The sequence below is a fragment of the Streptomyces niger genome (assembly GCF_000718305.1).
Lineage (GTDB): Bacteria > Actinomycetota > Actinomycetes > Streptomycetales > Streptomycetaceae > Streptomyces > Streptomyces niger.
Map to the genome: position 1 here is coordinate 1 of NZ_JOFQ01000023.1, position 114562 is coordinate 114562.

At 68.8% G+C, this 114562-nt stretch carries 104 protein-coding genes and 12 pseudogenes (1 of these 116 cut by a window edge); 49 read left to right on the top strand and 67 right to left on the bottom strand.

The genetic code is table 11. From position 1 onward, the window contains the following. Positions 1-64 precede the first annotated feature (64 nt). The 4 genes and pseudogenes from IF20_RS40980 to IF20_RS30965 form a co-directional block, all read right to left on the bottom strand. A complete protein-coding gene (locus IF20_RS40980) occupies positions 65-424 on the bottom strand; it encodes an RCC1 domain-containing protein (RefSeq protein WP_407702573.1) in 360 nt (119 codons plus the stop codon). Between the two features lie 206 nt (positions 425-630). After that, a pseudogene (locus IF20_RS40175) lies at positions 631-859 on the bottom strand (hypothetical protein); the annotation flags it as partial. A 91-nt stretch (positions 860-950) separates the two neighbouring features. Further along, positions 951-1247: a YciI family protein gene (locus IF20_RS30960; protein ID WP_052868713.1), complete on the bottom strand. Its 297-nt coding sequence runs from the start codon at positions 1245-1247 to the stop codon at positions 951-953. Positions 1248-1401: 154 nt separating this feature from the next. Next, complete coding sequence (locus IF20_RS30965; RefSeq protein WP_052868714.1) at positions 1402-2640, bottom strand: FAD-dependent oxidoreductase; 1239 nt, start codon at positions 2638-2640, stop codon at positions 1402-1404. Between the two features lie 95 nt (positions 2641-2735). Between IF20_RS30965 and IF20_RS30970 the strand changes: the two genes are divergently transcribed. Next, the gene (locus IF20_RS30970) at positions 2736-3731 is read left to right on the top strand and encodes a helix-turn-helix transcriptional regulator (protein WP_052868715.1); all 996 of its coding nucleotides are present in this window, start codon (positions 2736-2738) and stop codon (positions 3729-3731) included. A gap of 35 nt (positions 3732-3766) precedes the next feature. Here IF20_RS30970 and IF20_RS30975 read toward each other — a convergent pair whose 3' ends face one another. From IF20_RS30975 to IF20_RS31000, 4 genes and pseudogenes are all read right to left on the bottom strand, one after another. Further along, entirely contained in the window at positions 3767-4249 is a 483-nt protein-coding gene (locus tag IF20_RS30975; protein ID WP_199896822.1) for a hypothetical protein, read from the bottom strand. A 289-nt stretch (positions 4250-4538) separates the two neighbouring features. After that, a pseudogene (locus IF20_RS40180) lies at positions 4539-5903 on the bottom strand (cytochrome P450). 60 nt (positions 5904-5963) lie between these two features. Then, positions 5964-7674, bottom strand: a pseudogene (gene shc / locus IF20_RS38375) (squalene--hopene cyclase). A gap of 141 nt (positions 7675-7815) precedes the next feature. Continuing rightward, entirely contained in the window at positions 7816-8370 is a 555-nt protein-coding gene (locus tag IF20_RS31000) for an acyltransferase family protein (protein WP_234426885.1), read from the bottom strand. Positions 8371-8687: 317 nt separating this feature from the next. On the opposite strand from IF20_RS31000, the pseudogene IF20_RS31005 reads away from it, so the two are divergent. After that, positions 8688-9931: pseudogene (locus IF20_RS31005) on the top strand (cytochrome P450 family protein). Between the two features lie 920 nt (positions 9932-10851). Here IF20_RS31005 and IF20_RS31010 read toward each other — a convergent pair. The 3 genes from IF20_RS31010 to IF20_RS31020 all read right to left on the bottom strand — a co-directional run bounded on the left by IF20_RS31010 (position 10852) and on the right by IF20_RS31020 (position 14206). Beyond that, positions 10852-12090 (bottom strand): serine hydrolase domain-containing protein, encoded by a 1239-nt coding sequence (locus IF20_RS31010; RefSeq protein WP_052868807.1) that lies wholly within the window; start codon positions 12088-12090, stop codon positions 10852-10854. A 276-nt stretch (positions 12091-12366) separates the two neighbouring features. Continuing rightward, positions 12367-13038, bottom strand: a complete 672-nt coding sequence (locus IF20_RS31015) for a response regulator (RefSeq protein ID WP_052868722.1) — start codon at positions 13036-13038, stop codon at positions 12367-12369. Then, complete coding sequence (locus IF20_RS31020) at positions 13025-14206, bottom strand: sensor histidine kinase (protein ID WP_052868723.1); 1182 nt, start codon at positions 14204-14206, stop codon at positions 13025-13027. Before IF20_RS31020 ends, IF20_RS31015 begins: the two co-directional genes overlap by 14 nt. A gap of 243 nt (positions 14207-14449) precedes the next feature. Here IF20_RS31020 and IF20_RS39435 point away from each other — a divergent pair, with 243 nt between their 5' ends. Then, positions 14450-14668, top strand: a complete 219-nt coding sequence (locus tag IF20_RS39435; RefSeq protein ID WP_052868724.1) for a hypothetical protein — start codon at positions 14450-14452, stop codon at positions 14666-14668. A 108-nt stretch (positions 14669-14776) separates the two neighbouring features. Here IF20_RS39435 and IF20_RS31030 read toward each other — a convergent pair whose 3' ends face one another. After that, positions 14777-15676: a LysR family transcriptional regulator gene (locus IF20_RS31030; protein WP_052868725.1), complete on the bottom strand. Its 900-nt coding sequence runs from the start codon at positions 15674-15676 to the stop codon at positions 14777-14779. A gap of 138 nt (positions 15677-15814) precedes the next feature. On the opposite strand from IF20_RS31030, the gene IF20_RS31035 reads away from it, so the two are divergent. The 4 genes from IF20_RS31035 (at position 15815) to IF20_RS31050 (ending at position 20031) form a co-directional block, all read left to right on the top strand. Beyond that, the gene (locus IF20_RS31035) at positions 15815-16693 is read left to right on the top strand and encodes an NAD-dependent epimerase/dehydratase family protein (RefSeq protein WP_234426887.1); all 879 of its coding nucleotides are present in this window, start codon (positions 15815-15817) and stop codon (positions 16691-16693) included. A gap of 33 nt (positions 16694-16726) precedes the next feature. After that, positions 16727-17764 carry a DMT family transporter gene (locus tag IF20_RS31040; protein WP_110944703.1) on the top strand — a complete coding sequence of 346 codons (1038 nt, stop codon included), beginning with the start codon at positions 16727-16729 and terminating at the stop codon, positions 17762-17764. A 101-nt stretch (positions 17765-17865) separates the two neighbouring features. Further along, on the top strand, positions 17866-19236 hold the full coding sequence (locus IF20_RS31045; RefSeq protein WP_052868727.1) for an amidohydrolase family protein: 1371 nt from the start codon (positions 17866-17868) through the stop codon (positions 19234-19236). 540 nt (positions 19237-19776) lie between these two features. After that, positions 19777-20031 (top strand): hypothetical protein, encoded by a 255-nt coding sequence (locus IF20_RS31050; protein WP_199896825.1) that lies wholly within the window; start codon positions 19777-19779, stop codon positions 20029-20031. Here the strand turns inward: IF20_RS31050 and IF20_RS31055 are convergent. Continuing rightward, positions 20000-21241 (bottom strand): MFS transporter, encoded by a 1242-nt coding sequence (locus IF20_RS31055; RefSeq protein ID WP_234426888.1) that lies wholly within the window; start codon positions 21239-21241, stop codon positions 20000-20002. The two genes, IF20_RS31050 and IF20_RS31055, sit on opposite strands and share 32 nt — an antisense overlap. A gap of 343 nt (positions 21242-21584) precedes the next feature. Between IF20_RS31055 and IF20_RS31060 the strand changes: the two genes are divergently transcribed. Continuing rightward, the gene (locus IF20_RS31060) at positions 21585-22520 is read left to right on the top strand and encodes a LysR family transcriptional regulator (protein WP_110944717.1); all 936 of its coding nucleotides are present in this window, start codon (positions 21585-21587) and stop codon (positions 22518-22520) included. 56 nt (positions 22521-22576) lie between these two features. Here the strand turns inward: IF20_RS31060 and IF20_RS39440 are convergent, their stop codons facing one another. Both IF20_RS39440 and IF20_RS39445 read right to left on the bottom strand, forming a co-directional pair. Then, positions 22577-22834, bottom strand: a complete 258-nt coding sequence (locus tag IF20_RS39440; protein WP_052868730.1) for a hypothetical protein — start codon at positions 22832-22834, stop codon at positions 22577-22579. A gap of 42 nt (positions 22835-22876) precedes the next feature. Then, positions 22877-23098, bottom strand: coding sequence for a hypothetical protein (locus IF20_RS39445; RefSeq protein ID WP_199896826.1), 222 nt, complete (start codon positions 23096-23098; stop codon positions 22877-22879). Here IF20_RS39445 and IF20_RS40185 point away from each other — a divergent pair. Beyond that, on the top strand, positions 23097-23822 hold the full coding sequence (locus IF20_RS40185) for a transposase family protein (RefSeq protein ID WP_234426889.1): 726 nt from the start codon (positions 23097-23099) through the stop codon (positions 23820-23822). The two genes, IF20_RS39445 and IF20_RS40185, sit on opposite strands and share 2 nt — an antisense overlap. A gap of 143 nt (positions 23823-23965) precedes the next feature. Here the strand turns inward: IF20_RS40185 and IF20_RS31080 are convergent, their stop codons facing one another. Beyond that, positions 23966-24847: an SDR family oxidoreductase gene (locus IF20_RS31080; RefSeq protein ID WP_052868732.1), complete on the bottom strand. Its 882-nt coding sequence runs from the start codon at positions 24845-24847 to the stop codon at positions 23966-23968. Positions 24848-24935: 88 nt separating this feature from the next. Here IF20_RS31080 and IF20_RS31085 point away from each other — a divergent pair, with 88 nt between their 5' ends. Further along, positions 24936-25514: a TetR/AcrR family transcriptional regulator gene (locus IF20_RS31085; RefSeq protein WP_052868733.1), complete on the top strand. Its 579-nt coding sequence runs from the start codon at positions 24936-24938 to the stop codon at positions 25512-25514. A gap of 418 nt (positions 25515-25932) precedes the next feature. Here IF20_RS31085 and IF20_RS31090 read toward each other — a convergent pair whose 3' ends face one another. From IF20_RS31090 to IF20_RS31115, 6 genes and pseudogenes are all read right to left on the bottom strand, one after another. Then, complete coding sequence (locus IF20_RS31090; protein WP_052868734.1) at positions 25933-26259, bottom strand: hypothetical protein; 327 nt, start codon at positions 26257-26259, stop codon at positions 25933-25935. 349 nt (positions 26260-26608) lie between these two features. After that, positions 26609-27588: pseudogene (gene mobF / locus IF20_RS40760) on the bottom strand (MobF family relaxase). A gap of 127 nt (positions 27589-27715) precedes the next feature. Continuing rightward, the gene (locus tag IF20_RS40770; RefSeq protein WP_052868735.1) at positions 27716-27910 is read right to left on the bottom strand and encodes a hypothetical protein; all 195 of its coding nucleotides are present in this window, start codon (positions 27908-27910) and stop codon (positions 27716-27718) included. A gap of 552 nt (positions 27911-28462) precedes the next feature. Next, positions 28463-28888: a hypothetical protein gene (locus tag IF20_RS39450; protein ID WP_052868736.1), complete on the bottom strand. Its 426-nt coding sequence runs from the start codon at positions 28886-28888 to the stop codon at positions 28463-28465. Between the two features lie 698 nt (positions 28889-29586). Beyond that, the gene (locus IF20_RS31110; protein ID WP_052868737.1) at positions 29587-30174 is read right to left on the bottom strand and encodes a DUF6233 domain-containing protein; all 588 of its coding nucleotides are present in this window, start codon (positions 30172-30174) and stop codon (positions 29587-29589) included. A gap of 2 nt (positions 30175-30176) precedes the next feature. Beyond that, positions 30177-30530, bottom strand: a complete 354-nt coding sequence (locus tag IF20_RS31115) for a hypothetical protein (RefSeq protein WP_052868738.1) — start codon at positions 30528-30530, stop codon at positions 30177-30179. A 582-nt stretch (positions 30531-31112) separates the two neighbouring features. Between IF20_RS31115 and IF20_RS31120 the strand changes: the two genes are divergently transcribed. The 4 genes and pseudogenes from IF20_RS31120 (at position 31113) to IF20_RS31135 (ending at position 34395) form a co-directional block, all read left to right on the top strand. After that, positions 31113-31874 (top strand): MerR family transcriptional regulator, encoded by a 762-nt coding sequence (locus IF20_RS31120; RefSeq protein ID WP_052868739.1) that lies wholly within the window; start codon positions 31113-31115, stop codon positions 31872-31874. A gap of 194 nt (positions 31875-32068) precedes the next feature. Next, positions 32069-32958, top strand: a pseudogene (locus IF20_RS38400) (hypothetical protein); the annotation flags it as partial. Between the two features lie 62 nt (positions 32959-33020). After that, positions 33021-33461: a GNAT family N-acetyltransferase gene (locus IF20_RS31130; RefSeq protein ID WP_052868809.1), complete on the top strand. Its 441-nt coding sequence runs from the start codon at positions 33021-33023 to the stop codon at positions 33459-33461. A 637-nt stretch (positions 33462-34098) separates the two neighbouring features. Further along, positions 34099-34395 (top strand): hypothetical protein, encoded by a 297-nt coding sequence (locus IF20_RS31135; protein WP_052868741.1) that lies wholly within the window; start codon positions 34099-34101, stop codon positions 34393-34395. Positions 34396-34868: 473 nt separating this feature from the next. On the opposite strand, the gene IF20_RS31140 is transcribed toward IF20_RS31135, so the two are convergent. The 8 genes from IF20_RS31140 to IF20_RS31165 all read right to left on the bottom strand — a co-directional run bounded on the left by IF20_RS31140 (position 34869) and on the right by IF20_RS31165 (position 40195). After that, positions 34869-36017, bottom strand: coding sequence for a helix-turn-helix domain-containing protein (locus IF20_RS31140; protein ID WP_052868742.1), 1149 nt, complete (start codon positions 36015-36017; stop codon positions 34869-34871). A gap of 10 nt (positions 36018-36027) precedes the next feature. Further along, positions 36028-36303 (bottom strand): hypothetical protein, encoded by a 276-nt coding sequence (locus IF20_RS39455; protein WP_052868743.1) that lies wholly within the window; start codon positions 36301-36303, stop codon positions 36028-36030. A gap of 659 nt (positions 36304-36962) precedes the next feature. Next, entirely contained in the window at positions 36963-37289 is a 327-nt protein-coding gene (locus tag IF20_RS40985) for an HNH endonuclease family protein (RefSeq protein ID WP_407702574.1), read from the bottom strand. A 20-nt stretch (positions 37290-37309) separates the two neighbouring features. Continuing rightward, entirely contained in the window at positions 37310-37510 is a 201-nt protein-coding gene (locus IF20_RS40990) for a hypothetical protein (protein WP_407702575.1), read from the bottom strand. A gap of 518 nt (positions 37511-38028) precedes the next feature. Continuing rightward, entirely contained in the window at positions 38029-38283 is a 255-nt protein-coding gene (locus IF20_RS39460; protein ID WP_199896827.1) for a DUF7660 family protein, read from the bottom strand. A gap of 56 nt (positions 38284-38339) precedes the next feature. After that, positions 38340-39182 (bottom strand): RHS repeat-associated core domain-containing protein, encoded by an 843-nt coding sequence (locus IF20_RS40995; RefSeq protein ID WP_407702577.1) that lies wholly within the window; start codon positions 39180-39182, stop codon positions 38340-38342. Then, on the bottom strand, positions 39098-39910 hold the full coding sequence (locus tag IF20_RS40195) for a hypothetical protein (RefSeq protein WP_407702576.1): 813 nt from the start codon (positions 39908-39910) through the stop codon (positions 39098-39100). The genes IF20_RS40995 and IF20_RS40195 overlap by 85 nt, the downstream gene beginning before the upstream one ends. A gap of 21 nt (positions 39911-39931) precedes the next feature. Further along, on the bottom strand, positions 39932-40195 hold the full coding sequence (locus IF20_RS31165; RefSeq protein WP_199896828.1) for a hypothetical protein: 264 nt from the start codon (positions 40193-40195) through the stop codon (positions 39932-39934). A 414-nt stretch (positions 40196-40609) separates the two neighbouring features. On the opposite strand from IF20_RS31165, the gene IF20_RS31170 reads away from it, so the two are divergent. Then, positions 40610-41107, top strand: a complete 498-nt coding sequence (locus IF20_RS31170; protein ID WP_052868747.1) for a DUF6624 domain-containing protein — start codon at positions 40610-40612, stop codon at positions 41105-41107. A 592-nt stretch (positions 41108-41699) separates the two neighbouring features. Here the strand turns inward: IF20_RS31170 and IF20_RS31175 are convergent. The 5 genes from IF20_RS31175 to IF20_RS31190 all read right to left on the bottom strand — a co-directional run bounded on the left by IF20_RS31175 (position 41700) and on the right by IF20_RS31190 (position 44036). After that, positions 41700-42227 (bottom strand): hypothetical protein, encoded by a 528-nt coding sequence (locus IF20_RS31175; protein ID WP_052868748.1) that lies wholly within the window; start codon positions 42225-42227, stop codon positions 41700-41702. A 19-nt stretch (positions 42228-42246) separates the two neighbouring features. Further along, positions 42247-42519: a hypothetical protein gene (locus IF20_RS31180; protein ID WP_052868749.1), complete on the bottom strand. Its 273-nt coding sequence runs from the start codon at positions 42517-42519 to the stop codon at positions 42247-42249. Further along, positions 42485-42736, bottom strand: coding sequence for a transposase (locus tag IF20_RS38405; RefSeq protein WP_110944706.1), 252 nt, complete (start codon positions 42734-42736; stop codon positions 42485-42487). The genes IF20_RS31180 and IF20_RS38405 overlap by 35 nt, the downstream gene beginning before the upstream one ends. Positions 42737-42854: 118 nt before the next feature. Continuing rightward, complete coding sequence (locus tag IF20_RS31185) at positions 42855-43613, bottom strand: SDR family NAD(P)-dependent oxidoreductase (RefSeq protein WP_052868750.1); 759 nt, start codon at positions 43611-43613, stop codon at positions 42855-42857. A gap of 156 nt (positions 43614-43769) precedes the next feature. After that, positions 43770-44036 (bottom strand): Atu4866 domain-containing protein, encoded by a 267-nt coding sequence (locus IF20_RS31190; RefSeq protein ID WP_052868751.1) that lies wholly within the window; start codon positions 44034-44036, stop codon positions 43770-43772. 139 nt (positions 44037-44175) lie between these two features. Here IF20_RS31190 and IF20_RS31195 point away from each other — a divergent pair, with 139 nt between their 5' ends. Continuing rightward, a complete protein-coding gene (locus IF20_RS31195) occupies positions 44176-45057 on the top strand; it encodes a helix-turn-helix transcriptional regulator (protein WP_052868752.1) in 882 nt (293 codons plus the stop codon). Between the two features lie 500 nt (positions 45058-45557). Here the strand turns inward: IF20_RS31195 and IF20_RS31200 are convergent, their stop codons facing one another. From IF20_RS31200 to IF20_RS40205, 3 genes are read right to left on the bottom strand one after another with little or no spacing between them, the layout of a single operon-like run. Further along, the gene (locus tag IF20_RS31200; protein WP_052868753.1) at positions 45558-46307 is read right to left on the bottom strand and encodes an SDR family oxidoreductase; all 750 of its coding nucleotides are present in this window, start codon (positions 46305-46307) and stop codon (positions 45558-45560) included. Positions 46308-46321: 14 nt separating this feature from the next. Further along, positions 46322-46459 carry an SDR family oxidoreductase gene (locus IF20_RS40200; RefSeq protein WP_234426890.1) on the bottom strand — a complete coding sequence of 46 codons (138 nt, stop codon included), beginning with the start codon at positions 46457-46459 and terminating at the stop codon, positions 46322-46324. Next, complete coding sequence (locus IF20_RS40205; protein ID WP_234426891.1) at positions 46402-46743, bottom strand: SDR family NAD(P)-dependent oxidoreductase; 342 nt, start codon at positions 46741-46743, stop codon at positions 46402-46404. The genes IF20_RS40200 and IF20_RS40205 overlap by 58 nt, the downstream gene beginning before the upstream one ends. Positions 46744-47010: 267 nt before the next feature. On the opposite strand from IF20_RS40205, the gene IF20_RS31210 reads away from it, so the two are divergent. The 3 genes from IF20_RS31210 to IF20_RS31220 all read left to right on the top strand — a co-directional run bounded on the left by IF20_RS31210 (position 47011) and on the right by IF20_RS31220 (position 49978). After that, complete coding sequence (locus IF20_RS31210) at positions 47011-47610, top strand: TetR/AcrR family transcriptional regulator (protein ID WP_052868754.1); 600 nt, start codon at positions 47011-47013, stop codon at positions 47608-47610. A 375-nt stretch (positions 47611-47985) separates the two neighbouring features. After that, the gene (locus IF20_RS31215) at positions 47986-48429 is read left to right on the top strand and encodes an Rrf2 family transcriptional regulator (protein ID WP_052868755.1); all 444 of its coding nucleotides are present in this window, start codon (positions 47986-47988) and stop codon (positions 48427-48429) included. 256 nt (positions 48430-48685) lie between these two features. Continuing rightward, the gene (locus tag IF20_RS31220) at positions 48686-49978 is read left to right on the top strand and encodes an amidohydrolase family protein (protein WP_110944708.1); all 1293 of its coding nucleotides are present in this window, start codon (positions 48686-48688) and stop codon (positions 49976-49978) included. Positions 49979-50387: 409 nt separating this feature from the next. On the opposite strand, the gene IF20_RS31225 is transcribed toward IF20_RS31220, so the two are convergent. After that, complete coding sequence (locus IF20_RS31225; protein WP_052868756.1) at positions 50388-50618, bottom strand: tautomerase family protein; 231 nt, start codon at positions 50616-50618, stop codon at positions 50388-50390. Between the two features lie 29 nt (positions 50619-50647). Then, the gene (locus tag IF20_RS40210) at positions 50648-51037 is read right to left on the bottom strand and encodes a hypothetical protein (protein ID WP_234426892.1); all 390 of its coding nucleotides are present in this window, start codon (positions 51035-51037) and stop codon (positions 50648-50650) included. 505 nt (positions 51038-51542) lie between these two features. Here IF20_RS40210 and IF20_RS31235 point away from each other — a divergent pair. The 4 genes and pseudogenes from IF20_RS31235 to IF20_RS39470 all read left to right on the top strand — a co-directional run bounded on the left by IF20_RS31235 (position 51543) and on the right by IF20_RS39470 (position 53473). Beyond that, a complete protein-coding gene (locus tag IF20_RS31235) occupies positions 51543-52448 on the top strand; it encodes a helix-turn-helix transcriptional regulator (RefSeq protein WP_052868757.1) in 906 nt (301 codons plus the stop codon). A 46-nt stretch (positions 52449-52494) separates the two neighbouring features. Further along, a pseudogene (locus tag IF20_RS41000) lies at positions 52495-52898 on the top strand (M14 family zinc carboxypeptidase); the annotation flags it as partial. Further along, a complete protein-coding gene (locus IF20_RS31240; RefSeq protein WP_267881147.1) occupies positions 52806-53240 on the top strand; it encodes a M14 family zinc carboxypeptidase in 435 nt (144 codons plus the stop codon). The pseudogene IF20_RS41000 and the gene IF20_RS31240, both read left to right, overlap by 93 nt. Next, positions 53237-53473 (top strand): hypothetical protein, encoded by a 237-nt coding sequence (locus IF20_RS39470; RefSeq protein ID WP_052868759.1) that lies wholly within the window; start codon positions 53237-53239, stop codon positions 53471-53473. Before IF20_RS31240 ends, IF20_RS39470 begins: the two co-directional genes overlap by 4 nt. Positions 53474-53832: 359 nt before the next feature. On the opposite strand, the gene tpg is transcribed toward IF20_RS39470, so the two are convergent. The 3 genes from tpg to IF20_RS31260 form a co-directional block, all read right to left on the bottom strand. Then, on the bottom strand, positions 53833-54393 hold the full coding sequence (tpg, locus tag IF20_RS31250) for a telomere-protecting terminal protein Tpg (protein ID WP_052868760.1): 561 nt from the start codon (positions 54391-54393) through the stop codon (positions 53833-53835). A 7-nt stretch (positions 54394-54400) separates the two neighbouring features. Beyond that, on the bottom strand, positions 54401-56626 hold the full coding sequence (gene tap / locus IF20_RS31255; RefSeq protein ID WP_052868761.1) for a telomere-associated protein Tap: 2226 nt from the start codon (positions 56624-56626) through the stop codon (positions 54401-54403). A gap of 373 nt (positions 56627-56999) precedes the next feature. Next, the gene (locus IF20_RS31260; RefSeq protein ID WP_052868762.1) at positions 57000-57374 is read right to left on the bottom strand and encodes a hypothetical protein; all 375 of its coding nucleotides are present in this window, start codon (positions 57372-57374) and stop codon (positions 57000-57002) included. 412 nt (positions 57375-57786) lie between these two features. Here IF20_RS31260 and IF20_RS31265 point away from each other — a divergent pair, with 412 nt between their 5' ends. Genes IF20_RS31265 through uppS form a run of 3 tightly spaced genes read left to right on the top strand, consistent with a single transcriptional unit; the run spans position 57787 to position 60363 of the window. After that, positions 57787-58611: a class I SAM-dependent methyltransferase gene (locus tag IF20_RS31265; protein ID WP_199896830.1), complete on the top strand. Its 825-nt coding sequence runs from the start codon at positions 57787-57789 to the stop codon at positions 58609-58611. Further along, on the top strand, positions 58608-59564 hold the full coding sequence (locus tag IF20_RS31270) for a terpene synthase family protein (protein ID WP_052868764.1): 957 nt from the start codon (positions 58608-58610) through the stop codon (positions 59562-59564). The genes IF20_RS31265 and IF20_RS31270 overlap by 4 nt, the downstream gene beginning before the upstream one ends. 52 nt (positions 59565-59616) lie before the next feature. Further along, complete coding sequence (gene uppS, locus IF20_RS31275; RefSeq protein WP_052868811.1) at positions 59617-60363, top strand: polyprenyl diphosphate synthase; 747 nt, start codon at positions 59617-59619, stop codon at positions 60361-60363. Positions 60364-60844: 481 nt separating this feature from the next. Here the strand turns inward: uppS and IF20_RS31280 are convergent, their stop codons facing one another. Then, positions 60845-61330, bottom strand: a complete 486-nt coding sequence (locus tag IF20_RS31280) for an SET domain-containing protein-lysine N-methyltransferase (protein ID WP_052868812.1) — start codon at positions 61328-61330, stop codon at positions 60845-60847. A gap of 441 nt (positions 61331-61771) precedes the next feature. Here IF20_RS31280 and IF20_RS31285 point away from each other — a divergent pair, with 441 nt between their 5' ends. After that, on the top strand, positions 61772-62620 hold the full coding sequence (locus IF20_RS31285; protein ID WP_052868765.1) for a formyltransferase family protein: 849 nt from the start codon (positions 61772-61774) through the stop codon (positions 62618-62620). Positions 62621-62931: 311 nt separating this feature from the next. Here IF20_RS31285 and IF20_RS31290 read toward each other — a convergent pair whose 3' ends face one another. Further along, positions 62932-63270 carry a hypothetical protein gene (locus tag IF20_RS31290; protein WP_199896832.1) on the bottom strand — a complete coding sequence of 113 codons (339 nt, stop codon included), beginning with the start codon at positions 63268-63270 and terminating at the stop codon, positions 62932-62934. 337 nt (positions 63271-63607) lie between these two features. On the opposite strand from IF20_RS31290, the gene IF20_RS31295 reads away from it, so the two are divergent. Further along, positions 63608-64354 (top strand): DUF1838 family protein, encoded by a 747-nt coding sequence (locus IF20_RS31295; protein WP_052868767.1) that lies wholly within the window; start codon positions 63608-63610, stop codon positions 64352-64354. A gap of 240 nt (positions 64355-64594) precedes the next feature. Here IF20_RS31295 and IF20_RS40780 read toward each other — a convergent pair. Both IF20_RS40780 and IF20_RS31305 read right to left on the bottom strand, forming a co-directional pair. Continuing rightward, positions 64595-64917: pseudogene (locus IF20_RS40780) on the bottom strand (IS110 family transposase); the annotation flags it as partial. A gap of 78 nt (positions 64918-64995) precedes the next feature. After that, entirely contained in the window at positions 64996-65505 is a 510-nt protein-coding gene (locus IF20_RS31305) for an NUDIX hydrolase (RefSeq protein ID WP_052868769.1), read from the bottom strand. 481 nt (positions 65506-65986) lie between these two features. Between IF20_RS31305 and IF20_RS31310 the strand changes: the two genes are divergently transcribed. Together IF20_RS31310 and IF20_RS31315 are read left to right on the top strand one after the other, a co-directional pair. Next, positions 65987-66328: an ArsR/SmtB family transcription factor gene (locus IF20_RS31310; RefSeq protein ID WP_052868813.1), complete on the top strand. Its 342-nt coding sequence runs from the start codon at positions 65987-65989 to the stop codon at positions 66326-66328. 1047 nt (positions 66329-67375) lie between these two features. Then, positions 67376-67681, top strand: a complete 306-nt coding sequence (locus tag IF20_RS31315; RefSeq protein ID WP_052868770.1) for an STAS domain-containing protein — start codon at positions 67376-67378, stop codon at positions 67679-67681. 625 nt (positions 67682-68306) lie between these two features. Here the strand turns inward: IF20_RS31315 and IF20_RS31320 are convergent. Beyond that, on the bottom strand, positions 68307-68651 hold the full coding sequence (locus IF20_RS31320) for a MerR family transcriptional regulator (protein ID WP_052868771.1): 345 nt from the start codon (positions 68649-68651) through the stop codon (positions 68307-68309). A gap of 822 nt (positions 68652-69473) precedes the next feature. Continuing rightward, positions 69474-69725: pseudogene (locus IF20_RS39475) on the bottom strand (type III effector protein); the annotation flags it as partial. A 128-nt stretch (positions 69726-69853) separates the two neighbouring features. On the opposite strand from IF20_RS39475, the gene IF20_RS31325 reads away from it, so the two are divergent. The 3 genes from IF20_RS31325 (at position 69854) to IF20_RS31335 (ending at position 71431) form a co-directional block, all read left to right on the top strand. After that, entirely contained in the window at positions 69854-70285 is a 432-nt protein-coding gene (locus IF20_RS31325; protein ID WP_052868772.1) for an Hsp20/alpha crystallin family protein, read from the top strand. A gap of 110 nt (positions 70286-70395) precedes the next feature. Then, entirely contained in the window at positions 70396-70791 is a 396-nt protein-coding gene (locus IF20_RS31330) for a DUF2267 domain-containing protein (RefSeq protein ID WP_052868814.1), read from the top strand. Positions 70792-70960: 169 nt separating this feature from the next. Further along, entirely contained in the window at positions 70961-71431 is a 471-nt protein-coding gene (locus tag IF20_RS31335) for a DUF2267 domain-containing protein (RefSeq protein ID WP_052868773.1), read from the top strand. Between the two features lie 623 nt (positions 71432-72054). Here IF20_RS31335 and IF20_RS31340 read toward each other — a convergent pair. Then, positions 72055-72801 carry an SDR family NAD(P)-dependent oxidoreductase gene (locus IF20_RS31340; protein WP_052868774.1) on the bottom strand — a complete coding sequence of 249 codons (747 nt, stop codon included), beginning with the start codon at positions 72799-72801 and terminating at the stop codon, positions 72055-72057. 98 nt (positions 72802-72899) lie between these two features. Here IF20_RS31340 and IF20_RS31345 point away from each other — a divergent pair, with 98 nt between their 5' ends. Next, positions 72900-73508, top strand: a complete 609-nt coding sequence (locus IF20_RS31345) for a TetR/AcrR family transcriptional regulator (protein WP_052868815.1) — start codon at positions 72900-72902, stop codon at positions 73506-73508. 621 nt (positions 73509-74129) lie between these two features. Here IF20_RS31345 and IF20_RS31350 read toward each other — a convergent pair. The 5 genes and pseudogenes from IF20_RS31350 to IF20_RS41005 all read right to left on the bottom strand — a co-directional run. After that, complete coding sequence (locus IF20_RS31350; protein WP_052868816.1) at positions 74130-74747, bottom strand: hypothetical protein; 618 nt, start codon at positions 74745-74747, stop codon at positions 74130-74132. Between the two features lie 612 nt (positions 74748-75359). Then, on the bottom strand, positions 75360-76091 hold the full coding sequence (locus tag IF20_RS31355) for a DUF4232 domain-containing protein (protein WP_052868817.1): 732 nt from the start codon (positions 76089-76091) through the stop codon (positions 75360-75362). 1203 nt (positions 76092-77294) lie between these two features. Continuing rightward, positions 77295-77843 (bottom strand): hypothetical protein, encoded by a 549-nt coding sequence (locus tag IF20_RS31360; RefSeq protein WP_052868775.1) that lies wholly within the window; start codon positions 77841-77843, stop codon positions 77295-77297. An 890-nt stretch (positions 77844-78733) separates the two neighbouring features. Further along, entirely contained in the window at positions 78734-79549 is an 816-nt protein-coding gene (locus IF20_RS40220) for a hypothetical protein (RefSeq protein WP_052868776.1), read from the bottom strand. A gap of 333 nt (positions 79550-79882) precedes the next feature. Continuing rightward, positions 79883-80224, bottom strand: a pseudogene (locus tag IF20_RS41005) (BlaI/MecI/CopY family transcriptional regulator); the annotation flags it as partial. 285 nt (positions 80225-80509) lie between these two features. On the opposite strand from IF20_RS41005, the gene IF20_RS31375 reads away from it, so the two are divergent. After that, a complete protein-coding gene (locus IF20_RS31375) occupies positions 80510-81832 on the top strand; it encodes a cytochrome P450 (RefSeq protein WP_052868778.1) in 1323 nt (440 codons plus the stop codon). A 3-nt stretch (positions 81833-81835) separates the two neighbouring features. Here the strand turns inward: IF20_RS31375 and IF20_RS31380 are convergent, their stop codons facing one another. After that, positions 81836-81994 (bottom strand): hypothetical protein, encoded by a 159-nt coding sequence (locus IF20_RS31380; RefSeq protein WP_199896835.1) that lies wholly within the window; start codon positions 81992-81994, stop codon positions 81836-81838. A 353-nt stretch (positions 81995-82347) separates the two neighbouring features. On the opposite strand from IF20_RS31380, the gene IF20_RS31385 reads away from it, so the two are divergent. From IF20_RS31385 to IF20_RS31400, 4 genes are all read left to right on the top strand, one after another. Next, positions 82348-83715, top strand: coding sequence for a cytochrome P450 (locus tag IF20_RS31385; protein ID WP_199896836.1), 1368 nt, complete (start codon positions 82348-82350; stop codon positions 83713-83715). Between the two features lie 491 nt (positions 83716-84206). Next, on the top strand, positions 84207-84488 hold the full coding sequence (locus IF20_RS31390; RefSeq protein WP_052868780.1) for a peptidylprolyl isomerase: 282 nt from the start codon (positions 84207-84209) through the stop codon (positions 84486-84488). A gap of 1142 nt (positions 84489-85630) precedes the next feature. Then, positions 85631-87508, top strand: a complete 1878-nt coding sequence (locus tag IF20_RS31395; protein WP_052868818.1) for an ABC transporter ATP-binding protein — start codon at positions 85631-85633, stop codon at positions 87506-87508. Positions 87509-87538: 30 nt separating this feature from the next. Then, a complete protein-coding gene (locus IF20_RS31400; protein WP_052868781.1) occupies positions 87539-87811 on the top strand; it encodes an nSTAND1 domain-containing NTPase in 273 nt (90 codons plus the stop codon). Positions 87812-88357: 546 nt separating this feature from the next. Here the strand turns inward: IF20_RS31400 and IF20_RS31405 are convergent. Continuing rightward, on the bottom strand, positions 88358-89194 hold the full coding sequence (locus IF20_RS31405; RefSeq protein WP_052868782.1) for a PIG-L family deacetylase: 837 nt from the start codon (positions 89192-89194) through the stop codon (positions 88358-88360). A gap of 628 nt (positions 89195-89822) precedes the next feature. Here IF20_RS31405 and IF20_RS31410 point away from each other — a divergent pair. Both IF20_RS31410 and IF20_RS31415 read left to right on the top strand, forming a co-directional pair. Then, positions 89823-91058, top strand: coding sequence for a methyltransferase domain-containing protein (locus IF20_RS31410; protein ID WP_234426894.1), 1236 nt, complete (start codon positions 89823-89825; stop codon positions 91056-91058). A gap of 429 nt (positions 91059-91487) precedes the next feature. Beyond that, entirely contained in the window at positions 91488-92498 is a 1011-nt protein-coding gene (locus tag IF20_RS31415) for an SDR family oxidoreductase (RefSeq protein WP_199896837.1), read from the top strand. Between the two features lie 814 nt (positions 92499-93312). Here IF20_RS31415 and IF20_RS31420 read toward each other — a convergent pair. Both IF20_RS31420 and IF20_RS31425 read right to left on the bottom strand, forming a co-directional pair. Beyond that, on the bottom strand, positions 93313-93936 hold the full coding sequence (locus IF20_RS31420; protein ID WP_110944713.1) for a histidine phosphatase family protein: 624 nt from the start codon (positions 93934-93936) through the stop codon (positions 93313-93315). A gap of 743 nt (positions 93937-94679) precedes the next feature. After that, on the bottom strand, positions 94680-95330 hold the full coding sequence (locus IF20_RS31425) for a LysE family translocator (RefSeq protein ID WP_052868783.1): 651 nt from the start codon (positions 95328-95330) through the stop codon (positions 94680-94682). 1069 nt (positions 95331-96399) lie between these two features. Here IF20_RS31425 and IF20_RS31430 point away from each other — a divergent pair. The 4 genes from IF20_RS31430 (at position 96400) to IF20_RS31450 (ending at position 100622) form a co-directional block, all read left to right on the top strand. Next, positions 96400-97521, top strand: a complete 1122-nt coding sequence (locus tag IF20_RS31430) for a hypothetical protein (RefSeq protein ID WP_199896838.1) — start codon at positions 96400-96402, stop codon at positions 97519-97521. Positions 97522-97622: 101 nt separating this feature from the next. After that, positions 97623-98207 carry a hypothetical protein gene (locus IF20_RS31435; protein ID WP_052868785.1) on the top strand — a complete coding sequence of 195 codons (585 nt, stop codon included), beginning with the start codon at positions 97623-97625 and terminating at the stop codon, positions 98205-98207. 1388 nt (positions 98208-99595) lie between these two features. Beyond that, positions 99596-100012, top strand: coding sequence for an ester cyclase (locus IF20_RS31445; protein WP_052868787.1), 417 nt, complete (start codon positions 99596-99598; stop codon positions 100010-100012). A gap of 181 nt (positions 100013-100193) precedes the next feature. Beyond that, entirely contained in the window at positions 100194-100622 is a 429-nt protein-coding gene (locus tag IF20_RS31450; protein WP_052868788.1) for a YunG family protein, read from the top strand. 546 nt (positions 100623-101168) lie between these two features. On the opposite strand, the gene rph is transcribed toward IF20_RS31450, so the two are convergent. From rph to IF20_RS31470, 4 genes are all read right to left on the bottom strand, one after another. Further along, entirely contained in the window at positions 101169-103808 is a 2640-nt protein-coding gene (gene rph, locus IF20_RS31455; protein WP_052868821.1) for a rifamycin-inactivating phosphotransferase, read from the bottom strand. A 1218-nt stretch (positions 103809-105026) separates the two neighbouring features. After that, the gene (locus tag IF20_RS39480; RefSeq protein WP_052868789.1) at positions 105027-105953 is read right to left on the bottom strand and encodes a hypothetical protein; all 927 of its coding nucleotides are present in this window, start codon (positions 105951-105953) and stop codon (positions 105027-105029) included. Beyond that, positions 105950-106855 (bottom strand): sigma-70 family RNA polymerase sigma factor, encoded by a 906-nt coding sequence (locus IF20_RS31465; RefSeq protein WP_052868790.1) that lies wholly within the window; start codon positions 106853-106855, stop codon positions 105950-105952. Before IF20_RS31465 ends, IF20_RS39480 begins: the two co-directional genes overlap by 4 nt. Next, positions 106852-107076 (bottom strand): hypothetical protein, encoded by a 225-nt coding sequence (locus tag IF20_RS31470; protein ID WP_052868791.1) that lies wholly within the window; start codon positions 107074-107076, stop codon positions 106852-106854. Before IF20_RS31470 ends, IF20_RS31465 begins: the two co-directional genes overlap by 4 nt. 646 nt (positions 107077-107722) lie before the next feature. Between IF20_RS31470 and IF20_RS31475 the strand changes: the two genes are divergently transcribed. Both IF20_RS31475 and IF20_RS38470 read left to right on the top strand, forming a co-directional pair. After that, positions 107723-108373, top strand: coding sequence for a DUF7691 family protein (locus tag IF20_RS31475; RefSeq protein ID WP_052868822.1), 651 nt, complete (start codon positions 107723-107725; stop codon positions 108371-108373). A gap of 175 nt (positions 108374-108548) precedes the next feature. Then, positions 108549-109306, top strand: a pseudogene (locus IF20_RS38470) (IS5 family transposase). 95 nt (positions 109307-109401) lie between these two features. On the opposite strand, the gene IF20_RS31485 reads toward IF20_RS38470, so the two are convergent. Then, a complete protein-coding gene (locus IF20_RS31485) occupies positions 109402-110253 on the bottom strand; it encodes an SDR family oxidoreductase (RefSeq protein WP_052868792.1) in 852 nt (283 codons plus the stop codon). A 101-nt stretch (positions 110254-110354) separates the two neighbouring features. Here IF20_RS31485 and IF20_RS31490 point away from each other — a divergent pair, with 101 nt between their 5' ends. Then, positions 110355-110930, top strand: a complete 576-nt coding sequence (locus IF20_RS31490) for a TetR/AcrR family transcriptional regulator (RefSeq protein ID WP_052868793.1) — start codon at positions 110355-110357, stop codon at positions 110928-110930. Positions 110931-111345: 415 nt separating this feature from the next. On the opposite strand, the gene IF20_RS31495 is transcribed toward IF20_RS31490, so the two are convergent. After that, complete coding sequence (locus IF20_RS31495; protein ID WP_052868794.1) at positions 111346-112239, bottom strand: LysR family transcriptional regulator; 894 nt, start codon at positions 112237-112239, stop codon at positions 111346-111348. 101 nt (positions 112240-112340) lie between these two features. Here IF20_RS31495 and IF20_RS31500 point away from each other — a divergent pair, with 101 nt between their 5' ends. Next, positions 112341-113429, top strand: coding sequence for an alcohol dehydrogenase catalytic domain-containing protein (locus IF20_RS31500; RefSeq protein ID WP_199896839.1), 1089 nt, complete (start codon positions 112341-112343; stop codon positions 113427-113429). A gap of 36 nt (positions 113430-113465) precedes the next feature. Here IF20_RS31500 and IF20_RS31505 read toward each other — a convergent pair. After that, positions 113466-114319 (bottom strand): annotated as a pseudogene (locus tag IF20_RS31505) (IS5 family transposase). Positions 114320-114531: 212 nt separating this feature from the next. After that, positions 114532-114562 carry the 3' end of a competence protein CoiA family protein gene (locus IF20_RS31510; RefSeq protein WP_052868795.1) on the bottom strand. It continues 1223 nt past the right edge of the window, so the window shows 31 of its 1254 coding nt (coding positions 1224-1254); its start codon lies off the right edge, out of view; its stop codon occupies positions 114532-114534.

Below are 114562 nucleotides of genomic sequence, written 5' to 3' on the forward strand. Positions count from 1 at the left end.
CGGCCTCAGTCCTCCCCCTTGCGCATACCGCATAGCAACGGCATACCGCGGACACCCGCCGACGTCACTCCCGACAACGCAGCGGAAAGGTCAGTAACACGCGGCCATTCGCAAGCAGTCCGAGCGTGCGACGCCAGCCCGCGGCCACGGCAGTGACGCCTCGCCATCCAGCGACATCACATTGCCCATCGCCATTCCACCCCGTTGCCAGCACCGTGCCGTCCGACCGGAGTCCCGCCGTATGAGACCTGCCCGTGTTCGTCGCGGTATGGACGTTGCCAGCTGCCACCGCGACGACGTCTTCCCATCGCTCGACACGACATTCAGCGGCCGCGGTATTGCCCACGGCGAGAACGGTTCCATCCCAGCGCCGTCCGACCGAATGACGCCTTCCGGCCGTCAGCGCCGACGAGCTAGCGAACATTCCGCCTCCTTGTGCTCGGCGCGAGTTCACGACAGGGGATGCCACCCTACTTCGGCCTGGAATCAGAGCGCGGTCCTCAGCCTTCGCCAGCAGACGACGGCACAACCGAGTGTGATGAAGGCGCGGTGGATGTCGTCGCGGACCTCCCAGCGGTGCTGGACCGGCACCTGCACCACCTGCGGCCGCCCCCTGACCCGAGCCAGAACCTAACGAAGCACTACTAGGCCGTTTCTTCTGGATCGTCTCGCGGTCCAGATGATGATGCCCGCGATGTGCAGAGCGGCGAGGTAGATGGTGGCCGTCTTGTCGTAGCGGGTGGCCAGGCCGCGTCACTGTTTGAGCTTGTTGATGCACCGTTCGACGGTGTGGCGCTGCCGGTAGGCGTCGCGGGTCGAAGGCCGGCGGTCTGCCGTCGGATCGGCCTCGCTTCTTGCGCCTCCCTGCTCGAAGAGCCAACGGTCCGCCGCCCGCTACGACGTGGGCAAAACAGTCAGGCGGCCGGAGGTCATCGCCGACCGCGACCGAATCAGGAGCTCAGCACATCAGCGAGAGTTGCGTGCACACGTCCGGGAGTGATGGTTGTGATCGTGTATCTCGCAACGCCGTGGATGACGAACGGATCCTGCTGAGTAATCTGCTCAATCGTGCCACGATCGACGCCGTGAGCGATGATGGCCCCACCGATCGAGGTGGGAACCGTCTGTCCGGAGACCAGGAACGTGCCATCGTGGTGGTGCCGTTCCAGGTAAGCGACGTGGCCCTCGATGAACGGGCCAGCATCCTGTTCCGAGCCGACGTAGTGGAGAAACAGCAGGTGCAACATGGTGACTCCCTCAGCATCGTAGGTCGCTGAAGCAGCTTGACACCTACTGATCGGCAGGGCTCTACCCGGTCCATGGCCTTGTCGACGTCGAACACCACGAGGTTGAAGAACGAGTTGAGTGTCGGGGAGCCGTCGGCTTGCGCCCGCAGTTTCGTCAATGACGTAGCCGGGCGGCAGCGGCCAGTATCGGGGTGGTGACGGCGGTGGCGGCGGCGCCGAACGTGGTGTCAGTGGCCAGGATCAGGCGGACCGTTCGCATGGCCAGGGTGAGAACCTCGCTGCCGCGCAAGCGTGTGCCCGCCTCGAATCGGTTCACCGCCTCGACCAGCGTGCTGCCGCCGTCAGCGACGTCGCCCAGAACCTGAAGCAGAGCTGCAGCATCGCGGATTGCCGCGCCGGCCCCCTTCCCGGCGGTGGGCGGTGTCGCGTGGACGGCGTCGCCCAGCGCGGTGATACGGCCCGCAGGCCACGGCGCGAGTTCGGCGGCCCGGGTCGATGCGGCGTTGAAACGGAACGCGGCTACGCTGCACGGGTCGGCGCGGGCGATGACCTCCAGCGTGTGCCCGGCCCAGCCCCGGTCGCGAAACCCTCGCAGCAACGCGTCCTGCAGCTGGCCTCCGTCCAGGTCGCGAAGGGAGTCGGTCGCGGCGGATTCGGGGAACATGGCGCCCCAGATGTAGGTCGGGCCCGTGGTGACGGACATCCGCAACCCGGGGGCGTCGAGCGCGGCGTTGCCCACGGGGTCGAGGAAACCGACATACAGCGCCGCGCCCCGCGGTCCCATCGCCGTCCCTGACCGCAGTCCGAGCCGCCGCTGTTCACCGGGGCTCAGGTCCCTGCGGAGGGTACGGCCGGAAAACCCGATGATGCCCGCCGGGCGGTTCGTCGGGCCTCCCGCCAGATGCCGGGCGACCAGGGAATGGACGCCGTCTGCACCTACCACCAGATCCGCGGGGACAGGTGCCGCGTCGGCGAACAGCACGTGGGGTGTGCCGTTGTCGTCGTGGCCGACGCCGGACACGGTTCGCCCCAGATGCAGGTCATCGCCGACCGCCTCCGCCAGCAGCAGGCGCAGCGTGATGCGGTCGACATCGATGCTGGCGTCACCGGTGAGATCCGGGCCGCGGCCGAGCAGTCGGCCGCGGCGGTCCCAGAACGCATCACGGTCGCGCAGCCTCAGCGCCGAGGCCGACGCCAGCAGACGCCGCACGATCTCCGGCGCCACCAGTTCCCGCAATGCCGCCTGGGCCTGTTCGTCCAGGGTGATGTGGTAGCCGCCTGTGGCCGCCACATCGGCGTCGCGGTCGAACACCGCCACCTCGAACCCCCGGCGGCGCAATCCTGCCCCCAGCGCGAGTCCGCCGATTCCGCCCCCGACCACCACAACACGCATTCCCTCGGTCCTTTCGCCACTGCCGGCCTGCTCCGGCGCTCGACACTGGCACCGGTAGTGGACATCGAGTGGCCACTACCGGTCATGATGGAATGATGGCGAACACCTCACGACGGGCCTTACGGCTCCTGTCCCTGCTCGGATCACGCCGTCAGTGGCCGCTGCACAAGCTTGCCGGCCACCTGGAGGTCAGCGAGCGCACCGTCCGCCGCGACATCGAGACCCTGCGCGAGCTCGGATACACGATCACCACCGTCCACGGCCCCGACGGCGGATACCGGCTCGGCGCACGGCACACCCTCCCGCCACTGGTGTTCGACCACGACCAGGCCCTTGCCGTCGCGGTGGCCCTGCAGACCGCGCCCAGCACGGTGTTCGGCCTCGAAGACGATGCGGCACGGGCCCTGATCACCCTGGAACAGGCCCTGCCCGCCGCGCTGCGGGCATCCATGGCATCCCTCCACCTGACCAGGCTGCGCAACTACTGGGAGTTCCCGGCACCCCCCATCGACTCGGCCGCGCTCACCGCTGTGGGAACCGCGGTGCGCCACCGCCACGTACTCGTCGCGGAAACGCTGCGCGCCGACGGCTCCCGCCCCGGAACCGGGGACGACGACTTTCTGCCCGCCCGCCGCATCGAGCCCCATCACCTGGTCATCTGGTCAGGCCGGTGGTACCTGGTCGCCTACGACCTCGAAGATCACCAATGGCGAGTACACCGTGTCAACCGTCTTCGCCTCCGCCCCACGGCGCGCCCCTTCAGTCCGCGCCCGCTCCCCCACCACGACCTCGCCGACTTCGTCATGAGCAGTCATGACCGCGGCGACACCCCCGCCGCCTGGGAATGCACCGGCAGGGCCCGGCTCAACCTGTCGGCCGATGTCGTCGCCCGCTGGGCACCAGGCGGTTCGGTCGTCGAACACCTCGACACCGAGCACTGCCGGCTCACTCTCGGCGCCTGGTCCTGGGCCGGCATCGCCGGAATCCTCGCCACCTTCGACACCGAACTCTCCGACCTTCACCCGCCCGAACTCGCCGATGCCTGCCGACGGCTTGCCCACCGGCTGGCCACCGCCGCGGACACCGGATGAGGAACGCACGCAAGGCGCACGCAAGGCCGTTCCTTTCAGATCGTCCTCTGCCACAGAACCGCTTCACGGTCCTCGTGGGCGAGGCAGCGGCGGACGAGATCGGCATAGGACTGGCTGCCGAAGCCGGGCACCACCGACACGGGTAGGCCGTACTCGGCGAGCCAGCCGGTGAGCAGCTGCCGCAAGGTGTCCTTCTCCGCCGCGACGTAGAGGGCGTAGGGCTGGCCGCGGGTGCGGTCCAGGCGGAAGTACTGCGGCATCTCGCGGACGAAGGCGCCAGCATCGGGCCAGGGCGGGGGAACGTGTACTTCGCGGAGGGTGTCGATCAGGTCGGGGAAACCTCCTTCGCGACGGGCGCTGGCGGTGCGGGCAGAGAAGCGGCGGTACACGGGCGGGGTGTTGGGCAGGAGGCCGGCGGCGACCAGGCGGCCGTGCAGCCGCTGCCGGTCGGGCCCGGCCCGCAGCGGCACTACACCATCCAGCCCCAGTCCGTCACCGGCACCTGCCACTACCGCCACACCCAGCATGGTCAGCCGCTGCCCGACACCCGCTGCCCCCGGAGCCACCAGCCCCGCCGTCACCCAGGCCAACCGAGCCCGGACCATCTGCCACCCCGGCTACACCCACACCATCCGCCCGCCCCAGTCCGTCACCGATCCGGCCAGACAGCCCGCACACAGCTGCTCTGCCCAGCGGCCCCGGGGACCGGATGGGCACCACCCGTCCGAAGGACCGAGGGCACGCGTCGGGGAATCCTCGAAACGCTCAGCTTGTCCCTTGGGGGCTGTGCCGCACCCTTCGTGCCGCTCATGAGGCCCGCCAGTCTGGATTGCGCAGCCGGTAGCGGACGCGGCAGGGGACGCTGAGGCCGCGGGGAGACAGGCCGGTGACGGGAGTCGGGGTGTCGAGCAGGTCCATTCTGTCGTGGCGCAGCAGCAGGCTGAGGAGAACCTTGGTCTTCATGCGGGAGAAGTGCTGGCCCAGGCAACGATGGATGCCGGCGCCGAAACCCAGCAGCCGCCGGCTCGCCTTGGGGTCCTCTTCGTAGCGCTCGGGACGGAACACCTGCGGGTCGGGGAACTCCTCCGGCAGCCGGTGGGTGAGGTACGGGGAGGTGAGCACCATGGTGCCGCGCCGGATCCGGTGACCGCCGATCGCCAGGTCGTGTGTCGCCTTGCGGGCGATCAGGATGGCAAGGGGGTGCAGTCGTTCGGTCTCGTACAGCATGCGGTCCAGGTGTGTCAGGCGGTGCAGGGCCTCCATGGTCAGCGGGGCCTCGGTCCGCGGATCCAGTTGCGCCTGCTGCTCGGTCAGCAGGGCGGCATGGTGTTCGGGGTGGGCCAGCAGGTCGGTGAGGGCTCAGGCGAGCTGGTTGGCGGTGGTCTCCCGGGCGGCCCATACCAGTGCCAGTGCCTGGTGGACCGAGGCACTGTCCGGTACGGGCGTCCCGTTGCGGTAGCGGCTGTTGATCAGGGACTGGAGGAAGTCGGGCTCGGGCAGTGGCCGCGCGCGTCGCTGAGCCAGGCAGTGCAGGACGAGAGTGTGCAGGTGGCGGCGGGCGGCGCGGCTGCGCCGGGCACGGACCGGGTGCAGCCCGGCCGGCAGCAGGAAGCTGACGTTGCCCGAGAACTCCTCGAACAGTTTCAGGGTATCCGTGAACAGCGGGCCGAACTCCTCGCCGAAGAAGCAGCGCGTGATGATGCGCAGGTTCAGCTCGCCGCACATCCGGACCAGCTCCACCTCCCCCTCGTTCCCCAGCCGTGTGATGAGCTCCCGGGGCTGCTGTTCCATCACGCCCAGGTATCTCTGGAGTGCGTGACCGCGGAAGACTGGTGTGAACAGCTCGCGCTGGCGGTGGTACTCCGCTTCCTCGGCCATGAAGTAGAAACCGGTGCCGAACATCGAGCGCAGGAAGGGGTAGGCGGCGCCGATGGACAGTGTGGTCTCAGGATGGGTGAGTACCTCTTTGCGGTGTTCGGGGTGCAGCAGCACGGCCATGGATGTGCCGACCAGGTTCAGCCGGAACAGCGGCCCGTGTTCGGCGTACCCGCGGGTAAGGATTCCGACCGCGTCGTTCATGAAGGCGGGCAGGTGTCCGAGGACGGGTCGGGCACCGGGCACCAGGGGAATGGCGGCGTCGGGAGCCGTGTGGCGGGACCGTGCGGTGGGCATCGCGGGCGTCCTTGAGGAGGGCTCGGGTGGGCTCGGCCGGTGTGGAGGCTGTGTCCGGGCCTACGCCCGGTGGGGCGTAGGCGAAGGGCCGGCCGTACCGCTGCCGTCGTGGCCGCCGGCGCGCAGATACCGGGCCAGCGCACAAACCGGGAAGAGCAGCCGGTACAGGTGGTAGTTCAGCGGCAGGTCCCCCGGGAAACCGGTGCCGGTGTACTGCGGCTCGTCCCAGGAGCCGTCTTGCGAGCCAGCCAACGCATGCCGGCGGCGACCGATTCGCTGTGGTGTCTCCCGGCGGCGAGCAGCCCGAGCAGCGCCCACGCGGTCTGGGAGGTGGTGGAGGGGCCCGGCCCCGCCAGGCGGGGTCGGCGTAGGACTCCCACCGTTCGCCCCAGCCGCCGTCGGGGTTGGCGTGCTTCTCCAGCCAGCGCACGCCGCGCTGCACGGCCGAGTGGTCGACGGGCACGCCGGCTTCGATGAGGGCGGGGAGGACCGCTCCGGTGCCGTAGAGGTGGTTGACCCCCCAGCGGCCGTACCAGGAGCCGTCGCTCTCCTGGTGGCGCAGCAGCCAGTCGATGCCGGCGCGGGTCGCCGGGTGCCCGGCCCGCCCGGTGGCCGCCAGCATCTCCACCACCACGTGCGCGGTGACGTCGGCCGACGGTGGGTCGGTGACCTCGCCGAAGTCGCAGAACGGCAGCCGTTGGGGCCAACGGCTGGTGTTGTCGGTGTCGTACGCGCCCCAGGCGCCGTGCTTGGACTGCATGCCCAGGTTCCAGTCCACTGCTCGGCGCACTGCAGCGGCCGCCTTCTCCGGCCGCGGGTGCCGGACCCGGGAGAGGGCGAGCACGACCTCGGCGGTGTCGTCGGTGTCAGGGTAGTTGCGGTTGTGGAACCCGAAGGCCCACCCGCCCGGGGCCAGGCGGGGACGGTGCACGGACCAGTCCCCGCGATGGCGGACCTCCTTGGCCAGCAGCCAGTCGGCGGCCTTGACCAGGGGCGGGGCGTCAGGGGCGAGGCCGGCGTCGGTCAGCGCGATCACGGCCAGGGAGGTGTCCCACACCGGGGACTGGCAGGCTTCGACCCAGCGTTTGCCGTCGGCGGTGCGCACGGTGAAGGCTTCGGTGGCCCGCAGGGCGGCGCGCAGCACCGGGTGGTCGAGGTCGAAGCCGCACAGCCGCACAGCCGCACAGCCGCACAGCCGCACAGCCGCACAGCCGCAGCGCGATGATCGAGTAGACGAGGGGCGGCTGGATGCCGTTGAAGCAGCCGTCCGCCTCCTGGCGTTCGATGATCCAGCCGACCGCGGTCCGGATCGCGGTCGGCGCAGTGAGCGCGGGACGATTCTGCGCCACCGGTGCAGGACCCGGTCCAGGCGGTGGAAGACGCCGTCCCACGACGTCAGCGGGGCCCTGGCGGTCGGAGGGTTCGGGTGCGCCGGATCGGTGTGCAGCTCGTCGATGGCGAACGGGGCCGGAACGGCCGGCCGGTGGGCGCACACGATCGTCAGCGGGACGACGGCCTGCCGGGCCCAGCAGCTGAACGAGTACAGGTTCAGCGGTGCCCATGTGGGCAGGAAGATCATCTCCGTTGGGAGCTCAGGCAGATCCTCCCAGCGCCACCAGCCGAACAGCGCCGGCCAGATCCGAGTGAACACCCTGGACCGGACCACCCCGCCGTGTTCGCGCACCCACGCCGAGGCCGCTGCCATGTGCGGCGCCTGCGGCGGGTCCCCGGCCAGCCGCAGGGCGAGGTACCCCTCGATCGTGGTGGACAGGTCGCCCGGGCCGTCGGTGCAGGTGGCCCAGGCGCTGTCCGTCCGCGATCCGGACCGGGAACCCGCTCATGTGCATCCTGGCAAGAATCATGCCCAGGACGAACTCCGGCAGCCGGCTCGGTGGGAACACGTACACGAACATCATCTGCGGCTGGGTGACGCCCCGGGCAGGGAACTCTGTTCGAACGGTGGTCCGCCCAAGCCCAGCGAAACCACCGGGACCGCCCAGGCCGCCACCGCCGCGGCGCCGGCCGCGACCGGGAGCCACCCCGGGCGAATGCGCCTGACCAGCGGCAGCAATAGCGGGAAGAGCAGGTAGAACAGCAATTCGCAGGTGAGCGACCAGGCGACGCCGTTGCCTGCCAGGCCGAACTGCGGCAGCGGGATGAGGGTGCGCACCAACAAGGCGTTGGCCGCATCGCCCAGCACTGTAGGGGCGGGCATGGCGCCGATGATCGGGCGAGGCATCCCCATGCCGCGGAAGAGCACCATGATGAGCCCCCAGACGACCAGATGGCTGGGGTAGATCTTGACGATGCGCCGGCGCCAGAAGCTGCGGGCCGCGTCCATCTCCCGCGCCGAACAAGTCAGCACGAACCCGCTGAGGACGAAGAACAACGAGACGCCGACCGGGCCCAGCAGGAAGAAGGCCGGGGCCGGCCAGCTGCCCCTGCGCGCGGCCTCCAGGGTGGCCACGTGGCAGACAAACACACCGAACGCGGCAACGAATCGCAACCCTGTCAGGGAGGGCAACCACGCGCACGCGGCCGACAGGGGCGTGGCCGTACTGCTCCTGAGATGTCCTTTGCCCACCAGCCCAACGTCCGCGCCGAACGCCCTCCGCCCACCCCGACCCGCACGACGACTCACCGGATCGGGCGCAGCCGACACTGCCGAACGACTGGTTCGACGGCCCCCGAGGCGCGCACAGCGGATTCCGGCGGCCGTGGTCCGTAGCGTCCTGTCATGCCACACGCGTCACCGCAGAAACCCGTCGCGCCGAAGGGATCCGCATGACCGCGCCGACCTTCGAGGCCCTGGCACCGCCCGGCACGAATTTCACCGCAGATCCGTACCCGGTCTACGCGCTTCTGCGTGAGCGGGGGCCCGTGCACCGTGTGACCACCGCCCCCTACGGCGAGGTGTGGGCGGTCCTGGGCTATGAGGAGGTGCGGGCGGCGCTGGCCGATCCACGCCTGCGCACCAGCCCGGCCGCCCCCTCCGCACCCGAGACGGCGACCGGCACCACCACAGAAGACAGGGGCGAAAACGGAGATGCGTACGGGAACATCATGGGCCCGTCCATGCTCCACAGCGCCCCGCCCGGCACACCCGACTGCGCGGGCTGGTCGCCACGGACTTCACCAACCGCCACGTCCGGACGATGCGCCCCCGCATCCAAGAGGTCGCCGACGAACTCCTCGACGCGATGGCGCCGCACGGCCACGCAGACCTCGTCGAGTCCCTCGCCCTGCCCCTGCCCACGACTGTCATCTGCGATCTCCTAGGGGTGCCCGCCGAGGACCGCGAGCAGTTCTGCGGCTGGTCCGCCCAGATCGTCACGGCTCCCAGCGTCGAGGCCGGTGCCGCGGCCGGGGAGGCCCTGACCGGCTACCTCTCCGACCTCGTCGACGCCAAGCCACACCGCGACGCGGGCGGTGACCTTCTCAGTGCCCTGGCCCGCACGGCGGACGACGACGGCGACCGGCTCGCGCCCGACGAACTGCTCGGCATGGCCTTCCTCCTGCTCTTCTCCGGGCACGAGACCGCGATCAACCTGATCTCCAACGGCGCCTACGCGCTGCTGCGCCACCCCGACCAGCTGGCCGCACTGCGCGCCGGCTGGACCCTCCTCGACGGTGCACTCGAAGAGATGCTGCGCTACGAGGGCCCGGTCAAGGAATGCACCCTTCGATTCGCCGCAGAGCCGGTGGACATCGCCGACGTCACTATCCCGGCCGGGGAGCGAGTGCTCCTCGTCCTTGCCGCGGGCTCCCGCGACCCCCGCCGCTTCGCCGAGCCCGACCGGTTCGACATTCGGCGCGACGCGCGCGGTCACCTGGGGCTGGGCCATGGCATCCACCACTGCCTCGGCGCCCCGCTAGGCCGGCTGGAGGCCGCAATCGCCCTGCGGGCCCTCTTCGAACGCTGCACCGACATCACCCTCGATACCGACCCGGCCGACCTGGCATGGCGCCCCAGCAGCTGGCTGCGTGGGCTCGCACGCCTTCCCGTGCGCTACACCCCTTTCTCCTGACAAACCCGCAACTCAGCGCAGGCACTGCGCAACTGATCGACACAACGGCCGCCGACCTGCCTCGCGTGACAGCGCCACTCTCCCGGGCTCGCTGACACTTCTGCAGCCGAACTCCCTCAAGCCTCCTGCCCGACGTCACCGTCAACGGCAAAGACATCGGCCGCTGACTCGCCCGGCAGCGCACACATACCACCTGGACCAAGCTCACGGCCGGGCAGCGCCAGCGCCTGGAGGCGTCGCAGGTGGCGAAGGCGGTGACATCCTGGGCGAGGGCGGAGAAGAGGTGGACTCCGCTGGGGTCCCAGTCGGAGATCACCAAGATGCGCACGGTGCGGTGGTCGCCGGCGGCCGCGCGCGGGGCGGCGCCGCGTTTGCCCGTGAGGCTGTTGAAGCCGGAGCCGGAGCCGGAGTAGACCGGTATGCCTTGAGGGTCGGCGACCGCGGCCGGCTGCGGCACCATCCCGGCCGCCTCCGACACCACCTCCAGGCGGGCCGGTTGCCCGGCCTGCCGGTCCAGCCGGAAGGCTTCGGCCGCCTGCCGCTGGGCGGCGAACCGGGCCAGGACTTCATCAACGGTGGCCAGCAGTGCGCACGTCGCCGGCCGCGGACGCCAGTGGGGCTGGTAGCCCCGAGGACCCCAGGACGACAGCCCACAGAAGGACCGCGAGTCCGCGTCGCCGGATCGCGAGGCGGCCGATCCTGTGGAGCAGGGCGGCCATGAGGCGTGCAACTTTCGTGCTCGTTCGGTCGTAGGGGATTGCTTCGTGTGACCGCGTCCGGCCGTCGCAGGGCGTCGGTGCTCAGGAGGCGCGGCAGGCGGGTCGTCCGGTCTCTCGTCCCTGCGTGACGGCAACCGTCACGTACCGGTCGTCAGCCAGGCGGTCGCCGACGGAGGTGATGCCGGCGGGTGTCCGCGGCCGTCATCCGGCCGGGCTGGCCGCGGGCTGAGACTTGCCGAACATCTGGCAGGTGGCCGCTTCGACGAGGGCCTTGTTCGTAGTGGCGGCCTTCTCTTCCTTGATGCCGAAGTTCGTGCTCGTCAGGACGGCGACACTGCGCCGGCCGCTCGCGTCGGTGTAGATCTCGCTGGAGTAGCCGGGCAGGCCGCCGGTGTGCCCCCACACGGTGCCGCAGGTGGTGTCCACCCGCATCAGACCCAGTCCGTAGCCACCGCCCTCCTCGGGAGCGGCGACCGTGGTGCGCATCTGCTTCAGCTGCGCCTCGGGCAGCAGCTCGCCGGAGATCAGCGCGGTCAGGAAGCGCTGCCAGTCCTGTGCGGTGGAGACCATGCCGCCGGCCGCCCAGGACCAGCCCGGGTCGATGGCAGAGGTGTCGACGTTGTCCCCGGGACGCTCGGGACCGGCGAATCCGACGCCTTCGGGCAGGTCAACGGTTCGGGAGAGGATGGTCTTCAAGCGCTCGGCGTCCGGCTCGTAGCCGGTCACGTGCTGCCGGCCGGTGTTCCAGTCGGCCTTCGTGGCAAAGTACGAGTCCTTCATGCCGAGCGGCCCGGTGATCTTCTTCTTGATCAGCTCGGCCAGGCCGCTCCCGGTGGCCTTTTCGAGAATCAGCCCCAACGCCTCGTAATTGGCGTTGCTGTACGAGTACGTCTTGCCGGGCTCGGTCGGCGGGTCCTGTTCGGGCGTGATGGCGAGCAGCTTCTCCGGTGTCCAGGTGCGCTTGGCCTGACCGGTGAGGGAGGGCAGGAATTGCGGCGTCAGCAGGAAGTCTCCCAGGCCGCTGGTGTGGTTGAGCAGCATCCGTACGGTGATGTGCTCACCGCCCTTGACCAGTCCGGGCAGCCACTGCTCCACCGTGTCGTCCAGACCGATCCGCTTGTCGGCGACCTGTTGCAGGACGAGCGTCGCGGTGAGCGTCTTGGTGTTGGACCCGACCCGGAACCGGTCGTCGGCGGCGAGGTGGTGGTCGTCTTTCGTCCAGGCGGCCTGCCGGGCGATCTCGACGGGCTTCCCGTCGCCGGAGTCGACGCGGACGATGACGCCCAGGGAGCCGGTGTCCGCCGCCTTCTGCGCGAGGGCGCTCAGCCGCCCGGCCGCCCCGGTGTTCGCCGCGCTCCGCCCGGCCGCCGGCCCGGCCCCGCCCGACCCTGCATCCGAACAGCTCACCAGCGCCGCGCCCAGGCAGGTCGCCAACGCCATGGTCAGCACCCCCCGACGGATCCGATGACGGCGGGACGGCGTATGTGCGGACATGGCAAGTTCCCTTCGGCGCAAGACAGTTGCTGCGTGCGCAGAGGGACCTGACAGTCACCCGTCGAGCGACCTTTCGGCGGGTCCCGCGCACACCGACCATTCAGCCAGCGGCACGCACCCGGTACATCCCTCGATGGCGGGCTTCCCGGCGACGCGGGATCACTCCAAGGAATGACCCAGAGGCACCCGGCCTCTCGCCGCCCCGCCCGCCCACCGGACGGGTCAGGACAGGGTGTCCCTGGCCAACACCGCCGCCTGCGCCCTGCTCTGGCAGCCGGTCTTCGTGAGGACACGGCTGACGTGCGTCTTCACCGTGTGCAGACTCACCAGCAACCGGTCGGCGATCTCGGCGTTGCTCAGCCCGTCCCGGATCAGACGCAGCACGTCGACCTCCCGCTCGGTGAGGTCCCTCAGCCGGGCCAGCTCCTGGTCGCTGGGCCGGCGCCGGCCGCTGAGATGGCCCTCGATGATCCGCCGGGTCACCACGGGACTCAGCGCGCTGTGCCCGGCCGCCGCGGCACGGACGGCTCCGGTCAGCTCCTCGTACGAACTGTTCTTCAGCAGGAAACCGGACGCTCCGGCCGCCAGCGCGTCGTCGACGTACTCGTCCAGGTCGAACGTCGTCAGCATGAGCACCCGGCTGCGCCCCGGCCCGAGCAGTCTCCGGCGGCCCAGCTCGGTCAGCGCCCACAGGCCGTTGCGGCGCGGCATGCGAATGTCCATCAGCAGCACGTCCGGCCGCAGCCGCGCGCACGCCTCGACGGCTTCCTCACCGTCGTCCGCGGTGCCTGCCACGGTGATGCCCGTCTGGCTGTCCAGGATCGCGCTCAGTCCGGCGCGGATGATCGGCTCGTCGTCCACGACGAGCACGCTGATCTGCTCAGACACCGGCAGGCTCCCACGGCATCGTGGCCACGACGCGGAAGCCGCCGTCCTCGGTCGGGCCCGCGGTGAGTTCGCCGTCCAGTGCCCTCACCCGTTCCTCCATGCTGACCAGGCCGAGCCCGATGCCCGCGCCGGCCGTGCCGCGCCGCGCGGCGCGACCGTTCACGACCTCGCACCGCAACTCTCCCCCAGCGTCGTCGACACTCACCCGGACCGGCGCCCCGGGCGCGTGCCGCCGCGCGTTGACCAGTGCCTCCTGCACGACGCGATACGTCGCCAGCTGCACCGGTCCCGGCACGGACTCCAGCGCGCCGGCCGTCGTCAGCCCGACCGGCCCTCCCGCGGCACGGTGACTGTCCAGCAACGCGCCCAGCTCGCCGAGGTCCGGCACGGGCTGGAGCGGGGCCGCGTCCGCGGGGTCACGCAGCATCCGCAGCAGGTCGCGCAGTTCGCCGCTGCTCTGCCGGCCCGCCGCCGCCAGTCCGTCCACCTGCGTGCGGGCCCAGTCGGGCAGTTCGCCGCCGCGGGCCCGCAGGGTCTCCGCGTGCACCACGAGCAGGGTCAGCGAGTGCGCGACCACGTCGTGCATCTCTCCGGCGATCCGTGTCCGCTCGCGTTGCGTGGCCTGCGCCGCCTCCAGGGCCTGTGCCCGGCGCGCGTCGGCCGCCCGCCGCTCGGCCGCGGCCAGTAGTTCCTGCCGGGTCCGCGCGGCGAATCCCATCGCCCACGCCAGCGGCATCGGGGCCAGCGCGGCGAGGACGTCCAGACCGCCCTGGAAGTCGTCGGAGTCGGTCGTCATCCGGTTCAGCCAGAGACCGGCCGCGCTCAGCACGGTGACGCCGAGGACCGCCGACACGGTTCGCCTCCAGCTCGCGCAGTGACTGCCCATGGCGTAGAGCAGCACCGCCAGCGGCAGGAAGACCAGCGGTGACAGCTTGGCTCCCGCGCCCGCGCTCCCCACCAGCGCCACCAGCAGGGTCCCGAAACCCACGACGAAGGCGGTGGCCGGCAGTCGCCGCCGCAGGAGCAGGATCACCACGCCCACCGCCTCGTACACCGTGAGCGACGCCCACGCCGCCCCGGAGGTGTCCACGTACGGCTGCGACAGCAGCGCCGGCAGAAACGTCAGTACGACCAACCCGGCGTCGGCGCCCCACCCGGGCCACCTGCCGTCCATCACTCTCATCCGCCCGACACTATGACCTCGCACGCGGCTCTTCATCACTCCAAAGAGCCACTCGCACGCCGGCGTGGCCCGACCCGCCTCACCGAGGATCAAAGGTGAGCATACGGCCGCCCCCGCAGGGCGCGCCGATGGACGCGGTCGTCTGCACCCCTGCCCGCCACCGCCTTCGACGACGACACCGGCACCCTGTGGGCCGGGACGTACCGGGGGACGGAAACCCCGTCCCGCATCACCGTGACGGTCGCCGGACGCACCGTCGAGGCCAGCCTCCTGGTCCTGTCGTCACGGCCCGGCTGGATCGCCTACTACGCCGACTTCCCCGATGTACCCAACGCCCCCGACGCCCAGGACACCGACCGGCACCCCGCGATCACCGCCCGCTCCGCCGACGGCACCACCATGGCGACGCTCCGGGAAGCGACCTCACCGACGGTGGTGACCCTCACCGAATAAGCGTCCGTCGCCGTCAGTGAGGCGGAGCGTGAACGACTTCTTCCGGGGTCTTTCAGCGTCACCGCCGCCTGACGCGGCACCGAGTCCGACGCGGCCGTGTCCGCCGGCTCAGAAGACGCGGTCGCGGTGGATGTGGTGCGGGATGAGATCGAGGAAGGCGTGCAGCGCGCGTGTCGGCGGTCGGGTCGCCGACACGACCACGCCGAGCGTCCAGGAGAGCCGGGCGTCCGCGAGAGGAACGACACGCACCGCGTCCCCGGCCGTCTCCGCGAAGTCCGGGGGCAGCAACGCCACCCCCAGGTTGTGCGCCACGAAGTCCGCGATCGTCGTGATGTCCGAGGCCTCGATCAGTACCCGCCGGGACAGCTCCGCCCTCGTGAACGCATCGTCCACGATCTGGCGTTGCCCGAAGCCTGGGGGCATGTCGACGAACGGTTCCTTCGCGACGTCCCTCAGTCGCACGCTCTTCCGGCCGGACAGCCGGTGACCGGCCGGGACGAGCAATTGGACGTCGAACTGCTTGATGGCCCTCGTCCTGAGGTGCTCGTCCTTGATGTCGGCGCCCACGAAGGCGACGTCGACGTGACTCTCCTTGATCCGTTCGATCAGTCCGGCAGTACCTCGTTGGGAGGTCTCGGTACGCAGCCGGACCTCGGGATGGCGCCGGTGGAAGTCTCCCGCCAGGGCGGGCACGTCGATCAGGGTCAGCCCGCTGAGAACACCCACGGTGAGGCTGCCGCGCAGGCCCGCGGAGAGGGGTTCCACGGCGGCCCGGGCCCGGTCGAGCGCCTCGATCGCGGCGCGCGCCTCGGGCAGGAACGCCGAACCGGCCTCCGTCAGCCTGACCGACCGCGTGGAACGGATGAGCAGTTCCGCCCTCAGCTCGTGCTCCAGGGCCTTGATGCCGGCCGAAAGCGTGGACTGCGTGACGTGCAGTCGCTGGGCCGCCCGCGTGAAGTTCAGTTCCTCGGCGACCGAGAGGAAGTATTCCAGCCGTCTCTGGTCCACGCCTGCCCTCCATTCATCGATAGTTCCGTTTACGTCTTCGAGAACATTCGTTGGACACGATAGCCGGGCAGAGCGACTGTGGTCGTGCGGGCCACCGGCCCGACCCGTCAGCGGAAACGTCAGCGAAAGAGAATGACCATGCGTGTACTGCTCACCGGCGGCACCGGCTACATCGGAGCCTCGATTCTCGACCGGCTCATCTCCGGCGGGCACCAGGTGACCGCCGTGGTCCGCTCCGCCGAGAAGGCCGAGCTGGTACGGGCCAAGGGCGCGGAGCCGGCGATCGCCGACCTGTCCGACGGCAGCGCCCTCGAAGAACTCGCGGCCTCGCGGGACGGCGTGATCCACGTGGCCTCGCCGGGCGACGAGACCAGTGCAACCGTCGACGAGACCGCTGTCACGAGCTTCCTGCGCGCGCTGCGGAACACGGACCGGCCGTTCGTGCACACCACCGGCGTCTGGGTGCACGGCAGCGGTTCGGCGATCAGCGAGTCGACCGCCATGAACGCCCCGCGGCTCACCGCCTGGCGTGTGCCGCTCGCCGAACTCGTCCTCGGTGTCCAGGATGTCCGGACTTCGGTGATCGCACCGGCGGTGGTGTACGGCCACGGCGGCGGCCTGCTGAACCTCGTCGCCGCCGGCCCGCGGACCGGCGGCGACACCCCGGCGCTCACCATGGTCGGGCCCGGTGACCAGCACTGGAGCACAGTGCACGTGGACGACCTGGCCGAGCTGTACGTGCTCGCGCTGGAGAAGGCGCCGGCCGGTTCGTACTTCCTCGGCGCCAGTGGCGTGAACCCGACCGTGCGGGAGATCAGCGAAGCGGTGAGCCGTGCCGTCGGTCTGGCCGGACGGGTCGAGTCCGAGCCGGTCGTGCAGACGCTGGACCGGCTGGGTCTGCTCGGCGAGGCGCTGCTGCTCGACCAGCGGGCCTCGGGCGACAACGCCCGACGGGTGCTCGGCTGGTCACCCCAGGCTCCGTCGATCCTCGACGACATCGCGCGCACGGACTTCTGACCGAGCCTCGCGCCCCTTCCCGAAGGAATCGACATGAGCACTCCCACCGCACCGCCTGGACCAGGACGCTCCCGTACCGCTTCCGGTGTGCCGTCCTTGGGCCCCGCGCGTCCCTCAGCACCGCGCGGCGGTTCCCTGGCCGTCGTGGCGGCCATCGCCGCCGGCATGGTGGTACCGGTACAAGCCCGGCTGAACGGCGAGCTGAGCCATCGCCTCGACGACGGCATCACCGCGGCGGCCATCAGCTTTTCCGGCGGACTCGTCCTGTTGTCCGTCCTCTTGGTCTTCTCACCAGGACTGCGCGGCGCGCTGGGCCGCGTGGCCGGAGCCGCCCGCGACGGCCGCCTCCCCCGCCGCTACCTGCTGGCCGGCGTACTCGGCGGCACGTTCGCTCTGGCGCAGTCCACCGCCGCGCTGGTCACCGGTATCGCCGTGTTCACCGTGTCGGCCATTGCCGGCCAGACCCTCGGCGGTCTCATCGTGGACGCACGGGGCATCGGCGGCGGTCTGAAGCAACGTCCCGGCGCGACGCGGCTCACGGGAGCGGCCGTCATGCTGGTCGCCGCCGCCGTGTCCGCCCTTCCCCGGTTCACCGACACCCCAGCACCCGCCGAGGTCGTCCTGCCGGCCCTCGCAGCGATAGCCGCCGGGTTCCTGCTGGGCGTGCAGCAGGCCCTGAACGGGGCGTCAACCGCCGCGTCGGGCTCGCCTCTCGCGGCGACCTGGCTCAACTTCTGCGTCGGAGCGGTCTTCCTCGTCGTCGCCTGGGGTGCGAAGACCTTGGTCCGGGGAACGCCGGGGCATGCGCTGCCCACCAGTTGGTGGGTCTACCTCGGTGGTCTGTGCGGGGTGGTGTTCATCGGCGCCTCGGCGTTTCTCGTGCGCCGCATCGGTGTCCTGCTGCTGAGCATGGCCTCGATCGCGGGACAGCTGGCCGGTTCGATCGCGCTGGACTTCCTGATCCCCTCCGGCGGCCGGTCCCCTTCCCCTCTGACCGTTCTCGGCGCGCTGCTCACCTTCGCCGCCGTCTGGATCGCTTCCCGGCGCCCGCGTGACGCCGACGGACAGTGAGCCACGTCCACGCCGTCTCTTGCCGCCCCTTGCCGCCCCTTTCACACCCTTCTCGAACAACGAGCAACACGGTGCCGCCCACGGCACGAAAGGAACCACAGATGTCCCACAACCAGCCGCAGAACAAGGTACGCATCCTGATCAAGGGTGCGTACCTGATGACGCAGGACGACAAGCTCGACACCTTCGTGGGTGATGTCCTCGTCGCCGACGGCAGGATCATCGAGGTCGGCCGGGACCTGTCCGACGACCGGGCCCGGGTCATCGACGGTACGGGCCATGCCATGCTGCCCGGTTTCATCGACACCCACCGCCACAACTGGCAGGGGGCGCTGCGCAACCTCGGCCCCGCCTGGACCTACCAGGAGTACCGCAGCCAGGTGCAGATCGGCCTCGGCCAGTACTTCGATCCCCGCGACGTGCACATCGGCAACCTGGCGGCGGACCTGATGTCCCTCGATTCCGGGGTGACGACCGTGCGGGACGAGTCCCACATCAGCAACAGCCCCGAGCACTCGGACGCGGCGATCGCGGCACACTGGGAGTCGGGCATCCGCGCCGTCTTCGACCACGGCTGGCCGTCGACCGAGGCCGAGCAGTGGCAGTTCGGCAGTGACCGTTCGCACCCCGACGACATCCGGCGTATCCGCAACGAAGTGCTGTCCGACGACTCGGCACGGGTCACGCTGAACGCGATGCTCCGCGGACCGGAGCTGTCCACACCAGAGGTGTCCGAACGGGACATCCGGCTCGCCCGCGAGCTGGGCCTGCGCATCAGCATGCACGTGGGACTGGGTGAGTGGGGAGCGAAGCAGCAGGCCATCCGGCAACTCACCGAGACGGGCCTGCTGGCCTCCGACATGACATTCATCCACTGCTGCACCTCGACCGACGAGGAACTGAGGATGCTGGCCGCGCACGGCGCCACCGCGTCCGTGGCCGGCGCCCTGGAGGTTTTCATGCCGGGTCTGGGCCAGCCTGCCACCAACCGGCTGCTGGCCGCCGGCGTCCGTCCGAGTCTCAGTGTGGACACCGAGACGATCGTCAGCGGTGACATGTTCGGCGTCATGCGGGCGACGCTCGCCTACCAGCAACTGATCCTCGCCGGTGCCGCAGGCCCCATGGACCGCAACCCCGGCCTGCCGACCTTCGACGCCGCCGACCTGCTCTCCTTCGCGACCATCGAAGGCGCACGGGCCGCGGGCATCGACGACCGCACCGGCAGCCTGACCCCGGGCAAGGAGGCCGACCTCATCATGATCCGCCTCGACCACGCCAACATGCTGCCCGCCACGGACGTCGCGGCCACGATCGTCGCGGGCGGCCACGCCGGCAACGTCGACCTGGTCATGGTGGCGGGTGACGTCCTCAAGGAGAACGGTGTGCTGAGGGGCGGCGACGCCGTCTTCGAGGAGGCCGCGGCCTCCCGTGACCGGCTGTTCCACGCCGCCGGCCTGCCGCTCCCCGCCTGAACCTGAACCGGCGGCCGACCGCGCGTGCGCCACCGGCTGGCCGGCGCAATACGCCGTCAGGTGGAAACGGCCGGGGCCAGGGGTCACCTCGTCCATGCGGCGGCCCCGGCGCCGCGCTCCGCGGCCCGCCCGGATCAGGCCCGGCACAGCCCGTCTGGCCGGTGGCGCGCGCGTGGGGACGCCAGGCTCGGCGCGCCTGCGGGGTGAGCACGATCGTCTCGTCGATCAGCCACAGGTACAGCACGACACGGATCAGCGACCGTTGCGGGATGCGCCCCAGCGAGGAACGCTCTTGCGCTTCGATAAGTCTGGTGAACAACTAACGTTCCTCCGGGAGGAAGACTCGCGGATCGCTGCGCTTTTCCCCGGGTTCCGGACGAGCGGCGGACGGTGTCTCGCCGGTCACCACCGAGCCGCTGTCCGAAGTCGTGAACATTCGGCGCGGGCGCCGCCTCCCGAACTGCCCGAGAAACGCTGTTCTTCGTCGTCGACAGAGCCAGGGCCGTCGTGCTCGCGTACACGGTGCGTGGGGAGATGGGGATGACGTTCCCGAGCCACGCTCTGCTGAGCGAGCCGGCCGACGACGCCGCGGCCTCGGCCGTGATCGAGGCCGACTACACCACGCCGCACGGACCGAGCCTGGAGGCGATCGACCCGGACGGTTCCCACGCGGCGGTGGCCGCGCTCGCGCTCGCCCGCGAGGCCGTGGCAGCAGGGCTACAGGCCCCCGAGCTGCGGGAGTTCATCCAGGAGCGGCTCGGCGTCAGGTCACCAGGCGTATCGCCAGCCCGATGAGGGCAAGTACTGCGACGCCCAGGACGCTCGCGCTGGCCATGGTCCACAGGTCTTGCAGTCGGCTCTGGCGGCGCCACCAGTTTCGTACGCTCGGTGCGTCGGCTGCGCCCGCCAGGCACAGCAGCAGGGAGAGACCGGCTCCGAGGAGGCACACTCCCGTCCACCCGGCGTGGGCATGTACTACGCCGACCAGGGCTGAGCCGATCGCGCCGCCGGCGAAGTAACACGTCATGTACGCCGAGGTGATACGCCCGCGTGCCTCCGGCCGCAGGGCGTAGATCAGCGATTGGTTGGTGATGTGTACCCCCTGGTGGGCCAGGTCCAAGAGGACGATGCCGACGATGAGTGCGGCCAGATGATGTGCCCCCAGGGCCAGCAGTCCCCATGAGCCGAGCAGGAGGATGGCTGCCGTCATTGTGGTCAGTGTGGTGCGTCCTCGATCTGCCAGCCGTCCGGCGAGCTGGGCGGCGACCGCCCCCGCGGCGCCGGCGAGACCGAGCAGCCCGATCTCGCCGTCCGACCAGCCGTAATCGGGGCCGGAGAGGAGGAAGGCCAGCGACGTCCACAACGCGCTGAAGCAGGCGAAGGCCAGGAGACCAAGGGCGGCACGGGCTCTGAGCACCGGTTCCTCGACCAGGAGACGTGCGGTGGAGCGCAGCAGTCGCGTGTAGCGCAGACCGGCCGATGCCTGGAACTGCGGCAGTGCTCGGCGCAGGGCGACGGTGAGAACGAGCATCGCCGCGGTCGCGGCCCAGTACACGGTGCGCCAGCCGCCGACGGCGGCCAGGGCACCGGATGCCGTGCGGGCCAGGAGCATGCCCAGCACCAGCCCGCTCATGACCGTTCCTACGATCTGGCCGCGTCGGTGCGGCGCGGCCAGATCGGCGGCGAACGGCACCAGGACCTGGGCGGTCACCGACAGCAGACCGGTCAGCGCGGTGCCCATCAGCAACAGTGGGGCGCTGGGAGCAACCGCTGTCAGCGCCAGGGAGCACGCCGTGGCCAGCGTCAGGCCGCACACCAGCCGGCGCCGTTCCAGCAGGTCGCCCAGCGGCAGGAGGAAGACCAGTCCGAGTGCGTATCCGACCTGGGCGACCGTCACCACCAGCGCGGCCGAGGTGGCCGACAGCCCCAGGTCTGCGGCGATGGTGTCCAGCAGCGGCTGGGCGTAGTAGTTGCTCGCCACGCACAGGCCGACGGCCACGGACATTACGGTGATCGTGCCGCGCCCCGGGCCGTCGGCGGTGGCATTTCCTGCGGGGTGCCCGGCCGCGCCTGCGGCAGGTGGTGGTTGTGCGGCTGAGGAAGCCGGGAGAGAGGCCATATGCGTCGCCTTCCGGTGTCGTTCGTCGGCAAAGTACGTCTGTGGTTTGTCCGTCGGTACACGGAACCTGTGGTGCGTCTGTCGGCACAGAAAATCTCTGGCTCGTCGGCGATGAGCGGTGCAGTGTCCGCGCCGCCCGTCGGATGGGGCCGGTTTCATGCTCTCCGCACTGTTCGCATGAATCCAACAGATGGTTGTCATACGATCGATCGCACTTCACGATGGATGGGTGGAACTCCGTCAGCTCACCTACGTCGTTGCCGTCGCCGAAACGGGCAGCTTCACTCGCGCCGCACACCGCTGTTTCGTGGTTCAGTCCGCGCTCAGTCACCAAATCGCCCGGCTGGAGCAGGAGTTGGGCACCCGGTTGTTCGAGCGGACGAGCCGGCGGGTGCGGGTGACCGCGGCCGGCGAGGCTTTCCTCGGTCCGGCACGCGAGGCCCTGGCCGCTGTGGAACGAGCCGGTGCCGAGGCAGTGGCCTGCGGCAGTGAGGTGCGCGGTCAGTTGAGCCTCGGCATCATCGCCCCGCTCACCGCGGTGGATTTGCCGGGCCTGCTCGCTGCCTACCGCAGCCAGCACCCGGAAGTGCACGTCACCCTGCGTGCCCGGCCGGTCCGGGACTTGTTACAGCAGGTACGCGAGGACGCCCTCGACCTCGCATTCGTCGATATGGGACCCGGCCGGCTTCCCACCGGACTGGCCGGGCGGGAGCTCGCACACGAAGACCTGGTCGCCATCGTCCCGCACGGACACCGGCTGGCCGATACGGCGCAGGCTACGCTCGGTCGGCTGGCCGAGGAAACAATGGTCGACATGCCTCCGGGCTCCGGCATCCGCCGGCACAACGACACGGCGTTCGCGACGGCGGGCGTTCCCCGCACCGTCGCCTTCGAGGCCGACACCATGGCGCTGCTGGAGGAGCTCGTGGGGCGCGGCCTGGGCACAGGTCTGGTACCCGCTGCCGCCGCCACGCGCATGCCCCAGGTGAGCGCGGTAACCGTGACGGATGTGGCCCCGCGAACGGTGAGCGCCGTCTGGAAGGCTTCCACGGCAACACCCGCTGCCCGTGCCTTCCTCCAACTCCTGCAGCACCACATACCGTACATGTCTCCCTCTTTTCCAGAGGGAGATGCTCCAGGAACGGCCCGAGGCGCGCCGAGCTGAGATACCGGCCGGGGCCGGCCACCCGTACGAGTCGCGGGCAGCAGGCAGCTTCGAGCTCAGCTCGCGAGCATCAGCCGTCCGCCCACAGCTGTTTCGAGCACCAGGTGCGGCACGACGACTCCCGAGACACCGAAGAGATCACCGACCAGCTCGCTTCCCTGACCATGCCGGTCCGTATCCTCCGGGGCGAGCGTGACCAGTGGCAGCCGCTGGCCTACGCGCGCCGGCTCGCCGAGGACATCCCCCGGCGCCCGCCTCACCGTCACCCCCAGGGCCGGACGCTTCTTGATGGAGGACGCACCCGAGCGTGTCACGGAAGAGATCCTCGACTTCCTTGCCGACCAGTAGTCCTGTGGTCACCGCAAGACGGCCTGGAGGAGCGGTATGGAGCTCCCCGCGCGATCCGGCGCCGGTGGGCCTCCAAGCGCCCGGGCGGTGGCGGACCGGGCGACCAGGAGCACGTGCATGCGGACCTGTCGGCCCATGAACAGGATCTTCATGAGTGCGTCGACGGCCGGGGAGGTCTTCGGGTCGCCGGACTCGCGGATCTTGTCCCAGTAGCGTGCCAGCTGCCGCATGGTGGCGTTGACCTCTTCGCGCAGGATCAGCAAGCCGCGGGCCGATGGCGTCGGGGTCGGCGTCTGGCCCGAGTTGGTCAGCGACGCGGACCCTGCGCCGGCCTTCCATGCCGAGCTGGACCAGGGCGTCGTGGATGTCGGCGATGTCGGCGCAGTAGGTGACGCCCTGGATGCCGCGGGCCCAGGGGTGGGAGATCCGCTTGGTGTCGAGGACGAACGCGAGCGAGCCGTGGTGGAGCATCTGGCAGGTGAGGGAGCGCAGGGTCACCGACTTGCCGCCGCCGGTGGAGGCGTTGACCAGGATGTGCGGGGACTCCGCGTCCAGGTCGACGGAGACGATGCGGCCGCCGGCGCCGATGCCGATGACGGGTGCGGACTCCGGGGCCTTGGCCACCAGCTCCCGCCGTTCATCCCCCAGCCTTGCAGCCGCCACCTGCGCGCCGCCGGCCTCGGGGCCCTGGCGGACCTGGGCTTTAGCGGCCTGGACAACGACGTACTCGACCCTGTGATCGTCACCGGCTTCCACGCCACCCGCACCCACAAGCTCACCCCCGGCCAGAAGACCGCCAACCGCGTACTCGCCAACGGACGCGCACCGGCCGAGCACGGCTTCGCCCACCTCAAGAATTGGCGGGTCCTCACCAAACTCCGCACCGACCCGGCCCGCGCCTCCTGCCACCTGCCACCTGCCACCTGCGCGCCCTGCTCGTCCTGCTCGTCCTGACGAACCTCGAAGTCAACCGCTGAGGGATCCGCTCAGCAGGCAGTCGCCCACGGCGAATTGGAGTGTTCCGGTACCGGGCGTACTGGCCCACTGCCAGTGGCCCATTGAGCCGGCCCCGTCCGGTCCCCTGGAACCGGTGTGCGTCAGGGCTGAATGGTTTCCAGGTCCTCGAGGAGGCTGGAGTGGGTCGGCTGCCACCCGAGGGCATCGCGGGTGTGGGCGCTGGACGCCGGCTGGTCCATGGCGAAGATCGGGCCGAACGGGCCGAAGTTCTCCTGCGGAACCTCCTCGACCGGCAGGCCCAGTCGCCGACCGATGACGGTCGCGATGTCCCGCACCGCGTCGCCCTCGTCGGCGACGGCGTGCCAGGCCGTCCCGGCCGGTGCGGACTCAAGGGCCAGCCGGAACAGGACGGCTGCGTCGAGCGCGTGCACGGCCGGCCAGCGCTGGGTGCCGTCGCCCGGGTAGCCGGCCACCCCGGTGCGGCGCGCTTGATCGGTCAACAGGCCGGCGAATCCGCCCTGGCCCTCGTTGTGGACCGTGCGCGGCATGCGGACAGCCGTGCTGCGCACACCGCGCGAGGCGAGGTCCAGCAGCGCGTTGACCGAACGGCCCCGACCGCCCACCGGTCCGTCGGTCGGCAGCGGATCGGCCTCGGTGGAGGCGCGTCCCGGCACCCAGGGCGTCCCGGAGACCGTGACGATCGGGCGGTCGCTTCCGATGAGTTCCTGTCCCAGCGTGGCGAGAGCGGCGCTCTCCTCGGCAATGGCCTGCGCGAGAGCGTCCGGACTGCCGTAGTCGCGTCCGAACGCCAGACTGATCACGCCGTCGCACTGCGCTGCGCCGGACCGCAGGACGTCGAGGTCCGCCAGGTCTCCTCGCAGCACCTTGGCACCAGCACGTTCAAGGGCCTGCGCGGAGCCGTCCGAGCGAGCCAGTGCGAGAACGGTGTGGCCGTTGCCGAGGAGTTCGGCGACGACGGCGGAGCCGATGGTGCCGGTACCGCCGGTGACGAAGACATGCATGAGCTCTCCCTGAAAGTGATGGGACCATTGTCCCATCACTGACCCTACACGGTGACGGGACAGGTGTCCCATCACCTATCCTGGTCGCATGGCTAGATGGCAACCGGGGGCGACCCAGCGACTCGTCGTTGCGGCCGTCGACCTGTTCACCGAGCAGGGGTACGACGCCACCACGGTGACGCAGATCGCCGAGCGCGCAGGTGTCACCAAGAGCACCTTCTTCCGGCACTTCTCCGACAAGCGCGAGCTACTGGTCGCCGGCCAGGAGACGCTCAGCAGGCTGCTCGCCGAGGGCATTACCGAGGCCCCTGCGAGCGCCAGCCCGCTCCAGGCGGTAGCAGCCGGTCTCGAGCGCGCATCGAGCGCCATGGGACCAGCGAACCGCGAACTCGGCCCCCGCCTCAAAGCAGCTGTGGCAGCCAGCACCGAACTACAAGAGCGCGACGCCCTCAAGAGCGTCGGCCTCGCGGCCGCCATGACAGCCGCGCTCATCGCCCGTGGCGTCCCCGACCCGACCGCGCACCTCGCGGGCGAGCTGGGAGTCCTCGCGTTCAAGCGGGGATACGCCCAGTGGTCCGAAAGCGATCGTGATGACACAGAAGGGCTCGCGCCACATGCACTGGCAGCCCTGGAAGACCTGCGTGCGGCAACCGCATCGCTGGGCTGATCCATGCCGTTCGGCTGTCGGCACCATGGGCGCTGCGGCGCCCGTCGACTGCCTCCGAGACGCCCGGCTCTTCCTGACAGACCTCCAAGCCAATCGCTGACAGATGACCTACTGCGCAGACAGTCACCCAGGACCAGCGTGAGCCCCCGAGAGCCGGTCACGCCACCCCTTTGACCTGTGGTTTCAAGTTGGCGGAGGCACAGCGCGCGTCATCGCACCGCCGCGCCGTACCGGATGCGCACCCCTGCGGGCGGGTGCCTGTACCACGCACCCCCTTGTCCATGGTCTGTCCGGCGGCTGCGGCAGGTGCGGCCAAGGGGAAACGTGCTGGTAGCGAAGCTGGTCAAAGGACAACGCAGGGCCGGCCGGGCGCTCGGTGTACTCGGGCCGGGGGGTGTGCATCCGGTGCGGTGCATCATCACCACAGCCACGCGGTGGAGTGCCGCATCCGGGACAGGGCGCGCGCCTCCCGGCGCGCGGCGGCACTGCTGATGCGGTGCGGGCGGGGCCGGGGCCGGGGCTGGCGGGACTCCCCGGCTACAAGGCGGCGGATCCCGGTCGCCTTGAGCCGCCTGCGCTGCTCGCGCAGTTCCTTCTTCTTCTGCGCCTCACTCTTCGGCTCCGGGGGCCTCTTCCGGATTGGCTCCCAGGACGGCGGCCCGTACGAGGCAGCGCGCTCGCGGACGCCGTCCTTCACCAGGGCGGCAACGGCCTCGATCTTCGGATCTTCCGGCGGCGTGGTCACGTCACTCCTCCAGTTGATGTGCCCCGGCCCGTCGCGGGCGGAAGGCCGGGCTGTTGGGTCTGCGGAGGCGTGGGCGCTGCCGGTGCCGACTGCGTCCGGGGGCCATGGGCCAGAGCGCGCTCCCGTATGCCGCCCTGGAGTTTGGCGGCCATCTTGGCGGCTGCCTCGAACACCCGCCGGATCTGCTCCACCGTGGCGACGTCGGTCGTCTGCTCCTGGTTCCGGCCGGCCTTCCCGTCCGTGCGGGACGGCCGCGGGCGGGATCTCGGGGCGGCGGGCACGGCGACGGTGTGCGGTAGGGAGCGGGAACCCAGTCGGCGCGAGCGGCGGACCGCGTGGGCCCGGGCCGTCAGTGCGCCGGCGGCGAGGCGGGCCCGCTCGTACGGGCCCGCTCGTACGGGGCCTTCGTGCGGGCGCGGGTCAGTGGGCGCAGCACGGGCTGGTCGTCGATCTGGCGCGGGTAGAGCGCCCGCAGGTCGGCGCTCATCATCCGTCCTATCGGGCGGGTGTAGTTATCGACGGCCGTCTGCACGATCTGTTCGTCCAAGCCGGGTTGGTGGGGGCGGCCGCGCAGGACGTAGGCACGGTGGCGGCGGGCTTCGGCGAGCAGGTGCCGGCGGCGGAAGGCGCCACGCATCACGTACACCACGGCGGCGACCTCGACGGCGGCCAGGGCGACATCGACCACCGGCCGCACCCGTGCCCACACTGCGGCGGCCGCCGCCCGCGCCCGCTCCGCCAGCCGGTAGAGGACGCAAGCGCCGAATGCCCGGATCGCCGAGGCCCGCCAGCCGTCGCGCAGCTCGGACAGCGACCGCGTCACCTTGCGCTTCGGCGGGCGCGTCTGGTCGGCGGCCTGCCGGTCCAGCGCGTAGGCGGCCCGCTCGCCCGGCGAGTGCCCCTGCGCTTCTTCGTAGTCAGCCACGAAGACGGGCAGCACGTCCGCGATCTGCTGGCGACGGGTCGACTGCCAGCCAATCAGCCGCTGGTCGATTCCGGCGATCTCCAAGACCGGCCGCCTGCCGGACGTCACCTCGCGCGGCTCCCACGCCCACCCCAGCCGCGCGGAGACCTCCTCCATGAAGTGGAGGGTGTAGAGCGTGCTGGCCGCCACGATGTGCTGCAGCATCGAATCCGCCGACAGGTTCCCCACGTCCCCTTGTCGTCCGGCCGCCGGGCGCGAATCGAGACGACCGCATGATCGTGCAGTAGTGGCTTCTCGGCCCTGGACTCGTAGTGCCGGAACACCTCGACGATCAGCCCGTCCCGAATCGAGGCGCGGTACTTGCCGCCACTCCCCCAGCGGATCTCGGCGACGGACTCCTCCAGCCACTTCGCGGATCTCGGCGACGGACTCCTCCAGCCACTTCAGGGTCTTGTCCCGGGCGCTGTCCTGGCACAGCTCCAGCACCAGGCGGTGGTCGTCGTCCAGCAGCGCCCACGCGATCTGCGCGGTCTACGGCGCCCGGAACACCAGATCCATCGCCAGCCAGGGCGACCGTTCCTTCGCCGCCTCGGTGCGCTTTGGCTTGTTGTGCTCGATGGGCCGGCCCAGCACGGTGGCCCGCCACGCCTGGGCCGGGCTCTTGCCCTCCTTAAGGCGCTCGCGTTCGATCGATCCGGCCGGCGTCCGGGTGCCGGCCTCCTCCAAGGAGCAGTTCGGCCTGTCGCCCGGTCACCACATCCCAGGTGCGAGACCGACCGCGGCCAGGCCCCGGCCCCTCCAGAACCCTGGCGGGACGCCCGCTGTGTCCTGGGCGGCGCGCAGCGGCATGCCCGCAGGACGGTGGCTGTCGCCGACCAGCACGCCCTGGCAGTAGTACGGCCACCCTCCCGGGCCGATCTTCGCTTCGCTCAGCATCCGGCCATGGAACCCCGCCTGCGACCTGCACAAAAGCGTGATCCGGGGTACTTCCCGCTGGGCGGGAAGCCATCGTCAGATCTTTGCCTGGAGCCCGCCAGGCGGGCCGCTGCGCCAGCGGTATGCGGTGCCCATCAGCCCCTCTGCCACTCACCGGGACGCGTCTCAACACCTCGCTGCGGCCGGTCCGGCTTTGCACACCGAGGGGAAGTCAGCCGATGCCATTGCCGCGGCTGCGAGGCAGCCCGGCTCATGCCGGGGAGCGAGGTAGGCGGGCGCTCTACGACACCGGCTGACGGCCTCGTGCGAATGCTGCGCGACGCCAGGAAGGGCTGGGCACCGTCAGCTCGCTGCAGGGGTGTTGCCCTGTCCGAAGCGCGGCACGTCGGCCGGGCTGAGATCCGCGCGGGGTCGGAGCATCCGGAGCGGGTGCCGCCACCGGCCGGCTCCGTTCAGGGAGACTTCAGCACTGATCTCCACGACCAGCTCGGGGCGGGTGAGGGTGGGGGTGAGCGTCTTGCCTGTTCCCCAGCCCGCGCTGAACGTACGGCCCGTCCAAGGATGTCCCGGTCCTGCGGGGGCGAGCTGAGTGGCAAGGACGCGAGCGAGGGTAGCCGTCAGCTGGGTGGTGCGGCCGGCATAGCGCAGGCGGCCGGCCGCATCGAGGCGGCCGAGCAGGACCGTGCCGGGCCGGGCCAGGGAGCCGGTGACGGCGCCGACGATCGCCTCGGTGGACTCGCGTACGCGGTACTTCCGCCCGGCCGACACGCAGACCGCCGAGCGCTTCCCGCAACTGATGCAGGCGGCCGCAGCGGAAGTCGCAGCCGACGGGGCCGGAACCGGATCGTGACCCTGGCCTCGGCCCCGTCATCGGTGTGGAGAGCACTGAGGGAGAGTGGCCCACACCGTCTTGGCCTCAAGGTAGGCATCCAGGTTGGCGTGTCCCAGCTCGTGGCCGACACCGTAAGCCTTCATGTCTCCGTAGGGCTCCGTAGGGCTCCGTAGGGTTGACAGCGGCCAGGTCTTGAGGTCGGCCTGCACGCAGGAGGCCAGCGTGTGCGTATTCACAAGATCACGCGTCCGCGCACCGACCGTAAGCCAACGCGGATGAATCGCCAAGGCCCGGGCCGCGGCCGCGGCCGGGACATCCAAGGCCACATGCCCGGGCGCTCCGCCATAGTGGTCAGGTGATGGAGTGAGACACGCCTGAGGCGTCTGGAGAACCGTCCCACTTCGGCTCCGCCGCCCACCCTGTCGGCAGGGTGAAGATGTCGACTGGCTGGGCGAGCATCGGCTCGGCGGGCATCCGCACCATGATCGAGACCTGCCACGCGCCGCCGCCCGCTGCCTTTCGATGAACGTGCCCCTTCTCCGGCTGTTGCGGCAGGACGTGTCGGGGATCGCGCGCCTGTGTCTCTGCCCCACAACCTGCTCGAACCTGTGGCTGAGGATCGGCGCCGACAAGGTCAGCTACGCAGCTCTTGGAGTCGGGCGGCGGCACCGCACACCCCACACGCATCGGCGGCCGGACCGTCCAGCGCGGCCAGGGCTTGAGGGGTGGTGAGGCCTGCGGGGGCCTTGCACAGCGGGCAGCCAGCGCGGTACACCCGCACCGGACGCGGCCTGGTGGAGTCGTACGCGATGCGGAACTTCTCCAGCGCCCACCACTCCCCCGCCTCACCCTCCGACGCCGGAGCAGGAGTAGGCGCGGGGGTGGGGGCAGGTGGCCGGCGGCCAGTGCAGGCCCGCAGAAGTGCCTGGCGGTCCCGTTCGATCGGCACCCCGGCGTAGGAGACGCCGTCGATGGGCCGCGCGTGGGAGGCCGGCGCGCTGAAGATGATGTCGGCCGGCTCGGCCAGGTCCCGACCGCCGATCTGCACGTCGGCCCACAGGGTTACGGAGACTTCGTAGAACCAGGCGGTGGTGTTGCCTTGCCAGCGGCGCAGCAGCCGGCCGACCGGTTCCTGACCGTCGTGCAGCACGATGCGGATCGGCGGTGTGGGCGGTTCGGCCGGCGGCTCGCCGTCCGCGAGGGGCCCGGGTTCCTCGTACACACCTAGGCTGCCGCGTCTGCCTCGTCGGCGGGGGTGTCATGGACGTGTTTCAGGGCGCTGCGGGCGGCGACGACGTCGGGACCGGAGAGGGTGTCCCAGAAGGGGTGGGTGCCGATCTGGATGGACAGCTCCAGCATGCGGGCGCGCAGCCGGGCCTCCTGCTCGGTCTGTTCTTCGGTGTAGCCGGGAGAGTCCTCCCGCCGGAAGGGGTAATGGTGCCCCTCGGGGCGCTCGTATCCGGGCAGCGGCACCGCCGACCACGGCAGCGTCTCGCACAGCACGCGGTAGGCAGCGCGGGTCTGGTGCATCTCCAGCTGGGCGGCAGTCAGGTCCTCGGGAAAGTCGTACTCGGCCACACCGGAATAATGCGCCCGTTCGATTCTTGGTGGTCGGCGGCACGCCGCGGCACTCCTCCGCATGGCTCCCGTCAGATCCGCGGCAAGCTGACCGTCACCCGCCTGCCCGGCCCCTCGTGCGTACCGGGCAGGCAGACACTGAGCTGAAGCGGCGGAGGGGCTCGCCTGCCCGTGGACGCGCAGCAGGCGAGCGTGCCTTCGCCGGCCCCGCCCGTGTGCTGACAACTCCGAGGTCGCGGCCGGGTGGGGCCGCAGACGGTCACCAGAGGCTGCAGCTCCGCGACAGCTTTGTGGTGTCACTGAGCCGGCGCGGGGGTGGATGGCTCTGTTCACGAGAGAAGGCAGCGTTTCGAGGGTGGTTCGGGAGGCATCGGGCAGCTAGGACGGCAGCGAGTTGTTCACGAGGTTCGACAGCAGCCAACCTCCAATTGGGACCGCCCTGGGCGTCGTCCATACGGTCGCGAAGCCGAGAATCGGATGAGCCTGGGTTCCTAGGGTTGAAGTTGCCGTTGCGGCAGCTTCTACCGTGCGGAGCAGGGCCGGAGAGACCGGCCCGGTGACGCATTTGCGAGGGAGACGGCGATGGACTGGCCGATCGCGGAGGTTGCCCGGATGTCGGGCGTGACCGCCCGGCCCCTGCGGCACTACGACGAGATCGGCCTGCTGCCTCCTGCCCGGATCGGGGCCAACGGCCACCGCTACTACGGGGAGCGCCAGCTGCTGCGGCTGCAGCAGATTCTCGTACTGCGGGCGCTGGGTGTAGGGCTTCCCGAGATCGGCCGGATCCTGGCCGAGCAAGTCGACGAGGTGCAAGCCCTGCGCGGCCACTACCGGCGGCTGCTCGCCGAGCGGGACCGGCTCGACGCCCTCGCCGCCACCGTCTCCCGCACGATCGCCGAACTGGAGCAGTCCAGGAAGGACGGCACAACCATGACCGCAATCAACCGACCGGAGAACCTGTTCGAGGGCGTGCAGCCCTCCCAGTACGAGGAAACCCTGCGCGACTTCCCCGAGCATGCCGAAGCGATCGCGCGCAGGGTCGCCGCGATGACCCCGCAGGACGTCGAGGCCGGACAGCGCGAGCGCACCGCGCAGATGATCCGACTGGCGGAGCTGATGGCCGCCGGCCATCCGGCCGACGCCGAGCCCGTGCAGGCCGAGACCGACGCACAGTACCGGGCCCTGACCCAGCTGCGGACCGTGTCCGCCGAGGAGTACCGTGCCCTCGGACGCGCCTGCGTGGACAACGAGGCATGGCGCGCCGCGTACGAGACGATCGCACCGGGTCTGGCCGCGTACCAGCGGGACGCCATCGAGGCGTATGCCGCTGCCCGGCTAAGCTGAACCGGGACACCGGGCCGCCCCGCGGGAACCGGCCCGCAACAGCGGCCCCTGCCTGTCGCACCGGCAGGCTCACCTCGTCCGACCCCGCAGGTGCCGGGCGAGGTGCTGCCCGCTCTCATGAACATCGAACTTGGCCCTGAACGAGCGCCTCCCGACGAGCTGAACAATCGCTGTCGACACTCGTGAACAAAGCCAGGTGGAGGTCGGCCGTCGGCGTGCTCGTAGTCGATACGCTGCCCGCCGCAGCCGGCCGCCAGGTCACGCAGCGTCCGCACCTCCTTCCGGTCGGCGGTCAGCTCCCAGCGCAGCTTGGTGGACACCCAGTCGGCGAGATAGGTGCAGCGGGCGTCGGCCGAGGGCGGCATCCACTGGGCCGGGTCCTGGTCAGCTTTCGAGCGGTTGGTCCGGGCGGTGACGGCGACCAGAGAGCGTGTCGCGCCGAGGTCGTTGGCGTAGGCCTGGCGCCGCTCCTTGGTCCACTGCGAGGCGCCGGAGTCACCACCGGTGCTGGGTCGTCCTGGTCGACGGCGCCCGCCACCAACGCGACCTGATCCAGCGCGAAGCCGCTCACCGCGGCTGCACGATCAACGTGCTCCTGGACTTCGTGCACGTCACCGAGTACGTCTGGACGGCGGCCCACGCATTCCACAAGCCCGGCACCGCGAGGCAGACGCCTGGGTCGCCCGCCATCTGACCATGATCCTCGCGGGTCAAGCCGACCGCGCCGCCCAGGAGATGTCCACCCAAGCTGACCGGGCCGGCCTGCGTGCCAGCCGTCGAGAGGCCGTGGATGCCTGCCGCCACTATCTGACCGGCCACCTCGAGCAGCTCCGCTACGACATCGCCCTCGCCGCGGGCTGGCCGATCGCCACCGGCGATCGAAGGCGCCTGCCGACACCTGATCGGTGACCGCCTCGACATCACCGGCGTCCGCTGGGGACTCACCGGTGCCGAAGCCGTCCTCCGACTCCGCACCCTGATCGACAACGGCGATCTCAACGCCTACTGGCACTTCCATGCCGCGAACGAGCATCGACGCCTCTACCCCTCACCCAGCCGACAGGAGTTTGGCCTCACCGCTTGACCTGGCATTCCCTGACAATGGGCACGGTTGACGTCCAGACCGTCCTCAGGTTCGCTGCTGTGATGTCTGCCCTTCGCATCCAGCAGCCGGACGACGATGCCACCTTCAAGGACTGGCAGCACGTCCACAACGTGATCATCCCTACCCACGTCCTGTCCCTGGACGAGGTACGAGAACGCGCTCAGCGTCACCAGCTGCACATCGCTTACCGCGGTGACGATCTCGTGGGCTGCAGTACGGTCCGCCCACCTGCGGATGACACACGGACGGCCACCGTCATCACCCGCGTCCTGGCCGCTCACCGCAGGCGAGGCTTCGGTGAGGAGCTCTATGTCCACGGGCTCAACCGAGCCCGCGAGCTGGGAGCCGAAGAAATCGAAACCGTCGTCCTCTCTTCCAACCAGGACGGACTTCGATTCGCCCTGAAACACGGCTTCGTCGAGACCGAACAATATCTACTGCCCGGGGAGACCATCCCCTGGATCGACCTCCGACTCTCCTGACCGCACAGCCTGATCCACACGTTCCCTGCAAAGGAACTACACCCAACTAAGCTCGGCTTCCCCACACCGGGCGCAGCCGCGGCCGTGGCCGCCGACGCCCTGAGCGCCGGCGGCCGAGCGCGGGCACAGTCTCGCGGCCGACTATGTGCGCTGGCAGGTCGAGCGCAAGCGCGCCACGCTCGGTCGGACCTGCCTGGAGGTCGTCTTCCTGCACAATCCCGAGCGCACCGGGGATCGGGCGGCGCTGCCGCTGGTGCTGCGCGAGGCCTTCATGGTGCTGGGGGAGGCCGCGGCCGCCGGGCACCTGCGGCGTATGGCGTCGCCACCTGGTCCGGTTTCGCCGATGGCCTCTTCGCCGTCCCGCAGCTGGACCGGCTGGCTGGCGGACGAGGCCGCTGGCAGCCGGGCGCATCATCTGCGGGCGGTGCAGCGGGGATTTCGCGCGTGCTGGTGTCGGCCTCGACTACGACACGCTGGGAGGCCGCCCGCGCCGCGCTTGCCCAGCCGGCCATCCCTTCCCGCCTCTGCGGAAGGTCTGCGATGTACTCGCCCCCACCACCACAGCCGATCAACAGCGCACCTTGGCCGCACAGAGCGAGGCCGCCGCGGCTCTGGGTGTCACGGTCACGGGCCACGGTTGTGGGGGTATCAGGGCCGCACTCTCGGCCAGCGGGCCCGGCATGACGAGGACGGGGCGTGCCGGCTGCTGCTGATCTCCACAGAGCAGGCGGGTGGGAAGCTGAAGCTGTGGGAAGGCACCTCCCAGGCCGCGGCCGCCTGCCCCACCGTGCACAAGCCCGCCCTGCACGGTGTGTACGACGGAGCCGTGCGCGACGGGGCCGCCTACCGCGCCGAACTCACCGGCTACGTCGTCGAACCCGTCTGCGCGCCGGAGCCGGTCCTGGAGCGGGAGCTGGAGCTGCCGGAGGCGTGATGGAAGTCGCTGCGCAGCGACCTGGAGACCATCGCCGCCGCCAAAACCGAGCGGGTCGCGGTGCGCCAGCAGTGGATGACCGCGCCCTCCCCCAGTACGCCGGCGTCCCCGCACCCGCCTAGATCACCTGGTCCACCGCACACGGCGACTGCCACTTCGCCAACCTCACCACCACAACACCCGTCTTGCTGGACTTTGAAGGCTTCGGCCTCGCCCCGGCCGGCTCTGCGCCTACGCCCTCCTCGCCCCATAGACTGCGGCCCGAATCCGGAATGAGTTCCCCACCCTCGACACCTCCGCCGGCCATACCGCGCTGCTTGTCGTCGCGGTCGACCTCCTGCAATCCGCCTCCCGCAGCGACCACCCCGAACTGGTCGAACCGCTGCGGGCCTTGGTGTCGGCTGTCGCGGGATGAAGTGCCGTACGCGGCACGGTTTCCGTGCGGACCGTGTCGTGCCGCGTCCGGCAGCAGGTCAGCCGCTGCCTACCTCCTGTAGTGCATGCGGATGGCCGGCCTGCACCCATTCCAGGAGGTCAGTGGAGCGGTCCAGCAGTTCTTGCGCTTGGCGTCGCAGACTCGGCGCGAGGCGCTGCTGCTCGGCCATGACCACGTAGGCGAGCCGCAGGGCCTGACGGAGCTCTTCCACCGCCCGATGCTCGTCGACGGGGTCGGCGAGTGGGGCGCGCAGTCGGGCACGCGCCAGTTCCAGTGCCTTCAGTGCGCGGAGCACCGCTTGATCCTCGACGCTGTCAGCGCCCGTACCCGGCTGTGGGAAGTGCGAGGGCGGGGGATGATGCGGCGCATAGGGAGCGCGGCAGCTGCAGGCTTGGAGGGTGTGCAGCTGCCGGGTCTTGACGGAGAGGGTGCGCTGGCAGGCGATGCAGCTCAGCTGGAGGACACGGTGGTCGAGGCCGTCCCAGGGCAAGACGGTGTATCCGGCGGCCTGCACGTCAGCAAGCGTGCCCGGGCTCAGGAGGACCACTCCCCTGCCGTCGGTCGGGGTGGCCGGGGTGCTGTTTGACCGGAGCCGTGGGTCCGCTTCTTCGGCTTCGGTCTGCCAGACACGGTGCCATGCCTCGATCCAGGGCCGACATTCGTCTTCCTCGACCCCGCACGCCTGCAGAAAGGCCGCGAACTGCACCGGGCACTTGGGGATGGCCTGCTTGGTGACGATGCGGTGCACAGTGCTGTGGGGCAGTCGGCCATGCTGTCCGGCCTTGGAGGCCTCCATCTCGCGGAAGGTCGGGGCGCCGGCCTTGTCGTAGAGCTCGATCATTCCCGCGCTGAGGTCCGCGACATCGCGCACGAGTTCAGGACGGGGAGCGGCCCGGCTGACGCGGCGCCCTTGGGCTGCGCGGCGCGCTTCGTAACGGGCTTCCCGCCACAGTTCCAGGGCGTGATCGGCGCGGGCGCCGCACGCGGTGGCGTAGGCGGTGACCAGCGCCTGGGAGGGAACACGGTCGCCCGAGGCGGCGCGTCGCAGGTTGGAAGGGTGATAGCCGGCCTTCTCAGCAAGGGCGGGATAACTCAGCCCGGTGCCGGCTTTGGCCGCGCGCAGCCACAGGGCGAGCGCGGCCAGGGCTTGGTTGGCTGTGGTGATCGGTGCTTCTCGGCGTCCCATCGCTATCGCCTCACGCGGGAGAAGCAGTCGCCAGGGCGGAGCGGGCCATGCGCAGCGGCGCGAGGCTCCAGGATCGGAGCACGGCCACCGACAGCACGCCGGCCGCGGCGAGCAGTTGCAGCACCTGGCCCTGCGGGATGCCCCGTGCGGTAAGAGCGCCGGCGAGGGTGACGATCACGATGATGACGACCGCCTCACCCGCACCGATGCGCGAAGGGCCCGCGACGCAGGGGGTGGTGTGGCGGGTATCGAGGCAGGCGGCTGTGCGGGAAGGGGGCAACATCATCGCTCCTGACGGGTGCCCCGGCGGGTTGACCTAGCCGGGGTGCTACTGGCTCCAATTGGTTCGCCGTCGCGAGCAGTTGGCGCTCCTCGCGAGGGGTGGGAACATGGTGGCACCTGTGCACGATGCTCCCTGTCTCCTGCGGAGCTTTCGCGCACTGCTGTCCCAGTCTCCGACGCCTGAACAGCCGCGCGGCCCCCCACAGGCAGACACGGGAAGGTGTTGCGAGGCGCGCACGGCCTGGGCATTTGCCAGCCTGGCCGACCCGGACCGTATGGGTCTCACGTTCTCGGGTAGGGGGTAGGTGCGCGGTTGTCCCAATGCGCGTTGCATGTTCCGTGGGCGGGTGCCACGCTCACGGCGAGCGCTGGATATCCGGCCCCTCCCCTGACTGCTACTGGCTCCAACCGTTACCACTCAGGGACCCTGCACGATCGCGTTGGCGCGCGAGAGTGCCCAGGCCAGCGCCGCTACGGCGGCGCTGGCCTCGCTGTCGCTCCTCTTGTTGGCCTTCAGCCCGGTCGGCGCCGTTCACCGGACCGGCTCCATGAGCACCGGGTGCGTGACGGGGAGTCAGGCGTTGGCACGCTCGTAGTCGATGCCCTGGCCGCCGCAGCCGACCGCCAGGCTCCGCAGCGTCTGCACCTCATCCCGGTCGGCGGTCAGCTCCCAGCGGAGCTTGGTGACACCCAATCCGCGAGGTAGGTGCAGCGGGCGTCGGCCGAGGGCGACATCCACTGGGCGGGGTCCTGGTCGGCCTTGGACCGGTTGGTCTTCGCGGTGACGGCCACCAAAGAGCGCTCGGCGCCCAAGTCGTTGGCGTAGGCCTGACGGCGCTCCTTGGTCCACTGCGAGGCGCCCGAGTTCCAGGCCTCGGCCAGCGGCACCATGTGGTCGATGTCCAGGCCCTTGGGATCGGTGACGGTGTGCTGGTCGTAGTAGAAGAACCACTCGCCCGACAGGATCTTGCATCGCTCACCCTTGACCACCGGGGTACGGGACTGGGCGATCAGCCCTCGTTGCGAGTCCAGCAGCCGTCGCGGTCCTCATCGATCCAGTGCTTGAAGGAGGTGCGCTGGTAGCCATCACGGTTCTCCGCAGACAGCGGCAGGACCTCCACGCCCGCGGCCAGCGTCATCGACTCACCAGGAGGCGACTGCCGGCGCCGGAGCGGCTGCGGCCAGAAGCGGCAGGACGGCAAGAGCGGCATCCGACAACGGCCCGCTGGGTCAGCTGATCACTCTTTGGTTGTAGCGGTCGCAGACCGAGTGAAGACAGGTTTCCTGCGCGAAACCACCCACGCGAAGGAAACCTTCCTCACGCGCGTCCGCCATGCCCCGCGTCACCCGTTTCAGGAGCTTAGAGGGCGTATTCGGCGGCGTCGAAACCGAAGCTTCCCAGTGGCCAGCCCACCACTTTTGGCCCGCGGCTGCCGGGGCGGCGTCGGCTTCCCTGGCGCGCTCTCGTGCGGCGAGGTGGGCAGTTGGGCGCGGGCCAACCCGGGCGGCACGGTCTCCGGGCCGCAGGTCAGGACGAAGTGGCCGGTGACGCAGGCGACGGTGCTCTGCGCGCCGCAGGACCAGAGGGGTGACGCTGGCTCCAGCGCCATCCGCCTCCGTTCTTCATGTCGCCCCTGCACTGCTGGCGGGCCCTCCTCCTGCCTCCCCGGCAGATAGGCCAACACGACTTCTGTGCACCTCGGAGCAATGCAAGGGCGGCAGCGATGCATCATTCGTACATTGAGGCCGCCATAACAGCGTTCGCGACTAGAGCCCAGGCTTCTTCGGAGGGTAGCGGTAGACCCCGACGCTCAAACCATGCCTCCGAGTCGGCAATCCACGCTGACATTGCTTCGAGGAAGCTCTCCAGATCACGATTTTCCCAATTCTCTGCATTATTCTTGAAATCTTCTGAAGCGGACTGCAGGAAGTCCGCCAAACTTTCCATGCTCGAGACGCCTTCCACCTTCTGCCAGAGTTCCATTACTTCCCCATCCCCCTCACCTTTATGAAGGTTCCATCGTTGGGAGTTTTGAATTTTCACCGCTCCCTGCTCACCTCAGCTGGCGTAGCGCGCCTGAACCCTACAGGGATCCCAGCCTCTTTGAAGGTGAACAGCATTCTATTGTCTAGTGCATGAATTTTCCCCTCTTCTTCGAAGATTCTAATCGGCGGAATGTCGTCCCCCCCCCCCCCCCCCCCCCCCCCCCCCCCCCCCCCCCCCCCCCCCACCCTCCCCCCCTCGCCCCCCCGCCTGCCCCCCCCCCCCCTGAACCGGCTTATACCGTCTCCTGCAAGGAAGGCGCCTCCGACGATTAGCGCAGTACTGGCGGCGATAGCTGGCGCACCCGCCACACAGCCCACGACGGTCAGGCAGATGACTCCGCCGGCCACATCGCCGCCGACGCCGGCGGCCATCATCCAAGCACCGAGGAACGTCTCGCCGGCGCCGAAGATGACATCCGGGGTGAACAGCGCCGTGCCGTAATTGACGATCGTGTCGATGGATCCGGTGAGCCAATGCGGCATGGCGGCGGACTGGCTGCTGGCATGTCCGTGACTGCTGGAGTGCGCTGTCCCGTTCGTAGGCGTCGAGCCGCCTCCTCCATTACTGCCCGGGAATCGCCACCACGAGGCAACTCCGCCTCCGGTGGGTCGGCCGTTCTTGGACAGACTGCCGTCGGCGTGGGTGACGACGTCGTCGCCGCAGGGGTCAAAGTTTTGCTCGCCGCAGGCCAGGCCCATGCCACTGGGGTCGCTGTAGGTGAGCGGGTTGTTGCTGGCGTAGCTGTAGCCGTTCAAGGTCTGGGCTTTGTCGGTCTCCAGCAGGGGGTCGACGCTGAGGAAGGTGGCGGTGAGGGGGTCGTATTCGCGGGCGCCGATGTGAGTGAGGCCGGTGGCGGCGTCGGCGGGTTTGCCGAGGAAGGAGTTGTCTTCGGGTCAGATGGTGGCCTTGGTGGCGCGCGAGGGGGGGTGCCGAAGGGAGTGGTGTAGCGCTTGGTGTAGGCGAGGGTACTTGCGTCGATGGCGAGGCTCGCCGTGGCGTGGTGATCGCCGGCCAGGAAGGTCAGTTTGCTGCCCGAGGTCCCGTTGGTGGCGGTGCGCAGGGCTATGGTCTGGCTGGCGGCGGTGTAGTAGCGCAGGCCGGAGAGGGTCTTGACGCCGTCCTTGACCATCAGGTGGATCTCGGTGGCGCCGAAGTAGAGCACGCTCTCGCCGTCGCCGGCGGCGCGGCGGATGAGCAGTTCGCCGTCGGCGTCGTAGAGGTAGCCGGTGCTGGTGGCGGGCTTGCCCTGGGCGGCGGGTTCGCTGGTGATGGCCAGAGCGCTTTCGGTGTTCCAGGTGAGGGTTTCCAGCTCGGGGCTGGCCGCCGCCTCGGGGGTCTTGACCACCAGTACCTCGCGATAGCCCTCGGCGGTCGCCGTGAGTTGCAGGTCGACATCCTTGAGGACGTCGGGGTAGGTGGCGGTGGCTCCGTCCAGGGTCGGGCTGGGTAGGGTGCCGGGCCAGCCGAAGGCCATGCTGCGCTCGTCCTTGCCCAGGCCCAGCATGCCCGCACCCGCGCCGCCGCCGGAGAAGGCCAGGTCCACCACGGCGGCCTTTGGCGCCACGGTGCCATCGGCGCAGCGCACCTAGGTGGTGCCGATGTCCTGCCAGGAGCCGTCGACGTCCCTCACGCGCTGCGGGATGGTGGACTGGGTCAGGGTGAAGGTCCCGTCAGGGTTGGCGATGGTCTGGGTGTAGGGGGTGCGCTCGGAGAGCATCTCCACCGGCTCCCCTCTCGCCGCCGCCCGCACCGAGGCCGACTGCCCCGCCGCGAGCTCGGCCGGCGCGGCATGCGCCACGGACTGCGGACCGGTCAGCGCCGGAAGCGCCGCCAGCAACGCCGCACTCATCACGCCGGCGATTCCCCGCCGTAACCCGCTCATGCCCGCACCGCCATGGCTCTCCCCCACTTTGCCCTCACGACTCCCCCACCTAGAGTTCACAGGTCTCTCACAAGTCGCGTGAGTCAATTGGGCCACAGTTCCCCCGTCAAGCGTGATCTGCATCACTATTTACGGTGATCCAGGGGCGAGGAGAAGGGAACAACGAGTTACCAGTCAATTGCCCGCCGTTTCCGCCGATTCATCGCGAGGAAGGCCACTGTGCGGAGCATCGGTGCACTCTCGACTGGAGCGCGAAGGCAGCGCAGGCCGCCTCGTGGGCGGGAAAACTGCTGCTTCGAGGTGACCACGCCTTGGCTGAGAGCAACCCTGACGTCGGACAGCACGGTAAGTACCTGGCAGAAGAAACGGGAGCGTCACCTCATGTTGCGCACCGACCTGGCCGCGGAACTGCGCCGCCGTGCCGACACCGACCAGCGGGCCCGCAACAGGTACCTGCAGACCGGCGAGTTCGAGGACATCGCACGGATCGACACCCAGAACACCGCCTGGCTGAAGGCCGCCCTTGCCGAACACGGCTGGCCCGGCATCACCCTGGTGGGAGACCAAGGAGCCGACGACGCATGGCCCCTGGTCCAGCACGCCGATCGCGACCCCGAGTTCCAGCGCCAAGCTTTGGTGCAACTCGAAGCTGCCGTCGAAGCCGGTGACGCCCCAGCCCGCCACCTCGCCTATCTCACCGACCGCGTACTGGTCGGCGACGGCAAACCGCAGCTGTACGGAACGCAGTACACCGACGAAGGCGGCAGTCTGCGACGCCAACCCGTCCACGACCCCGACCACCTGGACGAACGCCGCACCGCGATGGGACTGGACACAGCCGCCGCCTACGACCAACGCATGCAACAGACCCACCGCTGACCCCGGCCCGCACCGAATCACGTTCACCCAGGCCATTGGCGACAACAACGAGCCACTGAACGCCGCTCAATACAGAGCAGGGGCCTGACGCCAGGCGCGTCAGCAGTACCGGCTTCGAGCACTGCCTGAGTTTCGGAATGCACCCCCTGTGCCGCGGAGAACAGCAAGCTTATGAAAGCCACTCGGCGAAGGAAACCCTCGGGGAGGACCGACCAGCTTCGGGTGAAACGAGTCCCACGCTCGGCGGCAGCGCGTGAAGGTGCCGCGCTGCAGCGGGTCCATTGACCCGGTTGGCAGTCGGTCAGGCAGCAAGAAACCCCGCTCCGGGCCGGGCGGGGTTTACTGTGGAGCGCTGAGCAGGCCTTGCACCTGCATCTCCCCGCAGGAAGCGGGGCGTCTTTCCTTGGACCACCAACGCCTGGCCTGCCGCCTACGATCGGGCGACCTGCTCAAGATCAACTATAGCATCCGGCAGTCCGCCACTGCATCCAGAGGGGACATAGGACACGCCGTTGTGTCGCCGTGCGTACCGCGTCTTTGCCGGCGTGCCGCAACGGCTGTTGTCGGCCGGGTCAGAGGAGCGCTGCGGAGTTCATTCATCCTCTTCGTCCTCGTCCTCAGGGGGCCGCAGGTAACACAAATCGAGCGTGTAGGCCTCTGTGGTGGGGGTCTGTGCCCAGGCGCGATCTGTCTCCTCGTCCGAGGCGTCCTCCGCGAGCGCGTGGAGGGTGGCGTGGTAGTGGTCGTGGGTGGCCTGCCGCCCGACCCAGGAGGCATAGCCGCCGTAGACGCCGGGCCGGGGCAGGGGCATCTCGCCGACCGGGCCCGCGGTGAACGCGCCGATGACGAGGCTGCCGGTCTCCGACTCCAGCGTGATGGGGACACTGCCTTCGACGTCGGCCGGTTCGGCGGGGGGTGTGTCCCAGATGCGGACGGCGAGGGTGGCCTTGAGGACGTCTTGCAGGCTGTGTAGGTACAGGTGGTAGCCGTTGCCGGCGACCACCTGGCTGCGGGAGGCGGCCAGTGCCTGCTCGTCATCGAGGTAGGCATCGGCGTCGTAGACCTCCAAGATGCGGCGGTCGGGGCGGGCCTGGGCGCGGTACTCGGCGACGAGCGGCATGGCGACTTTCTCCTCCGGGTCAGGTGACCTTGACGTAGAAGGGGTCACCGTCGAGCATGCGGTTGCCAATGTAGAGGGCGTTCAGGGCTCGACCGCCCGCCTCGTTGTCGTCTCCGTCGATCAAGCGGACGGAGTAGCGGTCATCGCCCTTGTTGGAGCTTTCCCTGGTGGAGGCGTCCTTGCGGTTCATGGACAGCTCCACACGGGCCTGGGTGAGCACGGTGCCCTTGTACTTGCCGGCGGTCGGACCGGCGTAGTCAAAGCGGACGTTGGAGTGGTAGGCGTCGACCATCCCAGGTGCCGTCCACGGCCCACGTCCGCAGCCGGTTGTAGACGCCTCGCCAATTGCCGTACTTCTCCGGCAGGTGCACCCACTGCGCGCCGGTCTGGAACTTGAAGGCGACCGCGTCGATCACCACCCGGTGATCGCGCCAGCGACCACCCCGCCTCGGCACTCGGGCCGGCAACAACGGCTCGATCCGCTCCCACGGCACGTCGGTTAACGGCATACCTGGAGCGACGACCAACCGACCCAAACGAAACTGCCCGGGTGGGCCAGGACGTTGACGCGCTCACGGGGTGCGGCGTCCACGGCAGGCTGTTGTGGCCGTCGTACGGCCGGGCTGTTCAGTGCGCGGTGAGGCCGCCGTCGACCACCAGCTCCGAGCCGGTGACGAACGAGGAGTCGTCGCAGGCCAGGAAGAGGATCGCGGAGGCCACCTCGTCGGCGCGGCCGGCTCGGCGCATGGGGGTGCGCTGGATGTCCGGCTGCTGGTCGCCCTGGTCGTCCAGGAGGTCCTGGATCATCGGCGTGGCGATCACCCCGGGGTGCACCGAGTTGACCCGTACTCCCTGCCGGGCGTACTCGACCGCGGCGGTCTTGCTCAGCAGGCGCACGGCCCCCTTGGACGCCTGGTAGGCCGCCGCCGCGCCACTTCCCACCAGGCCGAGTACGGACGAGGTATTGATCACCGAGGCGTTGCCGCTCGCACGCAGGAGCGGCATCGCCGCCTTCATGCCGAGCCAGGTGCCTTTCTGGTTCACGTCGATGACGCGGTCCCACGCCTCTTCCCGCGTGTCCTCGACACCTGGCCAGTCCAGGATGCCGGCGAGGTTCACGAGCACGTCCAGCGTTCCGAACCGGTCGCGTACGAGGGTGATCACTTCGTCCCACTCCCCCGCGGAGGAGACATCGAGGCGGGCAGCGACGACCTCTGCGCCGCGTGCCCCGATCCGCTGGGCCAGGTCCCGCAGGGGGTCTTCGGCGACATCGGTGATCACCAGCCGGGCGCCTTCGCGGGCGAAGAGTTCGGCGGTCGCTGTGCCGAGGCCGCCGGTCGCGCCCGTGATCAGCGCGACCTTGCCGTCAAGTCGTTGTTCTGTCATGGATGTGGTCCTTGGTTGTCGTTGATGCTGACTGGCGGTTCTCGTTGATGCTGACCGGCTGACCGGTTGACCGGCTGACTGCTGTGCCGGGGTTTCTTGGTCCGCCGACGGCGGATGCGCCCCCCGGTGACCGGGGCGGCCGCGGCCCGGTCTGCTCTACGGCGACGTCTGCTCCCGGTAGAGCACGAGGTGCTCGTGATAGAGCACTCCGTCCCGGATGTCGCCGGTGGCGGTGAACCCGGTGTCGTCGACGTAGTCCAGGTGGCTGCCGGTCACCGTGTACCGGCCGGTGTACGCGCTGCGCCGCTCGCCGCGGGCCTCGTCGTAGCGGCCGTTCGGCAGCAGTTCCTGACGGATGTGCCCATCCGCGGTCACCCACGTTCCGACCACGTCGACGTGGTCGCTCTCCACGGACCCGGCCATGGCGGACTCCTCTCCTCGAATGGTGCGGTCTCTCCCGCTCCACCGAGTCTGGGCAGGTCAGCGGCCACCAACCAGGGCGCGTGCTGCCTGGGTGCGCCACACCCAGGCAGCACACCGGGCCGCCGCCTAGCCTGGACGCATGGACGACAACCACCTGGGAGACTTCCTCCGCGCACGCCGCGCCGGCCTGCAGCCGCAGGACGTCGGCATGAGGAGCTACGGAGCCCGCAGAGTCGCCGGACTACGCCGCGAGGAGGTCGCCGTCCTGGCCGGAGTGAACGCCGACTACTACACCCGTCTCGAACAAGGCCGTGAACGCAAACCCTCGCCCCAGGTGGTCGACGCGCTCAGCCGCGCGCTGCGCCTCGACGCGGACGCCCGCGCGCACTTGTACCGGCTGGCCGGGGCCACGCCGAGCGAACGACCCTCCGTCCACGCCGCCGAGCGGGTCAGCCCGGCGCTGCGACAGTTGATGGACGGCTACCCGAACACTCCGGCGTTCGTCATGAGCCGGAGCCTGGACCTCCTCGCCGTCAACGCCTTGGCCGATGCCCTCTACGCTCCGTTCGAGCCGGCGGACAACTTGGCCCGCATGACCTTCCTCGACCCCGCGGGCCGCAACTTCTACACGGACTGGGACCGGGCAGCACAGGCCACCGTCGCCAACCTTCGCGAGGCAACCGGATTCGACCCGGACAACCCACGGCTGCGCGAACTCGTCCGCACCCTCACCGAGCACAGCGCGGACTTCACCCGCCTCTGGCAGTCCCACACCGTGCGAGGCAAAGCACAGGACGCCAAACACTTCCGCCACCCAGAAGTCGGCCCGCTCACTCTCACCTATCAAGCATTCGACGTACGCGAGACGCCCGGCCAGCAGCTCGTCATCTACCATGCCGAACCAGGCAGCCCCAGCGCCCAGTCCCTCAATCTGCTCGGTTCCCTCCACGCCACCCGGCGCCGGCTCGACTCCGGACCCACCGCTGACCAGCCGGCGGAGCGTGGAGATCGGCGGCGATAGGTCGGCTTCGCCTCCGCATGTTTCACAGGTGCCGGCAGCCGCCCGGAGCTGCCGGCCGCGGTGCAGCTCGCCGGAGAGATCCGTTCCCCTGGCGCCGCCGTGCCCCTCGCCGTCCACGAGCACAAGCGGCTCGGCTGCGGGATCGAACTCGCCCTGCTCGCGCTCGCCGAGGAGCTGACGGCGAGCGATATCGGGCTGGAGTTCCTCGCCGGGGGGCGAAGGGTTCGCACAACCCGTCCGGCATCGTGTTCACCGTGCTCGCCGCCATGTCCGGCATGGAGTGCGAGTACCTCCGCGACCGCACCCTCGAAGGCACGAGGGCACGAGGGCACGAGGGCACGAAGGCACGAGGGCGCGCGCAAGTGCGGCAGGACCATCGGCGGCGCGGGCGTCACCGAGGAGTCGATGCCGTCCATGGCCCGCCGCCTGCGCGACCGGGAGATGAGCCCGCGTAATATCGCTCAGCGGCTCGTAACTGGCCGCCGACCGAAGGAAACCGCCTAGTACGCGAGCTGTCCGATGCCCCCGTCAACGCGCAGCACGGTCCCTGCGGTGTAGGCGGATTCGTCCGAGGCGAGATAGACCGCTGCCTTCGCCAGCTCGGTGGCGGTTCCCAGGCGATGGAGAGGCACGGTCTGCCGGAGTTCCTCGTAGAGGGCGGCCTGGCGCTCGGGGCCGAGGGGCGCGAACGCGTTGGTGATCGTCGGGCCCGGGCTCAGGCCGTTGACGCGGATGCCGCGGTCCTTCAGTTCATGGGTCAGCCCGCGCGTGTAGGAGAGCAGGCCCGCTTTGGCCGCGCCGTAGACCGTCGCGTTTTCGTGTCCGATGTACGCGGAGACCGAGCCGACGAGGATGACCGAGGACTGCTGGGAGAAGAGCGGCAGCAGGTCCCTGATCAGGAAGAACGGCGCCTTGAGATTGGTCGCGAGGAGCCTGTCGAACGCCTCCTCGGTCCATGCCTCGATGGGGAGGTGGGTGACGTCGGCGGCATTGCTCATCAGGATGTCGAGCTTCGGCCATTCCTCCCGGAGCCGCGCCGCGAGCGTCGCCTGGCCGGGTACGTCGCCGGCGTCACTGGCGATGGTCAGCAGCGGGCCGTCCAATTGCCGGGCTGCCTCGTCCAGCTTTTCCTGAGAGCGGCCGGTGATGGCGACAGTCGCTCCTTCGGCGAGGAACTCGCGGGCCGTTTCGAGGCCGATGCCGCTCGTACCCCCTGTGATCAGCGCGTGCTTTCCCGCAAGACGATCCATTGTTCTGTCCCTCCTCAGATTGCGGTGCGGCCACTGTCGGCGGCCACGATCGCGCCTGTCATGTAACTGGCCCGGTCCTTGGCGAGAATGGCGATCACTTGGGCCACCTCGGCCGGGGTGGAGGTGCGCTCGAGTGCGGTGGCCAGGCCCATGCCACCGATGTCCGAATCCCCTCGCCTTCTCCGCGGGCAGAGCGGTGAGCAGCAACGGTGAGCAGGAACGGGGCACGCACATTGACCGCGAAGGTGGCGTCGTAGCTCGCGAGAACCTGCCCGGTGGTCGGGGAGAACGTCATGACGCTCGCGTTGTTGACCAAGACGTCGACGGCTTCGGCGTCCGCGGCCAGCTGTCGCACGCACGCCAAGTCGGACACATCGGCAGCGACGAAACGCACCGTCCCGGCGGACTCGCCACCGACTGCGCGGAGGTCTTCCACGATCTGGGCACCGCGCTCCGGATCGGTGTCGGTGTGCCGGTCAGGACCAAGTCGGCGCCGTCCGCGGCCAGCACCTTGGCCGTCGCGTGCCCGAGTCCGCCGATCGCGCCGGATCCGGTGACCAGTGCCGTCTCACCTGCGAATTGCATTGCTTCGCCCTTCGTGCCGGCCAATGAGCGACTGACTTCTGTGCGTACGTTCAAGAAGTGCCGCAACGGAAGCTACGACTTCTTGAACGCTAAGTCAAGAAGTCGTAGTATCGAGCACGTGGCACGAACCGGACGCCCCCGCGAGTTCAACAAGGAACAGACGCTGGAGCGCGCACTGACACTGTTCTGGTCCCGGGGATACGGGGCGACGTCGATCCAAGACCTGGTCGACGCGCTGGCCGTCGAGCGCGGCAGCCTCTACGGCACGTTCGGCGACAAGCGCCGCTTTTACCTCGAAGCCGTCAGGCTCTACTGGGAGGTGTACGAGCGGCACCTGATCGCCACGCTCGACACCAGTCCGCTCCTGCCTGCCCTGCGCGAGATCCTGACCCATCCCGCGCGGCTGGATGAACTGGTCTCCGACGTGGGCGTACCGCAGGGCTGCCTGGTCGGCAACACGACCGCCGAACTCGTTCCCCAAGACGGCGAAGCCACGGAGATCGTCACGCGCTCGTACCGCCGATTCACCGATATCGTCACCGACGCGCTGAGCCGCGCTCAGGCCGCCGGAGAGGTCACGGACAGGGCCCACCCCGCGGCCCAGGCCCAGATGCTGCTCTATCTGGTCCAAGGTCTCTCGCTCGTATCGAGGGCGGGGCTCGACAAGGCCGCGGCCCTGGCGGCGATCGATGCGGCGGTGGACGGGTTGCGGGCGTGACCGGTCCTCTTGCGCGGCCCGCTACGCGAACGGTCTGCGCTTCCACGAGCACCACATGCCGCATTCCCGTTCGTCACCGGCGACGGCGGAGCGCGACTGGTCGCCGACGCGCCGACGCAAGCCTGCGTTGACTGCAGACGCCCCAGCGGCAGAACCCCGGAGGCGACGAGCCATGGAGGCGACGGGCCATGGACGCGTCGAGCCATGGAGGCGACGAGCCGTGAGGCTCCATCCCCCGCGGCGCCAACCTTGCCCAGGCCGTCGGTCGCCTGCATCCGACCTGCTCAGGGCCGAGGCCCCGGCCGGCTCGGTTGACCGTCGCAATTAACTGCAACTAGCCTGGTGGCAGTTGGTCCACGGCGACAGGAGCCGGAGATGGCGGGGCTCAGCAGCAGAAGCACGGTCGCGATTCACGCGCTTGCGATGCTGGCGCACCGGCGTGGAGGCTCGCTGACTTCCGCGGAGATCGCGGACAGCCTCGAAAGTAATCCAGTTCTTGTGCGGCGCATCCTCGGCCGCTTGCGAGACGCTCACCTGGTGCGGTCCGCCGAGGGGCGGGGCGGTGGCTGGTCCCTCGCCCGCAATCCGCGGGACGTCACGCTGTATGACGCGTACGCCGCCGTAGAGGGGGAGCGGATCTTCTCGAGGCACCCCCATCCACCCAGTGAGGCATGCGTGATCGGTCGCAACATCGGCGAGTTGCTCGACGTCGAGTTTCAGAACGCGGAGCGGGCTCTGGAGGAACAGCTCGGCCGAACGACGCTCGCCGCCCTGCTGCAGCAGATACTGGCCTCCGACAACGAAGCCAAGGACCGCTGATTCGAAGTCAAGGATCGCTGAGTCCAAGCCAAGGGCCGCTGATTCAGCCGTGCCGCATAACGCCCCGCGTCCTGACGCACCCTAACTGTAACTAGTGTAGTTGCAGTTTGTTTCGAGGCTTCAGGGCTTCAGGGCTTCAGGGCTTCAGAGCTTTAGGACCTCCGGGCTCCCGATGTCAGCGGCCGCACGATCCCTCTGTATGCACCCGGACTTGACGGCCCGAACACCTACTCAGAACGTGCCAGGAGTGAGAGCCATGCAGCAGAAAGCCGAAGCGATCGCGAGCGCCGAGGCTCGCGGTCCTGCGACCTACGACCTCGTGATCCGTCGCGCACGTGTCTTCGACGGCCGACAGTCGCTCACCGGTCTGTACGACGTCGCCATCGACGGCACAGAGATCGCTTCCGTCTCGGCCGAGCTTCTCAGGGGCAGACAGGAGGTGGATGCGGCCGGAGGATGGGTCATGCCGGGACTGATCGACACTCATGTCCACTTTTACGACGTGCACGCGGTTTCCGATCCTGATTCGATGCGGGCCTTCGAGGAGAACGAGCTCCCCGGAAGGCTCGGGCTGTTCCTCGACCACGGGGTCACCACCATCAAGTCGGTGGGCGATCCGACGGACGGAATCCTGGACACGCGGGCCAGAATCGCCGCGGGCACGCTGCGGGGCCCGCGGCTGTTGGCGACCGGTTGCGGTATCACCGGACGCGACGGGCATCCCGCCGCCACTGTCTTCCGCGGCAACCCCTGGGCGCGCGAGCGCTTCACGGCAGAGGTCGACAGCGTGCAGGAGATCCGCGACCTGGTGCACCGTCTCGCCGACCGCAAGGTGGACGCGATCAAACTCCTGTCGGAAGGCGCGTGCGCACACGCTGGCGGCCCGAAGTACTTCTGGCAGAATCCCGCCTTTCCGGATGGTGTCGAATTGGAACGGCTTCCCCTCGATCTCCTTCGGGCGGGTATCGAGACCGGGCACGAGCGGGGCCTACGGGTTACCGTCCACACCACCCAGCAAGCCGCGGCACGCGAGGCGATCGAGGCCGGAGCGGACGGCCTGGAGCACGGTGTCACCGCCGAACCCCTCACCGACCGCTCGCTCATCGACCTGATGCTCGAACACGACATCACCTACACGCCCACGCTCTGGATCGACGACGCCCACCCGGACGCCCGTGGCAATCTCCGGAAGGTCGCTGAGGCCGGCGTGCACATCGCGCTGGGCAGCGACACCTTCAGCGGCCGGGGCCTGTTCGGAGCCAACACTCTGGAAGAAGCCGAACTCATGGTGGCGGCCGGGATGGTGCCCGCCCAGGTGCTGGCCGCAGGCACCAGCGGCGCGGCGCGCCAGTGCGTCCGCCCCGACCTCGGCACGGTGGCCCCCGGCAAGCGCGCCGACCTGCTCGTGTTGAACGCCGATCCCACCGCGGACATCGGCGCCCTTCGCGACCTCCGCATGGTGATCCTGAACGGCCGCCTCGCCGTCGACAAGCGCCAGGCAGTGTCGTCCGACATCACCGGGCGGACCGAGGAAGGCGCCGCGATATGAAGTCCGGCCAGGTAGACGGTGGCGGTCTTCTCCTGGCGGCAGTGATGCCTCGCCACTGTTTCAGGCGGCTACCGCATGACGCCAGTTCTCGTTTCGAATGTTTCGGATGTTTCGGATCAAGCCCCGGTTTCCCTCTCAACGACCCGCCGCCCTCACAGGCGGATGGCTATACAGGCGGATGGCTATACAGGCGGATGACCATCCCACGCGCTGACGTCATGTCTCGTGAACATTCGCGGGGCCGTCGACCTCCAACTGCTGCCCGAAGTGCCGGTGCCGGACAAACGCTGCTGCTGAAAGTGAACGAGGCCGGGCTGCTGGAAGTGAACGGGGCCGGCCGCCGGGAGCGATCGGCGGCCGGCCCCGCTTTCAAGTGCCGTCCTGGCCGAATGACGGCCGGTGGGTGCGGTCAGGCGTCGCTGGTGTCGGTCGGTGCCGCCTCACCGAGCATGGCAAGGGTCAGCACGTTGCCGGAGATGCCCCAGCCGCCGTCGGCGACCTCTTCGACCAGCACCATCGTGGTGTTGCGGGCGCGCTCGCCGTAGATCTCGACGTACAGCTCGGTGGTGCGGGTGACGATCTTCTCCTTCTGGCTCGGGGTGAGGGTCTTCTCGGGGACCTTGAAGTTCGCGAAAGGCATGGCCGGTTGTTCCTTCTCTCAGTGGGGTGTTACAGGGAGCTGCCTGCGGCGAGCAGGCTGTCCAGTCCGATGCGGCGGAAGAAGTCGGCGGCGTAAGAAGTCGGCGCGGAGGCGGCCGGCGACCGCGGACACGGCTTCGCTGCCGTCTCGGCTGGGGTCCATGCGGTGCGCAGCGGCCGAGTGCCATACGCCATCGCGACCAGGCGCGCGACGGCTTCAGCGGCCTCGGTCACATCGGCCTCCGAAGGGATGAGCGCGGCCGGGCGCTTGCCCAGATCGCCCATCGGGGGTCGGTGACGCCGGTCGTGGGCTTCCACACAGTCGATGTCGGCGGGCGCCGACGTTGCGTTGACGAAGTGGTGGGTGCCGATGGTGAACGCACCGGGCACCACGAGCGCGGTATCGATGCCGAACGCCAACCATGTGTCCGGCGTTGTACACGACCACGTCCAGCCGGCCGCGCTCGGCGAAGATTCGGTCGACCGCGACGTCGGCGGAGTCCTGGCAGGTGACGTCCAATTCGACGACGTGCACCTCGACCTGGTGGTCGGTGCCATAGCACCCCAGGCCGGCCCGCCGCGGTCGCGTTACGGGGCGTGGTCCGGCGGATGCCCGCGTACACGGTGTGGCCGGCGAGGGCGAGAGCCCGCACGGACAACGCCCCGATGCCGCTGGAGGCCCCGGTGACCGGGACGACCTTTCCGGCGTCGTCGTTCCTCATGACAGGGCCTCTCGTTGATCGATGGGGTGGCTGCGGGCGGTTCGGAACCGACTCCTGTGGTGAATGCGATCAGGCCGCGGTCTCGCCGTCGCCCTGCTGCGTCCTCAACGATCGGCCGGTCCCCCACCTTCAGCCAGGGCTGCGTTTACCCAGGGGATGCCACCCCCTGGCTACGGCCTCGGCGCACGCGCGACCATGGAGGGGTGAACCTTCCAGAACTCGGGGCCTTCCTCAGGACACGCCGCGACCGCATCCGCCCCACCGAGGTCGGCCTCCCCCAAGGCCCGCGCCGGCGCGTGCCCGGGCTGCGCCGCGAGGAAGTGGCCCAGCTGGCAGGGCTGTCAGCCGACTACTACACCGAGCTGGAACGCGGCAGCGCAAAGCACGGCGTGCAGCCCTCGACCCAGACCCTGGCCGCCCTCGCCCGAGCCCTGCGCCTGAACGGCGACGAGCGCGACCACCTGTTTCACCTGGCCGAACGGCCGATCCCTCCGTCAGCGCACGGATCGTCGGCACACGTGCAGCCCGCGCTTCTCGGACTCCTGGACCGGCTGTCCAACACCCCCGCGCGCGTCATCACCGATTTGCACGAAACCCTGGTGGAAAACGACCTGGCCCGGAACCTGCTCGGCAAGTCCCCGACACACCGCGGCCCGGCGGCAAGCTTCGTGTACCGCTGGTTCACCGACCCGCAGGCACGCGAGAGGTACCCGGCCCAGGACCACCCGCACCACTCCCGGGTGTTCGTGGCCGACCTCCAGGCAGCGGCCGCCCGGCGCGGCCGGGACGCGGAGGTCACGAAGATGATCGCTGTGCTACGCCGCCGTAGCCACGAGTTCGCAGCCCTCTGGGACACCCACGACGTCGCGGTGCGCCGCATGGACCACAAGAAGATCGTCCACCCCACGCTCGGCATCATCGAACTCGACTGCTACAACCTGCTCAGCGAGGACGGACGCCAACGCCTGCTGTGGTTCACCGCACCGCCCGGAAGTCCGGGAGCCGAGCAGCTGGAACTGCTGTCCGTCATAGGAACCCAGGACCTGAGCGTCTCCGAGGGCACGGCACCGGAGAGGTTGCCCGCGGCGGAATCCGGATCGCAACGCTGACCCGCGCCGCCGCGGGAGAGCTGCCTGGTTGTGTCACTCTCCGCGGATGTCGTTTCGAAGTGAGCAATTGTCGATTACTCCGTGGCCTGGTGGGCGCGTTGTGCGGGGCGCTGCTCGGCTCGCTGCCCGCTGTCGGGTCGGCCGGTTCCGCGTCCGCCGCCCCCTACGACACGACCTACCACCGCTACCAAGAGAATGTGACCCGGCTGAACCTGCTCAGCGTCACCCATCCTCTGATCGCGCATGCGCGGAGCATCGGTCCGAGCTACGAAGGTCGGAACATCCGCGCTCTGACCTCGGCGACATCGGTGGCCGCAGACCCCGGGTGTTGCTGATCTGTGGTCAGAGTGCCCGAGAGTGGGTTTCGGTGACGGTCTGCATGGGTCTGGCCACCCGCTACGTAGAGGGCTACCGCAGCGACCCGGAGATCAAGAAAGCCGTGGACGCCCACCCGATCGACATCATCCCCATGGCCAACAGATCATGTGGCCGTGGGGCTACACCAGCGCCCTCCAGGACGACAACGACAAGTTCCGGCGTATCGGTACCGCCCTCGCCACCTCGATGAACAAGCCCTACGGCACGCGCTGGACCTCCGGCACCATGGCAAACGTCCAGAACATCCAATCCGGGAACATCACCGACTGGCTGTACGGCACCAAGCAGGCCCTCGCCTACCGCATCGATCTGCGCGACACCGGACAGTACGGCTTCCAGCTTCCGGCTTCGCAGATCAAACCGTCTGTCGACGAAGCCCTGCAGGGCGCTCGAACTCTCATCGCGAACATGTGAGTAGCTGTGCGTGCCGCGACTGCCCTGAACAGCGGGCCCGGTCGCGACGATGCCACATCGGCGTCGTCCGCGCGCACCTGGAGCAGACCGAGCGGCACGGGCGCTGCAGCCGGGAGCCGTACGTCCGCGAACGGGAGCGCGCGCACGGCGTGCACCGGTTCGGGATGGAGTTCGTCGACGCAGCCCTCGCCGCGCAGGAGCGCCGGCCTACCTCCGGCGAGGACGCGGGGTGACCGGCGCGCGGCGTAGCGTCCGAGCAGAAGGCGGTCGTAACGTAGGCGCAAACCGGTGGCGGAGGGGGATGTCGTGACCTCGGTGTGGTGCGTCTTCTGCGAGGAACGCATCTCGCCCCACCTGCTCACGCGGACGAACCTCGGTCACCCTCTCCATACCCGTTGTCACCGGGTATGGAAGGGGTACACGTTCGACGGAGAGAAGGCGGCCGAGCACGAACGGAAGGTCACCCGGAGAAAGCGGCAGCGTCGGGACTGAGCCGGCTGGAACGCTCAGTCACAGCTTTCGATCTCCGCGGATACGCGAGCGAGCCCGGACCGCATCGGTTCGGGCTCGCGGGCTGTTCGGGGCGCGGCTCCTACAGGTCGAACTCCAGGTGCTCGATGTCGGTGAACCGAACCTCCTCCAGGCTCCCGGCGCGGCGGCCGCCGTCCTGGAAGTACACCTCCTTGAGCGCTTCGGCCGCGATCTCCTGGAGTTCGCGCTCGCCGGCGCCGGCCTGCTGGGCGTCGAAGAGGCGGGCGGCGTACTGCGGGGGCAGGGCGACGGTCAGGTGCCGGATGCGGTCCTGGTCGGTGGACCCGATCGGTGCGGTGTAGCCGAGGCGGGCACGGGTGTCGATGACGATGCCGCCGGTGGTCGCCGCCTTCTGCCGGGCCTTGGCGCGGATCTGCGGCTGCCACCGCTTCTTCACCTCGCGCTCCAGGCGCGCGGCGAGGTCCGGGCGGGGCTTTTTGATCTGGTCCTTCACGTACCGCTCGACGGTGCGTTGGGAGATGCGCAGCATCTGGGCGACCGCGCGGGTGCCCTTGAGCTGCTTGACCAGGTACCGCATCTGGGCGCCGGCCGACTTCGGCGCCGGGCGGGTGAACGCCTTCTGCACTGCCTGGTCCAGGCCGTCCCCGAACTCCTTGGCCATCGCCTACCTACTCCCCGTTGTCGACGTCGGTGACGGTGCCGTCCTTGATGTACCGGGCGAGGTTGAGCTCGGGGGCGTCGAACTGCTCCCGTACGCCCTCGCCCCACAGCGTCGTCTGCGTGCCCTCGTGCTTGACCAGGCCGGGGTTCACGCCGAGCTTGAAGCCGCCGGGCAGCGGCTTACCCTCCCGGTAGGGCAGGAAGTCCAGCGGCGAGGTGCCGTTGACGGCGTACACGACGCAGTCGGAGAGGATCGCGACCGGGTACTGACCGGTGAACGCCGCGTGCTTGACGATCTTGCGGTGGAGGTTGATCCGGGTACGGGAGATGACGGCAGCGCGGATGTCGGGGCGCCAGGTGGGCCGGGACAGCGCCCGCCACGGCTGGCCGGGCCGCCAGCCTTCGCCGCGGGGCCGCTCACGCAGCTTGCCCAGGCCGCCCTTGACCGTTGCCTTGATCGCGGACACCACGATCGCCAGCTCCGGATCGCGGCCGCGGTAGCCTTCCATCGCCGCCAGGAAGTCCTCCGGCGACAAATTCGCGTCGACGCCGAGGGCGGCCATCGTGGCGAGATAGGCGTCGCGCAGCCGGGTGTACCAGCCGTCCAGGTAGCGGCCGTTCTCGTACCGGACGTACGCCTCGATCGGGCGCACCTCATAGCCCAGCTCCACGGCGTAGGCGACGGTGGGTGTGGCGTACCAGGCCGGGCCCTGGGGGCGCTCGCCCTTCGGCGTGAAGGGGCTCGGCAGTAGGTCGCCGTCCAGCTCTGCCCACTTGTCCTTGGCGACCTTCACGCGGGAGAGGTCGACGTGGGAGAGGTCGACCAGCCAGGAGCCGGGCAGCTTCGCATCGAAGACCGGGTTCTTGACGTGCGTGGGCGCACCGAGGCCGACGGGCAGGCCGTTGGCGCCGGCGGCGAAGGCGAGGTTCACATCGATGCCGACCAGGTTGCGGTGCAGGCATTCGTCGTCGGTCATCGGGCGCGCCCAGTCGTACGCCTCCTCGAACAGCTTCTCGTCGGGGCCGCGGACGTGGAAGCGCGGCAGGTCCGCCAGCAGCGGGTGTCCGTCGGGGGCCTCGCACGGCGCGCAGTCCACCGGGTCCTTTCCCAGCGAGCCGGGGTTGTGCTCGGCGTGGCGCTTGCCGTCGGCGTCGGGTTCCGAGGCGCGCGTCGGCGGGTGCAGGGCGGTCATCAGTTCCAGGCCGGTCACCGCGGTGGAGCCGCGCGGCGTCATCACCCGGGAGGCGTATGTCCCCAGGACGCGGGCGAGGTCGGCCGGCGGCAGCTGTCCGGCCTGCCCCCAGTGTCGGGAGTCCAGCGCGTGCCAGGAGGGGATGCACAGCTGCACGCAGGCCCGCTCCGAGCCGCGGGCCGGGCGGTAGATCCTCGCCCACGGCCCGAAGCCTCGCTTCGTGAGCTTCCAGTCGGCGCGCGCCAGCTGCTTGACGACCTTGTGGCCCTCCGGGATCCGGCCAGCGAGCCGCTCCTCTTCGCTGAGGGCGGCCGGCAGGCCGTAGCGCTCCAGGGCGGATTCGGTGAGGACCAGCAGCGGATCGGCGTCCTTGCCCGGGCCGGACAGCTTGGGCTGCCCCAGCTTCGCCTCCTTGAGCGTCCAGTCGATCAGAGCCGGGAGGGACTTGGCGGGCACGTCCAGGATCAGGCCGCCGACGCAGTACGCCAGCACCTTCCCGTCCTCGACGTCGACGACCGCCAGCGGCCCGTTCTCAAAGCGCGGGTCGGGGCCTGCCGGGGTGTCGACCGGGGTGCCGGCCGGGGCCGCTTTCCGCGCCCCCGGGCGGCGCGAGGTCGAGGTGCTCCTGGCGGTGCGTGCCGGACGCGATGCGGCCTGCGGAGCAGCGGCAACGGGAGCGGAGGCGGGGGCGAGCTGGGCGGCCTCCTGGGCAGGCTCGGCCGCAGCCTCCGGGGACGTGGCGGTGAGCGTCTCCGGTACCACGGCCGCGGCAGCCGGCTCTTCCGTCGCGCTGGGCGCGGGGTAGAGCTCCGCCAGCTGCTTGAGCAGTCGCGCGTACGCCTCGCGTTCCGGACCGCGCGGCTCGGTCGGCTTCTTGGCCGACTCCCAGCCGGACACCGTGGCCCGGCGCACACTCAACGCGCCGGCCACCTGATCCAGCGTCAGACCGTGTGCCTGGCGCAGCCGCTTGCGCTCCGCCGCCGGCGGCAGCGGAGCGCGGGACGCCACCAGCGCGTCGACCGCGTCGAACAACTCGGACATGAAGCACCTCCTGACCGAGACCCTACCATGCACACCGTACAAGCAGCGTACGTTCTCCGTACAATTCGCGTACATGTGGCGTTCGATGGTTGGCGTGTCACGTGTTCCGGCTGGCTTGGTGGCTGAGCTCGCACCACCGCACACCGGCGCCGGGCGCTGATCCTTACCGTCGTGACCATGGCGAGCGGGGGAAGCTGAGACCGGCCACAGCGCGAACGAAGAGGACCTCACGTCAACGTCGTGACGTGAGGTCCTCACCCTTGCCGTGCGCCACGCAACCGAACACCGACGCAACGAGGAAGGAGATCGAACCGACGGTGCCGACGCATCGAACCGCGACCTCATCGAAGACCAGCAGGCCCGGCAGGGTTTCTCAGCCGATCGTGAGCACGGTGGCCGGGTAGCTGCCCGGAAGGCCGCCGCTGCCGCTCAGGCAGTTGAGGAGGTCGCCGGCGGTCCCAGTGTTGGTCTGCGTGAACGTACTGCCGCGGAACAGGCCACCGGGGACGGTCCCGGTCATGAGGACGACGAAAGTCGTGCCCTCGATGAGGCTGGATTGCACGTTGGCACGGACGGCGGAGGTCTGCCCGGTATTCCAGGTGATGGTGAAGGTGTCCGTCGTGGGGGTGAGCAGTGCCTGGCAGGAGAGCACACCGGTGACAGCAGAAGTGCGCGTGCCCGAGGTCACGCTGGGCTGGCTAGACAGCAGGCAGGGACCGTAGGAGGTGTACAAGACCTGGGCGGTCATCACCTGGTCGGTCGGACTTCGAAGGGGCCCTGGGGCCCGTTGCGGGCCTGCGCCCCTGGTGGTGCCGGTAGCCCGACCATTTCTGCGATCGGAAGGTTCGCTGGCGAAAGAGCGGCCCTTGGCGCTTGACCCACGTGGCACCGGGAGAGCGTGTGACTGTCCCGGGCTTACGTGGTGCGTGCCTGTATGCGCCGTGTGCTCCCCAGACCTTCGTTCGACCGTGCACTCTCAGTATCGCGCTCGTGCCGGCGGGGAAAGATCCGAACCGAGTCATCGTGGAGCAAGGCCACGGAAGCGGGTGGACCGAAGGCAGGACCTCCTGTTCCAGCGGCGCAGCGTAGGCACCGCTGTGGGCGCCGGACCGAGTGAGTCAACGCGTCGTATTGGGGTGATTGGGGTGTGCGCGTACGCGGTGGAGGAGATCCGGCGGCTCTACGACACGATGACTCCGGTCATCCTTGAGGGTCTTGGGCGTACGTACCAGGCGGGCACTCTTCTGACTGCTGGCGACAGCCCGGTACGCGAGACCAATCAGGCCATTGCCGACAGGGCCGGGCTGTGCCCCGGGATGCGGGTGCTCGATGCCGGCTGCGGGGCATGCGGTCCGGCGGTTGACATCGCACGCCACGTGCCCGGGGCATCGATCGAGGCAGTCACCCTGTCGCCCGTGCAGGCCGAGGCTGGACGCGCGCATGTCGCAGCCTGTGGCTTTGGCGACCGTGTCCGCGTCACGGTGGGCGACTATCACCATCTCCCTTTTTCCGACGACACATTCGAGGCGGCCTACTTCGTGGAATCCGCTTGTTACTCCGCCGACCTGGAGTCCCTGTTCCGTGAAACGAGGCGGGTGCTCAAGCCTGACGGCTCCGTGTATGTGAAGGACATCTTCCTGGAGGACAGGCCCCTGAGCCCGGTGGAGACTCAGGCGTTCGCGGAGCTGAACCAGGCTTATCGCAGCGAGATCCGCTCAACGGCCGACTATGTGCGTGCACTGCGCGTCGCCGGCTTCACTCGGATCCGAGTGGGAGACATGGGGGTCTACGGCAACACTGTGTTCAACGCGGCGATGGTACGCAGCGAGGGGGACGGGCCGGCCCTGATGTCATCCGGTGAGCCCGAACTTACTGCATTCGGCAGGGCGCATTGGTATCCCCTCGCCTTGCAGGGCGTCACGCCCGTCCATGTCACGGATATCCGCGCGGAGGCACCCTGCAGCACGACAGTGGTGGAGGGATGACAGACATTCCCACGGAGATGCCCAAGGCCGAGGGCGCGGTCACGAGTCTCGCGAACCTGTCCCCCGAGGCGGCCGGACGCGCGGTGGCGATGGGCGTTGAGGGCGTGCGGGACCTGGTGGAATGCGTGGCGTCCTATGCTCCGCTGTTTCACACGCCTGTCTGCGACGAGGCGATGCTGACGACCACAGCGCTGGCACCGGCGATCATGAGCCCGTGGCTCCCCTACGAGAAGCTGCGTACTACCAGCCGCACCACCTTGTGGGCACTACGCGTTGACTGGGAGATCGACTACGCGGCGGACTCTTACGAAAGTGTCATGGCAGTAGTGCGCCGTTGCATGGCTGCCGTGGAGGAGGGGCACTGCGCCCCGAACGACCGGCTGGCCGGGTTCCTTGTCGATCTCCGCGCTCGCCTGGCCGCCTCCTCGGCGTTCCCCCAGCTCGGCTCAGCCTGGTCACAGGCGTTGCGGCGAGGGCTGGGGGCCATGGCACGGGAGTGGAAATGGCGAACTGCCCAGTCCGCCTCGAAGCGTGATGCTCGGCTGCCGACCTTGGAGCAGTACCTCGACAATGCAGACAGTGCTCTGGTCGTCTTTCTCGCCCTCTCGCACTGGATCTCCACCGATGAACCCGGATTGATCCAGAACATCGACTTGCTGATGGCGGCGGCGTACGAAGTGCAGCGGGCAGCGCGCCTGGTGAACGACTTCGCCACCTACGACCGCGATCGGGCCTGGAAGGACCTCAATGCCCTCCTGCTGCCGGGCGTCACCCAGGATGACGTGGCCCGACGCCTCGGCCACCTACACGCTCACTGTGCCGAGTTGCTGCAGCCGCTGATCGATACGGGCATACGCCAGGCCGTCTACCTCAACCGGTTCCTGAAGTTCATGACGCACTTCCATACCGTCACCGACGCATACGCCATCACCACCACGGAGCCGGAGCGATGATGACGACTCTGCATGCGACCTACCGCAGGGGAAGGCGTGCGGCGTGCGTGGGGTGAGCACCATCGCAGAGCGCGCCGTGGCACGTAGGACCGATGTCACGCGACTTCCGCGCCACATTGGAATCATTCCGGACGGAAACCGGACCTGGGCCCGGAAGCGGAAGAGGCAGAAATCGGACGGGTACCGGCCGGGTCTGGAGAAAACCTTCGAGGTGCTCGAATGGTGCGACGAGGTCGGGATCGAAGTCGTCACCTTTTACACCCTGTCTGCCGGGAACCTCCGCCGTACCACCCCCGAAGTGGAGTTGCTGCTCGCCCACGCCGGGCGCATGGCCCAGGGGCTGGCGGACATGGAGCGCTGGCAGATCAAGCTCGTGGGCTCGCTCGACCTGTTGCCCACCGAGAGCAGAGTCCTCTTCCAGAAGGCGGCCAAGAGAACCGATGCCTGCACCGGCATGACCGTCAACCTCGCCGTGGGCTATACCGGACGTCTGGAGATCGTGCGCGCAGTGCAGAACTTCCTCCGCAGTCCCGCTCTCCGACATCAGACAGATCCCACGGCGATCGCCGATATGCTGACCGCGGAATCCCTTGAGGAACAGCTCGCCACACACGGCCAGCCCGACCCGGACTTGGTGATCCGCACTTCCGGCGAGCAACGCCTGTCGGGGTTTCTCACCTGGCAGGCCGACCAGGCCGAGCTCTATTTCTGCCCGAGGTGCTGGCCTGCCTTCCGCAAGGTCGACTTCCTCCGAGCGCTCCGCTCCTACACGACTCGTGAACGCCGCTTCGGCCTCTGAACCCCAGGCTCTCCCACAAGGCAGCTCCCACGCCCGCTCGGTAACCAGCGCGCCGATCGCGGCCCCGAGGCCCATCGGCTCGCGCCCGTCCCGTCGCACCGCACGCACCGCACGCACCGAGCGCGACTTCGACTGCGCCCTCTGGCCGCCGTTCTTCCGCGCCGCCTCCTTCGCGGAGCGGAGCCCGACCCGGGCCAGGTCGGCGCCGCCAAGCTGCGGGGCCTGGGACATCAGGCAGCCACCTCCCGGCGAACTCCTGGACCAGACGGCGGGCGGACAGCTGCCAGGGGACGGCAGATACGAGCCGCGGTGGCAAAGCTGGGGGAAACTGGTGGTCTGACGCATGCCGCAGCCCCGTCACAACGGGGGAACGTAACGGGGCTGTGCCCAGTCTGTCCTACCGCAAGCACCGAGGAGCGCGGATGCCGCACGGTGCTGGCCACGCCGACGACTTACGTCCCGCTTCAGGCAAGTAGCGCGGTCACGGACGGCCCGTGAGCTTGTCGAGGTCGAGAAGATAGGGCGCGATCAGACCGCGGTAGGCGCTTTTCCGTTCGTTCGGCAGATCTTTCCATCCGGTGATTCGGCGTCGACAGCGAGCGGTACCGCACTGGCAGGGAACGGGGAAATGCTCGATCGTGTAGTTGCGCATGGCGTAGTCGTAGGTGATTTCCTCACCTTCGGTGATCGAGGTACGTGCTATCAGATTGTGGGCACCGGTGGCATTAGGGCGGATGCCGCAGTTGGGGTCGCATGAGTGGTTGGCCATCGGCATGAGGCCGGCATGGAGCACGAACCGGTCGATCCCGATCTGGGAAGCATGGGGAGTATTGCGGTCGAGCTCTGCCTCGATCACCCCGACCAGGACCACCGAACCGGCCGGAAAATCCCGAGCCGCAAACACTCCGACACCGCGGTCACCTGCGTCACGGACGGTGACCAGTTCGTCGTGGTTACCTTGTTTCACCGGTATACCGGACACGGCAAGACAGGTCGCGGCCCCGACTGGATTTTTTCATTCACCTTGCACGTCTCCTTCAAGACCGACAACTGCCTCTACCGCGTGCGTGCCACTGGGCGCCGTCGGCACGAGGGAGGCCGCCGCGAGCAGAAGGCGCATGTCGGGTGGTCTCCATCCCATTTCCTGACCGAATGGGCACCCAGCCGCACCCTGACACCCGCGGAATTCCTCCGATCTAGTGACTGCATTCACCCCAATGGGGTGGCGCTTCTTGCAATCCGCGATCCTCTGAGCGCTCATCGCGACTATTACCTGCCGTAAACGACGATCGAGACGGCGCTTGGAGTAATGAAAGGCGACGGCTCGCCCCTTGCCTGCAGTTATAACTGTGGTATCAAGAGAGATAAGTGCCTTATCGGTGACCAGGCGGGAAAGGTGGGATGCGCAGTGCGGATCCTGGTGTGCGCCCAGCGGGATTTGGTGGTGTGCGTTGCGATGAACCGGCTTTTGCGGCAGCTCACGGCACATACCGTGGAGGTCGCGATGGTGACGATGCGACCCGGCCGCTATCGCGCCGAGGATTCGTTGGAGCGACAGCGCTGGTTCGAGCGAGACCTGCCCAACAGTGGAATCTTCCCTACCCTGGACCTCGCACCCCGCCCTTCAGGAGAATTGCTGACCTTTCAACACCTCTCCCGCGAATTCGAGGTCCCGTTCCACGACATCAAACGAATCAACACCGGCGATGGGCTGGACTTGGTCCAGCGGTTCCAGCCCGAGCTGATCATCTCTCTGCGGTTCGGCCTGATCTTCAAACAACCGGTGTTGTCCGTACCGCCCTTGGGCATCATCAACGCGCACTCAGGGTCGCTGCCTGAGCATCCGGGAGTCGCGGCGCCAGTGCATACCTTGCTCGCCGGAGAAACAAAACTCACCAGTACCCTGCACATGATCGACGAAGGCATCGACAGCGGCCCCATCATCGGCAAGTCCGAGTTGCCATTCGACTCCACACGGTCGCTGTTCTGGCACCTACCCAAGCTCTTCGAGCTCGGTGTCGACATGTACCTGCGCACGCTGCCCGACCTCATGAGCGGCCGGATCACCGCCCAACCACAAGACACGGCGCCAGGCTGTTACCACCCGGAGCCCGCACCAGGAGAGCTCGACGACACCTTCAAGCAACGCGGTCTGCGCTTCTTCGACGAGCGAGACTTCGCCGAGGTCATCGGAAGGTTCGGAGCAGACTGGTCACCCCGCACCAGGCGCACTCTGCTGCGCGCGTACCAAACTTGATCGTCCCGCTCAACACAAGCACCCGCGGCTGTTGCGCCACGCTCTTGTCGGGCCCGGCCCAGCGTGGCCGTGCGGGGCACCTCAGCTTGGCGGCGCCGCCGCTCGGAACGGGGGAATGCGGGGGAATGGGCGTGGAGCTGGCATGCACGGAACCGTAAGGCTCAGGCGTACCGGTCATCCTTCGTCCGCCGAGTCGACGATCCGAGCCTTCTGTCCCTCGGGCCCCACCATCAGCCGGTAGCTGCGCGCGCCAAGCACGGTCGCCGTCGGCCGGTCAGGTCACCTTCCCTCCTGGCTCGGGACGACGAAGGTCAGGGCTCCTGCTGGGCGAGATGGTGTTGCAGGTCGATGTGCCGGAACTGGTAGACCGGCCCGACCTGCCGCAACACTCCACGACTCTCATGAGCGTCCCGAAGAAACGCCATCAGGTCCCGTGGGACCTCACGGCGCACCGTCAGATAGACCCTCGCCATCACGAAGTACACCCAGGCTGTACGTCCCAGCACCAACGTGAGCGCGCCCACGGTGCCCAGAGCGAACCCGAACGCAAGAGGGCCCGGTGTGACCTCGAACGCCAGCCAGTTCGCGAGCGCGACCAAGAATTCGCCGCCGAGCACGGTCGCGATACACGTCGCACGGTCGCGATACACGTCCGGCGATCGGAGCGGAGCAGCACTGCTGGGGCGACGTTGGCGGTCAAATCGGGTCTCGCGGTCTCGAAACTGCCCACGAGCCCGATCACGAACGCGCCCCCGAATCCGGCTACCGCCCCGCCCACGTGCCCGTCTATGAGCCCCGCCACGAGCCCGGCCGAAAGCCCGAACGCAAGGCTGACTGCAAGCCCGCGCCCGCTGGGGGACCAGCGCAGCCGTGTACGGGGGCAGGTGGCATTGACCGTTCCGCGTACGCCGCCCTTGAGTGTGCGGTGCGGCACAGCAGCCACCGTTGTGCCGTTTCGTGAAGGGGAAGTCGCGCAGGATACTCCGTATGACGGCATTCGCAGAGCTGCTCCGCTCCTTCGCCCGCACCCGCGCCTCTCTCGACGGCGAGGAGGTCACATACTGGTGGTCCGGGGACGTGTACTCCTGGGCGCCCGACGAGCCCTACCAGCGCGTCTTCGGCTTCGAAGGACTCAACGTGGCCCGTCTTGTCCAGGCCCCGGAAGGCAGCCCGGACACCTATCATCTGCTCACCCGCGAAGCCGCCTTCTACCTGGACCCCGTCACGCGCGAAGTCCTGGAGACCTGGGAGGACTTGCCGGTGGTGCACATCTGGAACGACCCGGCGAACCAGAAGTGGCGGCCCTTCCCCATCCCGACGACCGACCTCGGAGAGAAGATCTCCTTCAACCTGGAGATCCCGCTCGCCTACCCCTCCCCGCTGCCGGTGGCCCAGTACCCCGCCCACTCGGCTGACGACACCTACAAGGCCCTGGAACTCTTCCAGTTCTTCGCGGACCGGACCGACCTGGCCGGCCCGGCGCCCAGCATCCCGGCCACCATGTCGTGGATGCGGATGTCCCCGTGGCTGCCGTGGATGGCCCGCGGCCAGCGGCCCGGCGGCCTCACCTACCACTGCCGGGGCCGCAAACTCGACTCGTACGCCGAGGTCCCCGAGCGCACGCGTGCCTACATCGCCGACCACAACCCGAAGTTCGCTCAGGCCCCGGAGAAGTGGAGCGAGCCGAACGAGACCAGCTGGACGTACTTCCGCAAACTCAACCCGCCGCAGTAGCCGCGGTCACCACTCGCCCCGGAACAGGCCGATGCCGTCGGGGGATACGCCTCGTCCAGCGTTGGTCGCCGTGGGAAGCCGGCGAAGAGCCGCCTCATCGCGGAGATGATCGCCCGCCGGGCCGGGTCCGTCTCGTTCCCGATCGGACTTTGATCATGGGTGGGGACTGGTCATGGTGCAAAGGCTCCTTGCTGGTGGACCTCCTCTTGAACACCCACTCTGCCGCTGGCAACGGCGCGGCCGCAGCAGGCCCAGGTCCTGGCGCATGCGAGCCTGGTCCGCGATGACGTGGGCGTCCTTGGCGTCGGTCTTGCTCTGGCCCCGGTAGCCGGCCGAGGCGCGGTGGACGGCCAGGCCGGTGAGGTAGACCATCGGCTGGCCGAGGCCGTGACCGAGGCCGTGACCGAGGCCGTGACCGAGGCCGTGACCGTGGCCGGGCAGGAGCCCGATGAGCAGGGCGGCGCTGCCGTGGTTGGTGTCCATCGCCCACAGCACCTCACCCCGTCGGCGAGGGCGAGCACGTCACGGAGCAGTTCCAGCAGCTCGCGCTCGTCGTTACCCAAGGCCCCTCGGGCCCACCGATCCTACGAATGACCGTTGCGCAGCCCGCGGCAGAAGGGTATCGGAGACAGAGGGCAAGCTCAGGGCCGGTGCGGAAAGTTGAATTTCGAAGGTGGCTGATCGGCCGAGGAGTTGGTGCCCCACCGCACGTCGATGCGGTCCAACCATGCGTCTTGGTCGTCGGCCAGTGGTCGCTGCAGGGGAAGCGAGAGGAACCGGCAGGCGAACGCGAGACCAGCATCCTGTCCGTCGCCGTGCACGTCGTACTCCCACTCATCAGGGGTGTCCGCCGGTACCTGGAGATGGAAGAAACTCGTTCGTCGTGGCTGTCCCGTGTCGGGGTGGGGCTTGTCCTCCACCACGATGTGCCGGACCACTGTGGCTGTCAGCAGACCGGTTTCCTCGGCGACCTCTCGAAGAACCGCTTCCTCCAACCCTTCGTCCGGTCTGACTCCCCCCGCCGGGACCTGAGTGCCAGCCTGCGGCATGCCCACGTGATCGAACACCAGCAGTTGAGGAACGTCGTGATGCCGGATCACGTAGGCAGCGACACGGATGCGGGGCTGGGCCACCCCGGCATTGTCCGTCATGACGTACCTTGCGATCGCCGGTGAGGCAGCGTCCCTGCTCTCGCAGGGTATGGGCGCCACCTCCGACCCACCGTCGGAGGTCTTCGCGCAGCTTTTCACCGTGGCTGACCGAGGCCGTCCCAGGTACAGATGACTGCGCGAGACCGTTCCGCGCAGGTGAGCATGTGTCGGGACGGCCAGGGAAGCCCCGGCCGGCGGGATGGCTGCCAGGGTCCAAGCGACACCCCTTCGACGGCCGGGGCCCCGCTCCGCTGGCCCCGATGAGTCATGGGCGGCGGAGCGTTCTTCAAGTCGATTGCGGAATTGTGCAATTGCTTAAATGCTAGTGCTTGCAAGCCATCCTGGGTAGTGCTCCGCCACCGGTATTCATCGGCACGGGCACACGGTGGGACAGTGTCCTCAAGGAGTGCGGCAACGGTTACGCCAAGCGCGGACGGTGGTGGACTCGTCGCACGGAAGTGACGGACGGGAGATGGCCACGATGCGGGTGCCCCTCTACCAGGCGAAGGCCGAGTTCTTCCGGATGCTGGGGCATCCGGTGCGGATCCGGGTGCTGGAGCTGCTTCAGAACGGCCCGCTGCCGGTCCGGGACCTGTTGGCGGCGATCGACATCGAGCCGCCCAGCCTCTCCCAGCACCTGGCGGTGTTGCGACGTTCGGGCATCGTCATCGCCACCCGGCAGGGTTCAACGGTGATCTACGCGCTGGCAGGCGGCGACGTTGCGGAGCTGCTGCGGGCCGCCCGGCGCATCCTCACCGAGCTGCTGGCCGGGCAGAGCGAACTGCTGGAAGAGTTGCGCGAGGTGGAGGCCACCACTCCGTGACATTCCACGGACCACGCCCACCCGCGGCGGAGTGGTGCGTTGGCCGGCCTGCTCGATGGGCACCGTGGTCGACACCCTGGGTGCCGGCCTCGGCTCGGATGCCGCCGTGCCCGGGCCACCTGCAGTCGCCCCAGGGGGTGAGCGACGGTCGCACTCACTCGGCGAGAGCATCGTCGACCCGCCGCCGACACGTTGACCTGACCGAACTGCGCACGTCGCTGGGCCCAGATCGCCATGAGGGCGGGGTTTCCGGACCGGGAGCCGCCGCCGGCCGGCGGCTCCGAGGAGACGTACGCGCTGATCTTTGCGACGAGCCAGTCGGCGAGCACGAGGCCGTCTTGCCTGACAAGCGAACGCCGATCACGCTGGCAGCGACGACTGGCCGACGGCGCCGGCAGAGGGGAAGTGTTGGATGAACTCCGCCTCAGGATCGCTCCCTGTTGCGCGCCGCCGGTGCCGTTCTCGAGCACCGCCTCTGGCAGGCAGGTTCGCCGCCGTTGCCGACTTCCTGACAACGGCGGCCCGCGCGGAGTGTCGCGGTCCGGTTCCTCACCGGCCCGGGCCCGCTACCCCACCAGCCCCTCCTTACACCCACGAAAGCATCCCGGGATCATGTCCTTGCCTCCACGGCAACGTACCTCTCGCCTGCCGTGGTCGCAGCCGCAGCCTCAGCCGTAGCGTGACTGGGCTGTGGCGTCTCGAGGGTCTCCTACACCCCTCGGCCGGGTTTGGGACGTGCTGGTCACCGCCAGGACACCAACGGCAGGTCGTGTCGCTCGGCCAGCGGGGAGACTTGCCGTAGCGCTCCGAGCTGCACCACCTGGCCGGGAAGTGGTGAGCGCCGTTCACGGGCCAGCCAGCCCGCACTACCCCGAGCCGCCCAGGACCAGCTCGCCGCCGCAGCCGCCAGGGCAAACGCAGAGCCGACATTCGTATCACACCACCCGGCCGCAATCTCGGACCTGCAGCACTCAGCGCCAGCCCCCCGACCAACCACTGAAAGCACGCCATGTGCCACTCGCTCCCCAGACCTAGGAGCAGCACACAATGGACACATCACACCCCGCGACGACACTTCTGCGCGCGCAGTGGACGACCCGGCCGCCCGGTCTGCGGCTGACCGGCGCCATCGAACCAGCCAGTCACGCAGCCTTGGAACGCCACCTCGCGGACCTGCTCTCCCGGTTCCCCGGACGGCGGGCCGTGCACATCGACCTCACCGGCGTCCACTCCCTCGACCTCGTCGGCACCGCGTTACTGATCGCCACCCGTAACGCGCTACGACGACACGACCGCGACCTGCACCTGCGCCTGCCCGCCGACTGGACAGGAACCTCTGGCGGAGCACCATGAAGCCACGCCCTCCAAGCGCGGCAGCAACGCGCCTGCCCGGTGTCTCCCGACCGGCGCCCCGGGAGAGCCACCAAGACCTGAGAGACACCAAGACCTCATCGAGCGGCGGCGCGGCGGGCGCGGGGGCTCGCCGACCGGCTCTCGATCTCGGCCAGCTCCACAGGAACCACTGTGACTCTGTCCGTGAGGCTTTCTCCGGGAGCGAGACCGGACGCGACACGATCGGACGGCACGGCGGTCGCCGGGTAGAGAGCAGCGAGTGGGGCGAGTGCGGCGGCGATCCGCTACCTCGGCACTCATGGTCATCTACGGGGCGCCAAAGCAACCGTGGAACACGGCATGCGTGGTGCGCGCAACACACGAAGGCCGGGACCGTCTCTCATAGACTTTCATAGACGTTGCCCTGTCCGAACCACCAGACGTCACCGCGGGCGGTGGGCGGCTCCGAACCGCCAGACGTCATCGCGGGCGGTGGGTGACAGGGAGCGACTGGCTTCTCCCGGGCCTGCGTTGTCGCCATCGTCCCCCCGCCGGCGGGCGAGTTCTTCGTCCATACCGGTCTCCCCCGGTGACCAGCGCGTTGTGGCCCTGGCACGAGAAGACCCTCCGGCGGAGGGTCTCTGCTTCAGGCCGGGGGCTCCGGCTGCGGAACGATCGTGCGGGCGCGCAGTTCTTCGTTGATGCGCTGGGCCTCTTCGAGCTGGTCCTCGAGGATGATGATGCGGCAGGCCGCTTCGATCTGGGTACCGGCATCGACGAGTTCGCGGGCGCGCGCGGCGATGCGCAGCTGGTAGCGGGAATAGCGGCGGTGGCCGCCCTCGGAACGCAACGGTGTTATCAGGCGGTGCTCGCCGAGAGTACGGAGAAAGGCGGGGGTAGTGCCGAGCATTTCGGCGGCCCGGCCCATGGTGTAGGCGGGGTAATCGTCGTCGTCGAACTTGTCGACGAGGTGGGTACTGCGAGGGGGCATAGACCTCTTCTTCCGGGGACACGTCCGAGGGGCCCGGGTGCCGTACGGCACCCGGGCCCCGAGCGTTCAACACCATCTACCGGCCGACTTCACGCCGGCCTTCGTATTCCGCCTGTCCGCCTGGGAGGGCGGAGCTGCGGGGATCGCGGATTCTCGACCGGGGACCACCTTCCGTTCCGGGGTCTGCGGTACCCGAGCGGAGCCTTCCTCGCCCGGGCGATCCTGATGGTGCCTGCTCCTTACCTCTTTCACTTACGCGGTTGCACTGCTCGATCCTGCGGTCTTGCATGCGGCCCCTTTGAGCCGCTCGGCCCGGCAACCAGCCACGGAACCCACCATCTCCGGCCCCGCCACTCCGCTGCCGTTCCGGTGCGCGGCAGGTCGTCTCTGCCGCACCCTCTTCGACTTCCTGAGTACGAGGAAAACGTTACCGTCGCCACCCATCCATGTCTACCGTCGCCACCACAGATTTACTCCATCGGTAGGACAGGCCAACCTGTCTCGACGACACCCGGACCGCGACCTTCCTTCCTTGGCTGACCAGGACGCCCCTTCAGAGGGCCGGAGACCTCGCGTCGTACAGCGGCTTGGTTCCAGCGAGGGCCAGGCGTCGGTCTTCGCCGCCGGCCGCTGCTGACCGGGCTGCTGTTGCCGCGTACCGGGCGAGCCAGAGGGAGTCAGGGGGAGCCAGACTGTCGACCTGGGCGGCTGCATCTGGGTGAGCACGGGCCAGATGACGATCGGCCCAGCTGGCGCCCACATTGCGGGCTGTTTCGGTCAGGCCGGTCCCCCATCCGGCGGGCTGTTTCGGTCAGGCCGGTTCCCCATCCGGCGAGCTGTTTCGATCAGACCGGTCTCCCATCCGGCGAGCTGCTGTCGCACCTGCCACAGCAACACCGGAGAAGCCAGGACCTGTTCCGGGCCGGGCGCGGGAGGGTTGGGGGCGTTGGGGTACTCGTACCGGGCTTCGCGCAAGGCGTCGTCTTTGGCGTTGAGGGCCGCCTCGGCAACAAGGAACAACGCCGGGTTGTGGGCGCCGGTGCTGGGCAAGGACGGCCGGTCGGCCGGGGGCACAGGCACCCCTCTCGAAGCGTCATCACATAGACGACATCATGTTTGTCATCAATAGGATGACGTGTTACAACGGTGTCAGTGAGGCGCATTGGCAGCAACTGCCTGAAGCCGCTGGAGGTGTTTTCACGATGTTGATGCGCACTGACCCCTTCCGTGAGCTGGACCGGCTGGCACAGCAGCTGATGGGCCCGGGTACCTGGTCGAAGCCGTCGGCGATGCCGATGGACGCCTACCGCGAGGGCGACGAGTATGTGGTGGCCTTCGATCTTCCCGGCGTCACCGCGGACGCAATCGATATCGACGTCGAGCGGAACATGCTGACGGTCAAGGCCGAGCGTCGGCCGGCGGCGACGGCCGACGACGTGCAGATGGAGCTGTCCGAGCGGCCACTGGGCGTCTTCTCCCGCCAGATCGTGCTCGCCGACACCCTCGACACCGAGCACATCGAGGCCGCCTACGACGCGGGCGTGCTCACCCTGCGGATCCCGATCGCCGAGCGTGCCAAGCCCCGCAAGATTTCCATCGGCGTCGGATCCGGACACAAGGAGATCTCCGGCTGACACCGCTGACACCGGCGACATCCCGGACGGGTGCGGAGGACGAGCACCTGCTCTCCTCCGCCCTCCGCACCCCTGCGGGCAGTCCGAAGAAGAAGGGGGTGGCGGCCGAAATGCCTCTGCGACGCGCAGCATTCCTCGACCGCGTCAAAGAACGCGGCAAGTACGACAGCCGCAGCGAGGCGGACCGTGCGGCCCGCGTGGTGCTCGCCCTGCTCGGCGCGCACCTGGTCGGCGAGGCCCGCGCCCAGCTCGCGGCGCGCCTGCCGGAGGACTTCGCCCTGATCCTGCTCAACCCGCTGCAGAGCGCCGAACCGCTGTCCCCGGAGCGGTTCGTCCGGGCGACCGCAGCCTGGATCGAGGGCGCCACCGAGCAGACCGCGACCTGGGACGTCAGCGCCGTGCTGGCCACCGTCGCCGACGCCGCCGACGAGGACCTGCTGGACCAGATCCTGCTCCAGCTTCCCGACGGCTACGACCTGCTCTTCGGCCGTCCCCAAGCCACCTGACCCAGACCTCCGTCCCCGACCCACCTGACCCAGACCTCCGCCCCCGACCCACCTGACCCAGACCTCCGCCCCCGACCCACCTGACCCAGACCTCGGTGCCACACACCGGCACCACCGTGCCATACACCCGGCACCACCCCACCCGGCTCCACGAAAGGCATGCACCGCAGTGATCACCGACGTGCGCGTACCGCTTGAGCATCAGCAGCTGCACGAAACGGCGTATGAGCAGATGCTGGAGAAGGTCCGCTACGAAGGCGCCTACCCCACCCGGGAGAGAGCCGAGGAATCCGTCCGTCTGGTCCTGGCGGGGCTGGGACGTCAGCTGACCGGGGATGAGCGCGTCGACCTGGCCGCCTGCCTGCCCTTGGAGGCCGCACGCGTCCTGACCGCGCAGATCCCTGACACACAGCCACTGACCGGATCGGCCTTCGTCAAGGACCTCGCCGCACGCTCCGGCGCTTCCCTGGCCACCACCCGGTGGGACACCGGTTCCGTCTTCGCGGCCGTCGCGGCCCATGCCGGCCCCGACCTCATCACCCGCATCCTCCATCAACTCCCCGCCGGTTACGCGCTGTTGTTCGGCCGCGCCGAACTCACCCCGGCCGCGCAAACGGGACACCGGCACCCGGAGGCGTAACACCGGAGGTGTAACAAGAGCCGCCCCGCTCCCCACCGGCCATCCTCGTCATCGGTGAAGTCCCCATCCGCTCCCGGTTACACGGCGACGCCCACGCGGCCACCCCTTAGCGGTACTCGGCCGCCGCCCTGCGCCGGGTCAGCCGACTGCCGGTCCGTCGAGGGGTCGTTCGTGCCCGAACCCACGCTGAATGAGCCATATCCTCGCCCGGCAGGCGCTACCGAAGGTCCTCAGCTGCCCACAAGGCTCGAAGCATCGCCATCTCCTGCGGCGGCCGAGCCAACCGCTCAGGCGCGGCCGCCGACGACGTGGCGACGGGGCGGGGACGTGGGTGGGCCGTGGTGCTGGGACGGCAACGGCGGCACGGCGGTCGCAGTCGGCATGAGTGGATCCACAGCTGCGGCACGGTCCTCGGCGACTGCCACATCCTGTGCGGCATTCGAAGACGCCCGTCGGCCGTCACGCTCACCGGCGGCAACGTCAATGACTGCACTCAGTCCGAAATGACTGCACTCAGTTCGAGGCAGTGATGGCCCGCGTCCGCATCCAGCGGTGCGGGCCGCCGGGCGGAATGCCGCGGGCGAGGAATCGCCCGCGGCAGGTCGGGACTTCGCGTGACGGGGTCAGAACTGGTTCTCGCCACCATTGACGTGCAGGGTGGTGCCAAGCATGAAGCTGCTGTCCGCGGAGGCAAGGAAGGCCACGGCGGCGGCTACCTCCTCCGGGCGCCCCCTCCGGCCGATCGGCACTCCTGCCGCGAGTTCCGCCTTGACGGCGGCCGCGTTCTCCTGGCCGATGGCGATGTCGACTCCGGGGGTGTCGATCGCGCCCGGCGCGACCGTGTTGACTCGGATGCCCCTGCCCTTCAGCTCGTTGGCCCAGGTTCGCGCGAGGGACCGGATCGCGGCCTTCGACGCCGCGTACAGGCCGAAGGCCTCCCGGCCGTCGTCGGCGCGGATGGAGTCGTTCAAGATCACCGAGGCGCGGTCGTTGAGCAGCGGCAAGGCTTTCTGCACGGTGAGCAGTGTGCCCCGGACGTTGACGCCGAAGATCTGGTCGAACTGTTCCTGAGTGGCCTGTGCCAGCGGTGCGAGTGTGGCCAGGCCCGCGTTGGCGAAGAGCACGTCCAGACCCCGGCCTCGGGCACGGATCGCGTCATACAGCCGGTCCAGGTCGGCCGGCTCCGCTATGTCGCCCTGCACCGCGGTGACCGCGGAACCGATCGACTCGACGGCCCTGTCGAGCGCGTCCTTGCGCCGGCCGGTGATGAACACATGGGCGCCCTCGGACGCCAGCCGCGCGGCGGTGGCCAGGCCGATTCCTGTGCTGCCGCCGGTGACGACGGCGGTCTTGTCTTGCAGCTGTCCCATTGCTTGTACTCCCGAGATTTAGATACCGATCGGTGCAGAAAGAGACCGTAGCACTTCTGCACCGAACGGTATCTAGGCGGTAGGATGGACCCGTGGAGATCGAGACCACCCGGAGAGCGCCTCTCGGCCGGCCGAGAGGCTTCGACGCCGACGAGGCCCTGGAGCGGGCGATGATGGTCTTCTGGGAGCAGGGCTACGAAGGCGCCAGCCTGACCGACCTGACCAGTGCCATGGGCATCACCCGCAAGAGCATGTACGCGGCCTTCGGCAACAAGGAGACGCTGTTCCGCAAGGCCCTGGAGCGCTACACCGAAGGCCCCGCCACCTATGCGGCCCGCGCGCTGGAGAAGCCGAACGCCCGGGAGGTGGCCACGGCGTTCCTCGCCGGCTCGGTCAACACCACCACCCGCCCCGGCCGCCCCGCCGGCTGCCTGGGCGTGCAGGGCTCGCTGGCCGCCGGCGACTCCGGACGGGTCGCCCAGGACGCCCTGATCGCCTGGCGCGAGGACGGTCGAATCCGCCTTCGCCACCGGTTCCAGCAGGCCGTCGACGAGGGGGACCTGCCCTCGGACGCGGACCCGGACCTGCTCGCCCGATACCTCATGACCGTGGCGAACGGCATCGCCGTCCAGGCCGTCGGCGGCGCCAGCCGCTCCGAACTCCAACAGGTGGCCGACGCGGCGTTGCGGAACTGGCCACCCCTTTGACAGTAGGCGCCCTCAGCCGCCTGTCGCGACCTCGGAAGCGAGAACCCCCGCCCACCCGGACATCGCCAGCCATCAAGGCCCACCCACTTGGACAATGAAGTCAGTCGCCGCAGATCACAGGGCCACCGTCGACCGACCTCACCGGCCACGAACACCACACCACACCACACCATGAAAATCTGCTGCCGAATCTGCTGCTGGACCTACCGCTGGGACTCGTGAACATCGCCAGGCGGCGTATCGGCCGATCGCTCTGTGATGGTTTCGCCGCGGTGGAGGCCCCGAGCAACTCGCAGCCGCCCCCTGGAAGGCCAAGGGCCATGCGGACGCGCGCACTGGACCATCACCACGGACGGTCTGCGGGTCAATGACATGACGGTGACTCCTCATGCCGCAACCCCCGTCAACCGCTTCCCACTGCCAAGGTGCCAAGTGCCAAGGGGCAGCCTCGCCCGGGTGACGGCGGCACCGGGCCAGTCGACACGGTGCCACTGGGCGCCGGCGTCCGCCTGATGCCACAGCGCCGCAGCATCGCTCGTTGGCCAGCCTGGCCCGACCTGGGCCACCTCACTCCTACTCGACGATTCCTACAACTCCTTACCCACTGAGTCCTACAACCCTCTACTCGCTGAGTCCCACAACTCCCCAGCGCCGCCGTGCGGCTTCGGCAAGGACTCGGTGCCAGTCCTCCAGCAGATCCGTGAACTCGTCGAAGCCGCCGATCCACCCATCGGGGGCAGCGGCGTGCTCGTCGAAGGCCGCACGCAGTCCGCCGAGCCGAGGTCGTATCCGTTCCGACGTAGCGGCCAGTTCCCGCACGCTGTCCGGTGACCGTGCGAGCAGCACGCCGTAGCTGACGGCAGGGTCATCGCTGAAGAAGCCCGGATCCACATGGTCCGCCTCGCCGTCCAACCCGCCCCAGATCAGTGCGCGCAGGAAGGTGTCCAGCTCGGCCCGCAGCGGCGGTTCGGCGTGGTCGCGCATGCGCTCCCAACGTTCCCCGGCCCAGAAGTGGGCCTTGAACGAGCCGCAGGTGCGCGTGAACTCGTACAGAGCGAAGCAGTCACTGTGGGGTCCTTCGGGCCATTCCCAGTCACCGTCGACCGCTGGGGCGTCCCAGTCCCACAGCCCGGTCTCATCGGCGTACCAGGCATCCCTCAACCGCGACAGCCTCTCCCCCGGCGGGGCCTCAGCCAGCCACGACCAGTCCGCGATCAACACATGGATGTCCAACCCCATGACCACGACAGTACCGAGCGCCCGCGTCACCAGGCCCGGGCGCTACCGCCCGCCTCGCACGCTGGCAACTCCAAACGGACAGCCGGAAGCGTGGATGACTTCAGGAGCCTTGGCACAGCGCGGCAGGAGCCCGGCAGTCCCACGGCATGTAGTCCCGCTCCGGGCAGAGATCGAGGGGATCCGGCTGGCGCGCTCCGTGTGTGTGCACTCCGCGCGTGTGTGCGCTGTGATGCTGCGGAAACCAGCCGTTGGTCAATCGTGAGGGCCGGAGCGGTCGCACCAGCGAGCCGATGAGCCGGCACCGGGCACCTCGCCCTGCCACGGTTGGCCCTCGCCTTCCCTGCTGCCCCGCAACTCGGTGGGGGGAGGAGACATGCCTCGGTACGGGTGGGCTCGCGGGATCTACTGTCACCAGCTCGCCGACGGGCCAGTGTGCTGGCGATCTCCAGTGGTCTCCACAGGCGTACCAGCTCCAGGTGCCGCGGGCCGTGCCCCGTGCGGCCGCGCCCACTTCCATAGGCGGGCGCGCCGGGTGGGCTGTTGGGCGGTTGGGCGGTTGGGCGGTTCGACCTGTCGCCGTACCGCCCACCCCACTGCGGGTCTGTCTCCGGGTCACTCCGTTGTGGCGACCGGGCCGACGAAGGTGCCCGGGCGGGTGGCGCCCGACTGATCCAGCAGCGCACCGCCGTACGGCCAGTCCAGCACGATGTTCCGGCGCTCGTTCGGCGGTGTGATCACTACCTGGTTCGGTGCGAACTTCCGGTCATCCTCGCGGGTCGACGCCAGGAAGGTGATGTCGAAGACGGCCTTCCCGCCGGCATCGAGCCGGACGGACTCCGGCTTTTTGTTACTGCGTCGCAGATCCCAGGTGCTGCCGTGGGTGGTCTGGAACTGGACGCCGGGGAAGCCGGCCAGGGTGCACCCGGTCGTGCCGGTATTCGTCAGCACCACCCGGGCAGTCTGCTGCCCGTCGTAGTCCATGTCCGGTCCACCCTCGAAGGACGACCACGCGGCCTTGAGGTGGCCGCTGGTGCACCGGCGCGCCGATGAGGAGCCGTCGGAGGCGCTGCCCGCCTTGGCCTCGGCCGCCTTGCCGGAGCCGCCCGTGGACCCGCCGGTGCCGCCGGAGGAACCGCCCGGGTCGATGGTGGGCGTGCCACCCGGGTCCGGGTCGACGGTGGGTGTACCGCCCGGGTGGATGGGCGTGGCGGCCGAGGACGGGCCCTGCTGGGCATCGGTTGCGGTATCGCCGCCTCCACAGGCGGTGAGCGAGAACGCCGCAGCGGCGATCAATGAGGCCACCGCGACGGTGCGGGTGCGGCGAACAGCGGTCTTGCGCGGCATGAAAACCCCCTGGTGGTTGGCGTGCTCCCGGGACGCGGTGCCTTCCGCGTCCTGCACACCACCCTGTTCGCCGCCGCTGTTGATCGACTAATCCCTGACTAACGCATCCCTGGCGCGCCGCCACTCCTCCACGTGTTCGTTGCGCTCGCGCCACCGCTCCTCCGTACGCAGGCAGGACATGTATCGCCGAACACCCACAATCTCACCCGTACTTCAATCCACCAGCTCCTCCTGAACCAACCAGGCCGGGCGATGGTTCGGCTTTCTCGCAAACCTGGAAGGGACATCCGCGCTTGGGTCAAGGAATGGAACGAGAACCCGACCTCCGGCAGGCCACAAAGTGAACCGGGGTGCCATCCAACGGGCAGATGGCACCCCGGGCAGGTCGTGGGCGCCAGGGGGTTGTCTGGTCACCCGGGGCATGCGCACTAAGGAAACAGGGTTTCGTGCGCCGGCCTGTGACCTGCCACCCGCCGAGGGGGACTAGTCCTGGCGGGAGTAGGCGGCGCCTTCGGGCGCGGGTGTTGAGCGAGCAGCATTGGCGCTGCCGGCCGGCTCAGAGGCCTTGACGGTGAATTCCCTCTGGTCGATCAGCATTCCGGTGTCCCATTTCCGTGCCGCCACGTCGCACTGGGGCGTGTGCCCTTCCGGGAGGACCCGAGACACGTCGAAGACGCGCTTGTGGTGGCCGGGGCCCACCTGTGGTGGCCGGAAGCGCTCCCCTTGTGATGGTCGGAGGTGCTCCGCTTGTGGTGGCCGGAGATGGTCCGCTCGTGGTGACTGGAGATGTTGGGGCTGTCGACGAGCGGCGTACGGCAGTCACCTCTTTTGGGCGGACCATGATGCGATGCCGTCTTTCTTCGTGTCGGTGACGGTGCGGCGGCCGCCGTGCGCCTTCAAGGCGCGGGTCATACGCACGACTGCCTCCTGACGAGGGTGAGCGGGAGGTTCACCCGGTGAGCTGACGCTTGGCCCGCCGGCCGTCCCATTGCGGCCAGCGAGCCGGTGTAGGGGGTAAGCCCCGGTAGCCCCCTCGCTCCTGTCCCGGCGAGCTGTCCGGGCGTGAGGCCGGCGGTTCCGAGTCGAGCCGGGCAGAGCTTGGCTGAGCTGGGCGAAGCGCGCAGCGGGGCCGTCTGCTGGGCCGTCCCCTGTGCGGTCCAGCAGACGAGCACCCGATGCGGTTGCACGCCGGCGGGCTGAGCGTCAAACGCGGGGAGAAGCCGCGAATGCGGTGCCCCGGTAGCCGTGGCCGTCGTTGTTCCAGTCCAAGTACAGCGTGCCGTCGGTCAGCGCGTACTTGCCGATCGTGGTCTTGTAGGTGGGTGTGCGGTACGAGCCGTTGTAGTTGCCGCTGTAGGCGCTGTTCTCCAGCTGCTGCTCGATGCCCGGGAGCTTGTGCGACTTCACCATGGGGTCCGTCCCCGACCGGCTCTTCTTCACCATGAGCCTGTAGTAGGCACCGTCGAAGAGCGAGGAATCGTCCACCTGCCCGTACACCGGGCCGTCCCAGCTGATGCGGGCGTAGCTGTAGAGGGAGGATCCCGAGCGCTTCGCGCAGTTCCGCACGGTCACATCCCAGTTGTCCGGCGCCGGGCCGGTGTAGGACGCGTCGTCGATCGTGGCGTGACTGGTCTTGCAGTGGTAGCTCGCCGCGGACGCGGCCGGAGCCGTCGCGAGCAGGGCGCCGGAGATCGCCACCGCGGCGCACAGCACTGTGGCGGAGGTCCGTCCGGCGGAACGGGCGTGGGCCATGGATCTTCTTTCTATGGGGAAGCGACGTGCAGAGTCGCCGCCCGCTGAGGCGATGGGTGTTTTCGAGGAGGTGTTATCCGGCGGACCTGGCTGACCGCGGACGTGGCCAGGGAGGTTGTGGGCCGGGCTGCGTACGAGTCACGCAGACGCGCAACAGCCCGTCAGCCGGATGTTTTGTCTTGGGCGGCACTCAGGTCACGGTGCCGGTGCCCTCCTGCGTCAACAGGACAGCACCAGCCACCTGCCGGGCTCTCACGGCCGTGGGAGTCGTCGCGTCTGGCGGTCACGTCATCTCCCTCCTCCCTGGTGTCCGGCCGCATCTCGCGGCGAGATGGGTCCTTCATCGGTTCGGCATCGGCTTGGCCTGAGCTGTCCGGCCTGGCCCGGCCCGACCTGGTCCGGCCCGGTCCGGCCTGAACCGGCCTGGTGTTTACCGGTCCCGCGGAGCTCCGGACACAAACAAGGTATGGACGCCTCGCCTGCCCCCGTTCCGTGTGGGCTCGGCGGGGCGGACGTGACCATCATTACTGGTCATGGCCCCTCATGACGAAAAAGGGAACGGAACTTTCCCTTTCGACGATGCCTCGTAGTAATTCCCGTTGACGGGACGTCACTGTCGAGCGAGGGTCTTCCAACTGCCGAGCGGGGACCCTCCAGGCGCGGCGCAGGACCAGGCACGCCTACCGAGCGTCCGCATCATCCGATGGGTGGCAGGCGGCAGGTGACAGGAGGCAGATGGCAGGTGGCAGGCGGCAGATGGCAGGTGGCAGGTGGCAGCCGTGATGAACGCGGTGATCGTGGCGAAAGAGGGCACCAGGGGCAGGATGGCCTCGCGCAACTGAAGCAGCCACCCAGACCGGCTGACCACTTGCCCCTATTGGAGGCGCTTGTCAGTCGGCGTCGGGTTCGCCGTCGATCATCCAGGTAGCGTGTTGGAGCGGGCTGTTCTCATGCGCCTCGGTCAGCACATGGGCCCGCGTGGTCTGCCCGGTGCGCGGGTCGAAGAAAGGTCGGGGTTCGCTGCTGACGGCCACGTCGCCGTGTTCGCGAATCCATGTCGCGGCACTTCGATAGGCTTGGTGGAGATTGGGTCGTTCATTTATTCTGCGTAGAATGCGCTTGAGGTCAGGGTCGCCCGAATTGCTTTGATCGACCGCGGCGACGTGCGCCAACGCCAGAGTGCGCCAGTGACGGTCGTACGCCCTCTGGTTTCCGGCACCCAAGAGTCTGGCGGCGTGCCGATGGAACAGAATGTATTCCACGCCGTTGGACAAGGGCATGGCTCCGGGCTGGTTCGGAATGAAGGGCCCGGGCGCGAAGAGTTCCTTGTACGCCTTGTTGCAGTACACCACCCGCCATCCGATGGTGTACAGGACAGAGGGTCGCTGGATGCTGTCCACATAGGCCCGCCGGGTGGGCATATCCGGCAAGCACCGTGGGTCGATGCCGTATTGCGGCGGAGCGACGCGCCCGGCCAGTCGAAAGATGGCCGCACGGATGTCATCTGGCGGTTCCAGGCCGTGAACCAGCTCCTCCAGCTCCTCCAGGGGCAGCTCAGCCGCCCGGGCCATCCGATTGGCGACCGTCTTCACGTGGATTCCGATGCGGTCCGCAAGCGCCCTTCTGGTTGTCTTGCCGGCCTTCATCTGCAGCTCAAGCAGCCCGCGGATCAGCGCATTGGGGTCACGCCGCGTCTCCTCTCGCATTCGCCCTTCATCAGACAGGAAAGGCATGGACGGCGGGGAAGGCTTGGAGGGTGCGGGAGGCATGGTCGGCGGGGAAGACATGGAGGGCGTGGGAGGTATGGAGGGCGTGGGAGGTATGGGCGGTGGGGAGGGCAGGGAGGGCAGAGAAAGGGAGGAAGGCACGGAGGGTGGGGAAGACGAGGGAGGCGGGGAGGGCGGGGAAGACGCGGATGGCGGGGAAGGCGCGGTTGGCGGGGAAACAGCTCGGCGCGTCGGCCGCTTCCCCGTCGACGTCGACGATTCACTTTGCGAGGCGGGTGGAGTGAGGGGGCAGGCGGCGGCGAGGGACCGTTTTACGCAGTTCAGCTGTTCCTTGGTCATTCCTGACAGGAAGTGGAGCATGGCATCCTCGGGATCAGCAGCCTGATCCCATTCCTTCCGCATGCGGTCAGCGGTCCGACTCGCCTGGGTGTAAACGGGGAGATAGCCGGCGGTTCGGCTCCCCGCACTCACCACCACCCCCTTGTCCCGGAGGTCGTACACCACGGTCGCCACCGTGGGATAGGCGTACGGCGGCTCACCGCGGAGGCTGCGCCCCTCGTTGACCCTTTTGAGCAGATCGCGAATTCGCACTGGTTCACCGGGCTTGAGCCACATGTGATCCAGAATGTCGCATTCGAGATCAGTGAGATTCATGGCGGCAGCGTAGTAGAAAAGGGCGCCCGATTCCGCCTCGCCTTCCGCCCGCAGCACCCCTCCCACCTGCACTGATGTAGCATTCAACGACTACGCGGCCGCGTTCCCGGCGCGCACCGCCGGAGTCGTACGGACTTCCTCGTTCCGCCTTTGCGTGTTCGTGCGACGACCGGTGGGCAGACTTGATCAACAGCCTGTCCTGGCGCTCAGCGCCACCTACCGCAAAGGACTTCTCGCGTGGCAGTCGAAGCCGCCCCGTCTGTCGAAAGCAGAGCGATACCCCGAGTGCCGGGAGCCTTGCCCCTCCTCGGACACGCCCCAGCCCTCATCCGGGACCCCTTCGGCTTCCTCCTGTCCCTGCGGGACCATGCCGACGACCGGGGCTTGGTACGCATTCAACTGGGCTGGATGCCCGTCTACGTCGTCACCACCCACGAGCGGCTGCACGACCTCCTGGTGGGGCAGGGCAGGCGCGTGGAGAAGGGGCGCTTCTTCCAGCGCCTGAAGAGACTGGCCGGCGAGGGGCTCTCCACCGCGGACGGAGAACTGCACCGCCGCAACCGGCGCCTGATCCAGCCGATGTTCAGCAAGGAACGCATCGCCGGCTACTCCGAGATCATGAGCCGCAACGCTCGCACCCTGGCGGGATCCTGGCGGCCGGGGCAGCGCGTCGACATCTACGAAGAGGCCGCCGGCTACAGCATCGACTCCATCGCCATGAGCCTGTTCTCCTCCGACATCGGGACGCCGGCGGTGGAGACGATCCGCACCGAACTCCCTGTCCTGCTGGACATGCTCCTCAAGCGGGCCGCCTCCCCCAAGTTCCTCGATCGCCTGCCGGTCCGCTACAACCGCCTCTTCGACCGCGCCTCCCACCAACTGAGCAGCGTGATCGATCAGGTCATCGGCACCGCCCGCGCCGGCGGCCACGCCGACGAACACGACGACCTGCTGGCTCAACTGCTGCGGGAGAAGGAACTCGAGGACACCCAGGTACGCGACGAGGTGGCCACGCTCCTGTTCGCCGGAGCGGAGACCACCGCCTCGACCCTGGCCTGGGCCTGGCACTATCTCGCCCACCACCCCGAGGTGGACCGGCAGGTGGTCGACGAGGTACGGCAGGTCGCCGGCGACCGGCCGGTGACCATCGCCGACGTCCCCCAGCTGACCACCCTGCGACGCGTGCTGGACGAGGTGATCCGGCTGCACGGCGTCACCTTCTTGATGCGCCGCACCATCGAGCCGATCACCCTCGGCGACACGACGCTGCCCGCGGGAGCAGAGGTGGCGTTCTCCATGTACGCCATCCACCGCGACCCGGCCGTCTTCGGGAGCGACGCCCACGCCTTCAACCCCGACCGATGGTTGGACCACCCGGACATCAAGCGCTCGTTCATGCCGTTCGGCGGCGGCAACCGCAAGTGCATCGGGGACCAGTTCGCCCTCGCCGAGGCCACCATCGCCGTCGCGGAGGTGCTGCGATCCTGGCGCATGGAGCCGCTGCCCGGCCATACCCCGCAGCAGGTGATCTCGGCTGTGGCCCGGCCGGACCGGGTACCCATGACCGTCCAACCACGCGAGCCCGGCCCCACGGCCGGCAGCCACTGACCTTCATCGAGTCGGCCGCCTGGGGCGCCACCGCTGTGACGCCATGTGCGTCACGTACGTCATGTGCGTCACGTACGTCACGTACGTCACGTACGTCACGTACGTCACGTACGTCACGTACGTCACGTACGTCACGTACGTCACGTACGTCATGAACTTCATGTACGTGATGTGGGCGGGGCCGCGCTTCCACCGCACTCCCCCACCGGTCGCCCCGCTCACCGGTCCGGTCGGGGACCCGTTTGCACTGGCACCGCGGGGAGTTGAGGGCGGTAGTCTGTTGATCACTGCTGCTCACCACGCCCTGTGCGACGGCGCACGGGGCGTGGTAGTCCCTGCTCGGGGGCGCCGGGAAAGCCACCGTACGAACCGGCGGGCGGGACAGCAGGGGATCTGTCGCAACGCCGCTGGGAGGCACCATGTCCACCTGTCCTCACCCCCATTCTTCATCTGCACCGGCGGCGCCTCCCGGCTGCCCCGCCCACACTCCGAGCAGCTCAGCCGGCCCAGCTCCCTTGCAGCGGATCTACGGTCCCGACGCCGAGCCCCTGGGGCCGGTACTGGAGCAACTGCGCCGGCAGTACGGCGACGTGGCGCCCGTACTCGCCCCCGGTGACATCCCGGCTCACCTGATCCTGGGTTACAACGCCATCCGGGATGCGATGCAGAGCAACACCCGTCTGATGTGCGACTCCCGCCGCGGCCGCGCCTACCAGGAGGGCCAGATCACGGCCGACCACCCCCTGGCGCCGATGACCGCCTACCAACCCATCCTGGCGTTCGAGGACGGCGTCCCCCACGCCCGGCTGCGTGGCGCCGTGGTGGACGGCCTGGACTTCAACCGGCACTCCCTGCGCCGCTACATCACCCGGTACGCCGACCGCCTCATCGACTGCATCGCCTCCCGCGGCAAGGCCGACCTGGTCGCGGAGTACGCAGCACAGCTGCCTGCCCTGGTGCTGGCCTGGATGTACGGCATGCCCGAGGAGGAAAGCCCCGCCCTGGTGGCCGCGGTGCGCGACCTCACCAGCGGAAACGAGCGGGCCGCCGAGGGCAACGCGTTCGTGACCCGCGCCATGGAGGAGCTCGTCCGGCGCCGTCAGGCCGGCGAGACGGTGGCCAACACCGTAGGCGGCCGCGACTTCGTCACCCGCCTTCTGGACCACGAGGCGAACCTCAGCGAGCAGGAGGTCGTGGAGCACCTGCGCCTGGTGTTCGTCGCCGGTTACACCCCCACCGTCGCGCTGATCGCCAACACGCTGGTGGAGATCCTCACCCAGCGTCAGTTCAGTCGGGACCTGACCAGCGGGCAGATGACGCTGCCCGAGGCGCTGAACCGGGTGCTGTGGGACCACCCGCCCATCGGGCTGCTCCCCACCCGCTGGGCCGCCGGCGACATGGTCATCAGCGGCCAGCAGATCCGGGCGGGCGACATGATCATTCTGGGGATCGAGGCGGCCAACGCCGACCCCGCCGCCCGCAAGCCCGGCCCGGTCGCCCACAACGAAGGGCACCTGTCCTTCTCCACCGGCCCCCACGAATGCCCCGGCCGCGACATCGGCCGGGCCATCGCCGAGGCCGGCATCGACATTCTGCTGACCCGGCTCAGGGACCTGGAGCTGCTCGTACCCGAGACCGAACTGCAATGGCAATCGGCCTGGGTCTCCCGTCGTCTGCTCGCCCTGCCGGTCAAGTTCACCCCGCCGCGGCCCACGGGAGTACGCACCCAGCAGCCGGAGAGGGAGACCACGACGGCCGACGCGACGGCGACGACGTCCGCCGGCAAGCCGGAACAGTGGTCCATCGACGGCGGAAGCCATGAAGCGGCCCGCCAGAGCCGCCGGCCACGCAAGACGACCGGCCGTGCACGACTGCGTCGCTGACCGTCGCTGACGTCGCTCACCTTCGCTGACACCGCTGACGTCACGGACACCGTGGACGTCGCTGACACCGCTGACGTCACGGACACCGTGGACGTCGCTGATACCGCTGATGTCACTGACACCGCTTGGGGGTACCCGCCACGGTGGCCGGCGCCAAGAGCGAAGAGCGCCGGCCACTGACGTGCTGGGCCGCCCGGGATGGATCTACGCGGCCACGGCGGGAGCGGCCTGGACGTGGCAGAACAGCCGTTCTGGCGAGCACGCGGCATTCGAGCGCGCTCACATCTGGCCGCACGCCGTGGACGCAGATCCTTGACGCGGTCCGGCTCGTCCCTACCGACGAAGTTGCGGCCGTCACCGCCGACCAGTTGCGGGCAGTGGTCGAGCGCCTGGTCGCAGCCGGACAGACGGTCACTGATCACGCTTAAATGGTGGCCACGGCCTCGCACACCGGCTGAGGTCGACGGATGTAACTCGAAGGGATGTAATTCATGGCCAAGGCTTCTGCACGTCACATTCTCGTGCCCTCTGAAGACAAGGCGAATGAGCTGAAGGCTCAGCTTGGCGCTGGAGCAGATTTCGCTGAGGTCGCCAAGTCGAACTCCACCTGCCCGTCCGGGCGCCAGGGTGGTGACCTCGGTTCGTTCAGCCCGGGGCAGATGGTTCCCGAGTTCGACACAGTCGTCTTCTCCGCCCCCCTCAACACGGTCCAGGGGCCGGTGAAAACCCAGTTCGGGTTTCACCTCATCGAGGTGACCAGCCGCCAGGACTGACGCGATGGCTGCCTGTACAGCAGAGCTGTCGACGACCCGTACGCCTGCGCCTGCCTCTCTCACATCCGACTGAGGTGTTCCGCCAGGCATGACGCCACGGCCCGCCCCCACCACTGGGCCGGACGGGTGAACCGGACGGGTGGCCGGACGGGCCGTGGCGTGTGCGTCGCGTATCCCCTACGCAGCGCAGCAACTGAGCACCCCGAGCTGGACAGATCCACCGCGGAGCATGCCGCCGCCCTCGACGCGTACGCCGCCCGCGAAGGCCTGCGTGCGTCAACCGGTGGCGTGACGCATCGTCACCGGGGCGCAGCAGCGAGAACTCGGCGTTGCGGTCAGTGCATCAGGACTCGGCGAGGTAAGCCTGCGTGAGCTTCGCATGCGGACGCTCATGGAGGCCAAGGGCAAGGCCGAGACCAAGACCGAGACCGAGGACAAGGCCGTGGGCGGGCAGGGGAAGGCCGTGGGCAGGGAAAGGCCGCACTGTGTGCACTGCTTTGTCCTCTGTCCTCCGGTTTACCCTCTGCCCTCCGGCCCGGGCTCATTCGTCGGAAACCGCTTCCCGAAACCAGCTGCGGGCAATCCCCCGCCGGGGCGACTCGACGCCGTTCGAATGACCCGCGGAGCCAGCAATGGCCGTACATCGGGCCAGGTGCACACATGAGAACACGTGTTCGCTGTATACCCGTTACCCGGCCCTTCTCGGGGTCGTTTCTGGAGCACCTGTACCCCTCGCCCATCCATACGGAGGACGCCTTGGCGCTTACCCCTGTTCATGTGTCCGGACCGGCCGGAATCGAACGGCTCCGTGTTGGCGTGCCGCCGGCCCCCAGGAGAGGGCGCCGCCTTGACGCTGCAGCGAGCCTTGCGGCCGACGGGGCGTGGTCGGCATGAACAAGCCGCCGCAGGAATCCCGTACGGGCACCGCACGCACCTCGCGCAGCGGCCACGCCCCGTCGACCGAGCCGTCCGACCAAGACCAGCCCGCCCACTCCGCCTACTCCGCCCAGCCCGACCAGTCCGACCAGTCCGCGGAAAGAACCAGCGTCGACCTCGGCGCTTCGCCGGGAGACGGGGTGACGGTGCCCCAGCAGACCACGCGCCGCACCGTCGAGGGCGAGGACGGTGCCGACGGGGCGGAGATGCGGTACGTGGATCTGACCGGGAGCCGGGAGGCTGCCGGCAGGTCGATCCGGCTACTGGACATGGCCCGGCGCCTGCCACGGCTGGTCCGACGTTCCCTGGCACTGGCCTGGCGGGTGGACCGGCCGGCGACCGTGGGGCTCCTGGTCTGCCAAACACTGTCGGGCATCATGCAGGCACTGGGGTTGGTCGCGATCAGCGGCACCTTGACCGCGCTGCTGTCCGGCGGGGATGTCTTCCAGCGGTTGCTGGAGGCGTGGCCGTCCATTCTGCTCCTCGCCGGGGCCGCCGGTGCGCGAGCAGTGATGGGAATCGCCGTGAACTGGCTCTCCTCCCGGTTATCTCCGCTGATGACGCGCGAGGCCGAGCAAATGCTGCTCGACGGCTGCACCGAAGTGGAACTGAGCGCCTATGACGAACCGGACTTCAACCGCGACCGCGAAGCCGCCGACCGGGGTGCCCAAGTCACCGGGGATCTGATCAACGAGGGGCAGGACCTGATCGCCTCCGCCGCCTCCTTCCTCGCCGGCGCAGTCGTGCTGGCCGGCGTGCACCCGGTGTTGCTGCCGTTGCTGGTGGCCGCCAGCCTGCCGCAGGCCATCTCCCAGGTCAGCGCCGCCAGGGTGCGCTACCTGGCCAACCTGCGCAGCAACGGCGACAACCGGATGCTGTCCGTACTGCGCTGGCACATCTACACCCGGGATGCCGCCGACCAGATCCGTGCCGGGACCATGGCCTCCTTCCTCTCCGGCCGATACCGGCGCACGGTCTCCCGCATCAACCGCGAGGACCGCGCCGCCGCCGATCAAGGGGCCCGGTACTCCCTGGTGGGCGCGGTCTGCGGCGGGCTTGGCTCGGCGATCGTGTGGGCGGCGGTGGTGTGGCTGCTGGCCACCGGCCGCATCAGCGTCGGCCGGGCCGGCGCGGCCGTGTTCGCCCTGCAAACGGCAGGTCAGTCCGTGCGCGGGCTCGTCGCCATCGGATCCCGGGCTGTACGCACCGGGCTGTACATGGACGACTGGACCGGATTCTTGGACCGGGCCGGTGGGTTTCGTATGCAGCGCGGCACCCACCGCCCCGAACCGCCGGCGAAAATCGAGATCAAGTCGCTCTCCCACCGGTACGCAGGCAAGGGCCGCAACGCACTGTCCGACCTCTCGCTCACATTGCACCGCGGTGAGGTGACCGCGCTGGTGGGTCTCAACGGTTCGGGCAAGTCAACACTGTCCAAGCTGGTCAGCGGTCTGTATCTGCCGACCGAGGGAGAGGTGTTGTGGGACGGGGTCAGCACCCGGGACACCGATCCGCAGGCGCTGTGGCAGCAGGTGGCGCTGGTGCCGCAGGACTACGCCCGGTGGCCGCTGACGGCGCGAGAGAACGTCACGCTCGGGCAGCCCTCGCCGCGTGGGGATGCGGCGGTCCACGAAGCTTGCGAGGCCGCCGGTGCGGACGCCGTCATCGCCACGCTCGGCGCCGGTCTGGACACCCTGCTCGCCCGGGAGTGGCTCAGCGGGGAGGAACTGAGCGGCGGACAGTGGCAACGCATCGCGCTGGGAAGGGCCTTCTTCCGCGAAGCCGGGCTTCTGGTCCTCGACGAGCCGACCGCCAACCTCGACCCCCCGACCGAGTACCAGATCTTCCAGCGGCTGCGGGGTCTCGCGCAGGACCGCGTGGTGTTGCTCGTGACCCACCGCATCACCAACGTCGCCGTTGCCGACCGGATCGTGGTCCTCGACGAGGGACGCATCGTGCAGGAAGGCACCTACCAGGAACTCGCCCGCCAGCCGGGCCACTTCCAGCAGCTGCTGTCCTACCAGGTCACCTCCGACACCATCCCCGCCCGGAGCGAAAGCAGGCAGGACCCGGCCCCCGCCTGAGGCGCCCCGACGCGCAGTGCTACTGCGGCTATGGTCCGGGCTCGGTTCGTACGTTCCCCGTCGTACGTTCCCCGTCGTACGTCCCGCAGCCCGGACAACACCGAGTTCACCCTCTGCACCGACCCCGCCGAACGCACTGCCTTCCTGCAGCGAGTACTCACCGCCGGAAAGCGGAAAGCCGGACAGCCGGACAGCCGGCTGCGCGTGGTGCTGGCGCTGCGCGCGGGCTTCTTCGGCCGCTGTACCGAGCATTGGGACCCGGCCACCGCTCTCAACAACGCCCCCTCCTGGTGGGCCCGATGAGCGCGGCGCGGATCGGCGCGGAGCACGCCCCGCAGGGACAGGCGGCGCTCACTGTGTGACCGCACCAGCCGGCCTACCGACTGGCACGAGCCCCCTTGCGCCAAACAGCGTCGCTGCATCGCCCCACCGCCCCATCGCCCCATCACCCCCGCCGCTGAGCACACTCGGGATACGCACCTTCACATGGAACGCACCACTTCGGAATGTGCCGCTTCCGGACGCGCCGCTATGGAACGCACCGCTCCGGTAACTGGCGGCGCATCCCACATCGGGATGAGCCGCCAGTCAGAGGCGGCGCACAGGGGCAAGCACTCCGGCTGGCAGGGGGCTGCCGACCAGGACAGCCACACCCCCGACGAGCCACTTCCGCCGGCCGTCTCGTCCCCCGCGCCTCCGCAGCAGTGGTGGAAGCCATGCTCGACACCCGCGGCCCGGCCGTGCCACGAAGTCACCTGCCTGGGCCACTTTCCACACAGACGACCCGGCCGAGAGATAGGCCGGGCGGGTGGACGGACGGGCAGACGGACGGACGGGCAGACGGACAGGTCAGCGCAGTCCGGCGAAGAGGTCGTTCTCGGGTACGGCCGCGCCGGTGGCGTCCTTGACGCGTACGAAGGTCTCCATGCCCATCAACTCGCCGAACCTCTCCTTACCCATCTTGAGGAAGAAGATGTTCTCGCCCTGACTGGCGTGCGCGGCCAGCGCATCGAACTTCTGACCGCTGAATGCGGTGGTGTCCACCCATGTGGTGATCTCATCGTCGGGAAGGCCGAGCTCGGCTATCGCGGCGGCCTCGGCAGGATCCGGCTCCGGCATGTCCTCACCGAACTCGCGCATGATCTCCCCGAACCGCTGCAACCCCGACCGGGGCATCGTCGTCCAGTACACCTTCGGCGTCAGCTCGGTCGTCATCTCCAGCGCCGCCATCGTGATGCGGTGGGCCTGGATGTGGTCGGGGTGGCCGTAGAAGCCGTTCTCGTCGTAGGTGACGACCACGTCGGGTCGGTAATGCCGCATGAGTTCCGCGAGTCGGGCGGCACCTTCCTCCACAGGGGTCTGCCAGAAGGATCCGGGGGCGTCGTTGCTCGGCCAGCCCATCATTCCGGAGTCGGCGTAGTCCAGCATTTCCAGGTCGCTGATCTTCAGGGCCTCACAGCTCGCCTCGAGTTCTCGACGGCGCATCAGGGCAACGGCCGCCGGATCGTGTCCGGGGTCGCTCGGCTTCACACCCCCCGGCCCGTCACCGCAACCGCCGTCGGTACACGTCACGAGAACCGTGCGGATGCCTTCCGCCGCATACTGCGCAAGGATTCCTCCGGTCGAGGTGGCCTCGTCGTCGGGGTGGGCGTGTACGGCCATGAGCGTCAAGGGCCGGTCAGTCATGAAACAGTCCTCCTGCGGACATCCGTCTTGTTCCTGGTGCTCTTGTTCCTGGTGCACGGTGGGCGTACCGCGTCCCTGTGGCCCGGATCCTGGTCGGGCGGATGACCTCGTGGTCTCCGTATTCCCCGCCTGTGCGGCGCCGGTCCATCGATCGATGCAACCGTGCCGACCGGACCGGTTGTTCCCGGCGCGGCGGTGGCGGCCTTGGTTTTCCAGGCGCCGGCGTTTCCAGGCGAACGAGGTACGGGGGCGACCTGCCGTCTCAGAGCCATGTCGGGTCCGACTTTCTTCCGGCACCAGCCGCGGAATTTCGGCACGGAATTCAAGACCCTACAAGAGGTGTCGCTTCTCAATTTCCATGGCGCGTTCACGTAGTGCTACAGGGGCGCGGTATCGCTCGTGCTCGTGCCGACTCGACCGCGCCGACCGTGCGCGGGTCACGCGCCCTCGCGACGGATGACGCCACTCCGGTAGCTTCCTCGGTACAGACCGTGACGACCCTGGGGTGTCCAGTGGACCAAGGCGCAACCGATGCAAAACACCGTTCACCCATCGGAGACGACGGCCAACAACCCGGCCGCCCCATCCCGCCACCCGAGCCCACACCACCCCCAGCCCCGGAACGCCGGTGACGACGCACAGCGCCCCACCCGAGACCAGTCGGCTGCTCGCCGAAGTCGCCGACTGGCTCGGCCACCCCGTCCCACCCGAGTGGCAACGCGCCCTGCACCAAGTGCCCCGGCACCTGTTCCTGCCCGACCGGATCTGGCTCCGAGACGGGACCGGCGGCTACACCCCTTGCGACCGCAGCGCCTCGCCCGACCACAGCGCCTCCCCCGACCGCAACGCCTCCCCCGACCGCAGCGCCTCGCCCAACCGTTGGTGGCACGCCGCCTACAGCGACATCCCTCTGATCACCGCGCTCCACATGGAGGAGGACGGCTACCAGCAGCCGCTGTCCTCCGCCTCTGCCCCCGGCACCGTCCTCGGCATGCTGGAAGCAGCACACCTCGCCGACGGCCACACGGTCCTGGAGATCGGCACCGGTACCGGCTACCACGCAGCCCTCCTCTCCGCCCGCCTCGGCCCGGAGAACGTCACCAGCATCGAAGTGGACACTGCCCTCGCCGAGACCGCCCGTGCCAACCTCACGGCAGCCGGTCACACCCCGACCGTCGTCACCGGCAACGGCGCCCACGGACACCCGCCCGCCGCCCCCTACGACCGGATCATTTCCACCTGCTCCGTACGCGCCGTTCCTGCGGCCTGGCTCGCCCAGACCCGCCCCGGCGCCCGCATCATCACCCCATGGAGCAGCGCCTGGATCAGTTATGGCACGCTCGCCCTCACCCGGCACGACGACGGCAGTGCGAGCGGCCCCTTCGCCCCCTACGGCGCCTACATGACGATGCGCGGGCAGCGCCCGGACGTCGAACTCGAACGCGACCTTCTCCGCCCCGGGCAGAAGCCGGACCGTGCCATGAGCTCTCTCTCCCCCTGGCAAGTCGCCGGCGAGAACTACGACGCTCAGTTCGCCATCGGCCTCCGCGCCCCCGACGTGTGGCACTCCTGGGATACGGAGACCGACCAGGCCCACGTCCGACTGTGGCTCGCCGACGACGACGCCACCTCGTGGGCCGCCATCGACTACGACGGCCAGCAGCTCGATACCTTCGCCGTCCAACAGCACGGGCCACGCCACCTCTGGAACGAGATCGAAGCCGCACACAATGACTGGGTCCGAGCCGGCCGACCGGACGTCCACCAGCACCGCCTCACCGTCACTCCGGACGGGCACGGCAGCGTACGGCACACCGTCCGCGCGCGAGCAGCGACAGCAAACCCACCGCGACCGTCATCCTGACCAGCTCTGGGCATGCCAGCACGCCGCCTCGCTCTCCTGCGGCCGACCCCGCCTCCCCCCGCAGTCCCACGTGCCCTCCGCACCGTCGTGCAACAGATACAGGGCGCGCAGCGCAGGCGGCAGCGATACGCCAAGGGCCCAGGGGGATGGGTAGGGCGGCCGGACGTCCTCGCCTGCTGGCGCCCCGGTACGGACATACGGAGTACGGACGTACGGACGCTCCGCCTGCCACCGGGACGGAATGGAGTCGCGCACGGCCAGCCGGGTCAGCAGAGCCAGTAGGGCCGCGCCAAGAGAGGCCGTCCGTGCCGTCGACGCCTACGGTGGGCACAACGCACCCCACCGTCGACGCCTACGGTGCACAACGCACCCCGTTACGGTGGGCACAGCGCACCCCATGTACGTGTCGGCGGTTGAGGGAGTGGTTCCATGGCGGCCGCGAAGAGCCCGCTGCACGGCAGGACGGCAGTCGTCACGGGAGCAGCGCGCGGGCTGGGCCGGGCGATGGCCCGGGACCTGTCCGGGCGCGGCGCGAAGGTCGCCCTCCTGGGCCGCGAGGAACAGACACTGGCGGAGGTCCGCGAGTCCCTGCCGGGCGAATCCTGGTGCTGGGAGGTCGACGTCACCGATGACGGCGGGATGGCTCGGACCGCCGAGGAGATCCGCGAGCGGTTCGGGCTCCCTTCCGTCGTCGTGGCCAACGCGGGCGTGGCGGAAGGCGGCCCCTTCGCGGAGTCCGACCCTGCCACCTGGCGGCGGGTGATCGAGGTGAACCTCATCGGCAGTGCCGTCACCGCCCGTACCTTCCTCCCCTCCCTCCTCGCCACCCACGGATACTTCCTGCAGATCGCCTCGCTCGCGGCCATCGGCGCCGCCCCCATGATGAGCGCGTACTGCGCTTCCAAGGCCGGCGTGGAGTCCTTCGCCCACTCGCTGCGCGCGGAAGTGGCACACCGCGGGGTGGGCGTCGGCATCGCCTATATCAACTGGACCGATACCGACATGATCCGCGACGCCGACCAGCACGTGGTCCTACGGGAGCTGCGCGGCCACATGCCACCGCCGGCCCGCAAGGTGTATCCGGTGGCGCACGTCGCCGGCTGGCTGGTCGGCGCGATCGAACGCCGGCGGCCGGCGGTGTACCAGCCGGCCTGGCTGCAGGCGACCCAACTGGTACGGGCTGCCATACCGTCCGTCGTCACGATGCTCTCCCGCCGCGAGCTGCCGCGCCTCATCGACAAGGGGTCCTTCGACGCGACCGGCCTCCTCGGCGCGGGCGGCCGCGCCGACAGTATGTCGGGCGCCAGCAGCGCAACAGACACGCGTAGCTCGAGAGGCACAGACAACGCGAGAGGCACTGGTAGCGCGGGAAGCACGGGTAGCGCGAAAGGCACTGATAGCCCGAGAGGCGCTGGCAGTACCGGGCGACGTCCCGGATGACGTCCCTGTACGCCTAGAGCTACGGCGTCGGCATCACCGACCGCGACCACAGCCAGAGCTTCCCACCCCGTCCCGAATCCGCCGCGACTGCGCACCATGGCCGTGGCCGGCTGGCTTGTAGTCCTCCCCCGCGCCCAGAGAACATCGGTGACACCTGACACCTGACACCGTCGGACAGTTCAGCGTCTCCGGTCGTCAGATGCCGGTCATTCACAGCACTGTGAGGTGGCGTGGCGTCGAGTCTCCGAAGGGTGGATGCCGACATACCGCGTGAGGGACAGCGCGTCCTGCGGCTCGTCGACCTGGAAGGTGACGCGACACAGCAGGCTGCCCCCTCCAGCGCGGCACCCTCGCAGGCAAGGACGAAGACGAGCGAGAGCGAGGAAGGCGGACCGGGCGTTCCGTCGTCGGACGGGTGGAAGAAACACACGTCGAGATAGGCACGTGCGGCATAGGCACGTGCGGCCCGGGCGATGAGAGGAAGGGGCCGCTCAACATGGCGTGCGCTCTCGGCCAGATGGGCGTCGAGACGGGCTCGGGTGTCCGGGCCGATGCCGTAGCGTTCCCGGCCCCTCCTTGGCGAAGGCCGGCAGGTTGCGGAACGGGAGCGGCTGCGGTGTACCCAGTACATGCTGCTGCCAGCGTTGGAGCAGCTCGAACTTGCGGTCTCGTCTCGCCGGCCTCGCCGCTGTCGCCTCTCTCGCCGTGTAACGAACAGCGAAGTGTCCGGCATGACAGATACAGATCGAGATCGCGCTGACGATGACCGAGTTCCTCAGCTCATGCCTACCAATGCGATGAGTGGGGCCCGCCGTCAGATACGGAGGTCGCGCGGGAAGCCGGTCCAACGCAGTTCGGTGGGGAGGTGCCCCATGTCGTTGTAGAAGAGCACCGCCGCAGGGCGACCGGGCGCATAGCGGATGACGGTCAGTGCGGCATTGGCATGATTGAGGCCCATCCACCGCCACTTCGGCGCTTCGAGGGCGGCTCGCACGAGCCAGCCAATGAGGAAGTTGTGCGTGACGATCAGTTCGTGGCGAGGTTCGTCGCCGTCGACAGGGCCGGTGAAGCGTGCGAGTGCCGCCTGAGCCAGCTCTGGGCCGTTCTCGCTTTCCTCGGGGGGAAATTGGGAGAGACGAGCGAGCATGGCGTCCGCCGATTCCGGCGGCAATTCATCTCGCTGCGGCAGGTAGGGGATGTAGTCCCCGGCCAGCGCGGAAGGCTGCAGGGGAACGCCGTCGAGCCGCTCACAGATCAGCTGGGCGGTCTGCTCCGCTCGCGGAAGTGGGCCGTGCTGGACAATCGTGAGGGGACTGCGTCGAAGCCGTTCGCCCAGCAGTATCGCTTGCCGGCGTCCGTTGTCGGTCAGCTCACTCTCATCCCGTGACGCCTCGCCGTGCCGCGCAAGGTAAAGGTATCGGGCAGCTCTTCCCACCACAGCGGCTCCTCCGTCAGCATTTGCGATCTTGTCAACGCCTGGACGGACGCTGCCCTGCGCCGTGTGGTTCCGGCGCCGATGAACACCTCGCCCCCAGGCAACCGTCGGCGACGTATGTCGGCCTGCCGGCCTCCCCCCGTTCGTGCGACTCCTGCTCGTGAGCTGGCGGCGAGGCGGTAGGAGCCGGTGCCGGTTCTGACGCGTGACACAGCTACCCGACAAAGGGGCGGTGGCAACCTGACTCCCAGCAGCGTTCGGCCCCCGAAACCGGGAACACACTCTCCAGCACACCGCCTCTTGTCCGGCTCAACGTCGGCCGGCCACCGTCCCGCGCAAGGGGTGCCAGGTGTGCCCCTGGGGTGGGGAGCACGAGTCTCGCCGTCTCACGCCATGGTTGCGCCGTCGTGACCACGAAACCAAGAAGACGAACCAGCTACGCCCCGGGCCTTCGAGGACGCGGCCCGGCCGAGAACGTGCAGGTTGGCGGCGTCTGACACGCCGTGGCGACATCGAGGCCAGCGAGCCGAGGACGGCAATCTCCTTGGGGTCGACAGCCAACCCATCAGACGAAGCTGCTGCCTCCAGCGCGAAGCGGGAGCAGACGCTACTGCCGTGTCCAACATCGGCCGGCCATGGACACCGGCGGTGTCAGCTCACCTGCAGTCACCGCCCTCAGCACCCGGCACCCAGCTGCCGCCACTCAGCTCCCGGCACTCAGCTACTCACCACTCAGCTGCAGCTTGTCAGCGCAGGGCGACCGCCGCGCCCGTTCGTTCGGTGGCGATCTTGACGGCGAAGCCCGCCAGCGCGGTGCCCATCACATAGCGGTGCAGGCGCTGCCAGAGCGGGTGCCGGCCGAAGAACCCGGCGACGGAGCCGGCCGTCACGATGAAGAACGCGTTGCCTGCCACACCCACCGCGATCTGGGTCAGCCCCAACGCCACGCCCTGCCAACCGACATGGCCGAGCGCCGGGTCGACGAACTGCGGCAGCAGCGAAATGTAGAGGATGGCCACCTTGGGATTGAGCAGGCAGGTGAGAAAGCCCATAAGGAAGAGCTTGCGGGTCCCGTCCGGCGCCAGCTCCTGCGGCGCGAGGGCGGATCGGCCGCCCGGTCGGACGGCCTTCCAGGCCAGCCAGAGCAGGTAGCCCGCTCCGACCAGCTTGATCACCAGGTAGACCTCCGGCACCAGCGCGAAGACGGTGGCGATACCGGCGGACACCGCGAAGAGGTAGACCAGGAAGCCGAGGCCGACCCCGGCCAACGAGACCAGCCCCGCCCGACGGCCCTGGGCGATCGAGCGGGAGACCAGGTAGATCATGTTCGGCCCCGGCGTCAGCACCATGCCGAGCTCCACCATCGCGATCCCTGCTATTGCTCCCAACCCGACCACAACAAAACCTCCGTACATACGTTCGCCTGGTGGCAACCTAACAGCCCACGGCCACGTGCGGCTCAGCGTGCCGAACCGCAACAACCGTCACCTCACCACGCCAACACCCCAGCCGCGGTCGCCACCGGTCGTTTCGTCGAGATCGAACCGCGCGCTAACCTCCCCCTGCCGTCTCGAAAGGGTCAGCCCCCACCGTTCCCCTGTTGCGCTGCCACTGCCACTGCCACTACCAGTGCAAGTGCCACTGCCACTGCCGCTGCCGCTGCCGCTGCTAGCACGGCTTCCACAGTCGGCGCCGGTGCCAGGGCCGGTAAGGAGTGCGAAGCGCAGGCACTGGTGCGGTAGGACATCGCCGACCTTCGTACCGGGCGCCTGTCGCGTTTCGTGAGGCAGTACGCCGATACGCACGCCGTCCTGCGCATCGCCGCCGAAGACTACGCGGCGGACATGTCCGCAGATACCTTTCCCGGCCCGGAGCTCATCCCGGCCCGAAGCGCATCCCGGCCCGGAGCTCGCCTCCCAGCACCTCGGCACCGCCGCCGGCCAAGCACGTCAGCCAAGCCCGGGCGTGCAGGTACGGTTCGACCTCGTCGGTCGCCATCCCGTCACAGATCTTCAGGGCGGAGACGAAGGCCCTTCTGACGCCGTACCGGACGGCTTCGTTCGGGGCGCGTCGGCCAGCCGCTCGACGTGGCGCAGTGCGGCGGCGAATACGGCGCCGGTGTCGGGTGGTGACCGAACCGGTCTGCCGGGTCAGGTGTCGCGTCCGTCCGGCATGGTCTCGCTGGCGAGGCGTCCCCCGGGCCGACCGACGCGCGCGAGGCACATCGCAGCCCGTTGCGAGCCAGTGCCCTGCACGCCGTGCACGCCATGCAGGGGAAGACGGGCATCTATTCGTGTTGCTCAGGAGACCGTTGTGAAGAACTGAGTGCCGTCTCCTGCCGTTTGTGGAAAGGAGCTGACTTTCACGCCTCATCGGTGCCAAGCATGGTCACGTCAACCGACTGACCATCGGAGGGACACCGTTGTGAGAACGCGAAATACCCGCAAGGCCGGCTTAGTTGCGGTGGTGACCGCGGCATTGCTCATCCCGCTGACTGGTACGCCGGCACACGCCGACGGCGACGCCGGGGGAAACACGAGCGGCCGGACCGAGATCAAGATGGCACCGGTCAAGAAGATCACTGCCGACGCACCCAAGACTGCCGACGCACCCAGGAACGACGGGGCGACCGGGGCCCATCCCAAGGACGTGACCTGCGCGGTCAACCAATTCACCTTTGACCGCACCACGTCCTGTTACAGCGGGACCGGCACGATTCAGTTCAAGGACGCCTCTACGGGCCAGGTGAACGGCACCGCGCAGTTGGCGATGACCGTCAACGGCAAGCTCGATCCCCGCAATCGCCACAAGGCCGACTACACCGCGAAAGTCACCCTCTCTCGCCCCACCGTGCCGGAAGGCTGGCTGGGACAGGGCGCCGTGTCCTTCAAGTGTGCCACGTGCCGGGCCACCGGCGGTGGCTCCCAGCTCCTTACCCCCGGCACCACGCGCACCTATACGTTCTCCGTGGACTCGGTGGGCGAAGAACTGAACACCGATGACTGGGGCCAGCGCCTCAACATCACTTTCCCGCGCTACACGCCGGTCAATCTGGAGACCATCGCAGGCAAGGTGCGCTGTGACAACACACCGTATGTCAGCCCGCAGAAGGACGGCGGCTGTGTGTTCCCCCAGTACACCCCGACCTGGCAGGTCTCGGTGAGCGACGGCCGAGTGGCCGAGGTCGCCTGGCACATCGACTGGGCGCAGCGGAACCTGCAGCATCCGTGGGGCGCCCCGCACAAGGGCTATCCATTGCACCGCACGATGGATCCAGCTCTGCAGGAGGCGAATCGCAAGGTCTCCTGCAAGGGGGTACCCAAGCCGCCGGCTGATCCGGACGAGCCGGAGAAGTCCTGCGATGAGTACCCGTATGCCGCCTCGTATGAGGGCGCGAGCCGGAATCTGGACTACTCGTGCCAGTTCCTCAACGCCAAGCACAACAGCAAGGAAGGCAGTCTGAAGAAGGCGTGGCAGAACTCCCAGCGGGTCCTGGAGGAGGACGCGTTCTGGGTGGAGGTCGTCAAGCCTGCTGGGGCCGTCGCGCCGCCCCAGCCCCGCGGCCCGGTGGGCTGCGGCTCCAGCTGAGCGGCGCAATCCCCCTTTCACGAGGGTGAGGTGAGGGCAGGCTGCATACTCGGGGCCTGCCCTCGTCCCTGTCTGCCGGCCAACGATAGGAGCTGCCCGCGATGCCGACACTGCTTCACGAGGCCGCCGGTCGCCTGTTCATCAGCGACAACACCTTCCGTCTCTACGACCCCGATGTCATGCAGCACCCGGAGGACGACGGTGACTTCGACGCCACCGCAACCGGTCTGGTAGCCCTGACCGCCTCCGGGCCCCTCATCGTCTGCGGCACTCACCTCGGACAGGTCGAGGTCACCGCGCAGCTCTGGGATCGCGCACCCGACCTGAGCGGGGAGAACTCACAGGACAAGCACGACAAGCAGGACAGGCGAGACTGGCACGACAGGCGGGTCTGGCAGGACATCGCAGAGCTGACAGTGCCCTGGTCCGGCAACACTCTGGAAATCTGGGGCGAGGGCGAGCCGGAGATCCCCCTCCCCCTCCCCGGGCCCGGCACCTACCGGCTGCGTGTCCACGCCCGCCACCGCGATGCAGGCGAAGACCGCGACGAGAACACGCCGGTGGAGACGGTGCTCCTGCAACTCTGGCCTACCGAGGGCCCGCACGAACCACCGCTTGTCCACAAGGCCGACAGCACCACCGGCGCACTATGGCGCGAGGACCAGAAGGAAGAAAAGGAAGAATAAGAGGGTAGAGGGAAGAATAAAAGGAGGCGGAGGAATAGGAGGAATAGCAGAAGTCTCTGGCTCGGACCCAGCTGCACGGACTTCCTGGCTTCCTGGCCGATTCCGACGGCGGCCGAGCCCGCTGCGCACAGCACCTTGTGACGCCCCGTCACCTGCCTTCCCCCGCTCCTCACCCACTCCAACCTTTCTTTCGAAGACGCCAGGCCGCGGAGACGCCTTCGATTGATTAGTGGAGGGACGCCAGCGATGGGTCCGTGGTCGAGCCGGAACCATCGGCGGCCACCTCAGCTCCGTGCGCTGGGAAACCTCGTTCGGCCTGCGGTACGGAGGGCTTCTGCCGCCTTGTGATGCCCGGGTCCAGGCCCTTGGGGAGCGGCTCGTCTCCATTCAAGTGGGCGGAGCTCCACTCGCCGGCGGCGCGGGCGACGGAGCGTACGAAGGGCGGCAGGGCCTCCGGGCGGCGGAGTTGCTCGGTGGCGGGGGTACGGGTGATGACGCCTTCGGTCCAGGTGACCGTCTGTCCCTGGCCGCCGCATGCCGCGTGCTCGGTGGTGCCTCGGACCTGGCAGGCCAGGCAGGTGATCTTTGCGGTGCCCTTGCAGCGAGGGCAGGTGGTACGGCCACGGCCGCGGCAACCGGTGCAGGGCCTTGCCCACTGCGCCGCACCGGAGCAGTCGGCCGAGACTTCCTGGCCTGCGGCGAGGACCGCGCGGGGGTGGTCCCACTGCGCGGTGCCGCCGCAGGCCCGGCACGGGGTCGTCTCCCGGCATTCACCGCACGGCACGTCCGGCTCGCACGTCAGATGACCACGACCGGTACACCGTGCGCAGCTCACGGTGCCATTGCCGCAGGCGAATCGCCGCGGTAGTCGCGGCGGAGCACTGTCGCAGCACGACTACGCGAAGCACTATCGCAGCACGACTACGCGGAGCACTGTGGCAGCACGACTACGGTGGTGCCGTGCGGCGGGTGCCCTCGAAAACCATCATTGAGGTGGTGTACTCCTCACACTCCATGTCCCTCGCAACACCTGTCGTCGACACGCACGCACGTGATCGGTCGTCGTGTGAACTGTCGGGTACCGCGCATCGGTAGCCGATGCCGGCCTCGTGGCCGCTGTGGTGACCGGCCGTGCGCTCCGAGAGGCGACTGCAGGGCGGAACCACGTACGACCTCCTGGGCGGCCCTCACCTCATCGTCGTTCTCGAAGGCCCATGTACTGCCCGCATCGATAGACACGGGCGAGGACGGACCCGGACGGTCGGGCGTCTGATGAAACACCGTGTGTCGGGCCGGAGGATCACATCAGCTGTGCGGGGACGTCGGTAGGTCGGGATAACTGGCGCCTGGCCGGTGGCACGGCGGTAATCGCTGGATACGCTCCCGTCATGTCCGACTCAGCCGACGCCATCAGCCAGCGCAATGCCGAAGTGGTCCGCCGCTACCTTCGAGTGTTCGAGACACAGGACGTCGATGAGCTCGCAGAACTCGTCGCCGAAGATGTGCTTGTCCATGGAGCAGGCCGGAACGTACAGGGTCGACGCTATCCGGAGGCTGCGGTTCTGACTCCGGGCCTCTCCAACTGCCGTGTGCGGGTGGACGTCCTCTTCGCCGCTGAAGACCGCGTCACCGTGGCCTTCACCTTGACCTACCACCACGACCGCACCGGGCGCGACCTGACCATGACGGGCGTGAAGTCCTACCGTCTGAGGGAAGGCCGCATCGTCGAGTTCTGGGGCGAGACCGACCTGTACGGACTCCTTCGTCAGGCCGGGCTCATTCCCGAGCGGATTCCTCCCTTCTGAGAGACGGCGACCGGCGACGCGGATCGACTCCGTCATCCGGCGGCGTTTGTCGATGAGTTAGGGAGGTGGTCGGCCCGGGCCCCAGGAGCCGGGGGACGTTCGTCAGCCGAACAGGCCGTGACCGGTTGCGGTGTCTGTCAGCGTCCAGCCGTTGTCAGTGCCTGCTGGCAGGATCACCGGCATGACACCGTTGCTTCTCACCGACATCGAACGAGCCATCCGCAGCAGTTGGAGTGCCGAGACGTGCACGCCGGAGTTCCGATCGCGGTGGACCACGGACAATCCGGCCCGGGACCAGTGCGGGGTGACCGCCATGGTGCTCAATGACCTGCTGGGAGGGGAGTTGATCCGGGGAGAAGTCCACGTAAACGGAGAGCGCGTGGACTACCACTGGTGGAACCGCCTGGGGATGGGCGTGGAGATCGACCTCACCCGCGAACAGTTCGGGCCGGAGGAGATCGTCACGGAAGGCATGGTGATCGCCCGCCCGCCTGTGGCCGAGTGGAGCCGGCTCCGTGAGGAGTACGAGCTTCTCCGCAACCGCGTCGCGGAAAGGCTCAATCGGCAACAGGCAGCGGTCTCTGCGACCGCGTCTCGTCAGCCGTCTTGAAGTGGAACCGACGGGAGGGGGGCGGCGACATCCGTAGTCATCCATGGTCAAGGCATCGCCCGACGCTTTCGCCGACACTGTGAGCGAACTCGAGCCCGTCCTCGACGTCGACTGTGGCCCGGTTCCATGACCGCCTCATGCCGCTTCAGCGTCGCCTCTGCCATCGTCCTCGACCTCGGCCTCGGCCCCGGCCTCGATGAAGCGTCCCTCGGCGGCGTGCTCGACTGGTGGCCACTGTTCAACCTCCCCAACCTCCCTGGTGACATGCTTCCCAACAACCTCGCCCTGTTCGCGATACGCACCGAGGCCTACGGAGGAGTGGGCGAAGGTGGCAGGCGGAGGTGGAAGGCGCAGGCGGAGTCGGAGGCGGAGGAGTGGGCGCAGGCGGCACAGGGCCCGTATCGGAACACTGTGCCGCCACCGTCACCTACCGCTGTGCGTCGTTCGGACGCTTCTCTCGTGCCAAGCTGCCGCCCATCCTGCCGAGACGGTACTCGTGACTCGATCTCACCGCACTGTGAGGCGGCGTGCGCCCGACGCGGTCGATCAAGACAGGATCTCGATGTACCCGTTGGTTCCGTGTACGCGGATACGCTGCCCGTCGCGGATCAGTCGGGTGGCCTGTTCCACGCCCACGACGGCCGGCAGGCCGTACTCCCGGGCGATCACTGCGCCATGGGTCATCAGGCCACCTACCTCCGTCACCAGGCCCGCGATCCCGACGAACAGGGGCGACCAACTGGGATCCGTGTACGACGTGACCAGGATGTCACCCGTCTGAAGATCGGCGTCCGCCATGTCAAGGATGACGCGGGCCCTTCCCTCGATGGTCCCGGCGGACACCGGTAGGCCGACCAGGGCACCGGCCGGCACGTCATCACGCCGATACGCCCCGGTGACGGCCTCGCCATCCGAGGTGAGCACCCGGGGCGGCGTGAGTGCCTGGTACGACCGGAACGCGTCCTTGCGCCGCTGGATGAGTCGATCATCCACCTGGTGCGAGCGCACGACGTCGTGGAACTCCTGGAACGTCAGGTAGAAGACGTCCTCCTTCTCCGAAAGCACTCCTGCCTGCACGAGGCGTTCGGCCTCCGCCAGCAGAGCCTGCTTGTAGATGAAGTAGCGGCTGACGATGCCGTACTTCGGGTACTCCCGGTACCCGATGAAGGTGCGGACCCGGTCGATCATCCGCTTGGTCTCGTCGGCCTTCTGGTCCCCGTCCGGCAGGGCCCGCAAGCGTGAGAGTACGTCCCGTTCCTTCTTCAGCGCTTCCTGCCGGCCTTCCTCGAAGCGCCGCTGGGCAGCGCCCGGTGCGAAGTTCCTGACGTTGTCGAGGATCACGGGTACGAGTGTGGTGGGACGCTCGCGCCACCGCGGCCTCGTGATGTCGATCTCGCCGACGCAACGCATGCCGTACCGGTCGAGGTAGGCCTCGATGGCGTCACGCGCTTCGGCCCCGCCGGCAATGTTCGCCAGTTCCTCCAGGAAGTCCTCGTCCTTGACGTCCTGCAGGAACGCCACCACCTCCGCATGCGGGCGGACCACGTCCGCGACGTCGAGCAGCGCCAGTCCCATCTCCGAGGTGATGTTCCCGGGGGCGGACAGTGTGAGCGTGTCAGCCGCGTTCTTCTCGATCTCGCCCAGCCACTCCTGCAGATGGTCGTTCAACCACCACGTGGCCTCCATCCCCGCCATGATCGCCTGGAAGCTCAGCGGATCGCTGAGGACTCGCTTGTGCTCGGCGAAGGCCTCCAGCAGGAAGTCGAACAACGCCGGCCCGGTCTTCGTCCGGATGTCGCGCTCCAGTGCGGCGATGGACGCCTGGCTGCGCTCGATCAGCTCGGTGACGACGGCCGGATCGTTCTCGATCGGGGCGGATGCGCCACCGACCGTCGGCTTGCCAGCCTTGCCAGGGGTGCCAGGGGTGCCAGACTTGCTAGACCCGACACTCCTGGGAGCGCCGGGAGGCCCGCCGGGGCCCGTATCCGGAAGCGACAGGACGAAATCTTCGCGGTCGAGGACGGTTTCCAGCGCGTCCCTGACCAGCGGATCACCTCTCCCCATGAGGTCAAGGAGGCCAGCGCGGCTGGCGGGCGAGGCCAGGCGCCGGGTGACATCGACGAACAGCCTCCCGCCGGCCTCGTGCATCGGCACCATCGCCGTCAGCTGCCACACGGAAAGCCCGAGGGGTTTCATGGGGTCGGTCATCATCTGCTGATGGCCGACGGAGACGTAGATGTGATTCTCCCGGTCGTCGACCTCCGGGATGGGAAACAGCGTCGTGATCGGACGGGTCTGCACGATGCGAAAACCATCGTCGACCAGGCACCACTCGATGTCCTGCGGGCGGCCGAAGTGTGTTTCGATCCGCCGCCCGAGCTGCACGAGCCGTACGACCTGCGCGTCCGTCAGCGTCGGCTGCTTCTGCCGCTGCGAGTCGACCGCCACTTCCTGCGTACCGCCGGACGGCAGGGCGTGCACGGCACGCTGTTTGGCGGCGATGGTCTTGCCGACGACCTCGCCGTGTCGCACTGTGAAGACATCCGGGTTCACCAGGCCGGAAACCAGGGCCTCACCGAGCCCGAAGCCGGCGTCCACGGTGGCGACGTTCCGGTTGCCCGTGACGGGGTCGGCCGTGAACAGGATGCCGGACGCATACGGAAACACCATCTGCTGCACGACCACGGCCATGTGCACCGAACGGTGATCGATGCCGTTCTGTTGGCGGTAGATCACCGCCCGCTCGGTGAACAGTGAGGCCCAGCACCGGCTGACGTGCCTCAGGATCGCCGTCCGCCCCACCACGTTCAGGTACGTGTCCTGCTGGCCGGCGAAGGACGCCGTCGGCAGGTCCTCTGCCGTCGCGCTGGATCGCACGGCGTAGGCGGCCTGGTCGCCGAGTCGGGTGAGAGTGCTGGTGATCGCCGACGCAATATCTCCCGGGATGGTGATTCCCTCGATGGTTTCTCGGATCTCCGCGCTGAGCGTCCGGATCGCCTCCCGGTCATCCGGGTCCAGGCGCGACAGCTGATCGAGGCGAACGTCGATCGACGGCTCTTGTGCCAGGGTCTGCCGGAAGGCGTCCGTCGTCACGCAGAAGCCGGCCGGCACGTCGACGCCGTCGATCCGCGACAGTGCGCCCAGATGCGCGCCTTTACCACCGACGACCCCGCCGATCCCGCCAATCTCGCCGTTCTCGCCGCTTCCGACCCGAGCGTCACCGATCTCGCCGCTTCCGACCCGAGAGTCACCGATCTCGCCGCTTCCAACCTGAGACTCGCCGATCTCGCCGATACCGACCTGAGACTCGCCGATCTCCTCAAGGCCCAGCACGTACTGATCGATCACTGCGACACCTCCGAGGCCGTCCTGCTCCGCTGCTGCACTGCGCTTGCCGATCGAACCACCGATGCGACCGTCTCCCCCGAACCTGCTGCCGTCCACGTCCGTGTCTTCGACCTCGTTCCCTCTGAAGAATCGACCGGCCGCTCGGCATGCCGCCCGAGCGGCGCACACACCCGCGCCCCCGCCCCGAGCGCCCGCGACCGCGCCGCCGACGCGACCACTGGTCGGACGCCATCGCGTCCCTCGTTCATCGACAAGTACGTCGACAAGCACGCCGACGAACACATCGACGAATACATCGACAACAACACACGCACGGTGTGTCCCTCATTTCCCCAGGTTGAAGCCTCGGCCGATGATTCTGCGGCACCCCCTGGGCCTTGCCGCAAGCCCCCCGGTGCGCTATAAGTTGAGAGTGGCAAGGAGAGTGCTCTCCTTGCCTTTATCTTTATCGTGCCATCGTCCGTGCCGCGTCGTGGCACTTCACGGAGTCGCACGAACTGCTCTTCGTCCATCTGGGCGGCCTGGCGGTGCGAGAGGCTCTGCGCTGCGCGGCGGAAAACTGCCAGCCGGAGTTGATCGAGACCCGAGTGCGCCCGTTGTTCCAGCGTCCGGCCAATGCGCCGTGGGCTCCGCCCTCACCGGCTGTGCCCACCTCCGCTGGGGCCGGAAGCCACCTTCGAGGAGGAGAGGGCATCTCGCACCACTCACGGCGGCTGACCGAAGTCAGCCGAGGTCGGCCGAAGTCGACCGAAGTCGGCTTGGGCGAACTGCTCCCCCGCTCCGGCAGCCGCCCTCCTTACCCTGCCCGCGGCATCGCCGAACTGCAGTCCCCGCCCCGCGTACGCCTCCGCCGCCTTGCTACGGATGTTGGGACACCGACGTGCTCTGATCTTCGCTGCCCTCGACGCACCCGTGGCCACAACCTTCCTCGCTCACCAGTTGCAGCTCCCTCCCTCCTCGGTCTCCACCCGGAGGGGGCTGGGTAGACGGAAGACGCGTTCGTGCAGTGCGTGCGCTGAGGCAGCGTGCCGTGCGGGGCGGAGCGGGGGCAGTGGATCACTGTGAGTGGGCCGTCTGCGGGTGTCTGGCGGAAGAGGGTTGCCGGGTGGGGAGGACGCTCCGGGCCTCGGTGCGTGGGGAGGCCTCGGTGAGCAGGCCGTTGATGCGGCTGGCGAAGTCGGGGCCGGGGGTGGGCAACTCCACTTCGGGCCAGCGCAGGTAGCCGGCGGCGACGGCCGTGGGGATGTACGCCATGAGTTCGGCGACGGCCGAGGAGCGGGGGCGAACCGTGCCCTTACCGAGCCGACGTAGAACTTGCAGGATCGTGGTGGTGGAGGCGTTGGTGATCAAGGAAGCCAGTGGCGAGAAGGAGGAGGGAAGGCCAGGGCCCTTGTCCGGGTCGATGGCCGTAACCGGGTCCGAGGCCGAAGCCGAAGCCGGGCCCGGGTCCGAAGCCGGATCCGAGACCGGGTCCGTATCCGAGGCCGGGCCCGGGTCCGAAACCGAGCCCGAGACCAGCTTCGGGTGATGTTCCTGTGGGAGAACGTCGGGCGGGAGCTGGGTGTCGCCGATCTGGCGGAACCACCAGCCGGCGAGGTCACCGTCTCCCAGGGCCAGGTGGTGGAGGTGGAGGCAGTAGGCGGCGGCGGTCTCTCCGGCACCCGCGGCGTACTGCCACCAAAAGCGTGCGCCGTCATCGGTACCGGTCAGCTGCAGGACGCAGGCCAGTACCAGCGCACTGCGCGGGCCGGGGACCTGCTCGGTGACGAAGTCGGTGACCGCGGTGCTGGGGGTGTGGATGACGAGGGTTTCGCACAGTGCCCGCAGGTCATCGGCAGCCGTGCTGGACGCACGGTCCGGCAGTGGCCGGGCGTCGGTGGGTACGGTATGGGGCGATGTGGTGGTGGGCGGGACGGTGTCGCGGGGCATGTGGCGCTCGCGCACCAGCAGGGCCCGGGAGAGCATGTCGTCGATGCGAGTCATGAAGTGTTCCCTTCGGTCTCGGACGGCGGGCAGAGGACGCTCTCCAGGAAGATGCCTGCGTAACGCTCGTCGGACTCCACTGCGGGCAGTGGGATGCCGAGGAGGGCAGAGGCTTGCTCGGGAGTGAACCCGCACAGTTTGCGTAGCACCATGACGTCGAGCTGGTGGTCGGGCAGGCGGCTCATCGCCGTGAAGAGTTCGAGGCTTTCTGTCAGCTGGGTGATGTGGCCGGTCACGGTGGTCTGGTCGTGCAGAGCAACGGTGTCGAAGGCGGCCCTGGCCAGCTCGGGACGACCGTCCAGGTGGGGTGTCTTGGACATGACGGTGGAGCGCAACACCTGCCAGGCGAAACGCCGGATGTCGGGGCTGGAGAGGGCGTCGTTCCAGCGCAGCCAGAGGATGTCGAAGGTGTCGGAGACGGCGGTGTCGCGCTGGTCGTCGTCGAGGAAGACCTGGGCGTAGCGGCGGTAGTCCGCCTCAGCCAGTTCGCGGAAGGCGCGGTGGTCCAAGGGTGGGGCCGTGGGGGTGAGGGTGAGGGTGGGTTTCTCGCTACAGCCGTCAACCCACTCGCGACTCTTGTGGGCTTCCAGTGCTGCCTGCCGCCAGAGCTGGTAGAGGGGCCAACCGGGCATTTTCAGCTCGGTGGACAGGCTGAGGACGATCTCCCAGCGCGGGTACAGCCCGACCCCACGCAACAGTTCGGAGAGCTTGGACTTGGCGAAGCGGATCCGGTGGCTGAGCTCGCTCAGGGTGAGCCCGCTGCTGAGGTAGGTGGCGCGTATGGGCTCCAGCCAGACGCGGTGGGCGCTGCCCACGGTGTCCGCGATCGGCCCGAGCTTGCGGCCGGGCCGAGAGGGTGCCGGTTCGGCGGGCGACGCCGGCGGCTCGGGAGGCGTCGTCACGGGGCGTCGTCCTCCTGCTCCGCGGCCGGCGACACGCGGCGTCCCGGCGCCGAGACGCCTCGTGCGCGGGCGGCGCGGATGATCTGCGCCACGGGCACTCCGAGGGCCGGTGCCAGCGCGATGGCGGCGGTCACCTGACCGGCGGCCACCATCGCCACACTCCAGGCGAATACCGACACGATCGCGGTCACGGTGATGACCGTTATCTGCCTGTTGCTCATACGACTCCCTTGTCGTTGATGCTGTCGATGTCAGCCCTGTCCACGGCGGTCCGTTGGGCATCCGCCGAGAACCCCCGGGCGGGCGGGTGCCGAACCGCCGCCCGAGAGGTGAAACAGCATGCATGAGACGGGAGTTATGACGCCACGTGATCATGGCTTCACGCGCATTCACGGAACAATGGCGGTCACGGAACGCACTTCGGACGCCCCGCGATGACCGATTCAGGGCAAGTCGGCGCCCCCTTCGGCGGAAGTTCCCGGTTCTTCTTGCATTTGTGCGTCCCACCCCCGCCAATGGGATGAGGCGCCCTTGGGTGTCAGCCTTGCCCGCCCCCGTGCCGAAGATTGTTGGGGACGTGCAGCACCGCTCTCGCCTGGCCGGTCCTAACGGCCAGGCGAGAGCGGAACGGTCCGCAGGACGGCGAGAGCGCTACGGTCCCGCAGAACGGCGAGAGCGCTACGTTCTCGCCGGGCAGCAGACAGCAGGACCGTAGTCCACAGCACTGACAACGCCCCGAACACCGCCGCGCCCGCCGCACCCACCGTGCCCCACCACCCATCGCCACCCACCACCACCCGCCCCCCTTCCCTCTCCCCCATCGGCGGTCGATGTCCGTTGTCAGTGCTCGATGGCACTATGCCGATCATGAGTCACAACATCGCTTACTCCACCGCCGACCAGGCCGACGTCCTGGGCTTCCTGGGGAGCAAAGGCAAGCTCACGGCCGACCAGCACCGTCGTCTCGACGGGATGCGCATGGACGCCCAGGCCCATCAGGAGGACCTGGACCATCAGAGGGTCGACTGGGGCCTGTCCATCCCCGATGCGCTGGAACATCTACTGGCCGGGCGGACCGACTCCGATGCCCACTGCGCGGGCAATGCTTACCACTCCGCGTTGCAGCACATCATCGACCACAACGCCTCCGATTCCGACCACTTGGGCACCTACTCCAAGCCCGCGACGTTCTTCGGCCTGGTGGATGAGGAGATGCAACGTCTCGGCGTGCCCACCGACTTGCTGCCGTACGGCTACCTCTACGGCGGGCTGCCCGACGCCTTCCCGTATCTCCCGTCCTCCGTCGACGGCTACCCGGCCATTGGACACCTGCCGCTCGCCAAGGCCAAGCCGGCCGCCGATGCCTACCGCGCCGTGCTGGACCGGCTGAACCCCGACTTCCGGTACGACGTGCAGGAACTCATCGAGAAACTGGAATTCGAGCACACCGAGTGGGAGTACGCCACGAAGAACATCAGCTGGTACACGCAGGACACCCTCTTCTTCAAACTCACCTGAAGCTGCCAGCTCACCTGGAGTTGCCAGCTCGCCTGGAGCTGCAAACTCACCTGGCGGCCACCGCGGGCAACCGCTGAGACCGCGGCAGCGTCAGGCGTGAGCTCTTAGAACTCCTAACGAAGTATTCTTCGAGCTGGTTGGATCACTCCGGGACTGACGACCTGGGGGGTGTGCGGTGGCGCGGCCGAAGCCGTGGGAAGTCCAGGACGAGCTGTGGGCGGTGATCGAGCCGTTGCTGCCCAAGGTGAAGCGTGCGTCGGACGCGGCATCCGGGACGCAAACGGCATCCTGACCGGTTGGTCTTCCAGGACGTCCTGTTTGTGCTGTGCACGGGGATCGCCTGGGAACATCTGCCGCAGGAACTCGGCTTCGGCGAACACCCTCAATTTCTCCCATGCAGCCGTCGACTTCTCCCATGCAGCCGTCGACGGCTCCCGTATCCGGGCGTTGAAGGGAGGTGCCAAGACTGGACGGAGCCCGGCGGACCGCGGGAGGACGGTCAGCAAACACCACCTGATCACCGACACCACCGCCATCCCGCTCGCCGCCACCCTGACTAGGGGCAACCGCAACGATGTCACCCAGTTGATCCCGCTCCTCCAAGCCGTGCCGCCCGTTCGCGGCAAGCGTGGCCGGCCCCGACGCCGCCCCGACGTGGTGCTGGCCGACCGCGGCTACGACCACGACAAATACCGCCGACTGGTCTGGGTCCTCGGGGTGAAGCCGCTGATCGCCCGCCGTGGCACCGAGCACGGCTCCGGACTGGGCATCCAACGCTGGGCCGTCCAGCGCGCGTTCGCCCATTTGCATTGGTTCCGACGCTTGCGAATCCGCTGGGAGATACGCGACGACATCCACGAAGCTTTCCTCGCTCTCGGATGCGCGCTCATCTGCTGGCGACGCCTGATGCGATCGCGTGGGAGTGCTGAGTGAGACGACGTGCCGGACTTCCGGACGTCGCCGTTGCGGAGATGCGTAAAGCGGTAATGGCGGCGAAATTCTCTGACGGGTCGTGCCGGTCGGGCGGATCAGTGGGTGAAGGCGACAGATGCAGCGAGATCCTTCTGAGTCTCGAGCGCGGTGAGACGTTCGGTGAGTGCCGCATGGATTGCGCTGTAGGTGTCGGAGCCGAGAGCCAGGCGCAATGGCGGGCGCAGGTGGCGAGTGGTGTCGTAGATGGCGGCGGCGAGCTTGGCCGGGTCGCCGGTGAAGACGCTCTCGTCTGCGGTTTCCAGGTAGTGCCGGGTCTGGCCGACGGCATTGTCGCGGTAGACGGTCGATTCGGTGGTGTATTGCAGGGCCGAAGCGAAGCCGGTGCGGGTGGCGCCGGGCTCGACCAGAGTGAGGTGAATGTTGAAGTCGGAGACCTCGCGGCTGACGCTCTCGGTGAAGCCCTCCAGCCCCCACTTGCCCGCGTGATAGGAGCTGTGAGTGGGGATACCGACCTGGCCGCCCACGCTGGAGATCTGGATGATCCGGCCACCGCCCTGCTCACGCATCGGCTGCAGGAAGGCGCGAGTGATCACCATCGGCGCGAGCAGGAGGACCTCGATCTGGTCGCGAATCTGCTCGACGGTCATTTCCTCGGCGGCGCCCACCACCGCGTATCCGGCATTGTTGACCACAATGTCCACCGGCACGGACCGGAGAGTCCTGCCGACCACCTTGTCCACATCGGCCGGCCGTGTGAGGTCGAGGGTCTCGACCGTCAGCCGGTCGCCGTACGTCTCGCGCAGGTCTTCCAGAGCTGCCGGGCGGCGGACCGTCGCCGTAACGCGGTCGCCGTTCCGGAGGGCGTGCTCGGTGAGATGGCGGCCCAGCCCACCAGAAGCTCCGGTGACGAACCAGTGACGCGAGGCCTTGTCGGAGGGACCGGACATGGGGGTCTCCTGAAGTAGAGTAATACCGGAACTTATTCCGTTTAAAGTTAAGCGGAACAGGTTCCGGAAAGCAACTGGAGACCGACACCGAAGGAACCCGCATGCCCGCCACGCCCCGCCGCACCAGGAGTGACGCGCTGCAGAACCGGGAGCGCTTGCTCGAGGTCGCCGCACAGGCCTTCGCCGAGCAGGGACTGGACACCGCGCCTGCCGCCATCGCCAAGCAGGCGGGCGTCGGCGTCGGCACGCTCTACCGGCACTTCCCGACTCGGGAAGTCCTCATCGACGCCGCCTACCGGCGCCAACTCACCCAGGTGTGCGAGAAGGTGAACGACCTTCTCGCCCAGCATCCGGCCGCCGAGGCCACCCGGATGTGGATGGAACACTTCATCCACTACGCCACGGCAAAGAGCGGAATGTCCGAAGCCCTCAACGCGGTCATCGCCTCCGGTATCGATCCATACTCCGACAGCCGCGTACTCCTTACCGACGCTGTCGCCACCCTCCTCGCGGCCGGCGCCCGAGACGGAAGCCTGCGAACGGACGTCACTCCGGACAATGTCCTACTCCTCATGGGCGGCATCGCCTATTCCGTGCAGCACGGCACCGAAGAGCAAGCCCGTCCGCTCGTCGACCTCTTCATGGACGCGCTGACCAAGGACTCGTCCGCGAGCTGAACCCGAGCTCCCGGACCGGCACGCCAACGGGAGCGCAGCCACGGTCAGTTCATCGAGTGGCTCTGTCGGCACTCACAACGAAGTTCTGGACACATGCCGCCACCGATTTCCGAGCGCATTCCGTTAGGACCTCTTAGAGGGTGATTTGAGAGGGGTTTGGCGGAGATCGGAGACGAAACCCCGACGAGTGCCACGTTGGGTGTGTCCACCGGAAATGAGCCCGCTTGCCTCCGCGGAAGGCCGGCTGCCGGCGGCCGATATTCGCGGCCGCGGGGCGTGAGAAGTACGTGCAGGGCCTTGTTCAACGGCGAAGCCGATCGCCAGTACCGCGAAGAACAGGCCGACGGTGACCGCGGTGCCCCCACTCGTGAGGGGGAAAGAGGTACACGCGATTGTGTGCGGCCTTGGTGGCGGTTCAGGCGGTCGAGGTGATCGCTTGGGTGACGGCGGTGATCGCCGGGGTGGGGTGGCCGGAGAGGCGTGCCACGAGCACCCGGCGGATCTCGGGGGGTGCGCCCTCGACGCGCAGCAGGCTCACCCCGGGCGGCAGCACCGGTGAGAGCCGGGACGGCACCGTGGTCACGCCGAAGCCGCCGGCGACCAGTTGGAGCTTCGTCAGCCAGTCGCGCGCGGAGTGGACGACGCGCGGCCGTCCGGGCAGGCCGGGCCAGACGCCGAGCAGCGGCTCGGAGTTCGACGACGGGGTGGCGATCCATGCGGCGTCGACCAGTTCGTCGACGTGCGCCGTGGTGCGTCCGGCGAACTCTCCGGTCGATGGCACCGCCACGGCCAGTTCGGTGTCCGCGACGGCCTCGAGGTGCAGGCGCGGCAACTCGCTGTCGAAGGGACGGTGAGGTGGTCGGGATGTCAGCACGGCGAGGTCGAGCGAGCCCGCGCGCAGCGCCCGGATCAGGGTGGGCGTGGTGCCCTCGCGGGTGGTGACCGTGATCTGCGGGTCGGCCTCCGCGAGGTGTGCGAGTGCGGCGGGCAGGATCGCCGAGCCCGCGCTCAGGACTACCCCGAGCCGTACCAGTTCGGTCCGCGGGACGGTGCCGGTGAGCTCACGCTCGGCCGCTGCGAGCGAGGCGAGGACCGTGTGGGCGTGCCGCAGCAGGGTCAAGCCGGCGGGAGTGAGCCGCACCCCGTCCGGGCGGCGTTCGAACAGGGTGGCGCCGGTGCTGTGTTCGAGAGCGGCGGCCTGGCGTGAGACGGCCGACTGCGTGTAGCCGAGGCGGGCAGCTGCCGCGGTGAAGCTGCCGGACTCGGCGATCTGCCGCAGGACCCGCAGCCCTGCGCTGGAGATGTCCATGCGTCATACGCATACCACAGATGCCAGATCATCGCTTCCCGCATGCCCCTCCCGCTCCTAGTGTCGATCCCACGAGCACGGACGAACACGGAGGTCATCACGTGCGAGCAGCAGTTCTGACGCAGTTCGGCGCCCCACTCACGGTGCGGGAGGTGCCCGACCCCGAGGCCGGGGGCGGTGAGGTGGTGGTCGAGGTCCTCGCCGCCAGCGTGGCGCCCTACGCGGCCGAAGTCTTCAGCGGCAAGCGGAAGTACCCCCTTGTCCCTCCTGTCGTGCCCGGTGTCGGTGGAGTGGGACGGATCCTCCACGTCGGCCCGGATGCCACCCGGCTGCGCGTCGGCGACCTGGTGTGGTGCGACTCGACGGTGCGCTCGCGGGACGACGCCCTGACGCCCGACATCACGCTCCAGGGTTGGAGTTCGCGCGGCGAGGGCGGCGCGCGGCTCGCCGAGTACCTGCACGATGGCGCGTTCGCCGAGCTCATGCGGGTCCCGACGGAGAACGTCTTTCCGCTGCCCGCCGCGGCCGGGGAGGATCCGGCCCGCTGGGCCGCGCTCACCGTGCACACCATCTCCTACGGCGGGCTGCTGGCAGGCGGGCTCGCGGCCGGCGAGACCCTGCTCGTCAGCGGGGCCACCGGCAACCTCGGCAGCAGCGCGGTCGCGGTCGCGCTCGCGATGGGCGCGGGCCGCGTGGTCGCCCCCGGCCGCAACAAGGCCGCGCTCGACCTCCTCGCCGACCGGTTCGGACCGCGTCTGCGCCCGGTCCCGCTGACCGGGGACGAGGCCACCGACCGCGCGGCGATGTCCGCGGCGGCCGACGGCCCGATCGACATGGTGATCGATCTGCTCCCGCCGAGCGCACCCAGCTCGGCCTCGCGTGCGGCGGCCATGACCGTGCGCGAGTACGGCCGGGTCGTCCTCATGGGCGGCGTCGGCATGCTCGGGGGCGACGACCTCGCACTCCCGTACCCATGGATCATGCGCAACTCGATCACCGTGCGCGGGCAGTGGATGTACCCGCGCACAGCCAATGTCGGCATCATCCGGCTTCTCACCTCGGGCGCTTTGGATCTCGCCCCCGAACGAGTCCGGCCGTTCGGCCTCGATGCCGTCAACGACGCCATCACGTACGCCGCCGCGCACGGTGGCCCGTTCGACCGCACCAGCCTCACCCCATCAGCTGACTGACAAAGCCCGCTGATCCCCACCACAGGGCTCGGCCGGTTACTGCTTCCTGGCGAAGCTGCCAGTTTCGACCTCGGTGAGGATGCCGAGTTTGACCAGGCGTTTCAACATGACGTGGGACATCGACCAATAGACGCGAGAGGCGGACGACGATGGGCGGTGCTCATAGTCACGGACCAGACGCCGGTGCAGTATCAAGGTCCCGTAGGTCTGCTCGACCCTCCACCGCTTCGGCTGCGGCACGAACCCCTTGTCCTGAGGGTTGCGTTCGACGGTCTCGACGTCGATGCCCAGGTTGGCGCCGTGCAGGACCACCTGGTTCTTGAAGCCCTGTCAACCAGCGCCTTGCGAACGGTGTCGCCGGCGTGCTCGGCGATCTGGTCAAGCGGGATGATGCCCACGGTGTTGCCGTGCGTGTTCGCGGCGAGGACGACGACCGCGATGACCAGGCCGAGGACGTCCACGGCCAGTCCGCGCTTGCGGCCCGGCACCCGCTTGACGGGATCCCGGCCGGTCGTGGCGGCGGGGACCCCGGCGGCCGCATGGACACTCTGCGTGTCCAGCACCACCAGCGTCGGGTCCTCTGATCGGCGGGCCCGCTCGCGGACCTGGCGGCGCAGGAGTTCATGGATGACCTGGTCGGTTCCGTCGTCCCGCCAGGTGGCGAAGTAGTAGTACGTCGCACTCTTCTGGGGGAGATCGTGCGGCAGATAGGCCCACTGGCAGCCGGTCCGCCCCTGATAGAGGATCACGTTAACGATCTCCCGCAACTCGTAGGCGCCCTGATGGCCACTGACCGACCGGTGCCGGTCCTTCCACGCGGTGATCACCGGCTCAATCCACGACCACTGCTCGTCCGATAAGTCACTTGGATACGGCTTGCGTTCACTCACCCCGCCACCACAACAGACCGCAGGCGGCGGACCAGTGGATTCCATCCACACCCACACCATCCGGCGACCACAGAACCACTTAAAGAGTCACGAACCGCCCTCTTAGACACCAAGGGTGACGCATCAGGCGTGAGGCGTCAGGCCGGCTTCAGGCGTTCGGTTGACGGTAGGCGTCAGGCAGGCGTCAGGCGTTAGGCGTTAGGCGTCAGGCGTCAGGGGACAACGGGAGTCGGCAGTACGCGC

Excerpts from the sequence above, each read along its gene's own strand:
- IF20_RS40980 (WP_407702573.1), bottom strand. The coding sequence starts at position 424 with ATGTTCGCTAGCTCGTCGGCGCTGACGGCCGGAAGGCGTCATTCGGTC.
- IF20_RS30960 (WP_052868713.1), bottom strand. The coding sequence starts at position 1,247 with ATGTTGCACCTGCTGTTTCTCCACTACGTCGGCTCGGAACAGGATGCT.
- IF20_RS30965 (WP_052868714.1), bottom strand. The coding sequence starts at position 2,640 with ATGCGTGTTGTGGTGGTCGGGGGCGGAATCGGCGGACTCGCGCTGGGG.
- IF20_RS30970 (WP_052868715.1), top strand. The coding sequence starts at position 2,736 with ATGGCGAACACCTCACGACGGGCCTTACGGCTCCTGTCCCTGCTCGGA.
- IF20_RS31010 (WP_052868807.1), bottom strand. The coding sequence starts at position 12,090 with ATGGCGTTGGCGACCTGCCTGGGCGCGGCGCTGGTGAGCTGTTCGGAT.
- IF20_RS31020 (WP_052868723.1), bottom strand. The coding sequence starts at position 14,206 with ATGGACGGCAGGTGGCCCGGGTGGGGCGCCGACGCCGGGTTGGTCGTA.
- IF20_RS31035 (WP_234426887.1), top strand. The coding sequence starts at position 15,815 with ATGCGTGTACTGCTCACCGGCGGCACCGGCTACATCGGAGCCTCGATT.
- IF20_RS31040 (WP_110944703.1), top strand. The coding sequence starts at position 16,727 with ATGAGCACTCCCACCGCACCGCCTGGACCAGGACGCTCCCGTACCGCT.
- IF20_RS31045 (WP_052868727.1), top strand. The coding sequence starts at position 17,866 with ATGTCCCACAACCAGCCGCAGAACAAGGTACGCATCCTGATCAAGGGT.
- IF20_RS31050 (WP_199896825.1), top strand. The coding sequence starts at position 19,777 with ATGACGTTCCCGAGCCACGCTCTGCTGAGCGAGCCGGCCGACGACGCC.
- IF20_RS31055 (WP_234426888.1), bottom strand. The coding sequence starts at position 21,241 with ATGTCCGTGGCCGTCGGCCTGTGCGTGGCGAGCAACTACTACGCCCAG.
- IF20_RS40185 (WP_234426889.1), top strand. The coding sequence starts at position 23,097 with ATGGTGGCGTTGACCTCTTCGCGCAGGATCAGCAAGCCGCGGGCCGAT.
- IF20_RS39445 (WP_199896826.1), bottom strand. The coding sequence starts at position 23,098 with ATGCGGCAGCTGGCACGCTACTGGGACAAGATCCGCGAGTCCGGCGAC.
- IF20_RS31080 (WP_052868732.1), bottom strand. The coding sequence starts at position 24,847 with ATGCATGTCTTCGTCACCGGCGGTACCGGCACCATCGGCTCCGCCGTC.
- IF20_RS31085 (WP_052868733.1), top strand. The coding sequence starts at position 24,936 with ATGGCTAGATGGCAACCGGGGGCGACCCAGCGACTCGTCGTTGCGGCC.
- IF20_RS31120 (WP_052868739.1), top strand. The coding sequence starts at position 31,113 with ATGGACTGGCCGATCGCGGAGGTTGCCCGGATGTCGGGCGTGACCGCC.
- IF20_RS31130 (WP_052868809.1), top strand. The coding sequence starts at position 33,021 with ATGTCTGCCCTTCGCATCCAGCAGCCGGACGACGATGCCACCTTCAAG.
- IF20_RS31140 (WP_052868742.1), bottom strand. The coding sequence starts at position 36,017 with ATGGGACGCCGAGAAGCACCGATCACCACAGCCAACCAAGCCCTGGCC.
- IF20_RS39455 (WP_052868743.1), bottom strand. The coding sequence starts at position 36,303 with ATGATGTTGCCCCCTTCCCGCACAGCCGCCTGCCTCGATACCCGCCAC.
- IF20_RS40990 (WP_407702575.1), bottom strand. The coding sequence starts at position 37,510 with ATGCCGCTCTTGCCGTCCTGCCGCTTCTGGCCGCAGCCGCTCCGGCGC.
- IF20_RS39460 (WP_199896827.1), bottom strand. The coding sequence starts at position 38,283 with ATGGAACTCTGGCAGAAGGTGGAAGGCGTCTCGAGCATGGAAAGTTTG.
- IF20_RS31165 (WP_199896828.1), bottom strand. The coding sequence starts at position 40,195 with ATGAGTGCGGCGTTGCTGGCGGCGCTTCCGGCGCTGACCGGTCCGCAG.
- IF20_RS31170 (WP_052868747.1), top strand. The coding sequence starts at position 40,610 with ATGTTGCGCACCGACCTGGCCGCGGAACTGCGCCGCCGTGCCGACACC.
- IF20_RS31175 (WP_052868748.1), bottom strand. The coding sequence starts at position 42,227 with ATGCCGCTCGTCGCCGAGTACCGCGCCCAGGCCCGCCCCGACCGCCGC.
- IF20_RS31180 (WP_052868749.1), bottom strand. The coding sequence starts at position 42,519 with ATGGTCGACGCCTACCACTCCAACGTCCGCTTTGACTACGCCGGTCCG.
- IF20_RS38405 (WP_110944706.1), bottom strand. The coding sequence starts at position 42,736 with ATGCCGTTAACCGACGTGCCGTGGGAGCGGATCGAGCCGTTGTTGCCG.
- IF20_RS31185 (WP_052868750.1), bottom strand. The coding sequence starts at position 43,613 with ATGACAGAACAACGACTTGACGGCAAGGTCGCGCTGATCACGGGCGCG.
- IF20_RS31190 (WP_052868751.1), bottom strand. The coding sequence starts at position 44,036 with ATGGCCGGGTCCGTGGAGAGCGACCACGTCGACGTGGTCGGAACGTGG.
- IF20_RS31195 (WP_052868752.1), top strand. The coding sequence starts at position 44,176 with ATGGACGACAACCACCTGGGAGACTTCCTCCGCGCACGCCGCGCCGGC.
- IF20_RS31200 (WP_052868753.1), bottom strand. The coding sequence starts at position 46,307 with ATGGATCGTCTTGCGGGAAAGCACGCGCTGATCACAGGGGGTACGAGC.
- IF20_RS40200 (WP_234426890.1), bottom strand. The coding sequence starts at position 46,459 with ATGGGCCTGGCCACCGCACTCGAGCGCACCTCCACCCCGGCCGAGGTG.
- IF20_RS31215 (WP_052868755.1), top strand. The coding sequence starts at position 47,986 with ATGGCGGGGCTCAGCAGCAGAAGCACGGTCGCGATTCACGCGCTTGCG.
- IF20_RS31220 (WP_110944708.1), top strand. The coding sequence starts at position 48,686 with ATGCAGCAGAAAGCCGAAGCGATCGCGAGCGCCGAGGCTCGCGGTCCT.
- IF20_RS31225 (WP_052868756.1), bottom strand. The coding sequence starts at position 50,618 with ATGCCTTTCGCGAACTTCAAGGTCCCCGAGAAGACCCTCACCCCGAGC.
- tpg (WP_052868760.1), bottom strand. The coding sequence starts at position 54,393 with ATGGCCAAGGAGTTCGGGGACGGCCTGGACCAGGCAGTGCAGAAGGCG.
- tap (WP_052868761.1), bottom strand. The coding sequence starts at position 56,626 with ATGTCCGAGTTGTTCGACGCGGTCGACGCGCTGGTGGCGTCCCGCGCT.
- IF20_RS31260 (WP_052868762.1), bottom strand. The coding sequence starts at position 57,374 with ATGACCGCCCAGGTCTTGTACACCTCCTACGGTCCCTGCCTGCTGTCT.
- IF20_RS31270 (WP_052868764.1), top strand. The coding sequence starts at position 58,608 with ATGACAGACATTCCCACGGAGATGCCCAAGGCCGAGGGCGCGGTCACG.
- IF20_RS31295 (WP_052868767.1), top strand. The coding sequence starts at position 63,608 with ATGACGGCATTCGCAGAGCTGCTCCGCTCCTTCGCCCGCACCCGCGCC.
- IF20_RS31305 (WP_052868769.1), bottom strand. The coding sequence starts at position 65,505 with ATGACGGACAATGCCGGGGTGGCCCAGCCCCGCATCCGTGTCGCTGCC.
- IF20_RS31310 (WP_052868813.1), top strand. The coding sequence starts at position 65,987 with ATGCGGGTGCCCCTCTACCAGGCGAAGGCCGAGTTCTTCCGGATGCTG.
- IF20_RS31315 (WP_052868770.1), top strand. The coding sequence starts at position 67,376 with ATGGACACATCACACCCCGCGACGACACTTCTGCGCGCGCAGTGGACG.
- IF20_RS31320 (WP_052868771.1), bottom strand. The coding sequence starts at position 68,651 with ATGCCCCCTCGCAGTACCCACCTCGTCGACAAGTTCGACGACGACGAT.
- IF20_RS31325 (WP_052868772.1), top strand. The coding sequence starts at position 69,854 with ATGTTGATGCGCACTGACCCCTTCCGTGAGCTGGACCGGCTGGCACAG.
- IF20_RS31330 (WP_052868814.1), top strand. The coding sequence starts at position 70,396 with ATGCCTCTGCGACGCGCAGCATTCCTCGACCGCGTCAAAGAACGCGGC.
- IF20_RS31340 (WP_052868774.1), bottom strand. The coding sequence starts at position 72,801 with ATGGGACAGCTGCAAGACAAGACCGCCGTCGTCACCGGCGGCAGCACA.
- IF20_RS31350 (WP_052868816.1), bottom strand. The coding sequence starts at position 74,747 with ATGGGGTTGGACATCCATGTGTTGATCGCGGACTGGTCGTGGCTGGCT.
- IF20_RS31355 (WP_052868817.1), bottom strand. The coding sequence starts at position 76,091 with ATGCCGCGCAAGACCGCTGTTCGCCGCACCCGCACCGTCGCGGTGGCC.
- IF20_RS31360 (WP_052868775.1), bottom strand. The coding sequence starts at position 77,843 with ATGGCCCACGCCCGTTCCGCCGGACGGACCTCCGCCACAGTGCTGTGC.
- IF20_RS40220 (WP_052868776.1), bottom strand. The coding sequence starts at position 79,549 with ATGCGAGAGGAGACGCGGCGTGACCCCAATGCGCTGATCCGCGGGCTG.
- IF20_RS31380 (WP_199896835.1), bottom strand. The coding sequence starts at position 81,994 with ATGAAGTTCATGACGTACGTGACGTACGTGACGTACGTGACGTACGTG.
- IF20_RS31390 (WP_052868780.1), top strand. The coding sequence starts at position 84,207 with ATGGCCAAGGCTTCTGCACGTCACATTCTCGTGCCCTCTGAAGACAAG.
- IF20_RS31395 (WP_052868818.1), top strand. The coding sequence starts at position 85,631 with ATGCGGTACGTGGATCTGACCGGGAGCCGGGAGGCTGCCGGCAGGTCG.
- IF20_RS31400 (WP_052868781.1), top strand. The coding sequence starts at position 87,539 with ATGGTCCGGGCTCGGTTCGTACGTTCCCCGTCGTACGTTCCCCGTCGT.
- IF20_RS31405 (WP_052868782.1), bottom strand. The coding sequence starts at position 89,194 with ATGACTGACCGGCCCTTGACGCTCATGGCCGTACACGCCCACCCCGAC.
- IF20_RS31415 (WP_199896837.1), top strand. The coding sequence starts at position 91,488 with ATGGCGGCCGCGAAGAGCCCGCTGCACGGCAGGACGGCAGTCGTCACG.
- IF20_RS31435 (WP_052868785.1), top strand. The coding sequence starts at position 97,623 with ATGCCGACACTGCTTCACGAGGCCGCCGGTCGCCTGTTCATCAGCGAC.
- IF20_RS31445 (WP_052868787.1), top strand. The coding sequence starts at position 99,596 with ATGTCCGACTCAGCCGACGCCATCAGCCAGCGCAATGCCGAAGTGGTC.
- IF20_RS31450 (WP_052868788.1), top strand. The coding sequence starts at position 100,194 with ATGACACCGTTGCTTCTCACCGACATCGAACGAGCCATCCGCAGCAGT.
- IF20_RS39480 (WP_052868789.1), bottom strand. The coding sequence starts at position 105,953 with ATGACTCGCATCGACGACATGCTCTCCCGGGCCCTGCTGGTGCGCGAG.
- IF20_RS31470 (WP_052868791.1), bottom strand. The coding sequence starts at position 107,076 with ATGAGCAACAGGCAGATAACGGTCATCACCGTGACCGCGATCGTGTCG.
- IF20_RS31475 (WP_052868822.1), top strand. The coding sequence starts at position 107,723 with ATGAGTCACAACATCGCTTACTCCACCGCCGACCAGGCCGACGTCCTG.
- IF20_RS31485 (WP_052868792.1), bottom strand. The coding sequence starts at position 110,253 with ATGTCCGGTCCCTCCGACAAGGCCTCGCGTCACTGGTTCGTCACCGGA.
- IF20_RS31490 (WP_052868793.1), top strand. The coding sequence starts at position 110,355 with ATGCCCGCCACGCCCCGCCGCACCAGGAGTGACGCGCTGCAGAACCGG.
- IF20_RS31495 (WP_052868794.1), bottom strand. The coding sequence starts at position 112,239 with ATGGACATCTCCAGCGCAGGGCTGCGGGTCCTGCGGCAGATCGCCGAG.